At 62.9% G+C, this 115046-nt stretch carries 102 protein-coding genes, 1 pseudogene and 3 riboswitches (1 of these 106 running past the window's edge); of the genes and pseudogenes, 78 read left to right on the top strand and 25 right to left on the bottom strand.

Features of this window, described 5'->3' with window-relative positions:
* Positions 1–177: 177 nt before the first annotated feature.
* Genes gyrB through dnaA form a run of 4 tightly spaced genes read right to left on the bottom strand, consistent with a single transcriptional unit; the run spans position 178 to position 6338 of the window.
* The gene (gyrB, locus tag CXP40_RS12760) at positions 178–2598 is read right to left on the bottom strand and encodes a DNA topoisomerase (ATP-hydrolyzing) subunit B (RefSeq protein ID WP_106734034.1); all 2421 of its coding nucleotides are present in this window, start codon (positions 2596–2598) and stop codon (positions 178–180) included.
* Between the two features lie 4 nt (positions 2599–2602).
* Positions 2603–3706, bottom strand: a complete 1104-nt coding sequence (gene recF, locus CXP40_RS12765) for a DNA replication/repair protein RecF (protein WP_106734036.1) — start codon at positions 3704–3706, stop codon at positions 2603–2605.
* A complete protein-coding gene (gene dnaN, locus CXP40_RS12770; protein WP_099525050.1) occupies positions 3706–4809 on the bottom strand; it encodes a DNA polymerase III subunit beta in 1104 nt (367 codons plus the stop codon). Before dnaN ends, recF begins: the two co-directional genes overlap by 1 nt.
* Positions 4810–4847: 38 nt before the next feature.
* Positions 4848–6338, bottom strand: coding sequence for a chromosomal replication initiator protein DnaA (dnaA, locus tag CXP40_RS12775; protein ID WP_106734038.1), 1491 nt, complete (start codon positions 6336–6338; stop codon positions 4848–4850).
* A gap of 519 nt (positions 6339–6857) precedes the next feature.
* Between dnaA and rpmH the strand changes: the two genes are divergently transcribed.
* The 23 genes from rpmH (at position 6858) to CXP40_RS12890 (ending at position 28588) form a co-directional block, all read left to right on the top strand.
* Complete coding sequence (rpmH, locus tag CXP40_RS12780; protein WP_002551315.1) at positions 6858–6992, top strand: 50S ribosomal protein L34; 135 nt, start codon at positions 6858–6860, stop codon at positions 6990–6992.
* Between the two features lie 16 nt (positions 6993–7008).
* The gene (gene rnpA / locus CXP40_RS12785) at positions 7009–7410 is read left to right on the top strand and encodes a ribonuclease P protein component (RefSeq protein ID WP_106734039.1); all 402 of its coding nucleotides are present in this window, start codon (positions 7009–7011) and stop codon (positions 7408–7410) included.
* Entirely contained in the window at positions 7403–7648 is a 246-nt protein-coding gene (gene yidD, locus CXP40_RS12790; protein ID WP_061238809.1) for a membrane protein insertion efficiency factor YidD, read from the top strand. Before rnpA ends, yidD begins: the two co-directional genes overlap by 8 nt.
* Positions 7649–7650: 2 nt before the next feature.
* Entirely contained in the window at positions 7651–9396 is a 1746-nt protein-coding gene (yidC, locus tag CXP40_RS12795) for a membrane protein insertase YidC (protein WP_106734040.1), read from the top strand.
* Between the two features lie 157 nt (positions 9397–9553).
* Positions 9554–10921, top strand: coding sequence for a tRNA uridine-5-carboxymethylaminomethyl(34) synthesis GTPase MnmE (gene mnmE / locus CXP40_RS12800; RefSeq protein WP_106734041.1), 1368 nt, complete (start codon positions 9554–9556; stop codon positions 10919–10921).
* Between the two features lie 788 nt (positions 10922–11709).
* Positions 11710–13602, top strand: a complete 1893-nt coding sequence (gene mnmG, locus CXP40_RS12805; protein ID WP_106734042.1) for a tRNA uridine-5-carboxymethylaminomethyl(34) synthesis enzyme MnmG — start codon at positions 11710–11712, stop codon at positions 13600–13602.
* Positions 13599–14246 (top strand): 16S rRNA (guanine(527)-N(7))-methyltransferase RsmG, encoded by a 648-nt coding sequence (gene rsmG / locus CXP40_RS12810; protein ID WP_106734043.1) that lies wholly within the window; start codon positions 13599–13601, stop codon positions 14244–14246. Before mnmG ends, rsmG begins: the two co-directional genes overlap by 4 nt.
* 12 nt (positions 14247–14258) lie before the next feature.
* Positions 14259–15047 carry a ParA family protein gene (locus CXP40_RS12815; RefSeq protein ID WP_017676269.1) on the top strand — a complete coding sequence of 263 codons (789 nt, stop codon included), beginning with the start codon at positions 14259–14261 and terminating at the stop codon, positions 15045–15047.
* Between the two features lie 11 nt (positions 15048–15058).
* A complete protein-coding gene (locus tag CXP40_RS12820) occupies positions 15059–15928 on the top strand; it encodes a ParB/RepB/Spo0J family partition protein (RefSeq protein WP_099525057.1) in 870 nt (289 codons plus the stop codon).
* Between the two features lie 130 nt (positions 15929–16058).
* Positions 16059–16448 (top strand): F0F1 ATP synthase subunit I, encoded by a 390-nt coding sequence (locus CXP40_RS12825; protein WP_045733559.1) that lies wholly within the window; start codon positions 16059–16061, stop codon positions 16446–16448.
* A gap of 24 nt (positions 16449–16472) precedes the next feature.
* Positions 16473–17291, top strand: coding sequence for a F0F1 ATP synthase subunit A (atpB, locus tag CXP40_RS12830; protein ID WP_106734044.1), 819 nt, complete (start codon positions 16473–16475; stop codon positions 17289–17291).
* Between the two features lie 54 nt (positions 17292–17345).
* On the top strand, positions 17346–17585 hold the full coding sequence (gene atpE, locus CXP40_RS12835; RefSeq protein WP_224490516.1) for a F0F1 ATP synthase subunit C: 240 nt from the start codon (positions 17346–17348) through the stop codon (positions 17583–17585).
* Positions 17586–17670: 85 nt separating this feature from the next.
* Positions 17671–18141 (top strand): F0F1 ATP synthase subunit B, encoded by a 471-nt coding sequence (locus CXP40_RS12840; RefSeq protein WP_106734045.1) that lies wholly within the window; start codon positions 17671–17673, stop codon positions 18139–18141.
* A 12-nt stretch (positions 18142–18153) separates the two neighbouring features.
* Positions 18154–18690: a F0F1 ATP synthase subunit delta gene (locus CXP40_RS12845; protein ID WP_106734046.1), complete on the top strand. Its 537-nt coding sequence runs from the start codon at positions 18154–18156 to the stop codon at positions 18688–18690.
* A 15-nt stretch (positions 18691–18705) separates the two neighbouring features.
* Positions 18706–20250 (top strand): F0F1 ATP synthase subunit alpha, encoded by a 1545-nt coding sequence (atpA, locus tag CXP40_RS12850; RefSeq protein ID WP_072425163.1) that lies wholly within the window; start codon positions 18706–18708, stop codon positions 20248–20250.
* Positions 20251–20298: 48 nt separating this feature from the next.
* Positions 20299–21162 carry a F0F1 ATP synthase subunit gamma gene (gene atpG, locus CXP40_RS12855; protein WP_099525062.1) on the top strand — a complete coding sequence of 288 codons (864 nt, stop codon included), beginning with the start codon at positions 20299–20301 and terminating at the stop codon, positions 21160–21162.
* 30 nt (positions 21163–21192) lie between these two features.
* Positions 21193–22569, top strand: coding sequence for a F0F1 ATP synthase subunit beta (atpD, locus tag CXP40_RS12860; RefSeq protein ID WP_099525063.1), 1377 nt, complete (start codon positions 21193–21195; stop codon positions 22567–22569).
* Positions 22570–22648: 79 nt separating this feature from the next.
* Entirely contained in the window at positions 22649–23083 is a 435-nt protein-coding gene (locus tag CXP40_RS12865; protein ID WP_099525064.1) for a F0F1 ATP synthase subunit epsilon, read from the top strand.
* A 125-nt stretch (positions 23084–23208) separates the two neighbouring features.
* Positions 23209–24567 carry a bifunctional UDP-N-acetylglucosamine diphosphorylase/glucosamine-1-phosphate N-acetyltransferase GlmU gene (gene glmU, locus CXP40_RS12870; RefSeq protein ID WP_106734047.1) on the top strand — a complete coding sequence of 453 codons (1359 nt, stop codon included), beginning with the start codon at positions 23209–23211 and terminating at the stop codon, positions 24565–24567.
* A gap of 56 nt (positions 24568–24623) precedes the next feature.
* Entirely contained in the window at positions 24624–25235 is a 612-nt protein-coding gene (locus CXP40_RS12875; RefSeq protein WP_106734048.1) for a LysE family transporter, read from the top strand.
* A gap of 73 nt (positions 25236–25308) precedes the next feature.
* The gene (locus CXP40_RS12880; RefSeq protein ID WP_106734049.1) at positions 25309–26079 is read left to right on the top strand and encodes a DeoR/GlpR family DNA-binding transcription regulator; all 771 of its coding nucleotides are present in this window, start codon (positions 25309–25311) and stop codon (positions 26077–26079) included.
* 11 nt (positions 26080–26090) lie between these two features.
* Positions 26091–27941: a glutamine--fructose-6-phosphate transaminase (isomerizing) gene (glmS, locus tag CXP40_RS12885; protein ID WP_106734050.1), complete on the top strand. Its 1851-nt coding sequence runs from the start codon at positions 26091–26093 to the stop codon at positions 27939–27941.
* Positions 27941–28588 (top strand): YitT family protein, encoded by a 648-nt coding sequence (locus tag CXP40_RS12890; RefSeq protein ID WP_106734051.1) that lies wholly within the window; start codon positions 27941–27943, stop codon positions 28586–28588. The genes glmS and CXP40_RS12890 overlap by 1 nt, the downstream gene beginning before the upstream one ends.
* A 59-nt stretch (positions 28589–28647) precedes the next feature.
* Here the strand turns inward: CXP40_RS12890 and map are convergent, their stop codons facing one another.
* Both map and CXP40_RS12900 read right to left on the bottom strand, forming a co-directional pair.
* Entirely contained in the window at positions 28648–29415 is a 768-nt protein-coding gene (gene map / locus CXP40_RS12895; RefSeq protein WP_106734052.1) for a type I methionyl aminopeptidase, read from the bottom strand.
* Positions 29412–29624 carry a ParD-like family protein gene (locus tag CXP40_RS12900; RefSeq protein WP_106734053.1) on the bottom strand — a complete coding sequence of 71 codons (213 nt, stop codon included), beginning with the start codon at positions 29622–29624 and terminating at the stop codon, positions 29412–29414. Before CXP40_RS12900 ends, map begins: the two co-directional genes overlap by 4 nt.
* 174 nt (positions 29625–29798) lie before the next feature.
* On the opposite strand from CXP40_RS12900, the gene CXP40_RS12905 reads away from it, so the two are divergent.
* Positions 29799–30029 carry a hypothetical protein gene (locus CXP40_RS12905; protein ID WP_106734054.1) on the top strand — a complete coding sequence of 77 codons (231 nt, stop codon included), beginning with the start codon at positions 29799–29801 and terminating at the stop codon, positions 30027–30029.
* A 300-nt stretch (positions 30030–30329) separates the two neighbouring features.
* Positions 30330–31205: an SDR family NAD(P)-dependent oxidoreductase gene (locus CXP40_RS12910; RefSeq protein ID WP_256579361.1), complete on the top strand. Its 876-nt coding sequence runs from the start codon at positions 30330–30332 to the stop codon at positions 31203–31205.
* On the opposite strand, the gene CXP40_RS12915 is transcribed toward CXP40_RS12910, so the two are convergent.
* The 3 genes from CXP40_RS12915 to CXP40_RS12925 all read right to left on the bottom strand — a co-directional run bounded on the left by CXP40_RS12915 (position 31206) and on the right by CXP40_RS12925 (position 33685).
* Entirely contained in the window at positions 31206–32111 is a 906-nt protein-coding gene (locus tag CXP40_RS12915; RefSeq protein WP_106734056.1) for an AraC family transcriptional regulator, read from the bottom strand.
* A 390-nt stretch (positions 32112–32501) separates the two neighbouring features.
* Positions 32502–33257 (bottom strand): precorrin-4 C(11)-methyltransferase, encoded by a 756-nt coding sequence (gene cobM, locus CXP40_RS12920; RefSeq protein WP_106734057.1) that lies wholly within the window; start codon positions 33255–33257, stop codon positions 32502–32504.
* Positions 33258–33265: 8 nt separating this feature from the next.
* Positions 33266–33685, bottom strand: a complete 420-nt coding sequence (locus tag CXP40_RS12925; RefSeq protein ID WP_106734058.1) for a cobalamin biosynthesis protein — start codon at positions 33683–33685, stop codon at positions 33266–33268.
* An 86-nt stretch (positions 33686–33771) separates the two neighbouring features.
* Positions 33772–33969, top strand: a riboswitch (cobalamin riboswitch).
* Positions 33970–34063: 94 nt separating this feature from the next.
* On the opposite strand from CXP40_RS12925, the gene cobW reads away from it, so the two are divergent.
* From cobW to cobF, 6 genes are all read left to right on the top strand, one after another.
* Positions 34064–35113, top strand: a complete 1050-nt coding sequence (cobW, locus tag CXP40_RS12930; protein ID WP_106734059.1) for a cobalamin biosynthesis protein CobW — start codon at positions 34064–34066, stop codon at positions 35111–35113.
* Between the two features lie 129 nt (positions 35114–35242).
* Positions 35243–38989 carry a cobaltochelatase subunit CobN gene (cobN, locus tag CXP40_RS12935; protein ID WP_106734060.1) on the top strand — a complete coding sequence of 1249 codons (3747 nt, stop codon included), beginning with the start codon at positions 35243–35245 and terminating at the stop codon, positions 38987–38989.
* Positions 38990–39184: 195 nt separating this feature from the next.
* Complete coding sequence (locus tag CXP40_RS23690; protein WP_143508911.1) at positions 39185–39457, top strand: hypothetical protein; 273 nt, start codon at positions 39185–39187, stop codon at positions 39455–39457.
* A gap of 59 nt (positions 39458–39516) precedes the next feature.
* Positions 39517–40521 carry an ATP-binding protein gene (locus CXP40_RS12940; RefSeq protein WP_106734061.1) on the top strand — a complete coding sequence of 335 codons (1005 nt, stop codon included), beginning with the start codon at positions 39517–39519 and terminating at the stop codon, positions 40519–40521.
* Positions 40503–41213 (top strand): VWA domain-containing protein, encoded by a 711-nt coding sequence (locus CXP40_RS12945; protein WP_256579365.1) that lies wholly within the window; start codon positions 40503–40505, stop codon positions 41211–41213. The genes CXP40_RS12940 and CXP40_RS12945 overlap by 19 nt, the downstream gene beginning before the upstream one ends.
* Positions 41210–41995 (top strand): precorrin-6A synthase (deacetylating), encoded by a 786-nt coding sequence (cobF, locus tag CXP40_RS12950; protein WP_106734063.1) that lies wholly within the window; start codon positions 41210–41212, stop codon positions 41993–41995. Before CXP40_RS12945 ends, cobF begins: the two co-directional genes overlap by 4 nt.
* 75 nt (positions 41996–42070) lie before the next feature.
* Here cobF and CXP40_RS12955 read toward each other — a convergent pair whose 3' ends face one another.
* A complete protein-coding gene (locus tag CXP40_RS12955; protein ID WP_106734064.1) occupies positions 42071–42970 on the bottom strand; it encodes a LysR substrate-binding domain-containing protein in 900 nt (299 codons plus the stop codon).
* Positions 42971–43175: 205 nt separating this feature from the next.
* Between CXP40_RS12955 and CXP40_RS12960 the strand changes: the two genes are divergently transcribed.
* From CXP40_RS12960 to CXP40_RS13050, 19 genes are all read left to right on the top strand, one after another.
* Entirely contained in the window at positions 43176–44009 is an 834-nt protein-coding gene (locus CXP40_RS12960) for a transporter substrate-binding domain-containing protein (RefSeq protein WP_256579368.1), read from the top strand.
* 12 nt (positions 44010–44021) lie between these two features.
* Positions 44022–44684 carry an amino acid ABC transporter permease gene (locus CXP40_RS12965; RefSeq protein ID WP_106734065.1) on the top strand — a complete coding sequence of 221 codons (663 nt, stop codon included), beginning with the start codon at positions 44022–44024 and terminating at the stop codon, positions 44682–44684.
* Between the two features lie 7 nt (positions 44685–44691).
* On the top strand, positions 44692–45378 hold the full coding sequence (locus tag CXP40_RS12970; RefSeq protein WP_106734066.1) for an amino acid ABC transporter permease: 687 nt from the start codon (positions 44692–44694) through the stop codon (positions 45376–45378).
* Positions 45379–45390: 12 nt separating this feature from the next.
* Positions 45391–46893, top strand: a complete 1503-nt coding sequence (gene argH, locus CXP40_RS12975) for an argininosuccinate lyase (RefSeq protein WP_106734067.1) — start codon at positions 45391–45393, stop codon at positions 46891–46893.
* On the top strand, positions 46890–47618 hold the full coding sequence (locus CXP40_RS12980; RefSeq protein WP_106734068.1) for an amino acid ABC transporter ATP-binding protein: 729 nt from the start codon (positions 46890–46892) through the stop codon (positions 47616–47618). The genes argH and CXP40_RS12980 overlap by 4 nt, the downstream gene beginning before the upstream one ends.
* Positions 47619–47637: 19 nt before the next feature.
* The gene (locus CXP40_RS12985) at positions 47638–48378 is read left to right on the top strand and encodes an amino acid ABC transporter ATP-binding protein (protein ID WP_106734069.1); all 741 of its coding nucleotides are present in this window, start codon (positions 47638–47640) and stop codon (positions 48376–48378) included.
* Positions 48379–48629: 251 nt separating this feature from the next.
* Complete coding sequence (locus tag CXP40_RS12990) at positions 48630–51605, top strand: molybdopterin cofactor-binding domain-containing protein (protein ID WP_106734070.1); 2976 nt, start codon at positions 48630–48632, stop codon at positions 51603–51605.
* Positions 51602–52429 (top strand): xanthine dehydrogenase family protein subunit M, encoded by an 828-nt coding sequence (locus CXP40_RS12995; RefSeq protein ID WP_106734071.1) that lies wholly within the window; start codon positions 51602–51604, stop codon positions 52427–52429. Before CXP40_RS12990 ends, CXP40_RS12995 begins: the two co-directional genes overlap by 4 nt.
* Entirely contained in the window at positions 52413–52937 is a 525-nt protein-coding gene (locus tag CXP40_RS13000) for a (2Fe-2S)-binding protein (protein ID WP_106734072.1), read from the top strand. Before CXP40_RS12995 ends, CXP40_RS13000 begins: the two co-directional genes overlap by 17 nt.
* Positions 52930–54459, top strand: coding sequence for an AMP-binding protein (locus tag CXP40_RS13005; protein ID WP_106734073.1), 1530 nt, complete (start codon positions 52930–52932; stop codon positions 54457–54459). The genes CXP40_RS13000 and CXP40_RS13005 overlap by 8 nt, the downstream gene beginning before the upstream one ends.
* Positions 54460–54483: 24 nt before the next feature.
* Positions 54484–55287, top strand: coding sequence for an enoyl-CoA hydratase/isomerase family protein (locus CXP40_RS13010; RefSeq protein ID WP_106734074.1), 804 nt, complete (start codon positions 54484–54486; stop codon positions 55285–55287).
* 102 nt (positions 55288–55389) lie between these two features.
* The gene (locus CXP40_RS13015) at positions 55390–56616 is read left to right on the top strand and encodes a benzoate/H(+) symporter BenE family transporter (protein ID WP_106734075.1); all 1227 of its coding nucleotides are present in this window, start codon (positions 55390–55392) and stop codon (positions 56614–56616) included.
* Between the two features lie 368 nt (positions 56617–56984).
* The gene (locus CXP40_RS13020; RefSeq protein WP_106734076.1) at positions 56985–58943 is read left to right on the top strand and encodes a TRAP transporter fused permease subunit; all 1959 of its coding nucleotides are present in this window, start codon (positions 56985–56987) and stop codon (positions 58941–58943) included.
* A gap of 38 nt (positions 58944–58981) precedes the next feature.
* A complete protein-coding gene (locus CXP40_RS13025; RefSeq protein WP_106734213.1) occupies positions 58982–59974 on the top strand; it encodes a TAXI family TRAP transporter solute-binding subunit in 993 nt (330 codons plus the stop codon).
* Positions 59975–60037: 63 nt separating this feature from the next.
* Positions 60038–61675 carry a thiamine pyrophosphate-binding protein gene (locus tag CXP40_RS13030; RefSeq protein ID WP_106734077.1) on the top strand — a complete coding sequence of 546 codons (1638 nt, stop codon included), beginning with the start codon at positions 60038–60040 and terminating at the stop codon, positions 61673–61675.
* 110 nt (positions 61676–61785) lie between these two features.
* On the top strand, positions 61786–63207 hold the full coding sequence (locus CXP40_RS13035) for a UbiD family decarboxylase (RefSeq protein ID WP_106734078.1): 1422 nt from the start codon (positions 61786–61788) through the stop codon (positions 63205–63207).
* 171 nt (positions 63208–63378) lie between these two features.
* Entirely contained in the window at positions 63379–64821 is a 1443-nt protein-coding gene (locus CXP40_RS13040) for an aldehyde dehydrogenase family protein (protein WP_106734079.1), read from the top strand.
* A gap of 20 nt (positions 64822–64841) precedes the next feature.
* Positions 64842–65792: a LysR family transcriptional regulator gene (locus tag CXP40_RS13045; RefSeq protein ID WP_106734080.1), complete on the top strand. Its 951-nt coding sequence runs from the start codon at positions 64842–64844 to the stop codon at positions 65790–65792.
* Complete coding sequence (locus CXP40_RS13050; protein WP_106734081.1) at positions 65779–66411, top strand: UbiX family flavin prenyltransferase; 633 nt, start codon at positions 65779–65781, stop codon at positions 66409–66411. The genes CXP40_RS13045 and CXP40_RS13050 overlap by 14 nt, the downstream gene beginning before the upstream one ends.
* A gap of 41 nt (positions 66412–66452) precedes the next feature.
* Here CXP40_RS13050 and CXP40_RS13055 read toward each other — a convergent pair whose 3' ends face one another.
* Entirely contained in the window at positions 66453–67229 is a 777-nt protein-coding gene (locus CXP40_RS13055) for an alpha/beta fold hydrolase (protein ID WP_106734082.1), read from the bottom strand.
* 76 nt (positions 67230–67305) lie between these two features.
* Here CXP40_RS13055 and CXP40_RS13060 point away from each other — a divergent pair, with 76 nt between their 5' ends.
* From CXP40_RS13060 to CXP40_RS13070, 3 genes are all read left to right on the top strand, one after another.
* On the top strand, positions 67306–68271 hold the full coding sequence (locus tag CXP40_RS13060) for an XdhC family protein (protein ID WP_106734083.1): 966 nt from the start codon (positions 67306–67308) through the stop codon (positions 68269–68271).
* A 150-nt stretch (positions 68272–68421) separates the two neighbouring features.
* On the top strand, positions 68422–69285 hold the full coding sequence (locus CXP40_RS13065; protein WP_106734084.1) for an AraC family transcriptional regulator: 864 nt from the start codon (positions 68422–68424) through the stop codon (positions 69283–69285).
* Between the two features lie 199 nt (positions 69286–69484).
* Entirely contained in the window at positions 69485–70249 is a 765-nt protein-coding gene (locus CXP40_RS13070; protein ID WP_106734085.1) for a sulfite exporter TauE/SafE family protein, read from the top strand.
* 129 nt (positions 70250–70378) lie between these two features.
* Here CXP40_RS13070 and CXP40_RS13075 read toward each other — a convergent pair whose 3' ends face one another.
* The 4 genes from CXP40_RS13075 to CXP40_RS13095 form a co-directional block, all read right to left on the bottom strand.
* Positions 70379–70840, bottom strand: a complete 462-nt coding sequence (locus CXP40_RS13075; protein WP_106734214.1) for a GNAT family N-acetyltransferase — start codon at positions 70838–70840, stop codon at positions 70379–70381.
* 999 nt (positions 70841–71839) lie between these two features.
* The gene (locus CXP40_RS13085) at positions 71840–73999 is read right to left on the bottom strand and encodes a TonB-dependent receptor domain-containing protein (protein WP_106734086.1); all 2160 of its coding nucleotides are present in this window, start codon (positions 73997–73999) and stop codon (positions 71840–71842) included.
* 176 nt (positions 74000–74175) lie between these two features.
* Complete coding sequence (locus tag CXP40_RS13090) at positions 74176–74664, bottom strand: carboxymuconolactone decarboxylase family protein (protein WP_092378993.1); 489 nt, start codon at positions 74662–74664, stop codon at positions 74176–74178.
* Between the two features lie 118 nt (positions 74665–74782).
* Positions 74783–75736 (bottom strand): AraC family transcriptional regulator, encoded by a 954-nt coding sequence (locus tag CXP40_RS13095; RefSeq protein ID WP_084341262.1) that lies wholly within the window; start codon positions 75734–75736, stop codon positions 74783–74785.
* A gap of 146 nt (positions 75737–75882) precedes the next feature.
* Between CXP40_RS13095 and CXP40_RS13100 the strand changes: the two genes are divergently transcribed.
* The 3 genes from CXP40_RS13100 to CXP40_RS13110 are packed head-to-tail and all read left to right on the top strand — an operon-like array spanning position 75883 to position 79769.
* Positions 75883–76272: a hypothetical protein gene (locus tag CXP40_RS13100; RefSeq protein WP_003464871.1), complete on the top strand. Its 390-nt coding sequence runs from the start codon at positions 75883–75885 to the stop codon at positions 76270–76272.
* Positions 76256–77485 (top strand): MFS transporter, encoded by a 1230-nt coding sequence (locus CXP40_RS13105; RefSeq protein ID WP_003464869.1) that lies wholly within the window; start codon positions 76256–76258, stop codon positions 77483–77485. Before CXP40_RS13100 ends, CXP40_RS13105 begins: the two co-directional genes overlap by 17 nt.
* 22 nt (positions 77486–77507) lie before the next feature.
* Entirely contained in the window at positions 77508–79769 is a 2262-nt protein-coding gene (locus tag CXP40_RS13110) for a TonB-dependent receptor (RefSeq protein WP_177429662.1), read from the top strand.
* A 43-nt stretch (positions 79770–79812) separates the two neighbouring features.
* On the opposite strand, the pseudogene CXP40_RS13115 reads toward CXP40_RS13110, so the two are convergent.
* A pseudogene (locus CXP40_RS13115) lies at positions 79813–80124 on the bottom strand (MFS transporter); the annotation flags it as partial.
* A 101-nt stretch (positions 80125–80225) separates the two neighbouring features.
* Positions 80226–81137: a LysR family transcriptional regulator gene (locus tag CXP40_RS13120; RefSeq protein WP_106734089.1), complete on the bottom strand. Its 912-nt coding sequence runs from the start codon at positions 81135–81137 to the stop codon at positions 80226–80228.
* Positions 81138–81277: 140 nt separating this feature from the next.
* Here CXP40_RS13120 and CXP40_RS13125 point away from each other — a divergent pair, with 140 nt between their 5' ends.
* Both CXP40_RS13125 and CXP40_RS13130 read left to right on the top strand, forming a co-directional pair.
* Positions 81278–82021 carry an SDR family oxidoreductase gene (locus CXP40_RS13125; RefSeq protein ID WP_106734090.1) on the top strand — a complete coding sequence of 248 codons (744 nt, stop codon included), beginning with the start codon at positions 81278–81280 and terminating at the stop codon, positions 82019–82021.
* An 83-nt stretch (positions 82022–82104) separates the two neighbouring features.
* On the top strand, positions 82105–82674 hold the full coding sequence (locus CXP40_RS13130) for a flavin reductase family protein (protein WP_106734091.1): 570 nt from the start codon (positions 82105–82107) through the stop codon (positions 82672–82674).
* A gap of 12 nt (positions 82675–82686) precedes the next feature.
* Here CXP40_RS13130 and CXP40_RS13135 read toward each other — a convergent pair whose 3' ends face one another.
* Positions 82687–83298, bottom strand: a complete 612-nt coding sequence (locus CXP40_RS13135; protein ID WP_106734092.1) for a LysE family translocator — start codon at positions 83296–83298, stop codon at positions 82687–82689.
* 94 nt (positions 83299–83392) lie between these two features.
* On the opposite strand from CXP40_RS13135, the gene CXP40_RS13140 reads away from it, so the two are divergent.
* Positions 83393–84373 (top strand): GlxA family transcriptional regulator, encoded by a 981-nt coding sequence (locus CXP40_RS13140; RefSeq protein ID WP_106734093.1) that lies wholly within the window; start codon positions 83393–83395, stop codon positions 84371–84373.
* An 81-nt stretch (positions 84374–84454) separates the two neighbouring features.
* Here CXP40_RS13140 and CXP40_RS13145 read toward each other — a convergent pair whose 3' ends face one another.
* The 6 genes from CXP40_RS13145 to cobG form a co-directional block, all read right to left on the bottom strand.
* Positions 84455–85054, bottom strand: a complete 600-nt coding sequence (locus CXP40_RS13145) for a LysE family translocator (protein WP_256579383.1) — start codon at positions 85052–85054, stop codon at positions 84455–84457.
* A 77-nt stretch (positions 85055–85131) separates the two neighbouring features.
* Positions 85132–85971: an AraC family transcriptional regulator gene (locus tag CXP40_RS13150; RefSeq protein WP_106734095.1), complete on the bottom strand. Its 840-nt coding sequence runs from the start codon at positions 85969–85971 to the stop codon at positions 85132–85134.
* A 272-nt stretch (positions 85972–86243) separates the two neighbouring features.
* Positions 86244–87893: a precorrin-3B C(17)-methyltransferase gene (gene cobJ / locus CXP40_RS13155; RefSeq protein ID WP_106734096.1), complete on the bottom strand. Its 1650-nt coding sequence runs from the start codon at positions 87891–87893 to the stop codon at positions 86244–86246.
* 134 nt (positions 87894–88027) lie between these two features.
* The gene (locus CXP40_RS13160) at positions 88028–88771 is read right to left on the bottom strand and encodes a precorrin-2 C(20)-methyltransferase (protein WP_177429663.1); all 744 of its coding nucleotides are present in this window, start codon (positions 88769–88771) and stop codon (positions 88028–88030) included.
* Positions 88768–89394, bottom strand: a complete 627-nt coding sequence (locus tag CXP40_RS13165; protein WP_106734098.1) for a precorrin-8X methylmutase — start codon at positions 89392–89394, stop codon at positions 88768–88770. The genes CXP40_RS13160 and CXP40_RS13165 overlap by 4 nt, the downstream gene beginning before the upstream one ends.
* Positions 89387–90700 (bottom strand): precorrin-3B synthase, encoded by a 1314-nt coding sequence (gene cobG / locus CXP40_RS13170; protein WP_106734099.1) that lies wholly within the window; start codon positions 90698–90700, stop codon positions 89387–89389. Before cobG ends, CXP40_RS13165 begins: the two co-directional genes overlap by 8 nt.
* Before the next feature lie 92 nt (positions 90701–90792).
* Positions 90793–90998: riboswitch (cobalamin riboswitch) on the bottom strand.
* 56 nt (positions 90999–91054) lie between these two features.
* Here cobG and cbiE point away from each other — a divergent pair.
* The 19 genes from cbiE to CXP40_RS13270 all read left to right on the top strand — a co-directional run bounded on the left by cbiE (position 91055) and on the right by CXP40_RS13270 (position 114694).
* Positions 91055–92257: a precorrin-6y C5,15-methyltransferase (decarboxylating) subunit CbiE gene (cbiE, locus tag CXP40_RS13175; RefSeq protein WP_106734100.1), complete on the top strand. Its 1203-nt coding sequence runs from the start codon at positions 91055–91057 to the stop codon at positions 92255–92257.
* Entirely contained in the window at positions 92254–92973 is a 720-nt protein-coding gene (locus CXP40_RS13180; protein WP_106734101.1) for a cobalt-precorrin-6A reductase, read from the top strand. The genes cbiE and CXP40_RS13180 overlap by 4 nt, the downstream gene beginning before the upstream one ends.
* Before the next feature lie 167 nt (positions 92974–93140).
* On the top strand, positions 93141–93833 hold the full coding sequence (locus CXP40_RS13185) for a ferredoxin (protein ID WP_106734102.1): 693 nt from the start codon (positions 93141–93143) through the stop codon (positions 93831–93833).
* 118 nt (positions 93834–93951) lie between these two features.
* Positions 93952–94146, top strand: a riboswitch (cobalamin riboswitch).
* 333 nt (positions 94147–94479) lie between these two features.
* Complete coding sequence (locus CXP40_RS13190; RefSeq protein WP_106734103.1) at positions 94480–96594, top strand: TonB-dependent siderophore receptor; 2115 nt, start codon at positions 94480–94482, stop codon at positions 96592–96594.
* Positions 96594–97361 (top strand): ABC transporter ATP-binding protein, encoded by a 768-nt coding sequence (locus CXP40_RS13195; protein WP_106734104.1) that lies wholly within the window; start codon positions 96594–96596, stop codon positions 97359–97361. The genes CXP40_RS13190 and CXP40_RS13195 overlap by 1 nt, the downstream gene beginning before the upstream one ends.
* Entirely contained in the window at positions 97361–98389 is a 1029-nt protein-coding gene (locus tag CXP40_RS13200) for an ABC transporter substrate-binding protein (RefSeq protein ID WP_106734105.1), read from the top strand. The genes CXP40_RS13195 and CXP40_RS13200 overlap by 1 nt, the downstream gene beginning before the upstream one ends.
* On the top strand, positions 98386–99393 hold the full coding sequence (locus tag CXP40_RS13205) for an iron ABC transporter permease (RefSeq protein WP_106734106.1): 1008 nt from the start codon (positions 98386–98388) through the stop codon (positions 99391–99393). The genes CXP40_RS13200 and CXP40_RS13205 overlap by 4 nt, the downstream gene beginning before the upstream one ends.
* A 114-nt stretch (positions 99394–99507) precedes the next feature.
* Positions 99508–99765: a hypothetical protein gene (locus tag CXP40_RS13210; protein ID WP_099525107.1), complete on the top strand. Its 258-nt coding sequence runs from the start codon at positions 99508–99510 to the stop codon at positions 99763–99765.
* 56 nt (positions 99766–99821) lie between these two features.
* Positions 99822–100667, top strand: coding sequence for a DUF692 domain-containing protein (locus CXP40_RS13215; RefSeq protein ID WP_106734107.1), 846 nt, complete (start codon positions 99822–99824; stop codon positions 100665–100667).
* Positions 100658–101452, top strand: coding sequence for a DUF2063 domain-containing protein (locus CXP40_RS13220; RefSeq protein ID WP_106734108.1), 795 nt, complete (start codon positions 100658–100660; stop codon positions 101450–101452). The genes CXP40_RS13215 and CXP40_RS13220 overlap by 10 nt, the downstream gene beginning before the upstream one ends.
* A 147-nt stretch (positions 101453–101599) precedes the next feature.
* Positions 101600–102784 carry a C17 cyclopropane fatty acid synthase CfaB gene (gene cfaB / locus CXP40_RS13225; protein ID WP_106734109.1) on the top strand — a complete coding sequence of 395 codons (1185 nt, stop codon included), beginning with the start codon at positions 101600–101602 and terminating at the stop codon, positions 102782–102784.
* 40 nt (positions 102785–102824) lie between these two features.
* Positions 102825–104582 carry an ATP-binding protein gene (locus CXP40_RS13230; RefSeq protein ID WP_106734110.1) on the top strand — a complete coding sequence of 586 codons (1758 nt, stop codon included), beginning with the start codon at positions 102825–102827 and terminating at the stop codon, positions 104580–104582.
* A 146-nt stretch (positions 104583–104728) separates the two neighbouring features.
* Positions 104729–106069: a sigma-54 dependent transcriptional regulator gene (locus tag CXP40_RS13235; protein ID WP_106734111.1), complete on the top strand. Its 1341-nt coding sequence runs from the start codon at positions 104729–104731 to the stop codon at positions 106067–106069.
* Between the two features lie 639 nt (positions 106070–106708).
* Positions 106709–107662 (top strand): TAXI family TRAP transporter solute-binding subunit, encoded by a 954-nt coding sequence (locus CXP40_RS13245; RefSeq protein WP_106734113.1) that lies wholly within the window; start codon positions 106709–106711, stop codon positions 107660–107662.
* A 134-nt stretch (positions 107663–107796) separates the two neighbouring features.
* The gene (locus CXP40_RS13250; protein ID WP_106734114.1) at positions 107797–109824 is read left to right on the top strand and encodes a TRAP transporter permease; all 2028 of its coding nucleotides are present in this window, start codon (positions 107797–107799) and stop codon (positions 109822–109824) included.
* On the top strand, positions 109821–110228 hold the full coding sequence (locus CXP40_RS13255; RefSeq protein ID WP_106734115.1) for a DUF1850 domain-containing protein: 408 nt from the start codon (positions 109821–109823) through the stop codon (positions 110226–110228). Before CXP40_RS13250 ends, CXP40_RS13255 begins: the two co-directional genes overlap by 4 nt.
* 387 nt (positions 110229–110615) lie before the next feature.
* On the top strand, positions 110616–111131 hold the full coding sequence (locus CXP40_RS13260; RefSeq protein WP_106734116.1) for a DUF3617 domain-containing protein: 516 nt from the start codon (positions 110616–110618) through the stop codon (positions 111129–111131).
* Between the two features lie 166 nt (positions 111132–111297).
* Positions 111298–113433, top strand: coding sequence for a TonB-dependent siderophore receptor (locus CXP40_RS13265; protein WP_106734117.1), 2136 nt, complete (start codon positions 111298–111300; stop codon positions 113431–113433).
* Positions 113434–113482: 49 nt separating this feature from the next.
* Positions 113483–114694: a PepSY domain-containing protein gene (locus CXP40_RS13270; protein WP_106734118.1), complete on the top strand. Its 1212-nt coding sequence runs from the start codon at positions 113483–113485 to the stop codon at positions 114692–114694.
* Here the strand turns inward: CXP40_RS13270 and CXP40_RS13275 are convergent.
* Positions 114677–115046 carry the 3' portion of an ABC transporter substrate-binding protein gene (locus CXP40_RS13275; protein ID WP_106734119.1) on the bottom strand. 356 nt of this gene lie beyond the right edge of the window, so 370 of the gene's 726 nt are visible here — the last part of the coding sequence; the start codon falls outside the window, past its right edge; it ends in the stop codon at positions 114677–114679. The genes CXP40_RS13270 and CXP40_RS13275 overlap by 18 nt on opposite strands.

Consider the following 115046-nt stretch of genomic DNA (forward strand, 5'->3'; position numbering starts at 1 on the left):
TTTTTCGCCTATTCCTTGTAGCTTCACTACACAGCACACCTATGCGGGACTGTGTGGCTATGTCCAACTGCCTGATCTACAAAGAAAAACCCCGGCGCTAGGCCGGGGTAGTGACAGAAATTGTCATGACAATAACTCGTTAAATCATGCCAATTAACCTGCCCGTCGACACACGCATCAGAAGTCCAGATTCGATACCGCCAGGGCATTCGACTCGATGAAGTCGCGGCGCGGCTCTACGGCATCGCCCATCAAAGTGTTGAAGATCTGGTCGGCAGCGATGGCGTCCTCGATGGTCACCTTGAGCATGCGGCGCACTTCCGGGTCCATGGTGGTTTCCCACAGCTGATCCGGGTTCATCTCACCGAGACCTTTGTATCGCTGGATGCTGTGGCGCTTGGTGCTTTCGGTCATCAGCCAGTCCAGCGCTTCCTTGAAGGTGTTGACCGGCTTCTTGCGCTCGCCACGCTGCACGTAGGCGCCTTCTTCCAGCAGGTTGTTCAACTGATCACCCAGGCTGGTGACAGTTTTGTAATCGTTGCTGGCGAAGAAGTCGCGGTTGAAGGTGGTGTAGCTGGAAAGACCGTGGGATCTGACTTCCACTTCCGGCAGCCACAGGTGGCGTTCGTGGTCTTCACGCAGGCTGGCACTGTAGGTCTGGCCAGACTTCTCGGTAGTCTTCAGACGTGCCGCAAAGCCTTCCAGCCAGTTCTGCATGAACGCCTGGTCCGCGAGCTGCTCCACCGAAATACGCGGCAGATAGACGAAGTGCTCTGTGATGTCCTTGGAGTAGACGCGCGACAGGCGATCAAGGGTCTTCATCACGCCACGGTAGTCGCCGACCAGTTTCTCCAACGCGCTGCCAGAAAGACCTGGAGCGTTCTCGTTGACGTGCAGGCTGGCGTCTTCCAGGGCCGACTGAGTCATGTATTCATCCATGGCCTCGTCGTCCTTGATGTACTGCTCCTGCTTGCCTTTCTTCACCTTGTACAGCGGCGGCTGAGCGATATAGATGTAGCCACGCTCGACCAGCTCCGGCAGCTGACGAAAGAAGAAGGTCAGCAGCAGGGTACGGATGTGCGAACCGTCGACGTCAGCATCGGTCATGATGATGATGTTGTGGTAACGCAGCTTGTCGATGTTGTACTCCTCACGACCGATACCGCAACCGAGCGCAGTGATCAGCGTGCCGACTTCCTGCGAGGAAATCATTCGATCGAAGCGTGCACGTTCGACGTTGAGGATCTTGCCCTTGAGCGGCAGGATAGCCTGGGTCTTGCGGTTACGGCCCTGCTTGGCAGAACCGCCCGCGGAGTCACCCTCCACGATGTAGAGTTCGGACAGCGCCGGGTCTTTTTCCTGGCAGTCGGCCAGCTTGCCGGGCAGGCCGGCGATGTCCAGCGCACCTTTACGGCGAGTCATTTCACGGGCTTTACGAGCCGCTTCGCGGGCACGCGCGGCATCGATCATCTTGCCGACCACGGCCTTGGCTTCGTTGGGGTTCTCCAGCAGGAAGTCGGAGAAGTACTTGCCCATCTCCTGCTCGACTGCTGTTTTCACCTCACTCGATACCAGTTTGTCTTTGGTCTGCGAGCTGAATTTCGGGTCCGGCACCTTGACCGAGATGATCGCAGTCAGGCCTTCACGGGCATCGTCACCAGTGGTGGAAACCTTGAACTTCTTCGCCAGGCCTTCGGCCTCGATGTAGTTGTTCAGGTGGCGGGTGAGGGCAGAGCGGAAGCCGGCAAGGTGAGTGCCACCGTCGCGCTGTGGAATGTTGTTGGTGAAACAGAGCAGGTTCTCGTTGAAGCTGTCGTTCCACTGCAGGGCTACTTCGACACCCACGCCGTCTTCTTCGCGCTGGATATTGAAGTGGAACACCTGGTTGACCACTGTCTTGTTGGTGTTCAGGTACTCGACGAAGGCTTTCAGGCCACCCTCGTACTTGAACAGCTCTTCCTTGCCGGTGCGCTCGTCACGCAGCAGGATGCCTACGCCGGAGTTGAGGAAGGACAGCTCACGCAGACGCTTGGCCAGGATGTCCCAGCTGAAGTGAATGTTGGCGAAGGTCTCTTCGGACGGCTTGAAGTGGATCTGCGTGCCGGTACCGTCGGTATCACCAACAGCGGCGAGAGGCGCTTGCGGTACGCCATGCACATAGGTCTGTTCCCAGATCTTGCCGCTACGACGGATGGTCAGCACCAGCTCCTTGGAGAGGGCATTGACCACCGAGACACCCACGCCATGCAGGCCGCCGGATACCTTGTAGCTGTTGTCGTCGAATTTACCGCCGGCGTGCAGCACGGTCATGATGACCTCGGCCGCCGAGACGCCTTCTTCCTTGTGCATGTCGACCGGGATACCACGGCCGTTGTCACGCACGCTGATCGACTCATCCGGGTGGATGGTGATGGTGATTTCGCTGCAATAGCCTGCCAGCGCTTCGTCGATCGAGTTATCGACCACCTCGAACACCATGTGGTGCAGACCACTACCATCGTCAGTGTCACCGATGTACATCCCGGGACGTTTGCGTACGGCGTCCAGTCCTTTCAGCACCTTGATGCTGGAGGAGTCGTACGTTTGGTTCTCGCTCATGCCTTCACTCCCGATGGTCTTGGGTCTGGGTGATACGGCCATGTTCCACGTGGAACATGGCAACCGGCGTATCCGTCTGCCAGCCTTCCCTCAACAATTCATGATCTACACAGGTGATGAACACCTGGCAGCGCAAATCTTCCAGCAACCGGCACAATGCCTGGCGATGCTGCTCATCCAGTTCCGACGGTAGGTCGTCCACCAGATAGATACATTGGCCACGCTTGGCTTCATTGACCAAGTGACCCTGGGCGATGCGTAACGCGCAAACGACCAGTTTCTGTTGTCCTCGCGACAGGATTTCTGCCGCGTTGTGCCCCGCAAGCCGAAGACGCAAATCAGCTCTCTGCGGCCCAGCCTGGGTATGCCCGAGTTGATGGTCGCGGAGGAGGGAGGTAGCGAGCACCTCGCTCAGCTCACGATCCTTGTCCCACCCGCGGTAGTAACTCAGGGTCAGCCCTTCCAGCTCCAGCAGCTCGGCCAGTGTCTGTTCGAACACTGGCTTCAAGGCCTGAATGTAAGCACGTCGATAGGTGTCGATTTCCTCACTGGCGCTGCATAGCTCGCGGTCCCACGCGGCCTGCGAAGCACCGTCAAGTGTACCATGGCGCAGCCACGAGTTCCGCTGCCGCAGGGCTTTCTGCAGGCGTTGCCAGGCACCGAGAAAGCGATGTTCCACGTGGAACACACCCCAGTCGAGAAACTGCCGGCGAATCTTCGGTGCGCCTTCAAGCAGGCGAAAACTATCGGGGTTGATCACCTGCAGTGGTAGTAGCTCAGCCAGCTGCGCAGCACTGCGAGCGTTCTGCCCATCGATACGAATCTGCAGCTCGCCCTGACGGTCGCGAGAGATGCCCAGATTACTGGAGCCGCCTTCGGCCAACTGCACCTGACCGAAAATGGTACAGGCAGGTTGTTCGTAATGAATGACCGGCTGCAGTCGTGTGCTGCGGAAGGAGCGGGCGAGGCCAAGCAGATGGATCGCCTCAAGCAGGCTGGTCTTGCCGCTGCCGTTGGCGCCGTGAAGGATATTGATGCGGGAGGAGGGAGAGAGGGTCACCGGGTGCAGGTTGCGCACCGCGGTGACCGTGATACGGCTCAGGGACATTAAAGACGCATCGGCATGACAACGTAGGCAGAGTCGTCGTTATCGGCTTCCTGCAGCAGGGCACTGCTGTTGGAGTCAGAGAGAATCAGGCGGACCTGCTCGGTGCCCATCACGCCCAACACATCCAGCAGATAGCTGACGTTGAAACCAATCTCCAGACCGCTGCCCGAATAGTCGATAACGATCTCTTCCTCGGCCTCTTCCTGCTCCGGGTTGTTGGCCTGAATTTTCAGCAGACCAGAAGCCAGGGTCAGGCGAATGCCGCGGTACTTCTCGTTGGACAGAATCGCGGTGCGGCTGAAGGCTTCGCGCAGGCCCTGACGATCCGCCAGCACCAACTTGTCGCCACCGCGCGGCAGCACGCGCTCGTAATCCGGGAATTTGCCGTCCACCAGCTTCGAAGTGAAAGTGAACTCACCGGTGTTGGCACGGATGTGGTGCTGCCCAAGAACGATGGCGACTTCGGCGTCTTGCTCGGTCAGCAGGCGAGCCAGCTCGAGGATACCTTTACGCGGCACGATGACCTGGTGCTTGCCTTCCTGCTGGATGGCAGCCTCCATAGAGCACATGGCCAGACGGTGGCCGTCGGTAGCGACTGCACGCAGCAGGCCGCTCTGCACTTCCAGAAGCATGCCGTTGAGGTAGTAACGCACATCCTGCTGAGCCATGGCGAAGCTGGTCCGTTCGACCAGGCGACGCAGCTTTGCTTGCGGCAGGTTGAAGGTCAGCGAACCCGGACCTTCCTCGACGGTAGGGAAGTCGTTGGCTGGCAGCGTCGACAGGGTGAAGCGACTGCGACCAGCCTTGACCAGCAACTTCTGGTCATCGACACGAATGTCGATCATCGCGTCGCTTGGCAGGCTCTTGCAGATGTCCATCAGCTTGCGCGCCGGCACGGTGATTTCACCCGGCTCTGCGGCGTCTTCCAGCGTGACGCGGCCAACTAGTTCGACCTCGAGGTCGGTACCGGTGAGCGATAACTGCTGGCCTTCAACCACCAGCAGGACGTTAGACAGAACCGGCAGCGTCTGGCGTCGTTCCACGACACCGGCGACCAGTTGCAGGGGTTTCAACAGGGCTTCGCGTTGAATAGTGAAATGCATGGTCTAGTCCCTTGCCTCGTGGAGCTGCATTGATTTGATCAGGTAGTCAGGGTACGCAGCAGGTTCTTATAGTCCTCGCGGATGTCCGCGTCGGATCCCCTAAGTTCAGCAATCTTACGACATGCGTGCAACACCGTGGTGTGATCACGGCCGCCGAAGGCCACACCGATTTCCGGCAGGCTGTGATTGGTCAGTTCCTTCGACAATGCCATGGCCACCTGACGTGGCCGGGCGATCGAGCGCGAACGACGCTTGGATAGCAGATCGGTGATCTTGATCTTGTAGTACTCAGCGGTGGTGCGCTGAATATTGTCGATGCTTACCAGCTTGTCCTGCAGGGCCAGCAGATCCTTGAGCGACTCACGAATCAGCTCGATGGTGATGTCGCGGCCCATGAAGTGCGAGTGAGCGATCACCCGCTTCAACGCGCCTTCCAGTTCACGCACGTTGGAGCGAATGCGCTGAGCGATGAAGAACGCAGCATCGTGCGGCAGATCGACCTTGGCCTGGTCGGCCTTCTTCATCAGGATCGCCACGCGGGTTTCCAGTTCCGGCGGCTCGACTGCCACCGTAAGCCCCCAGCCGAAACGCGACTTCAGGCGTTCTTCCAGGCCTTCGATCTCTTTCGGGTAGCGGTCGCTGGTGAGAATCACCTGCTGACCCCCTTCAAGCAGCGCGTTGAAGGTATGGAAGAACTCCTCCTGGGAGCGCTCCTTCTTGGCGAAGAACTGGATGTCATCGATCAGCAACGCATCCACCGAACGGTAGAAACGTTTGAATTCGTTGATGGCGTTGAGCTGCAACGCCTTGACCATGTCAGCGACGAAGCGCTCGGAGTGCAGGTAGACCACCTTGGCGTTGGGGTTCTTCGCCAGCAGGTGATTACCCACAGCATGCATCAGGTGAGTCTTACCCAGGCCGACGCCGCCATACAGGAACAGCGGGTTGTAACCATGCTTGGGGTTGTCCGCCACCTGCCAGGCAGCAGCGCGCGCCAACTGGTTGGACTTACCCTCGACGAAGTTATCGAAGGTAAAGGTGCGATTGAGGTAGCTGGTGTGCTTGAGGCCGCCTTCGACCTGTACGGTACGTTCGGTGCGTGGCGCCACGGCGGGTGTAGGCGGTTGCGGCGCGGAGCCCCCCATGGAATCGAAGCTGGCACGCGACGGCTCTTGCTGTGCAGGCGGCGGAACCGGCTTGCTGACGGCTGCGGCGGCCTGAACCTGAGCTGCACGTGCAGCGGCAGGCAAAGGGGCCGTTGGCGCGACGCGGGCAGTCGCTGCACGTTTGCTGCCTATTAATAAGGAAAGCGCAGGGACCAGACCGCCGGCGCGCTCACCCAGAAGCTCGAGCAAACGGCTCAGGTACTTCTCGTTGACCCAATCGAGTACGAAACGATTCGGCGCATATACACGCAGCTCGTCGCCTTCGGCTTCGACCTGCAGAGGACGTATCCAGGTGTTGAATTGCTGGGCCGGCAACTCGTCGCGCAAAAGCTCGACGCATTGCTGCCATAGTTCCACTGACACTGACTATCCCCTATCCAGGCGGCGATGCAAAAACAGCCGCCATTGTAACGGCCAACGAACGAGTTATCCACACAGCAGGGATTAGATGGCCAAGTAAAATCAAAGCCTTACTTACATTCATCAGACTTATCAGCAGCCCATGAGCCTTGTGGATAAGCACCCTATAACCTTCTGTAAAACCCTGGGGACGAACGGACGGATAACTACATTGTGGGTAACCCTGCTTTCTATCCTCAGGCTGTATGCAGGAGACGCACAGACCAACCACGCCTTTTGGACAGACTTATCATCACCGCATGAGCAGCGGGAATGGGGCAGCCAGCGGGTTTTCCACAGGTGTGAGCAGCACCATTCAACATAAACATAGAAAAAGAGCTTTAAACCATTTTCCCTCTTTCTATTTCTATCTAGCGAATAAGGTTGGTTGGAAATTGACCTACCGCGCGGCTTTCTCTAGAATTGCCGGTCTCTTAAAACCGGGGTCATACCGACCCTAGTCGATCACCCAGGTAACGCACCATGAAACGCACTTTCCAACCCAGCACCATCAAGCGCGCTCGCACCCACGGTTTCCGTGCCCGCATGGCCACCAAGAACGGCCGTGCCGTCCTGTCGCGTCGTCGCGCCAAGGGCCGCAAGCGTCTTGCTGTCTAATTAATCCAGACAGGTGGTGAGTCGAGGCTTCGGCCGGGAAAAGCGACTGCTGACTCCCCGGCAATTCAAGGCAGTCTTCGACTCCCCAAGCGGTAAAGCTCCGGGCAAAAGTGTCCTGTTGCTAGCGCGCGATAACCAGCTTGATCATCCCCGCCTAGGTCTGGTGATCGGCAAGAAGAGCGTCAAGCTCGCCGTCGAGCGCAACCGCATCAAGCGTCAAATCCGCGAGTCCTTTCGCCTCAATCAGATCAACCTGACAGGCTGGGACATCGTGGTGGTCGCCCGCAAAGGGCTAGGTGATCTGGAGAATGGCGAACTTGCCCAGCAGTTCGGCAAACTCTGGAAACGCTTGGCCCGAAGCCGGCCCAGTCGCGACGCAGACTTATCCCCCGGGACAAGCGACAATCCCCATGCGTAAAGCGGCTCTAGCCTGTATCCAGGTTTATCGCTACGCCATCAGCCCGCTGATGGCCAGTCATTGTCGTTTCTACCCCAGCTGCTCCTGCTATGCCTACGAAGCCATCGAACAACATGGCTTCCTGCGTGGTGGCTGGCTGACGGCGCGCCGTCTCGGTCGCTGTCACCCATGGAATGCCGGCGGTTTCGATCCGGTTCCACCCGTTAAAACATCCCGTTCCCCTTCGATGGCCGAATAATCATGGATATCCAACGTTCGATCCTGATCGTCGCCCTGGCAGTCGTGTCCTACCTCATGGTCCTGCAATGGAACGAGGACTATGGCCAGGCTGCTATGCCAGCCGAGGTTAGTACCTCGACCGCGGCGACGCCTGCCCTGCCCGACACACCTGCTGTAACCGCCAACACCGGCGGCGACGACATTCCAACTGCCGTGGCCGAGCCTACTGCAGCTGCTGTCGCGCCTACTGCCGCTACCAGCGATGAGCTGATTCGCGTCAAGACCGATGTTCTGGACCTGGCCATCGACCCGCGTGGTGGTGATGTCGTGCAACTGCGTTTGCCGCAGTATCCGCGCCGTCAGGACCGCCCGGACGTTCCGTTCCAGTTGTTCGACAACGGCAACGAGCGCACCTATCTCGCGCAGAGCGGCCTGATCGGTCAGAACGCTCCGGACAAATCCAGCGGTCGTTCCCTGTGGAGCAGCGAGAAGCAGAACTACGAGCTGGCCGAAGGCCAGGACAGCCTGGTGGTCGATCTCACGTTCAGCGAGAACGGCGTCAACTACATCAAGCGCTACAGCTTCAAGCGTGGTCTCAACCCGCAATGCTCCGCGCGTGAGCAGGAACTGAAGAAGCCTGGCTGCATCGATCCGTCCGCCTATCAGGTCGACGTGCGTTACCTGATCGACAACCAGAGCGAGCAAGCCTGGAGCGGCAACCTGTTTGCCCAGCTCAAGCGCGACAACAGCGGCGACCCGTCGTCGACCACCGCTACCGGCACCGCGACCTACCTTGGCGCCGCTCTGTGGACCACCGACGAGCCGTACAAAAAGGTGTCGATGAAGGACATCGACAAGCAGTCCTTCAAGGAAACCGTGCAGGGCGGCTGGGTTGCCTGGCTGCAGCACTACTTCGTCACCGCCTGGGTGCCGAGCAAGGACAGCACGAACCTGATTCAGACCCGCAAAGACAGCCAGGGCAACTACATCGTCGGCTTCACCGGCCCGTCCGTGCAGGTTGCTGCCGGCGCCCAAGGCGAGACTGGTGCGATCCTCTACGCTGGTCCCAAGCTGCAGGAACACCTCGGCACCCTGTCGCCAGGCCTGGAGCTGACCGTCGACTACGGCTTCCTGTGGTTCCTCGCCCAGCCGATCTTCTGGCTGCTGGAAGTGATCCACGGCGTACTCGGTAACTGGGGCTGGTCGATCATCGTCCTGACCATCATCATCAAGCTGATCTTCTTCCCGCTGTCTGCTGCCAGCTACCGCTCGATGGCGCGCATGCGTGCCGTATCGCCGAAACTGCAGGCGTTGAAAGAGCAGCACGGTGACGATCGCCAGAAGATGTCCCAGGCGATGATGGAGCTGTACAAGAAAGAGAAGATCAACCCGCTGGGCGGCTGCCTGCCGATCCTGGTGCAGATGCCGGTATTCCTTGCCCTGTACTGGGTACTGCTGGAATCGGTCGAAATGCGTCAGGCCCCGTGGATGTTCTGGATCACCGACCTGTCGATCAAGGATCCGTTCTTCATCCTGCCGATCATCATGGGCGCGACCATGTTCATCCAGCAGCAGCTCAACCCGACGCCGCCGGACCCCATGCAGGCCCGCGTGCTGAAGCTGATGCCGATCATCTTCACCTTCTTCTTCCTGTGGTTCCCTGCCGGTCTGGTGCTGTACTGGGTGGTCAACAACTGCCTGTCCATCGCCCAGCAGTGGTACATTACCCGCCGGATCGAAGCAGCAACGAAAGCGGCCAACGCCTGATTCGCCAAGGCTTCCAAGCATCAAGCAAACGCCCCATGATTGGGGCGTTTTGCTATCCGAGCATTAATCGTAGGAGCGAGCTCTGCTCGCGAATCGCAGTTATCCACAGCTCTTCTGCCGCGCGCCTACTAGCCCCATAAACATCGAGTAAACCGCCATGAACCACGCCCGAGACACCATAGCCGCCGTCGCTACCGCCCAGGGTCGGGGTGGCGTGGGCATCGTGCGGGTATCCGGTCCACTGGCCGGTCAACTGGCTCAGGCCATCTGCCGTCGCGAGTTGAAGCCGCGCTTCGCTCATCACGGTCCGTTCTATGGCGAGAGCGAGCTGACGCTGGATGAAGGTCTGGCCATCTACTTTCCCGGCCCCAACTCCTTTACTGGTGAAGACGTACTGGAGCTTCAGGGCCACGGCGGACCGGTGGTGCTCGATCTGCTGTTGCGCCGCTGCATGGCGTTGGGGGCACGCCTTGCGCGACCTGGTGAGTTCAGCGAACGCGCCTTCCTCAATGACAAGCTCGACCTGGCCCAAGCCGAAGCCATTGCCGACCTGATCGAGGCCAGCTCCGAGCAGGCCGCTCGCAATGCGCTGCGTTCGCTGCAGGGCGAGTTCTCCAAGCGGGTGCATGCACTGACCGAGTCGCTGATTCAGCTGCGCATCTACGTCGAGGCCGCCATCGACTTCCCCGAGGAAGAGATCGACTTCCTCGCCGATGGCCATGTACTGAACCAGCTTGACGGTGTGCGCGCCGACTTATCCACAGTGCTGCGCGAAGCGGGCCAGGGTGCATTGCTGCGCGACGGCATGACCGTGGTCATCGCCGGCCGGCCCAATGCCGGCAAGTCCAGCCTGCTCAATGCCCTGGCTGGGCGTGAAGCCGCCATCGTCACCGATATCGCCGGCACCACGCGCGACGTGTTGCGCGAGCATATCCACATTGATGGTATGCCGTTGCATGTGGTCGACACCGCCGGCCTGCGCGACACCGACGACCAAGTGGAGCGAATTGGTGTGGAGCGCGCACTCAAGGCCATCGGCGAAGCCGACCGCGTGCTACTGGTGGTGGACTCCACTGCGCCGGAAGCCGCCGATCCCTTTGCCCTCTGGCCCGAGTTTCTGGAGCAGCGTCCGGATCCGGCACGGGTCACCCTGATCCGCAACAAGACCGACCTCTCCGGCGAAGCAGTCGCGCTGGAAACAAGCGCCGATGGCCACGTCACGCTGAGCCTCTCGGCCAAATCCGCCGAAGGCCTCGAGCTGCTGCGCGAGCACCTGAAAGCCTGCATGGGTTATCAACAGACTGCAGAAAGCGGCTTCAGCGCCCGCCGCCGCCACTTGGAGGCGCTGCATCAGGCCGAGCAGTACCTCGAGCACGGCCGCAACCAGCTAACCCTGATGGGCGCTGGCGAGCTACTAGCAGAAGACCTGCGCATGGCTCAACAAGCCCTGGGCGAGATCACGGGGGCCTTCAGCAGCGACGACCTGTTGGGACGGATCTTCTCCAGCTTCTGCATTGGCAAGTGATCCACTAACTGAGTCCACGCGCTGCGTTCCTGTAGTCCGGCATCGCAACGATGCCGGTCGCGCCCTGTGCTTATCCACAGCGCGTTACCTTATAGCCACGAATAAACGCGCGATGGCTCCCAGCGGTTCCCACGCAAGGGCACGGTGCTACTTGGTCCCGGATTGCATCCGGGCTACGAACTTGCACAGATGGCAGTGGGAGGCGCTTTAGCGGCGAGCTCTTTTCGCATACGGCGAAACCCTCGAACTGTTCCAGGCCCACATCGCGGCTGAAGCCGCTTCTACAGCAACGCTGCACTGACCCAGGCGAGCGCTATTTTCCGCATTCTTTGAGTTATTCAGGACGAAATAAACCCTGTGGAAAACCGCCCATAAACCCTGCCCATAACCCTATGACAAAGCTGGGCGTAACCACCCCTGTGGGTAACTGGCGCTTCCATCCACAAAGGTTCAGCAGCTTTCTCAGTGGAATCCAGCAGGAACGACACAGGCTTATCATTCTCTGTACAGCACGTATATCGTGGTTTCTGGACTGTTATCCACAGAAATGCATCGCTCTATACATAAACATAAAGAACAAGCTTTATAAAAATTCTCTCTTTCTATTCTTTATAAGCCTGAGCGCATTTCTCACGGGCAGACAGGTGATCAGGTAAAGGCAATCGGCGAAAGGAACATAACCTGCCAGTTGGCTATTTTTTGTGCAGAAGGCTTCATTCAGCAGGCTTAAGTCCCTATACTTGCCGCCTTTCTTTCAGACCCCTTTCTCAACAGGCACGAGGTGCGTGGTGGATTTCCCTTCCCGTTTTGACGTGATCGTGATCGGCGGCGGTCATGCCGGTACCGAAGCAGCTCTGGCTGCAGCACGCATGGGTGTGAAGACCCTGCTGCTCACCCACAATGTCGAGACCCTCGGCCAGATGAGCTGCAACCCGGCTATCGGCGGGATTGGCAAGAGCCATCTGGTCAAGGAAATCGATGCCCTCGGCGGCGCCATGGCCACCGCTACCGACAAGGGCGGTATCCAGTTCCGTATCCTCAACAGCCGCAAGGGCCCAGCCGTACGTGCCACGCGCGCGCAGGCTGACCGCGTGCTGTACAAGGCAGCAGTACGCGAGATTCTGGAAAACCAGGCCAACCTGTGGATTTTTCAACAGGCAGCCGATGATCTGATTGTGGAAAACGCCGAGGTCAAAGGCGTTGTTACCCAGATGGGGCTCAGGTTCCATGCGGACTCCGTGGTGTTGACCACAGGCACGTTCCTCGGCGGACTTATCCACATTGGCCTGCAGAACTACTCTGGTGGCCGTGCCGGGGATCCGCCCTCCATCGCCCTGGCCCACCGTCTGCGCGAGCTGCCGCTACGCGTCGGCCGCCTTAAAACCGGTACACCGCCGCGCATCGATGGACGTTCGGTGGATTTCTCGGTAATGACTGAACAGCCGGGCGACACCCCCACGCCGCTGATGTCCTTCCTCGGCAAGCGTGAGCACCAGCCCAAGCAGATCAGCTGCTGGATCACCCACACCAATGCGCGTACTCACGAGATCATCGCCGCCAACCTCGATCGTTCGCCGATGTACTCCGGCGTGATCGAAGGTGTTGGCCCGCGCTACTGCCCGTCGATCGAGGACAAGATCCACCGCTTCGCCGACAAGGACAGCCACCAGGTGTTCATCGAGCCTGAAGGCCTGACCACTCACGAGCTGTATCCCAACGGCATCTCCACCTCGCTGCCGTTCGACGTGCAATTGGAGATCGTGCGCAGCATCCGTGGCATGGAAAACGCCCACATCGTGCGCCCCGGCTACGCCATCGAATACGACTACTTCGATCCGCGCGATCTGAAGTACAGCCTGGAAACCAAGGTTATCGCTGGCTTGTTCTTCGCCGGGCAGATCAATGGCACCACCGGCTACGAAGAGGCCGGTGCGCAGGGCCTGCTGGCGGGTTGCAACGCAGCATTGCGTGCGCAAGGCAAAGACGCCTGGTGCCCACGTCGGGACGAGGCCTACATCGGCGTACTGGTCGACGACCTGATCACCCTGGGCACCCAGGAGCCGTACCGCATGTTCACCTCGCGTGCCGAGTACCGGCTGATCCTGCGTGAGGACAATGCCGACCTGCGTCTGACCGAGAAGGGCCGCGAGCTGGGCCTGATCGATGACGAGCGCTGGGCAGCCTTCGAGGCCAAGCGTGAAGGTATCGTGCAGGAAGAGCAGCGCCTGAAAAGCACCTGGGTGCGCCCAGGCACGCCGCAGGGTGATGCGATTGCCGCGCGCTTCGGTACGCCGCTGGCCCACGAATACAACCTGCTCAATCTGCTGGCTCGCCCGGAGATCGATTACGCCACATTGGTCGAACTCACCGAAGCGCCGGTTGTGGATAACCAGGTGGCCGAGCAGGTCGAGATCAAGACCAAGTACGCCGGCTACATCGACCGTCAGCAGGACGAGATCGCCAAGCTGCGGGCCAGCGAGGACACCAAGCTGCCGGATGATCTGGACTATGCCTCGATCTCCGGGCTGTCCAAGGAAATCCAGTTCAAGCTCGGCGCCACTCGCCCGGCGACACTCGGCCAGGCTTCACGGATCCCGGGGGTCACCCCGGCGGCTATTTCCCTGCTGCTGATTCACCTGAAAAAACGTAGCGCGGGACAGAAGCTGGAGCAGAGCGCCTGATGTCGGTCACTCAGCGTCATGCCGAAGAATTGATCCAGGGCGCCCGCGAACTGGGCATCGAGCTCAGCGCGTTGCAGCAGGAACAACTGCTCGCCTACCTGGGCCTGCTGATCAAATGGAACAAGGCCTACAACCTCACCGCGGTGCGCGATCCCGACGAGATGGTCTCGCGCCATCTGCTCGACAGCCTGTCGGTAGTCCCGTTCGTGGCGGAACTTGGGGATAACTGGCTCGACGTCGGCAGCGGTGGCGGCATGCCCGGTGTTCCGCTGGCGATCATGTTCCCCGAGCGCCACTTCACCCTGCTCGACTCCAACGGCAAGAAGACCCGCTTTCTCGTCCAGGTGAAGCTGGAGCTGAAACTCGCCAACCTCGAGGTTGTCCACAACCGGGTCGAAGCCTATCGACCGGAGCAGCCGTTCGACGGCATCAGTTCGCGGGCTTTCAGCAGCCTGGAAGATTTCAGCAACTGGACACGTCACCTCGGCAATGTCGACACTCAATGGCTGGCGATGAAGGGCGTGCACCCGGATGACGAGCTGCAGGCGCTGCCGGCGGACTTCCGTCTCAGTGCCACGCATGTGCTGCGGGTTCCCGGTTGCCAAGGCCAGCGCCATCTGTTGATACTGCGTCGCTCGGTCTAAGGGGGAAGGAAGATGGCCAAGGTATTCGCGATCGCCAATCAGAAAGGCGGCGTGGGCAAAACCACGACGTGCATCAACCTGGCTGCTTCTCTGGTGGCGACCAAGCGCCGTGTGCTGTTGATCGACCTAGACCCCCAGGGCAACGCGACCATGGGCAGTGGCGTCGACAAGCACGGCCTCGAGCATTCGATCTACGACGTGCTGATCGGTGAGTGCGATCTGAGCCAGGCCATGCAGTTCTCCGAGCACGGCGGCTACCAGCTACTGCCGGCCAACCGCGACCTGACCGCCGCAGAAGTTGCCCTGCTGGAAATGAAGATGAAGGAAAGCCGCCTGCGTTATGCCTTGGCGCCGATCCGCGAGAATTACGACTACATCCTCATCGACTGCCCGCCATCGCTGAACATGCTGACCATCAACGCCCTGGTCGCCGCCGACGGCGTGATTATCCCCATGCAGTGCGAGTATTACGCGCTTGAGGGGCTGAGCGACCTGGTCAACAGCATCCAGCGCATCGCCCAATTGCTCAATCCCAAGCTGCAGATCGAAGGTCTGCTGCGCACCATGTACGACCCGCGCATCAGCCTGACCAATGACGTCACCGCCCAGCTCAAGCAACACTTTGGCGACAAGCTGTACGACGCCGTGATCCCGCGCAACGTGCGCCTGGCCGAGGCGCCGAGCTTCGGTATGCCGGCGCTGGTCTACGACAAACAATCCCGTGGAGCCATCGCCTACCTGGCCTTGGCTGGCGAGCTGGTGCGCCGTCAGCGCGCCGCCGCGAAAACCGCTACCGCTTAAGGAACATCCGCATGGCTGCGAAGAAACGAGGTCTGGGTCGAGGTCTGGACGCACTGCTCGGCGGCAACACCGTCAATGCATTGCAGGAAGAGGCCGCCCAGGTCGACACGCGTGAGCTGCAATACGTGCCGCTGGAGCTGATCCAGCGCGGCAAGTACCAGCCGCGTCGTGACATGGACCAGACCGCGCTGGAAGAACTCGCCGCCTCCATCCGCGCCCAAGGCGTGATGCAGCCCATCGTTCTGCGCCCCATCGGTGGTGGACGTTTCGAGATCGTCGCCGGTGAACGGCGCTGGCGTGCTAGCCAGTTGGCTGGCCAGGACAGGATCCCGGCCATGGTCCGTGAGCTGCCGGATGAAGCCGCCATCGCCATGGCGCTGATCGAGAACATCCAGCGCGAAGACCTCAACCCGATTGAGGAAGCCGTTGCCCTGCAGCGCCTGCAGCAGGAATTCGAGTTGACCCAGCAGCAGGTCGCCGATGCCGTCGGCAAGTCGCGCGTGACCATCACCAACCTGCTGCGCCTGATCGCCCTGCCCGACGAGATCAAGACCCTGCTTTCCCACGGCGATCTGGAAATGGGTCATGCCCGTGCCCTGCTCGGTTTACCCCTCGAACAGCAGGTTGAAGCCGCGCGACATGTTGTCGCACGTGGCCTGACCGTTCGTCAGACCGAGGCCCTGGTGCGCCAGTGGCTGAGCGCCAAACCGGCCCCGGCCAAAGCCAAGGCCGACCCGGACATCAGTCGCCTGGAACAGAAGCTCGCAGAGCGTCTGGGCTCGCCAGTGCAGATCAAGCACGGTAGCAAGGGCAAAGGACAGCTGGTGATCCGCTACAGCTCCCTCGACGAATTGCAGGGTGTACTGGCGCACATTCGTTGAAACAATTCAGTCTGTAGTCCTACTTCGCTCCTACTACAGCACGGTTGATCGGGCGCAGGCTGGCCCATATACTCCCCGCGCAATTTTGTCGGCTATGGGCCGAGTTTCGGCACCTTGCAGGGAGAGGTCGATGGGCATCCCCAGTAAGGTCCCGTTTCATCGTCAGCCAGGTTTTCCGATCCTGATTCTTCAGGCCATCGTGACGGCTGTAATTGCAGTGATTTTTGCCGTCAGTGGTGGATGGGTCGCGGCCTATTCGGCACTGCTGGGCGGGCTGATCGCCCTGCTGGCCAACGCGTATTTTGCATTCAAGGCCTTTCGTTATTTTGGCGCGCGTTCGGCCCGAGCCATCGTCCAGTCGATCTGGGCCGGGGCCATGGGTAAATGGATTATCACGGCAGTGCTGTTTGCACTGGCGTTCGTAGGGGTTGAACCACTTGCACCGATGCAGCTGTTCATCGGTTATCTGCTAGGCCTTCTGGCTGCAGCTTGTGCTCCCCTACTCATGAAAGTTTTCTGAAGCATTGGACCGTTTGAGGCGTTTATGGCTGATACCCCAGCAGAATATATCCAGCATCACCTGCAGAACCTGGTCTACGGCTCTCACCCGGATAAGGGCTGGATCATTGCCCAGACCCCGGAAGAGGTGAAAGCGATGGGCTTCTGGGCTGTCCATGTGGACACTCTGGGCTGGTCCCTGTTCATGGGCCTGATTTTCATCACCCTGTTCCGCATTGCCGCCAAGCGCGCCGTTACCGGCGTACCGACCGGCCTGCAGAACGTGGCCGAGATGTGCATCGAGTTCGTCGAAGGCATCGTCAAGGACACCTTCCACGGCAAGAACCCACTGGTTGCGCCGCTGGCCCTGACCATCTTCGTCTGGGTGTTCCTGATGAACAGCCTGAAGTGGATCCCGGTCGACTACATCCCGGGTCTGGCGCATGCCATGGGCCTGCCGTACTTCAAGATCGTCCCCACCGCCGACCCTAACGGTACCTTCGGTATCTCCCTGGGCGTGTTCCTGCTGATCATCTTCTACAGCATCAAGGTCAAGGGCATCGGTGGCTTTACCAAGGAACTGTCGTTCACCCCGTTCAATCACTGGGCGCTGATTCCTTTCAACCTGTTCCTGGAAATCATCGGCCTGCTGACCAAGCCGCTGAGCCTGGCCCTACGTCTGTTCGGCAACATGTATGCCGGTGAAGTGGTGTTTATCCTGATCGCGCTGCTGCCCTTCTACGTTCAGTGGGGTCTCAACGTGCCATGGGCTATCTTCCACATCCTGGTCATTCCGCTGCAGGCGTTCATTTTCATGGTGCTGACCGTGGTTTATCTGAGTGCTGCGCACGAAGATCACCACTGATCGACATCGAAAAACCCGAAAACCCCTAACTCGTAACCTTAACCTCTAAAAACTCTGGAGCTAACTATGGAACTCGTCTACATCGCCGCTGCCATCATGATCGGTCTGGGTGCCCTGGGTACCGGTATCGGCTTCGCCCTGCTGGGCGGCAAGCTGCTGGAATCCACCGCTCGCCAGCCTGAGCTGGGCCCGCAGCTGCAAACCAAGACCTTCCTGATGGCTGGTCTGCTCGACGCCGTTCCGATGATCGGTGTTGGTATCGCGATGTACCTGATCTTCGTTGTCGCGGGTTAAGAGTTCCTGAGTCGAGGCAGCATGATGAGTGCTGCCTCTTCAGGCTTTTCTTCCCTGAACACGAGATAGCACGAGGTAAATCGCTGTGAACATTAACCTGACCCTGTTCGGTCAAACGATTGCCTTCGCTATTTTCGTCTGGTTCTGCATGAAGTTCGTATGGCCGCCGCTGACGCTGGCCATGCAGGAACGCCAGAAGAAAATCGCAGAAGGTCTGGATGCTGCCGGGCGCGCTGAGCGCGATCTGCAGTTGGCCCAGGAACGCGCTGCCCAGATGCTTCGTGAAACCAAAGAGCAAGCTGCCGAGATTCTCGACCGGGCGAACAAGACCGCCAACGCAATCGTCGAAGAAGCCAAGGCCCAGGCCCGCTCTGAAGGTGAAAAGCTGATTGTTGGCGCCAAAGCCGAAATCGATCTGGAAGTGAACCGTGCCAAGGATCAACTGCGTGCACAGGTAGCAGCTCTGGCTGTCACCGGCGCTGAGCAGATCCTGCAGTCCTCCGTGGACGGCGCTGCGCACAACGATCTGGTCGCAAAACTGGCCTCTCAACTCTAAGCGAGGCTCGCGATGATCAATACCAACACGCTCGCTCGGCCCTACGCGAAAGCTGCGTTTGAGTTTGCCAGTGCTGTACAGCAGGCCGATGCCTGGCTGAACATGCTGTCGCTGTCCGCTGCTGCGGTTCAAGCGCCGGCCATGGCTCAGCAGTTGGTCAACCCGGCGTTGACCGATGAGCAGAAAGTCAATGTGCTGGCGCAGCTCTGTGCCGGTCACATCGACGCTTCGTTCAGCAACTTCCTGCACTCGCTGGGCAGCAACGACCGACTGTCGCTGCTGCCGGTAGTACTCGAACAATTCGCTGTGCTGAAGGCTGAAGCCGAACGCGCCCTCGATGTCGAAGTCGAGTCGGCGTTCGAGCTCACTGCTGAGCAATTGCAAACTCTGGCTGCCGCCCTTTCCAAGCGGCTCGATCGCACCGTCCAGCCCACGCCCGTGGTCAATCCCGCCCTGATCGGCGGCGTTGTCATTCGTGCAGGTGACCTGGTCATCGACGGTTCGGTCCGCGGCAAGCTGAACAAGCTGGCCGAAGCGTTGAAATCCTGATTTGAGGGAACTGGCATGCAGCAATTGAATCCTTCCGAAATTAGCGAAATCATCAAGCAGCGCATTGAGTCGCTTGATGTATCCGCTCAAGCCCGTAATGAAGGCACCATCGTCAGCGTTTCCGACGGTATCGTGCGCATCTACGGCCTCGCCGACGTCATGTACGGTGAGATGATCGAATTCCCTGGTGGCGTGTACGGCATGGCCCTGAACCTGGAGCAAGACTCCGTAGGTGCCGTAGTACTGGGTGGTTACCTGACCCTCGCCGAAGGCATGAGCGCCAAGTGCACCGGTCGCATCCTGGAAGTTCCGGTTGGTCCGGAGCTGCTGGGTCGCGTCGTTGACGCACTGGGCAACCCGATCGATGGCAAAGGCCCGATCAACGCCGCCGCTACTGACGCCGTTGAAAAGGTTGCGCCGGGCGTGATCTGGCGTAAGTCGGTCGACCAGCCGGTGCAGACCGGTTACAAGTCGGTCGATGCCATGATCCCGGTAGGCCGTGGCCAGCGTGAGCTGATCATCGGTGACCGTCAGATCGGTAAGACTGCTCTGGCCGTCGACGCCATCATCAACCAGAAAGACAGCGGCATCCGTTGCGTCTACGTCGCCATTGGTCAGAAGCAATCGACCATCGCCAACGTGGTGCGCAAGCTGGAAGAAGCTGGCGCTCTGGCCAACACCATCGTGGTAGCAGCTTCGGCTTCCGAATCGGCTGCCCTGCAGTTCCTTGCGCCGTACTCCGGTTGCACCATGGGTGAATACTTCCGCGACCGCGGTGAAGATGCCCTGATCGTGTACGACGACCTGTCCAAGCAGGCCGTTGCCTACCGTCAGATCTCCCTGCTGCTGCGCCGTCCGCCAGGCCGTGAAGCCTACCCGGGCGACGTGTTCTATCTCCACAGCCGTCTGCTGGAGCGTGCATCGCGCGTTTCCGAAGAGTACGTCGAGAAGTTCACCAATGGCGCCGTGACTGGCAAGACCGGTTCCCTGACCGCTCTGCCGATCATCGAAACCCAGGCGGGTGACGTTTCCGCGTTCGTTCCGACCAACGTGATCTCGATCACCGACGGTCAGATCTTCCTGGAATCGGCCATGTTCAACTCGGGTATCCGTCCGGCCGTCAACGCCGGTATCTCGGTATCCCGTGTCGGTGGCGCGGCTCAGACCAAGATCATCAAGAAGCTCTCCGGTGGTATCCGTACCGCTCTGGCTCAGTACCGTGAACTGGCGGCATTCGCCCAGTTCGCTTCTGACCTGGACGAAGCCACCCGCAAGCAGCTTGAGCATGGTCAGCGCGTAACCGAGCTGATGAAGCAGAAGCAGTATGCGCCAATGTCCATTGCCGAAATGTCGGTGTCCCTGTACGCAGCCGAGCGTGGCTTCCTGCAGGACGTCGAAGTCGCCAAGATCATCAGCTTCGAGCAGGCCCTGATCGCCTTCTTCAAGCGTGATCACGCCGACCTGATGGCGAAGATCAACGAGAAGGGTGACTTCAACGACGAAATCGACGCTGGCCTGAAAGCCGGTATCGAGAAGTTCAAGGCCACCCAAACCTGGTAACCGCAGCGGGGGCTTTGGCCCCCGCCTGCTTGAACCAAAAGGTGTGAAATGGCAGGCGCAAAAGAGATTCGCAGCAAGATTGCGAGCATCAAAAGCACGCAAAAGATCACCAGCGCCATGGAAAAAGTGGCGGTCAGCAAAATGCGCAAGGCTCAACAGCGCATGGCTGCCGGTCGTCCCTATGCTGAGCGTATTCGTCAGGTGATTGGTCACCTGGCCAAGGCGAACCCGGAATACCGCCACTCATTCATGGTGGAGCGTGATGTAAAGCGCGTCGGTTATATCGTGGTGACCTCGGACCGTGGTCTGTGTGGTGGCTTGAACATCAACCTGTTCAAGGCGCTGCTCAGAAGCCTGAAGGAATGGCGCGACCAGAAGGTCGAGGCTGATTTCTGCGTGGTGGGCAGCAAGGGCGCGAGCTTCTTCCGCAGCAACGGGGGCAACGTGGTTGCCGCCATCAGCAAGCTGGGTGAAGAGCCGTCCATCAACGACCTGATCGGTAGCGTCAAGGTTGTGCTGGATGCCTACGCCGAGGGCCGTATCGACCGTCTGTATCTGGTGTCGAACAAGTTCGTCAACACCATGACGCAGAAGCCGGAAGTGCAGCAGCTGCTGCCGTTGGCCGCGAGCGATGCGCAAGGCGTGCAGAAAGGTCTGTGGGACTACGTATACGAGCCGGACGCCCAGCAGTTGCTGGATGCGCTGCTGGTACGCTACGTCGAGTCGCAGGTCTATCAGTCCGTGGTCGAGAACAGCGCGTGCGAACAGGCTGCGCGGATGATCGCGATGAAGAACGCAACCGACAACGCCGGTGATCTCATCAAAGACCTGCAGCTGGTTTACAACAAGGCACGTCAGGCAGCGATCACCCAGGAAATTTCGGAAATCGTCGGCGGCGCTGCCGCGGTTTAAGAACGGTTCAAATATTCAGAGGAACCAAAGATGAGTAGCGGACGTATCGTTCAAATCATCGGCGCCGTCATCGACGTGGAATTTCCGCGTGACAAGGTGCCGAGTGTTTATGAAGCGCTGAAAGTAGTTGGCGCCGAAACCACCCTGGAAGTTCAGCAGCAGCTGGGCGACGGTGTGGTACGTACCATTGCGATGGGTTCGACCGAAGGCCTCAAGCGTGGCCTGGACGTCAACAGCACTGGCAAGGCCATCTCCGTACCGGTCGGTAAAGCGACCCTGGGCCGGATCATGGACGTGCTGGGCAACCCGATCGACGAAGCTGGCCCGATCGGTGAAGAAGAGCAGTGGGAAATCCACCGCCCTGCGCCGAGCTATGCCGAACAAGCTGGCTCCAACGAGCTGCTGGAAACCGGCATCAAGGTTATCGACCTGGTCTGCCCGTTCGCCAAGGGCGGTAAAGTCGGTCTGTTCGGTGGTGCCGGTGTCGGCAAGACCGTGAACATGATGGAACTGATCCGTAACATCGCCATCGAGCACAGCGGTTATTCCGTGTTCGCCGGTGTGGGTGAGCGTACTCGTGAGGGTAACGACTTCTACCACGAGATGAAGGACTCCAACGTTCTCGACAAGGTAGCCCTGGTTTACGGTCAGATGAACGAGCCACCAGGCAACCGTCTGCGCGTAGCACTGACCGGCCTGACCATGGCCGAGAAGTTCCGTGACGAAGGTCGTGACGTTCTGCTGTTCGTCGACAACATCTACCGTTACACCCTCGCCGGTACCGAAGTATCCGCACTGCTCGGCCGTATGCCGTCGGCAGTAGGTTACCAGCCGACTCTGGCCGAGGAGATGGGCGTTCTGCAGGAGCGTATTACCTCCACCAAGAAAGGCTCGATCACCTCGATCCAGGCCGTATACGTACCTGCGGACGACCTGACCGACCCGAGCCCGGCGACCACCTTCGCCCACTTGGACGCCACCGTCGTACTGAGCCGTGACATCGCTTCCCTGGGTATCTACCCGGCCGTTGACCCGCTGGACTCCACCAGCCGTCAGCTGGACCCGAACGTGATCGGCCAGGAACACTACGAGACCGCTCGTGGCGTTCAGTATGTTCTGCAGCGCTACAAAGAGCTGAAGGACATCATTGCGATCCTGGGTATGGACGAGCTGTCCGAAGACGACAAACAGCTGGTATCGCGCGCTCGTAAGATCCAGCGCTTCCTGTCCCAGCCGTTCTTCGTGGCTGAAGTCTTCACCGGTGCCCCGGGCAAGTACGTGTCCCTGAAGGACACCATTGCCGGCTTCAGCGGCATTCTCAAAGGCGACTACGACCACCTGCCGGAACAAGCGTTCTACATGGTAGGCGGCATCGACGAAGCCATCGAGAAAGCCAAGAAACTGTAAGTAACGGGTGCGCCCTCTAGGGGGCGTCCGGGCCGGAGCGGGCAGTAGCCCAATCCGGCCTCTCAACCGAGGCATTGTTATGGCTATGTCAGTCCACTGCGATATCGTCAGTGCGGAAGAAGAGCTGTTCTCGGGGCTGGTGGAAATGGTCATCGCCCACGGTCACCTGGGTGACCTGGGTATCCTGCCGGGCCACACCCCGCTGCTGACCGATCTCAAGCCGGGTCCGGTGCGAGTGATCAAGCAGGGTGGCACCGAGGAGGTGTTCTACATCTCCGGTGGCTTCCTGGAAGTTCAGCCGAGCATGGTGAAGGTTCTTGCCGACACCGCTGTTCGCGCTGGCGACCTGGATGAAGCCGCTGCCATCGAGGCACGCAAGGCTGCCGAGAAGGCGCTGAGCGAAAAGGGCACCGAGTTCGACTACGGCAGTGCTTCGGCACGCCTGGCCGAGGCTGCTGCCCAGCTGCGCACCATCGAAGAGATGCGCAGGAAGTTCGGCGGCCGCAGCCGCTGATCGCGTATCGCGGTATCACGCAAAGGGGCGACTTAGGTCGCCCCTTTGCGTTTCTGGCAAACTAGCGTTCTTTTCATGCGGCTCCCTCTGGCCGCGGTCAAATCCTGCCCAGCAAGGAGCTTTCTATGAGTCTGGATATCGTCATTCTTGCCGCCGGTCAGGGCACGCGCATGCGTTCGGCGCTGCCCAAGGTGCTGCACCCGGTCGCCGACAAACCCATGCTGGGGCATGTCATCGACACCGCGCGCAGCCTGCAGCCGCAGAGCATCCAGGTGGTGATCGGTCATGGCGCTGACAAGGTGCGTGAGCGCCTGGCCGCCGCCGACCTGAATTTCGTCATCCAGGCCGAACAACTCGGTACCGGTCACGCCGTGGCCCAGGCCCTGCCGCAGCTCAGCGCTGATACCGTGCTGATCCTCTACGGCGATGTGCCGCTGATCGAAACGGCTACCCTGCAGCGCCTGATGGCCCTGGTCAGCGATGATCAGCTCGGCCTGCTCACCGTCGAACTGGCTGACCCGACTGGCTATGGCCGCATCGTGCGCGACGCCGCTGGCGTGGTGCAGGCGATCGTCGAGCACAAGGATGCCAGCGAAGCGCAGCGGCAGATCCGCGAAGGTAACACCGGCATCCTCGCCGTTCCGGGCAAGCGCCTGGCTGACTGGCTGGGGCGCCTATCCAACAGTAATGCCCAGGGTGAGTACTACCTGACCGACGTGATCGCCATGGCTGTGGCCGATGGCCTGACTGTGGCGACCGAGCGTGCTGCCGACGAGATGGAAGTGCTCGGCGCCAACGACCGTATCCAATTGTCGCAGCTTGAATGCCATTACCAGCAGCGTATGGCCCGTCGCCTGATGGCCCAGGGCGTCACCCTGCGCGACCCGCATCGCTTCGACGTGCGTGGTGACGTCAGCGTTGGCCGCGACGTGACCATCGATATCAACGTAATCCTCGAAGGCAAAGTGGTCATCGAAGACGATGTGCAGATCGGCCCGAACTGCTTGATCAAGGACTCGGTGCTGCGCAAGGGCGCCATCGTCAAGGCCAACAGCCACCTGGACGGCGCCGAGATGGGCGAGGGCGCCGATTGCGGCCCGTTCGCTCGCTTGCGTCCTGGCACAAAACTGGGTGCCAAGGCCCATGTGGGTAACTTCGTCGAACTGAAGAACGCGGTGCTGGGCGATGGCGCCAAGGCCGGCCACCTGAGCTACCTGGGCGATGCCGAGATCGGCGCGCGGACCAACATCGGTGCCGGTACCATCACCTGCAATTACGACGGTGCCAATAAATTCCGCACCGTTATGGGCGAGGACGTATTCATCGGCTCCAACAGCGCCCTGGTGGCGCCGGTCACGCTGGGCGACCGCGCGACGACTGGCGCCGGTTCTGTGGTGACCAGCGATGTGCCGGCCGATACCCTGGCCGTCAGTCGTGCCAAACAGCGCAATATCGAAGGCTGGAAGCGTCCGACCAAGAAGTGAACCCGCTCTGGCCTGGGTAACTAGGCCTGTGGATAACCTGCCGGAGGCAGTCTTGTATGTTCGGTGTGACGGATTACGCGGCCTTCGTGGTGGCCTTCATCATCCTGCTGGCCATTCCCGGGCCGGGTAACCTGGCGTTGATCCTGTCCACCGGCAAGGGCGGCATTCGCGGCGGACTGGCGTCGACCTTCGGCATCATCTTCGGCGATCAGGTGCTGCTGTGGTTGGCAGTCGCCGGCGTCGCCGCGCTGCTCAAGGCTTACCCGGCGGCCTTCCATGTGGTGCAGTGGCTTGGTGCGGCCTACCTGGTCTATCTCGGCCTGCGCATGATCCTGGCCAAGCCCGGTGCCGCGCCGACGCTGGACATCAAGCCGCGCCAGTACCTGTGGCAAACCCTGGTGATCACCGTCTTCAATCCCAAGGCCATCATCTTCTACATGGCTTTCTTCCCGCTGTTCATCGATCCGCAGCGCCATCAGGGTTTGATTACTTTCGGTTTCATGGCCGTGACGATCATGGCACTGACCCTTCTCTACGGCCTGCTGATCGTGCTGCTGACCCACTTTCTCGCCGAGCGCATGCGCGCCAACCCTCGTATCGCAAGGGGTTTGGAGAAACTGGCGGGGCTGTGCCTGGTCGGCTTCGGGGTCAAGCTGACGCTGAACTGATCGGTGGACGCTTGCGGGCTTTTCGATCATATGTTTTGATTCGCGCCATTATCTTTCGAATCGAAACTTAAGCATGTCGAAGCGCAACACGCCGCAGCGTCGCCACACCATCCTTGCCTTGCTCGCCGAGCAGGGCGAGGTGTCGGTGGATGCCCTGGCTCAGCACTTCGCCACCAGCGAAGTGACCATTCGCAAGGACCTCGCTGCACTGGAAACAAACGGTCTGCTGCTGCGCCGCTATGGCGGTGCGGTGCCCGTACCACAGGAACTGATCAGCGAGCCGACGCAGTTCATTTCCCCGCACAAGCAGGCGATTGCCCGCGCTGGGGTGGCACGTATTCGCGAGCACGCACGGATCATCATCGACAGTGGCACCACAACAGCGGCGATGATTCCGCAGCTTGGCTACAAACCAGGCCTGGTGGTGATGACCAACTCGCTCAATGTGGCCAACGCGCTGCGCGATATCGAGCACGAACCGGTGTTGTTGATGACCGGCGGCACCTGGGACCCGCATTCGGAATCCTTCCAGGGCCAAGTGGCCGAGCAGGTGCTGCGTTCCTACGACTTCGACCAGTTGTTCATCGGCGCCGACGGCATCGACCTGGAGCGTGGCACCACCACCTTCAACGAACTGCTCGGTCTATCGCGGGTGATGGCCGAGGTGGCTCGTGAGGTCATCGTCATGGTCGAGAGCGACAAGATCGGCCGGCGTATTCCCAATCTGGAACTGCCCTGGAGCAGCGTCCATACCCTGATTACCGACGAGCGCCTGGATGCCCAGGCCGCCAAACAGATACGTGCGCGCGGCATCCAGCTGATCCTCGCGCCGCTGGAAAACTGAAGGAGAGTCCCATGTGCGGAATCGTAGGCGCCATCGCTGAGCGCAATATCACCCCGGTGTTGGTCGAAGGGCTCAAGCGCCTGGAGTATCGCGGCTATGACAGCGCCGGTGTGGCGCTGCTGACCGAGCAGGGTGCGTTGGATCGCCGCCGCCGGGTCGGCAAGGTCAGCGAACTGCAGGCCGCGCTGCAGGCTGAGCCTCTGGCCGGGCGTCTGGGCATCGCCCATACGCGCTGGGCCACCCACGGTGCGCCGAGCGAGCGTAATGCTCACCCACACTTCTCCGGTCAGGATCTGGCCGTAGTGCACAACGGCATCATCGAGAACCACGAAGCGCTGCGCGAGCGCCTCAAGGGCATGGGCTACGTGTTCAGCTCCGACACCGACACCGAAACCATCGTCCACCTGCTCGATCACAAGCTGCAGCAGTTCGGCGACCTCGCGGCCGCGCTCAAGGCTGCCATCCCGGAACTGCACGGCGCATACGGCCTGGCCGTGATCAGCGCCAAGCAGCCGGATCGCCTGCTCGCCGCGCGCAGTGGCAGCCCGCTGGTGATCGGTCTCGGCCTGGGGGAAAACTTCCTCGCCTCCGACCAACTGGCCCTGCGCCAGGTCACCGACCGTTTCATGTACCTGGAAGAAGGCGATATCGCCGAAATCCGCCGTGACGGCGTGCAGATCTGGGACGCAGCCGGTCAGCCGGTGCAGCGCGAAGCCGTGCAGTACCACGAAGGTGCCGAGGCCGCCGACAAGGGCGAGTACCGCCACTTCATGCTCAAGGAAATCCACGAGCAGCCCAAGGTGGTGCAACGCACCCTGGAGAGTCGACTGGGCAGCGACCATGTGTTGGTGCAGGCCTTCGGCCCGCAGGCGGCCGAACTGTTCGCCAAGGTGAAGAACGTACAGATCGTCGCCTGCGGCACCAGCTACCACGCCGGCATGGTCGCCCGTTACTGGCTGGAAGAACTGGCCGGGATTCCCTGCCAGGTCGAAGTGGCCAGCGAGTTCCGCTACCGCAAGGTGGTGGTGCAGCCGGACACCCTGTTCGTCAGCGTTTCGCAGTCCGGCGAAACCGCCGACACTCTGGCCGCACTGCGCAACGCCAAGGAGAAGCCACCAGGGCAGGGCGGCTACCTGGCCAGCCTGGTGATCTGCAACGTCGGCACCAGCTCGCTGGTGCGCGAATCCGACCTGTGCCTGCTGACCCAGGCCGGCCCGGAAATCGGCGTGGCTTCGACCAAGGCCTTCACTACCCAGCTGGTCGGCCTGATGCTGCTGACCCTGTCCCTCGGCCAGGTGCACGGCACCCTGGACAAGGCGCTGGAAGCGCAACTGGTCGACGAACTGCGTCGCCTGCCGACCCGTCTGGGCGAAGCCCTGGCCATGGACAAGACCGTGGAGAAAATCTCCGAACTGTTCGCCGAGAAGCACCACAGCCTGTTCCTCGGCCGTGGCGCCCAGTATCCGGTGGCCATGGAAGGGGCACTCAAGCTCAAGGAAATCTCCTACATCCACGCTGAGGCCTACCCGGCCGGCGAGCTCAAGCATGGCCCGCTGGCCCTGGTCGACGCCGACATGCCGGTGGTGACCGTGGCGCCGAACAACGAGCTGCTGGAAAAGCTCAAGTCCAACCTGCAGGAAGTCCGTGCGCGTGGTGGCGAGCTGATCGTCTTCGCTGACCAACAGGCTGGCATGAGCAACGGCGAGGGCACTCATGTGGTGGCCATGCCGCATATCCATGACCTGCTCGCGCCGATCCTCTACACCGTGCCGCTGCAACTGCTGTCGTACTACGTAGCGGTGCTCAAGGGCACCGACGTCGACCAGCCGCGAAATCTGGCCAAGTCAGTCACAGTGGAATGATGGGTAACAAGGCGACACTGGCTCAGCTCGGGATCCTGGCTCAACTGCGCGCCGGCAAGCTGCGGCAGCGCCTGCTGCAGCTGTTCGTCGGCCTGGCCTTCTTCGGCATTTCCACGGCGATGATGATTCGCGGCAACCTGGGGCTGTCACCCTGGGATGCGTTGCATGTCGGCCTGGCCAATTTGTTGCCGTTAAGCTTTGGCTGGATCGTGGTGGGCGTGTCCTTTCTGGTATTGCTGCTGTGGATACCGCTGCGAGAAATCCCCGGTCTCGGCACTATCGCCAATGCCTTGGTGATCGGCCTGGTGGCGGACTTCACCCTGCAGCTGTTAGTGGCGCCGGAAGGTTTTATCTGGCGCCTGCTGCTGACTCTGGGCGGCGTGCTGCTCTGCGGTTTCGGCTCGGCGCTGTACATCGGTGCCCAGTTGGGCCGAGGCCCCCGGGACGGCCTGATGACCGGCCTGCACCGGGTCACCGGTTATTCGCTGCGGTCCATGCGCACCGCCATCGAGCTGAGCGTGCTGCTGGTCGGCACTCTGCTGGCCGGCTACAAGGTGCTGGGCATCGGCACTCTGTTGTTCGCTTTCGGCATCGGCCCGCTCACCCAACTGATGCTGCCGTGGGTGCTGGTAAGGCTGGACAGCTAGCTGAGCGCAAGCCGCACAGGCAAAAGCCGCTTCCACATTGTTGTTCCCCCGGAACGCTTTCAGTGCAGCGGCGTTTCATCCGGCCGCAGCGTCAGCACCTGAACGCCATCGCGAGTTACCGCCACGGTGTGTTCGAATTGCGCGGAGAGTTGGCCGTCGCAGGTCACCACCGTCCAGCCGTCGCGCAAGGTGCGAACCTCCGCTGTTCCCTGATTGAGCATGGGTTCGATGGTGAAGGTCATGCCTTCGCGTAGCGTCAGGCCGGTGCCGGGTTTGCCCCAGTGCAACACTTCGGGCGCTTCGTGCATTTCTCGGCCGATGCCGTGACCGCAGTAATCGCGAACCACCGTATAGCCATTAGCACGCGCGTGGCTTTCGATTGCATGGCCGATGTCCCCGAGGCGGGCGCCAGGGCGTACCGCGGCGATGCCTTTCCACAGCGCTTCATAGGTAACGCGCACCAGTCGTTGTGCCTGCGTCGATACGTCACCGATCAGGTAGACCTTGCTCGAATCGGCGATGTAGCCGTTCTTTTCCAGGGTGATATCGAAATTCACGAAATCGCCGCTGCGCAGAAACTCCTTGGCGCTGGGGACTCCATGGCACACCACCTCGTTACGTGACGTGTTCATGGCATAAGCGAAACCATATTGGCCCTTGCTCGCCGGACGCGCCTTGAGTTCGCCGACGATGTAGTTATCCACAAGGTTGTTGACCTGCAGAGTGGACATGCCGAGCAGGTCCAGCCGATCCAGATAGCCGAACACGGACGCCAGCAGCCTGCCGGACTCCGCCATCAGGGCGATCTGTTGCGGCGTCTTGATCATGACGCATCCGCCACCGGCTGCGGGGCGACCACGCCTGCTGCACGCATTTGCGCGGCCATCACTTCATTGAAACTCAGTGTCGGGTTCATCTCGCAGAGCATGCCGATGCGAATCCAGAAACCCGCCTGGGCGTTGATCGAGCGGCCTGACACGCTGCTCGCCCTGCGAATCTGGTCGTGTAGCTCGTCATCGATGTTGACGATACCCATGAAAACGTCCTCATATATGCTTCGTATATGAATCATATATAGGTGTGTGGCTGATTTCACTCACCGATCATCAGTGAACAAGGCGTGCTCACTTCATCCTTTACACTAGGAGCAGTATCCGCCGCCTTATGCAGGCGGTGGGGTCATCTGAGTCACGCTGGAACAGGAGAGAGGATGAAGCGCGAGGATGTGAAACGCAGAACGGCCGAGGGCGTGCTGTTCGATACCCAGATCATGGCCAACCCGGCCAATACCGCTGAATGGATCGTATTTTTCAAGAAGGACGCCGGGCGCAGTTTCTTTCTGGTAGACGAGGCCGAGCAAGTCGAGACCTTTGTCAGTCTGGATAAGCTGATACCGGAACTGCGGATGCTGGGCATCAAGCGGGTCGAAGTGCAGCTCTGAACAGGGTCTCGTCACCACCGCGAAGGCGGGAGCCCAGGAAATCCGCAGGCTCTAGCTTATGCCCCGCGGGCCAGCGCAAGTGCTGTTCAACGATAAATCTGCTGCCGCGCCTGCGCGGGAATAGGCGAGTTTCTCCGCGTCTCCTTAGCAAGTAGCCCATCCCGTCATTGAGAGAATTCCACCTTTCCCTGATCGGATCTGCATATTCAGGCGACTCTGCTCCGCTCTACCGTAATTGCAACGGTGTTCGGCCATGAACGTGGCTGAAACCTGAAATCGTCAATTACGCGGAGAAGATCCATGAGTCGTGAAGAAAGTAACGGTGTTAGCCGCCGTAAGATCCTGCTTGGCGCTTCGGCCGGAATGGCGGCTATGGCAGCATCTTCCATCGGGATGGCGGCGTCGGCAGGCGCTGATCGGCAGGTGTCGGGTCAGACGCAAGATCTCCTGGGTAAACGTGCACTGGTCACGGGCGCCTCGCGAGGTATCGGCGCCGGCATTGCGCAGACGCTCGCCAGCAGAGGCGCCGATGTCGCGATTACCTACCTCAACTCGCCGGACCAGGCAGCTGCCGTGATTCGAGATATACAGAATAAGGGGCGGCGTGGCCTGGCGATCAAGGCTGACAGCGGTAACGCGGCAGAGGTGAAGCGATCCGTCGAGGAGGCGGTCGAAGGCCTCGGCGGCCTGGATATTCTGGTCAACAACGTCGGTATTTCTCGCTCCGGGCCGCTGGCCGAAATGAGCCTGGTCGATATCGACGACGTACTGCACGTCAACGCTCGCTCTGCTGCGTTGGCCTCGCAGGCGGCCATTGCACATCTTGGCCAGGGTGGGCGAATCATCACCATCGGATCCTGCCTGGCCGAACGGGTGCCCTATCCCAATCTGACGGTGTACTCGATGTCGAAGTCCGCGCTGCTGGCCTTCACTCGAGGCCTGGCTCGTGAACTCGGGCCACGCGACATTACCGTCAACCTGGTACAGCCGGGACCGATCGACACTGACCAGAACCCGGCCGATGGTGACTGGGCAGAACCCAATCGCCGCCTGACCTCACTTGGCCGCTATGGTGCGCCGGCGGATATCGGCGCTGCCGTTGCCTTCCTGGCCAGCCCGGGCGGCCAGTTCATGACCGGGTCGGTGGTCACGGTCGATGCCGGTTTCAATGCCTGATCAGGGCGTTGCTGGCGCGAGCTGAAGTTCCTGGCGCAGGTTGGCAACGTCCTCTCGCGGCGGCAGGCCATAGAGCTTGCGGTAATCACGATTGAACTGCGACAGGCTCTCGTAGCCCACCTCATAGGCAACCTGGCCGATGCCCTCTGCTTCCAGCAAGCGGCGTCGTGCCAGGTGCAGTCGTGCCTGCTTCTGGAACTGCAGCGGCGAAACGGTGGTGATGTTCTTGAAGTGGCGGTGGAAGCTCGCAACGCTCATGTTGACCTGCTCAGCCAGTTCGGCGACCCGCAGCGGTTCGGCGTAGTTATCGCGTATCCACTTCGTCGCGCGGGCGATACGGGCGATGTTGCCTTCCGGTCGCGATAGCTGGCGCAGCAGATTGGAGAACGGGCCCTGCAGTAGCCGCCAGGTGATTTCCCGGGTGATCAGCGGCGCCAGGACGGGAATGTCCTGCGGGTGATCGAGCAGTTCGAGCATACGCACCAGTGGGTCGCTCAGACTGAGATCGAATGGTCTGACCTCGAACGGCGTAACGTTGTGCGCGGCCGGCGGTGCAGGCTGATCGCCGAGCAGGTCGTAGATGATGCTGTAGTCGAGTGCCAGGCTCACGGATAGGTAGGGACGTTCACTACTGGCTTCGACGATGTGCGATGAGACCGGCAGATCGACCCCCGCAACCAGTGAGTTACCCGCGTTGTAACGCACCACCTGATCGCCGATCAACGCTTGCTTGGTGCCCTGTATCACGACGCTGTAGACGGGGTGCTGAACCGTCGCCAAAGGCTCGCTGGGGCTGACGAAGCGCGCCACCATCAGTCCTTCGATTGGCGTGTAGAGGCCATGGCGCAGAGCCTGCCGCTCCACCAAAGGCCCCAAGCGAGACTGCAGATCACGCTCTACGGACATTGTTCTCTCCCCGATGGCCGATGTGGTTGCGTCCTCGAACTTTACCGGCTCAGTGCCCAGGCGTAGCAGTGGCTCGGTGGCAATCAATGTAAATGGATATATCTGTGCTGGGTGTGAGGGTCTCCCGCTCAAATGGTCAGGGTCCAGAGTGGGTTACCGATAGTCGACAATGGGTTGTTAACAAATGCCGTGGATCATCCTGTGGATATCCTCGTGATACCTGGCTGAAACCCCGTAACTGCGGGCCTTTCAGCCAGTTGTACAAAAACTGAACCCTCGAGAAATGGCTATCCACAATAGTCTTGGATAACTTTCATAATTTCTTGTTGATAAGTCGCCGACCATCAATGATTGCGCGGCTTTCGTGCATTTGTGCGGTTTATCGCCAAGTCAGTCGCGACCGGGGCGGTAGAGATGCCGATGGGCGGCGTCGTACAGCGCCGACTCGGCGAAGGCGCCTGGATCGAGCACGTGACCAACGAGGATCAACGCCGTACGGCGGAAATCCTTGGTCGCGACCTTGGCTTCGATGTCGGCCAGGGTACCCAATACCCAGTCCTGGTCCGGCCAGCTCGCTCTGTGGATAACCGCGATGGGGCAGTCGGCGCCGTAGTGCGGCAGCAATTCGGCCACGATCGCCGGTAGCTGGCGTACGCCGAGATGGATGGCCATGGTCGCGCGGTGTCTGGCCAGGTCATGCAACTGCTCACCCTCGGGCATCGGCGAGGTGGTGCCGTAGCGGGTGAGGATCAGCGTCTGGGCGATGCCGGGCAGGGTCAGTTCACTTTCCAGCAGCGCCGCGCAGGCGGCTGTGGCGGTGACGCCGGGAATGATCTCGAAGGGAATGCCCAAGGCGCGCAGCTCGCGAATCTGTTCGCCAATGGCGCCATACAGTGAAGGGTCGCCGGAATGCACGCGGGCTACATCCTGGCCGCGCTTATGGGCCTGATGCAGCAGGTTGATGATTTCACCAAGATTCAGTTCGGCGGTATTCACCACCTGCTCGGCACTGTGACCCTGCAGCACCGCCTCGGGCACCAGCGAACCGGCATACAGAATGACCGGGCAGGAACGGATCAGGCGTTGGCCCTTGACGGTGATCAGTTCAGGATCGCCGGGGCCGGCGCCGATGAAGTAGACGGTCATGCGGGTTCTCAATCGAATGTGGCCAGCGCACAGGTGGCGCTGGCGCTGCGGTTTTTCTCGCCGAGCAGGCTGGCTGAAGTTCCCATGCGCGCCGCCAGCGCGAGGGCGCAAGGCTCGGCTACGGAGGGGCTGCCTGTTACGGCTTCGGTGAATGCATTGCCGGCTGTCATGGCTTGATAGGTGCTTAGTTGCTCGGGCGAGAAAAAAACCAGCTCCAGACCCAGTCCTTCAGCCAGACCTAGCAGACCGGCTTCGCCGTGCTTGTGGTCAATACTGGCCAATCCCGCGAGGTTATCCACAGTCAGCCCATATCGCGCCAGGCTGTGAGTCAGCAGGTCGAGTAGTTCGTCCTGTGCACAACCACGTCGACAGCCCAGGCCGGCAACCACCCAGGGGGCAGCAAGGGGATCGAGGTGGCTGGCGGTCATGAGCGGCATTCGTGTCGGAGGGTGACGTAGCTCATCATGGCACCTGCCAGCGGTCAACCGCGATTGACCGGCCGCCGCGGCCTGCGTAGCCTTCTCGCTTTCGAGGTTCTTCCCGGCAAGCCGCCGGGGAGCTAAGAGGGAACAGGGTCGATGCCCTGGCTGCCCCCGCAACTGTAAACGGTCTTAAACCCTTCAATGCACCACTGCTCTATAGCGGGAAGGTGAAGGGATGCGCGTAGCGCAAGCCGTGAGCCAGGAGACCTGCCTCGATAGACCAGCCACATGCTCGGACGGGGTGATCCGACGCGGCCAGCACGCCCTTGCGTGCCCGCCTGCGCGTACCCGTCCGCCGAACTTAACGACGCCACGGGGCCCTCCATGAAAACCCTCGCCAAACTGCCTGTCACCATCGTCACCGGTTTTCTCGGTGCCGGCAAAACCACTTTGCTGCGTCACCTGCTGGCCAATGCCGGCGGCCGCCGTATCGCGGTGATCGTCAACGAGTTCGGTGAGCTGGGCATCGATGGCGAGATCCTCAAGCAGTGCTCCATTGGTTGCAGCGAAGAGGAAGCCAACGGCCGCGTCTTCGAGTTGGCCAACGGTTGCCTGTGCTGCACCGTGCAGGAAGAGTTCTTCCCGGTGATGCGCGAGCTGGTGGCGCGCCGTGGTGACCTAGACCATATCCTCATCGAGACCAGCGGCCTGGCGTTGCCCAAACCGCTGGTACAGGCCTTCAACTGGCCAGAAATCCGCAACGCCTGCACCGTCGATGCGGTGATCACCGTGGTCGACAGCCCGGCGGTGCTCGCCGGCACCTTCGCTGCCTTCCCCGACCAAGTGGACGAACAGCGCAAGCTCGACCCCAACCTCGACCACGAATCGCCGCTGCACGAACTGTTCGCCGACCAGCTGGCCAGCGCCGACCTGGTGATCCTCAACAAGGCCGACCTGCTCGACGTCGAGGCGCTGGCCGCCGTACGTGCCGAGGTGGCCGAAGAACTACCGCCGGCGGTCAAGGTGATCGAGGCGCACGGCGGCGAACTGCCGTTGGATGTGCTGCTGGGCCTGAACAGCGAGACCGAGCTGCATATCGACAGTCGCCGTACTCATCATGACGATGAAGACGAGGATCACGATCACGAAGAATTCGACTCGTTCCACGTGGAACTACCGGAAACAGAGGAGGCGCGCCTGCTGGCCGCGCTGAAGGACGCAGTGGCCAAGTACGGCATTCTGCGGGTTAAAGGCTTTGCGGCGATCCCTGGCAAACCCATGCGCCTGCTGGTGCAGGGCGTTGGCCAGCGCTTCGACCGCCACTTCGACCGCGCCTGGCAGGCCGACGAGCCGCGCCTGAGCCGCCTGGTGGTGATCGGCCAGCAGCTCGACCGCGCGGCTATCGAGGCCGAGCTGAAAGCGGCGCTGGCTTGATACAGAGCGTAGGGCGTACTTGATCGTAGGGCGGACTCAGGAGCGAAGCGAACAGTCCGCCGGATAACTGAGTCCACCCTACGGCGCTAAGACCAATCGCGGCTAAAGCCCCCTCCCACAGAGCCGAATATGCACTTACTGCGCACCCAGCCCGGCGCCCAACTGCCGGCCGACAGCATCGCCGACCTTGGCCAGACGCCTGCCGAGCTGGTGCTGCTGTGCACGGGGGATTCGCATCTGTCGTTGCTGGCTGAAGCCGCCCGGCAACTGCCGGACGACTACCCCAGCCTGCGCCTGGCCAGCCCGGCGCAACTGAGCAACAACGCCTCGGTCGATTTCTACGTCGAGCAGGTGCTGCAGCATGCCAAGGTCATCCTGATCTCCGTGCATGGCGGGGTGAGTTACTGGCGCTATGGCGTCGAGCGCCTGGTGGAACTGGGCGCGCGCGGCGCTACGGTGATCATGGTGCCCGGTGACGACAAGCCCGACCCGGAGCTGAATGCGCTCGGCAACGTCAGTGAAGAAGACAGCCAGCGCCTCTGGCAGTACCTGCGCCAGGGCGGCTTGGATAATGCTCGCCAGCTATTTCGCTGCATCGGCAGCCGCTGGCTGGGCCGTGATGACAGCTGGCAGGAGCCGCAACCGCTGCCGCGTGTCGGCCTCTATCATCCGCAGCGCAGCCCGGCGGCGCTGGCTGACTGGCAGGCGCAGTGGCAACCGGATGCGCCTGTGGTGGCGCTGCTGTTCTACCGCAACCATGTGCAATCGGCGAACACCGCCTTCGTCGATACCTTCTGCGCGCACCTTGTTCGGCAGGGCCTCAACCCGCTGCCGATTGCCGTGGCCAGCCTCAAGGAGGCGGCCTGCCTGGATCAGGTGCAGGCCTGGCTGGGCGAGACGAGCACCGCGCTGATCATCAATACCACCGGCTTTGCCCTGTCCAACCCCGAGGCGCCGCAGGCGCGGGTGTTCCGTCGCGATATCCCGGTGCTGCAGGCCATCTGCTCGCTGGACAACCAGGCGCAGTGGCAGGCCAGCGCCCAGGGCCTGGGCTCGCGCGACCTGGCCATGCACGTGGTACTGCCCGAACTGGATGGCCGACTGATCGGCACCGCCATCAGCTTCAAGGGCCTGGCCTGGCGCAGCGAGCGTAGCCAGAGCGATGTGGTGTGCTACCAGGCGCACGAGCCAGGTATGGCCTACGTCTCCGAAATAGCGCGTAACTGGTGCCAGTTGGCGATCAAAAGCAACGATCAGAAGCGAATCGGCCTGATCCTGGCCAACTACCCGACCCGTGATGGCCGTATTGGTAATGGCGTGGGCCTGGATACGCCGGCCGCCGCGCTGAATATCCTGCAGGCGCTGCAACAGCAGGGCTATCCGGTGGATAACCTGCCGGAGAGCGGTACCGCACTTGTCCACAGCCTGCTCGGTGGCGTCACCAACGATCTCGACGGCCTCGATACACGGCCTTGCGCGCAAAGCTTGGCGCTGGACGACTACCTGGCGTTTTTCCACAGCCTACCCGCTGCCAACCAGCAGGCAGTGCGCGAACGCTGGGGCGAGCCGCAGGATGACCCGATGTTCCGCAGCGGGCGGATGATGGTCGCCGGCCTGCGCTTCGGCCTGACCTTCGTTGGCATCCAGCCGGCGCGTGGTTATCAACTCGACCCAGCGGCGGTCTACCACGACCCCGATCTGGTGCCGCCGCACGGCTATATCGCCTTCTACGCCTGGCTGCGCACGGCCTTTGCCGCCGATGCCCTGATCCATGTCGGCAAGCACGGGAACCTGGAGTGGCTGCCGGGCAAGAGCGTCGGCCTGTCCGAGGGCTGCTGGCCACAGGCGCTGATAGGGCCGCTGCCCAACGTCTACCCCTTTATCGTCAACGACCCGGGTGAGGGCGCGCAGGCCAAGCGGCGCACCCAGGCAGTGATCATCGACCACCTGATGCCGCCGCTGACCCGCGCCGAGAGCTACGGCCCGCTGCGCGATCTGGAGCGCCTGGCCGACGAATATTTCGAGGCCAGCCAGCTCGACCAGCGCCGCGCCGTGGAGCTGCGTGGCGAGATTCTGGCCAAGGTGCGCGAGGCCAGCCTCGACCGCGAGCTGGGCCTGCAACTCAACGACGACGGCGACAGCTGGCTACCGCAGCTCGACGCCTACCTGTGCGACCTCAAGGAATCGCAAATCCGCGATGGCCTGCATGTGTTCGGCGAATCGCCCGTAGGGCAACTGCGCCGCGACACCCTGCTGGCGCTGCTGCGCATCCCCCGTGGCGACGGCCAGGGCGCCAATGCAAGCCTGCTGCGCGCGCTGGCCCATGGCCTGGAACTGGGCCTCGATCCGCTCGATTGCGATATGGGTCAGCCTTGGGAGGGCCTGCGTCCACAGGCGTTGCAGGTTGTGGATAACAGCCTGTGGCGCACCGTCGGCGATACCCGCGAGCGCCTGGAGCTGCTGACGCTGAATTTGATTGAGCGGCGTCTGGCCGGCGAGCGCATCGACGATTTCGGCGCCGAGGTGGCGCTGATTCTCGATGGCCTGGCCGAGCATATTGCGCCGTTGCTGGATGCCTGTGGCGGCGCCGAGATGGGCGGCCTGTTGGCGGCGCTTGAGGGGCGTTTCGTACCCGCCGGGCCGAGCGGAGCGCCCAGTCGCGGGCGGCTGGATGTGCTGCCCACCGGGCGCAACTTCTTTACCGTCGATGTGCGCCACCTGCCCACGCCGACTGCCTGGCGCCTCGGCGTGCAGGCGGCGGATCGTCTGCTGGAGCGCCATCTGCAAGACGAAGGCGACCACCTGCGCCAGCTCGGCCTGTCGGTGTGGGGCACGGCGACCATGCGTACCGGCGGCGACGATATTGCCCAGGCGCTGGCGCTGATGGGCGTGCGCCCGGTATGGCAGCCGGGCAGCCAACGTGTCGAGCGCTTCGAGGTATTGCCGTTGGAGCAGCTTGGCCGACCACGGGTGGACGTCACCCTACGCGTGTCGGGCTTCTTCCGCGATGCCTTCAGCAACCTGATCCGCTTGTTCGACGAGGCCGTGCAAGCGGTGATCGAGCTGGATGAGCCGGAAGATATGAACCCGCTGTCGGCGCGGGTCTGGCGCGAATCGCTGGTGCTCAAGGACGGTGGTCTGGATGAAGCCGAAGCGCGGCGCCAGGCCGGTTGGCGGGTGTTCGGCGCCAAACCGGGGGCCTATGGCGCTGGGGTGCAGAACGCCATCGAGGAGCGCCTGTGGCAGAGCCGCGCCGATCTCGCCGAGGTCTACCTGAACTGGGGCGGCTACGCCTACGGTAGCGGCACCGAGGGCGCGCCCGCGCGGCAGCGCTTCGTCGAGCGCCTGGAGCAGATGCAGGCGGTGCTGCACAACCAGGACAACCGCGAGCACGACATCCTCGATTCCAACGACTACTACCAGTTCCAGGGCGGCATGCTGGCGGCAGTGGAAACCCTGCGCGGGCTTAAGGTGGCCAGCTATCACGGTGACAACAGCCAGCCGGATACGCCGCGTATTCGCAGTCTGAAGGAAGAACTCAACCGCGTGGTGCGTGCCCGCGCCGCCAATCCCAAGTGGATCGCGGGCATGAAGCGCCACGGCTACAAGGGCGCCTTCGAGCTGGCCGCGACCATCGACTACCTGTTCGCCTTCGATGCCACCAGCGAGCTGGTCGACGACCACCAGTACGCGCTGCTCACCGATGCCTACCTACTCGACAAAAATACCCGCGACTTTATCCAGCAGCACAACCCCGGCGCGCTCAACGACATCCTCGAACGCCTGCTGGAGGCTCAGCAGCGCGGCCTGTGGGAGAATCCCGGCGACTACCGCGAAGCGCTGGAGAACCTGCTGCTCGATAGCGAGGAATCATGAAGCTACTCGTTCCCGTAGGGTGGGTTAGCCGCCTGTCGCGGTTGCCGGCCAACTCGCTGAAGCGGGTGCGGCGTAACCCACGATTGGCGCAATACGATATATCGCCTGGTGGGTTACGCGACGCGCCACGTTTTTCTGCAGATACAAGACCGGCGTTCTGCGCCGCTAACCCACCCTACGGATCGCGAGGCCCCCATGACTCTCGGTGTACTTAACCGTTTACAGCTTTGGTGGCGAAGCCCGATCACCCGGCGCGAGCGTATTCGTTCGGCCTGCATTGGCGCTGTGGCTGGAATATGGGTCGGTTTGCTGGTGTGCGTACTGCTGACCAGTGAGCCGGTTGGCCTGGGAGAACTGGGCATTTGGGCTTTGCTGGGGGCATTGGTCTGTGCCGGATTGGGAGCCCTTTTTCCCCGTGTCGTCGGGATCATCCTGTTTCCACTGAGCATCTGCGGTATTGGGAATTGAACATGGGCCATAAGCAATCTGGTGCGCGCCACACATCGTCATTGATCCCGAGATAAGCCATGACCGAACATCACTTCCCCCTTGCCGCCGTGGTCGGCGCCGATTCGCTGAAGCTGGCGCTGTGCCTGGCGGCCATCGATCCGGCCATCGGCGGCGTGCTGATCGAGGGCCCGCGCGGCATGGCCAAGTCGACCCTGGCCCGTGGCCTGGCCGACCTGCTGGAGGGCGGGCGCTTCGTCACCCTGCCGCTGGGGGCGAGCGAGGAGCGCATCGTCGGCACGCTGGATCTGGACGCGGCGCTGGGCGAAGGCCGCGCGCAGTTTTCCCCCGGCCTGCTGGCCCGCGCCGATGGCGGCGTGTTGTATGTCGATGAGGTCAACCTGCTGCCCGATCATCTGGTCGACCTGCTGCTCGATGCCGCCGCCAGCGGGGTCAACCATGTCGAGCGTGACGGCATCTCCCATCGGCATGCCGCGCGCTTCGTGCTGATCGGCACCATGAACGTCGAGGAAGGCGAACTGCGCCCGCAACTGCTCGACCGCTTCGGCCTGAACCTGGCGCTGGATGGCCAGCCGCAACCGGCCGAGCGCGCCGAGATCGTCCGTCGGCGCCTGGCGTTCGATGCTGATCCCGCCGCCTTCCTGCAACGCTGGCAGGATGAGCAGGATGCCCTGGCGATGCGTTGTCAGAACGCCCGCCAGCGCCTGGCCGATATCCCGCTGGATGATGCGGCGCTGGGTGAGATCAGCCAGCGCTGCTTCGCTGCCGGCGTCGATGGTCTGCGCGCCGATCTGGTCTGGCTGCGCGCCGCCCGTGCCCATGCCGCCTGGCGTGGCGCGACGGGTATCGAGCCTGTGGATATCGATGCGGTGGAGGACTTTGTCCTGCGCCATCGCCGTCGCCAGCAACAACCGCCGGCTGCCACGCCGCCCGACGAGCAGCGCCAGGCGCCGCAGTTGGCGCGAGAACAGAGCCAGGGTGAAGGTCAGTGGGGCGAGCTGCCGGCTCAGTCACAGGCCATGGGCGAGCGGCGTGTGCCGCCGCGTTGGCCAAAAAAGCTCTGAGCATCCGCCCGCGCACAGCCACTGGCGCGGATGCCCGTAACCGGCCCGGACGACTCGGCGGCGGCCTGCGGGGTGCTGCGCGTAGCGGCGTGGCCGGTCGTATCGACTGGGCGGCGACCCTGCGCCAGGGCCGGCCGCAACGCCGCGAACAGTTGGTGCTGCGCCCGCGCAGCCAGCAGGCTGAGGAACTCTGGCTGGTGCTGGTCGATGCCTCTGCCTCGACCCGGCGCCATGGTGCGCTGAGCCTGGCTAAGGGCGTGCTAGCGGAGGTGTTCGACAGCGCCTATCGCCAGCGTGCGCGCCTGGCCGTGCTGCAGGCCGGTGGTCGTGAGGCGCAATGGCTGTGGCAGGGGCGCAAGGCCAGTGCTGAACTGCATCGATGGCTTCACGAACTGGGCGCCGGTGGCGGCACGCCGCTGCTCGATGCGCTGCAACAGGCGGGTGACTGGCTGCTACGTCGCCAGCGACTGAAGCCGCACGAACGCCAGCGCCTGCTGATCCTGACCGATGGCCGTTTGCGTGATCTTCCAGCGTTGGCGCCGCTGCCGTGCCCGACCCTGCTGCTCGACACTGAGCGCGCGCCCATCCGCCTGGGCCGCGCCCGCCAGCTGGCGCAGGCGCTACAGGCCGAGTATCACCATATCGACGACCTGGCACCCGGCGTGCCAGGGCGCACCTGGAGAACCCCATGAAAACCCTGCTGCTGGTCGGCATCGGCGCCGGCGACCCGGACTACATCACCTACCAGGCGATCAAGGCGCTGCGCCGCAGCGACGTGATCTTCCTGATGGACAAGGGCGCGGCCAAGCACAAGCTCAACGCCCTGCGCCGCGAGATCTGCGCACGCTTTCTCGAAGGTCATACGCCGCGTTTCGCCGAAGGCCTGCAACCGGAGCGCGAACGCGAGGCAGCGGACTACCGCGCCAGTGTCGACGAACTCAACCGCGACAAGCAGGCGGTGTTCGAGCAGCTTATCGATGAGCAGATGGCCGATGGCGAGACGGCGGCCTTCATGGTCTGGGGCGATCCTTCGTTGTACGACAGCAGCATCCGCATCATCGAGGCTATAGCCTCGCGCCGTAGCGACTTCGTTTATGACGTGATCCCCGGCATCACCAGCCTGCAGGCGCTGACTGCGCGCCACCGTATCCCGCTCAACAGCATTGGCCGCGCCGTGGAAATCACCACCGGCCGCCTGCTCGCCGAAGGCTGGCCGCAAGGCGTAGACAGCGTGGCGGTGATGCTCGACGCCAAGGACACCTACCGCCGCTTTGTCGGTCAGGGTCTGCATATCTACTGGGGCGCCTACGTCGGCACTGCCGATGAAATCCTCATCACCGGGCCGTTGGATGAGGTGGCCGAACGCATCGTCACGACCCGTGCCGAAGCGCGGGAGCGTACTGGCTGGATCATGGACAGTTATTTGTTGAGGAAGGAAAGTCCGGGGGAAGAACAGTTGAGCGACGGCTGTTAAGTGCAGAGCAGACTAATCTGTATGCAAAGTGGTTGCTCGCGAACAGGGTGAGAGACGACTATCGGTGTTTGCTTGTTAACTAGCCGGTACCTCACTAAACATCGTTTTCAGCAGCGCTGCAAAGCGCTTGCCCAGGCTGTTCTGTGGCCGATGGTCGGGGTAGAGCAGATAGCTGGTAAAGCGCAGATCTGCTGCGAACGGTCGTATTTCTATACCCGTGTGCAGATACTCGCGGGCGACCAGAGGGCTAACAATGCTGACACCAAGACCGGTGCCGACCATGCTGCAAATGGTCGCGGCATAAGGCGCTTCGAGGCTTAGCTTGCGGCGATCGCCGCTCTGCATGAACAAACGGTCGATGCGTCGCCGCGTGCCGTCACCGATATTGGCCAGAGAGATAAATTCCTCGCCTTCCAAGTCGTCCACGTCAATCTGCCCCAGTGCCGCAAGCCGATGGTCTTTGGGAACGATACACACGCCAGGCAGGTCGCCAATCAGTTGCGCGCGCACACCAGGGGTTTCTTCGCCGATGAAAGACACCAGACCAAAGTCGCAGAACTGAGATGCTACCCATCGGGCCACCGTGGCCGAGTCGCTGGTCTGCAGTGATATCGCGACCTGCTCGTGACCTTGGCGAAAACGCTGGATAGCGTGTGGTAGCAGGGTCAGAGACAGCGATGGTACGGCGGCGATACGTATCTGGCCGGTACCAAGTTGGCGAATATGGCGCGCCGAGTGTTCAAGGTTGCTCAGACCGACAAAGGCCCTGTCTACCTCATTAAAGAATGCGGTGCCCTCATCGGTCGGTACCAAGCGGCTACCGATTCGCTCAAACAAAGCAAAGCCGTTGAGGCGCTCCAGCTGTCCAATCAGGCGGCTGATATTGGGCTGCGAGGTATGCAGCGCTTCAGCCGCTGCCGTCATCGAGCCGGAAAGCATCACTGCACGAAAGGCTTCTACTTGCTTGAAGTTCATGATGCGCCCATATCATTTTCGCATGGGGCGCTAGCGTATTGTCATTTGTCAGTATGGGGCAACCGATTTAAAAATTGCTCCAAGGCACTCGCTATGTGATTGGAACCCGCGGCGAGCGCCATTCCAAGGTTCCGAAACTCCTAACTGCCATGGTCACGCACGAGCTCAGGCTCGCCATTGCGATAACAACAAACAGGAGACACCCATGACATCGATGAACAAGACACTACTTGCTGCTGCTGCACTGAGCCTCACGCTACAGGCAATGGCGGCAGACAGTATGCCTCCGGTTCCATCCGCTATCAGTGAGCAGAACGTTCTGCGTGCAGGTGTGCGTTGTGATCAGCCTCCTTATGGCTATCAGGACAACAACGGCGACTTTGCAGGGGTAGAGGTGGAAATGTCCCGTCTTATCGCCGAGTGGGCGTTGGGATCGGCTGACAAGGTTGCGTTTACCTGTGTGACTGCGGAAAACCGCGTTCCCCAGTTACTGGGCCGCAAGGTCGATATGTTGATCGCGACACTGGGTGTCACTCCCGAGCGTGAGCGGGTGATCGCCTTTACCCAGCCCTATCGTTGGGGCGCTAGTGATGTACTGGTACGCAAAGACAGTGGCATCAACAAAATTGCTGATCTGAAGGGCAAAACCCTGGCGACACTCAAGGGCTCAGTGCAGGCCAAGTGGTTCGAAGAGAACATGCCTGGGGTCAAGACGCTGCGCTTGAATAGCGCTGCCGATGCTCTGCAGAGTTTCCGCCAGGGGCGTGCCGATGCTTATACGCATGATGCCGCGACACTGGTAGTGATTACTGGCAACGACGAATCGTTGCGTTTGGTCGAGGAACCCTTCCAGATCTCCGATGCTGCTATCGGTTTGCGCAAGGGCGAAGACGAGTGGCGCACTTACCTGTCCGCCGCGGTGGTACGCATGCACGAGGAAAAGCGCTTCCGTCCCTGGATTGAGAAATACGTGCCAGAGGCCACACGCAGCTATTACCTGAGCGTATTCGAGCAGCCCAAGCCCGAAGAATCCCACTGATCGGGGTCTGTCATGAGTTTTGATTTCGACTATCTGCTCATGCAGTGGCCGGCTCTGCTCGATGGGTTATGGATGACCCTGCAGGTTTCTGCTCTGAGTATCGTGCTGTCACTGTTGATCGGCGTATTGGGCGCAGGTATCAGGCTGTTCAAGCTGCCGCTGCTCTCCCAGCTTGCCGCACTCTATGTTGAGCTGATCCGCAACACACCCATTCTGGTACAGCTGTTTTTCATTTTCTACGGCTTGCCTGCTGTAGGTCTGAAGCTGTCGCTGTACTGGTCAGGCGTGCTGTGCCTGTCACTGTGGGCTGGCGCCTATCAGATAGAGAACCTGCGTGGGGGTCTGGCGACTATCGACAAGGGGCTCCGTGAAGCTGGCATGGCACTCAACCTGCAGTCCCGACAGTTCTTCCGCTTGATCGCCATTCCCATCGCCTTTCGCATCAGCTTGCCGGCCATGCTCAACACGGCCATCTCGCTGCTGAAGAACTCGGCGTACCTACAGACCATTGGGTTGGCGGAGTTGACCTTCGTCGCCGTGGACCGCATCGCCACGGATTTCCGTGCCATTGAGATGTTCGCCGCCATCTGCGTGATCTACCTCGCCTTGGTCGCCGTACTGGCTTTGCTCGCCGGGCGTCTGGAAGCCCGCCTGCAACGTCCTTTCCAACAATGAGGTGGTCATGGAATTCGTGATCGAGAATTGGGGATTCATCTCCAAGGGTTTGCTCATGACCCTGAAGCTGGCGCTGGTGATCCTGTTGTTCACCACCTTGATTTCAGTGGTGCTAGGCACCCTGGCGACACTCCCGAGCCGTCCTTTGCGTTGGCTGATCCATGCTTACGTCGAGCTGTTTCGCTCGATCCCGCTGATCGTCAATGTGTTCTTCATTTTCTTCGGCGCACCACTACTGGGTGCGGATCTGAGCCCTTTTGCTGCGGTCACCCTCGGGTTGACTCTATGGGGCAGCGCCAACGGCATCGAGATCGTCCGCGGGGGCCTGCTCTCAGTACCTCGTCACCAATGGAAGAGCGCCTGGGCTCTGGGTCTGCGGCCTTGGCACATCTACGTCTACATCGTCGTACCACAATCGCTAAAGGCCATCCTGCCGGCCTACACCGGGCTGCTGACGCTGCTAGTCCAGGCCACATCGCTCGGTGCCCTGGTAGGTGTCAGTGAGTTCCTCAAGGTCGGTCAGATCATCGTCGAACGCAGCACCATGATGGGCGGCGAAAACCCTGCCTTCACCGTCTACAGCGTGGTACTGCTCGTTTATTTCGTCATCTGCAGCGCGCTGACCTGGCTCAGTCGCTATCTCGAACGTCGTCTGGGTCGCACTGCGACTCGACTCTCCCAACCTCAGCCCTGATAGGCCAATACCATGCTCGAATCAAAAGTCAGTCGCCGACTCAAGGAACCCACAGCCGCACAGGTCTGCGATCTCATCTATGCACCGCGTCTTGCCGGTTTCGCCGAGGGGTTTGGTTATCTTGGCGACGTCAATAAGGCTCATATTGTCATGCTAGCCGAATGCGCTCTTATCGACCCACCGGTGGCCGCCGCGCTTGCTCGTGGCGTGCTGGAAATGGAGCAGGCCGGCCCTCAGGCCGTGACCTTGGATCCGCTGCGTGAGGATGCCTATTTCAACTACGAAGCGCACTTGATCAACATGGTCGGCACCGACATCGGTGGGCGCTTGCATATCGGTCGTAGTCGCAATGACCTTTTGGCTACTCTGGATCGCTTGCGTGGGCGAGATGTGCTGATGGATCTGCTGGACGCTCTGTACACCGTACGGCAGAGCGCCCTAGATGGCTCGACGCAGTATGCAGAGGCGATCATGCCGGGTTACACGCACCTGCAACCCGCCCAGCCGATCACTTATGGATTTTATTTGTCCGCCGTAGCTCAGGCGCTGGAGCGCGACTGCACGCGCTTGGCGGCTACCCTCGATAGCATGAATCAGAGCCCAATGGGCGCAGCTGCGTTTGCTGGTACTCCATTTGCCATTGACCGCACACGTACTGCCGAGCTGCTGGGCTTCGACGGCTTTCTGGAGAACACCCTGGATGCTGTTGGCTCACGAGATTTCGCTCTGGAGAGCATGGCGCAGATGACTCTCCTGGCCGTTTTCTGGAGCCGTGTTGCGCAGGATTTCTTTGTATGGTCGACGCACGAATTTGCGCTCATCGACTTTCCTGACAGCGTGGCTGGCACATCCAGCATCATGCCGCAGAAGAAGAACCCTGTTGTCCTCGAGTACCTCAAGGGACGTACTGGTCAGGTACTAGGCTCGCTGGTCGCGTCGGCTGTCAGTATCAAGGGCAGTAATTTCACTCATACCGGCGACGGTAACCGAGAGAGCATGCGTGGCTTCTGGGATTCGGCCCAGGAATGCCAGGAGTGCCTGAAACTACTGGATCTGGTCCTGCGTACAGCGCGGCCGAACCTCAAGGCTGGTTTGCGCAAGGCTACCGAGGATTTCTCCACGGCCACCGGTCTGGCGGATCTGATGGTCAGCTCTGCCAACTTGTCGTTCCGTGAAGCACATCATGTGGTTGGCGCCGTGGTACGCCAGGCGATGGACAAGGACCTGCCGGCCAATTGCATCGATAACGCCATGGTCGAACAGGCGGCTCAGGAACAACTCGGTCGATCACTGGGCCTGGATGAACAACAGGTTAAACAGGCGCTGGACCCGGTCACCAACGTCAGCTCCCGTTGTCTGCCAGGTGGCCCGGCAGCCAGCGCGCTGCAGGTGCAGGTCGCCAAGGCACGCACTCGTCTGGAGCAGGAACGCAGCGTGCATGTCAGCCGCCGGCAGCGGCAGAATCAGGCCAGGCAGGTTCTTCAGGCTGCTACCGAGAGGCTGGCGCAGTCATGAATACCCTGATGAGCGTGCGTGGTCTGTGCAAGCGCTTTGGTGACACTGATGTCATCAAGGGAGTCGATCTGGATATCCATGAGGGTGAAGTCGTGGTTGTCATAGGTCCTAGCGGGTCAGGCAAGTCCACGTTAATCCGCTGCCTCAATAATCTGGAACCGGCAACGGCTGGCGAGATTACGCTTACTGGAGCGCGCAACAGCCGGGAATCCATGGCCAGATTGCGTGATGAAGTCGGCATGGTGTTCCAGGACTACACCCTGTTTCCGCACCTGAGCATTCTGCGCAACATGACCCTGGCGCCGATGAAGCTTCGCGGCTTGTCACGTGAGGACGCAGAGGCCCAGGCCATGAAACTGCTTGAACGAGTCGGTCTGGCGCACAAGGCTAAGGCATTTCCAGGCGAGCTGTCCGGCGGTCAGCAGCAGCGTGTCGCCATCGTCCGAGCGTTGGCCATGCAGCCCAGGCTAATGTTGTTCGATGAGCCGACATCGGCGCTCGACCCGGAAACAGTCAATGAAGTCCTGCTGGTGATGAAGGAACTGGCCGCCGAAGGCATGACCATGGTGGTGGTCACTCATGAAATGGGTTTTGCCAGAGAGGTGGCTGACCGAGTGATCGTCTTCGACGGTGGACGGATCGTTGAGTGCGAACCTCCAGCCCAGCTGTTTGCTAATCCCCGTGAGGAGCGCACCCAAGCGTTCCTGGCCCATGTCCTGAAGTGATTCAATAAGCGGATATCCCATGCCAGAGACCCCTATCATCCAGATTGACGGCCTTAACAAGTGGTACGGACCGTTTCAGGTTTTACGCGATGTGAACCTACAGGTTGCCGCTGGCGAGCGCCTGGTAATCTGCGGCCCCAGCGGCTCAGGTAAGTCGACACTGATACGCTGCATCAACGCGTTGGAACCCTTTCAGAAAGGTCAGCTCGGGGTCGCGGGCATTGCTTTGGATGACTCGGCGAAGACCATAACCCGCGTACGCGAGCAGGTGGGTATGGTGTTTCAGAATTTCCATCTGTTCCCCCATCTGAGCATTGCTGAGAATTGTGCACTGGCACCCGTTCACGTACTTGGGCTAGGCAAGCGCGAAGCCCGCGAGCGGGCCATGCAGCAACTGGAGAAATTACGTATCGCCGACAAGGCGGATCGTTACCCGGCACAGTTGTCCGGTGGACAGCAGCAGCGTGCCGCCATTGCTCGTGCGCTGTGTCTGAAGCCAAAGATCATGCTGTTTGATGAACCCACCTCGGCGCTGGATCCGGAAATGGTTGGGGAGGTACTCGACTCCATGGTCGCTTTGGCCGAATCAGGCATGACCATGTTGGTGGTCACACACGAAATGGGTTTTGCCCGTCAGGTCGCCGACCGCGTGGTGTTCATGGATGCTGGTGAAATCGTCGAGAGCAGCGCTCCTCAGGATTTCTTCAACCATGCGCAAAGCGAGCGAGCGCGGCAGTTTCTCTCGAAGATCATTCACTAAAGATCGATACGTGCAGCATCACATCGACAGACCCCGGATAAACCGGGGTTTTTCGTTTGGGCTGGCATATCGTTTGCTCGCTCGCATCGTCCATAGCCATTGAAAGTTATCCGGGCGAATCACTTAATCAGACTCAAAGGCAAATCTTCCGACTCAAACGCATAAACGAGTAGCGCTGGGCAAGGCGCTTCGCGGGGCGCTTGCAGAGAATCGAGGGCAATTGCTTCACACATAAGAACAAGAGCTTGCCCATGAACATGCACCAGAGCGACGCCGAACCCGTCACCGGCCATATCGGACGCAGTCAGACCCGCGTCGAAGATGCTGCCCTGCTGCGTGGCCTGGGTCGCTATGCCGACGATATGGCGACGCCGCCAGGTACGCTGCACGCCGCTATCGTTCGTTCGCCTCATGCCCACGCCCGAGTGCTTTCGGTCGATGCCTCGGCAGCCTTGAGCATGCCCGGTGTGCACGGCGTGCTGACCGGCGAGGACGTCAAGCGTTGGGCCAACCCGTTTCCGGTTGGCGTGCGTGCGCCCATGGAGCATTGGTGTCTGGCCGTGGACAAGGTTCGCTACGTCGGTGAGCCGGTCTGCGTGGTGATCGCCGAAGACCGCTACCTGGCCGAGGACGCGTTGGACGCGGTGCAGGTGGAATACGAGCCGCTGCCGGCGATCGTCGATCCGGAAGCGGCCACCGCCGAGGACGCGCCGGTGCTGCACGAGGCGGTCGGCAGCAACGTGGTCAACGAGCGGCACTTCCGCTACGGCGAGCCCGAGGAAGCCTTCGCCAAGGCCGCGCGGCGGGTTTCGATCAAGGTTCATTTTCCGCGTAACTCCTGCACGCCAATCGAGTGTTATGTCGTTCTTGGGCAGTACCAGCCAGCGACCGGCACCTACGACGTGCTCTCCAATTTCCAGGGGCCTTATGCCCTGCACTCGGTGATGGCGCGCGCGTTGAACGTGCCCGGCAATCGTCTGCGTATGCGTACTCCGCCGGACTCGGGCGGCAGTTTCGGCATCAAGCAGGGCGTATTTCCCTACGTTGTGCTCATGGGGCTGGCGGCGCGCAAGGTGGGCGCTCCGGTGAAGTGGGTCGAAGATCGCCTCGAGCATCTGCAGGCCTCCTCCAGCGCCACCAACCGGGTCTGCGAGATCGAGGCAGCGGTAGAGGCTGACGGTCGCGTGCTGGCGCTCAAGTACGATCAGATCGACGACTGCGGTGGCTACCTGCGCGCGCCGGAGCCGGCCACGTTCTATCGCATGCACGGCAACCTGACGGGGGCCTATGCGATCCGCAATCTGCTGGTACGCAATCGCGTGGTGCTGACCAATAAGGTGCCGAGTGGCCTGAACCGCGGCTTCGGCGGCGGCCAGGTGTATTTTTCGCTTGAGCGTGTGATGCACCAGATTGCCGTCGAACTGGAGCTCGACCCGCTCGATGTGATCCGGCGCAATCTGGTGCCGGCTGACGCCTTCCCCTATCGCGCTGCCGCGGGGGCATTGCTCGATTCCGGAGACTATCCGGCAGCAGTTGATCTTGCCGTGCGCGATGGTGGGCTGGATGAGCTGTTGCGCCGTCGTGACCAGGCGCGCGCCGAGGGGCGCATCTACGGCATCGGCTATACCGCGGTTGTAGAGCCGTCGATCTCCAATATGGGCTATATCACCACGGCGATGACGCCCGAGGAGCGGCGCAAGGCGGGCCCGAAGAACGGCGCGGTGAGTACGGCCACGGTCAGTGTTGGCCCGCTCGGTGATGTCTCCGTACACGTGTCTTCGACGCCGCAGGGGCAGGGGCACCAGACCGTTGTCGCGCAGATCGTCGCTGAAGTACTGGGTGTGGCGCTCGAGGGCATCAGTGTCAACGTGGAACTGGACACTGGCAAGGATGCCTGGTCGATCGCTTCTGGCAATTATTCGAGCCGCTTCGCCGGTGCCGTCGCCGGCTCGGTTTACAACGCTGCGATGCGTATTCGCGAGCGGATGGCAGGCATCGCCGCATCGATGTGGCAGGTGCAAGCCGAGGATGTGCGTTTCGCCGGTGGCAAGGTATTCGTCGAGGGTGGGCCGAGCCAGGCATTCCATCGTATTGCGGGCGCTACCCACTGGTCTCCCGGCCTGCTGCCCGAGGGTGAGCGTGGTGGCTTGCGCGAGACGGCATTCTGGAGCCCGCCTCAGCTGACTGCGCCGAGTGATGAGGACTGCATCAACAGCTCGTTGTGCTACGGCTTCATCTTCGACATCTGCGCGGTGGAGATCGATCGCATCACCGGTGAGGTCCACATAGACCGCTACGTGACCTGCCACGATGCCGGGCGCATTCTCAATCCGATGCTGGTCGATGGCCAGATCCGTGGCGGCTTCACCCAGGCTCTGGGCGTCGCGCTGATGGAAGAATTCGCCTACGCCAGTGACGGCAGCTTCCTCTCCGGTACCTTCGCCGATTATCTGGTGCCCACGGCTCCCGAAGCGGTGGAGCCCGTGATCCTGCACATGGAGACACCATCGCCGTTCACCCCGCTGGGTGCCAAGGGTGTCGGTGAAGGCAACAACATGAGCACCCCGGTATGTATCGCCAACGCGGTGGCGGATGCGCTCGGCCGTTCCGATATCCGCCTGCCGCTCACGCCGTCACGGGTGCGCAGCATGATTGGCATCGACGAGCCGGCTGCACCCGAGGGAATGACGCTGGATACGCCGAAAGTGGCCGGCGGCTCGACGCTGCAGGCCGAGGATTCGGTGGAAATTCCCGCCTCGCCACAAGAGGTATACGACGCTCTGCTCGACCCGGACACCTTGAAGTCGATCATTCCCGGCTGTCACGCCCTGGAGGTGGAAGGCGAGAACCACTACCGCGCCGACGTTACCGTGGGCGTCGGCATGATCCGCGCGCGCTTTGCCGCGAAGGTCGGGCTGACCGATCTCGATCCGCCGCATTCGCTGAAGCTGTCCGGCTCTGGCAATAGCCCGATGGGCTCGGCCACCGGCAGTGCGAAGGTACGTTTCATCGAACTGGACAACGGCCATACCCGTCTCGAATACGCATACGAGGCGGCGGTCAGCGGCAAGGTCGCCGCGGTCGGTGGGCGCATGTTGCAGAGCGCCTCGAAAGTCATCATCGGGCAAATCTTCACTCGCCTGGCACAGCGCCTCAGCGGAGCGCCGATGCGCCTTGGGCTATGGCAGCGCCTGCTCCAGCTGTTCGGCAAAGGAGGTGGGCAATGAAGCCGGCCGCATTCGAATACGTTCGCGTTGCCAGTAAGCGCGAAGCCCTGGAAATCCTTGCCGAGCATGGTGAGCAGGCCCGAATCATCGCCGGCGGCCAGTCGTTGATGGCGGTACTCAACATGCGCTTGGCGCAGCCCAAAGTGCTGGTCGACATCAACCACGCCGCTGACCTGCACCACCTCAACGTCGAGCGCGGCCACCTGTGCGTCGGTGCTGCGGTGCGCCAGGTCGAGCTGATGGACCGCGCCAGCCTGGCCGACGAGGTGCCACTGCTGGCCCGCGCGCTGCCCTGGATCGGCCATTTCCAGACCCGTAACCGTGGCACCGTGTGCGGCTCCGTGGCGCATGCCGACCCCAGCGCCGAGATCCCGCTGTGCCTGGTCACCCTCGGCGGCCTTGTGGTGCTCGAATCGCTCAAGGGCAAGCGCCGCGAAATACCGGCGGCAGAATTCTTCCAAGGCGTACTGACCACCGCGCGGCGTGCGGACGAGTTGGTCAGCGAGGTGCGCTTCCCGCTGACCGATCCACAAGTGCGCTATCGCTTCCGTGAAGTGGCCATGCGTCATGGCGACTTCGCCCTGGTGGCCCTGGCCGCCTGCATCCGCGAAGACAGCGTCGAGCTTGGCGTCGGGGGTGTTTCCGATCGCCCGGTGCTGCGCCGCCTGCCGCGCGGTGCGCAATTGCCCGAAGCACTCAACGCTTTCGCCTGGTCGCTCGGCGCACAGGACGACGTACATGCCAGCGCGGCGTATCGACGTCATCTGGTACGCGAGCTCGGCCGCCAACTCATCGAGGGACAGGACCATGCGCGCGCCAGTTGACCAACGTTTTCCCGTTCACCTGCAACTCAACGGGCGTACGCGCCAGGGGCATGCCGAGCCGCGCATGCAGCTGTGCGACTTCCTCCGCCACGAGCTCGGCGCCACCGGCGTGCATGTCGGATGCGAGCACGGCGTTTGCGGTGCATGCACGGTGCTGGTCGACGGCGTGGCCTCGCGCTCCTGCCTGATGCTTGCGGTGCAGGCGCACGAACGGCGCATCGACACGGTCGAGTCGCTGGCGCGCGATGAGGTGATGAGCGATCTGCAGCAGGCATTCAGCCGCCACCACGCGCTGCAATGTGGTTTCTGCACCAGCGGCATCCTGATGTCCTGCGTGGAGTTCCTCGAACGCGTGCCCCAGCCCGATGAGGCTCAAGTACGCGACATGCTGTCTGGCCACCTGTGTCGTTGCACCGGTTACACGGGAATGGTCCAGGCAGTGCTGGAGGTGGCGCGGCAGCGCCAGGCCTTACAACAACAAGAAGCCTTGGAGAACACCCATGTTTGATTTAGGACGCAGCTTTCTTGCCGCAGTCGAGCGCCGCCCAGGTGCGATTGCGATCAGCGACGGCGCGTTGAGCAAAACCTACGAACAATGGTTTGCCGACATCCAGCGTGCTGCCCACGGGCTGCAGCGTCTCGGGCTCGCCAAGGGCGATCGTCTGGTGGTGGTGATGCAGAACCATTGGCAGATGGCGACGTTGCACTGGGCCTGCCAGTTCAGTGGCATCGTCATGACGCCGCTGAACTGGCGTTGCACGGCGGACGATCTGAGCTGGTGCCTGGAGGATGCCGATGCCCGGGCACTGATCCACGACGATTCCTCGGTCGAGGCTGTACGTGGTGCTGGCCAACTGCGAATTCCCTGCGTCAGCGTTGGCGAACTGGCAGACGAGAGCGCCCTGAGCTTCGAGCAGTTGTGTGCCGAGGTGCCGGCGCAGACCATCCTGCGCGCCAGCCCGGAAGACTGGTCGCTGATGCTCTATACCTCAGGCACCACCAGCCGGCCCAAGGGCGTACCGCGTCGGCACCGTGTCGAACGTGCGGCAGCCGTGGCGCATGTGGCGCAGAACCTCTACGGCCACGAGGAGTGCACGCTGGGGGTGATGCCGCTGTACCACACCATGGGGGTGCGCTCGCTGTTGTCCATGACGCTGATCGATGGCCACTTCGTCTGCGTACCGAAGTTCGACGTTCAGGCCACGCTCGATGCCATCGAGCGCGAGAAAATCAGCAACCTCTATCTGGTGCCGACGCTTTACCACATGCTCATCGAGCACCCGGAGTTCAGCCCCCAACGGGTCGCCAGCGTGCGCAAGATCGGCTTTGCGGGAGCGCCGATGAGCGACGGTCTTATGCGTCGGGTCGAGGCAGCCTTCCAGCCGGAACTGTTCGTCAATCACTACGGCAGCTCGGAGATCTACACCTTCACCATCGACCAGAATGCGGCGCGTAAACCAGGTTCGTCCGGTCGCTGCGCGTTGAACCAGCGGATTCGCGTGGTCGGTCTGGACGCCCGCTCACCAGACGAGGTCGCCAGGCCCAACGAGGAGGGCCAGATCATCGCCGACCTGGCCAGTGACGAGGCCTTTGAGGGGTACTGGAAGCGCCCTGACGCGGATGACAAGTCGCTGCGTGACGGCTGGTACTTCACTGGTGACACCGGATTCTTCGATGAGGAAGGCGACCTGTTCGTCACTGGTCGTGTCGATGACCTGATCATCACCGGTGGCGAGAACGTCAGCCCGGCGGAAATCGAGAACGTCTTGTCGCTGCACCCCGCGGTAGAGGAAGTCGCGGTGGTCGGGTTGCCCGACGAGCAATGGGGCAAGCTGATCGCCGCCTTCATCAAGTTGCGCCATCCGGTCAGCGAAGCAGAACTCGACGCCCACTGCGTCACTTCCGGCCTTGCCCGTTTCAAGCGCCCGCGTCGCTACGAATTCATCGAGCAGATTCCAAAATCCCCGGTCGGCAAGATCCTGCGCCGCGTACTGGTCGCCCAGTACGGCGAGCTCAAGGCTGCCAGCTGACCCCATTCGACGAGAGGAAAGACCATGAATACCACCGAGATTGAGCAGTTCCTGAACAACCCATTCGACGGCTTCTGCGTCGAGGTCGACACCGCTCGCGAACGTGCCGACATCATCCTCGGCCGTCCACCGTACAACGTCATTGCCATGAGCCAGCGCGAAACGCTGCGCCAGGTATTCGAGGCGCTGGATGCGCATCCTGGCGTGCGCGTGATCGTGTTGCGCGCCCAGGGCGAGCATTTCTCCAGTGGCGGTGACATCAAGGGCTTCCTGGAAGCATCGCCGGAGCATGTTTCCAAGCTGGCCTGGAACGTCGCCGCGCCAGAACGCTGCAGCAAGCCGGTGATCGTTGCCAACCGTGGCTACACCTTTGGCGTCGGCTTCGAGTTGTCGCTGGCCTGCGACTTCCGCATCGCTTCGGAAACCGCGCGTTACGCGCTACCGGAACAGAATCTCGGGCAGATCCCGGGCTCCGGCGGTTCGGCGCGTCTGCAGAAGATGATCGGCATCACCCGCACCAAGCACATGGTCATGCGTGCCAAACGTGTCAGCGGTCAGCAGGCCTATGACTGGGGCTTCGTCACCGAATGCGTACCGGACACCGAGCTGGAAAACGCGGTCGATGCATTGGCCGACGAGCTACGCCGTTTCTCGCCACTGGCTCAGCGTACCGCCAAGAAGCTGATCAACGACAACGAGGATGCGCCATTGAAGGTCGCCATCGAGATGGAAGGTCACTGCTACAGCCGCCTGCGCAGCTCGGCCGATTTCAAGGAAGGTGTCGAGGCATTTCACAGCAAGCGGCCCGCTGTCTTCCGCGGGGAATAAGCTGCGCGGCCGCCGAGCCGCCTCCAGCTCGTGTGCCGTCCTTGACGGGCGGCATTCGGAGAACGACCGAACGCTCACACAACAACAAGCGAAGGCGTTGCCATGATCCAGAAACCGCTTCATCCCGCAACCGAGGACTCGGTTGCCGACAATGCGCCTACTCTAAGCCGGGCTTTCAACTCCAAGTCCATCAGCGCGGGTGTGGTCGCCGCCCTGTTCGGTTGCACCGGTCCGGCTCTGGTGGTGATCAACGCGGCCGAGGCGGGCCGCCTGAGCAATGCGCAGACAGTTGCCTGGCTGTTCGGCATATACGTATTGGGCGGGCTAATCAGTCTGTTTCTGGCATTGCGGTACCGCCAGCCGATCTGCGGCGCCTACAGCATTCCGGGCGCGGCGATCCTGGCGGCCTCACTAACGGTCATCCCGTTCAGCGATGCGGTCGGTGCCTTCATCATGAGCGGTGTCCTGGTGCTACTGCTTGGTGCCAGTGGGCTGATCGGGCGCTTGATGCGCTGGCTGCCAATGCCGATCGTGATGGCGATGATCGCCGGGGCGCTGATCCGCTTCGCCACTGGCTCGGTCGATGCTGTCGTCACGGCCCCGCTAATCGCTGGCGTCGCTGCGCTGAGCTTTTTCCTGACGACTCGGTTCTTCCGATCCATTCCGCCGGTGCTGGTCGCCGGGCTGGTCGGCTTGGTTCTGGCCTTCGCCTTTGGCCAGTTGCAGCCAGCCGATGTGAGCATTGCCTGGGTGATGCCTGAACTCACCATGCCGACCTTTTCCATCGATGCCTTTCTGGCCATCACCATTCCGCTCACCGCGTTGGTGATCGGTGCGGAGAATGCCCAGGCCACTGGTGTGCTGTTGGCCGAGGGGTATAGCCCACCAGTCAACACGATGACCGTGGTCAGTGGTATCGGCGGTGTACTGGCCGGTGTGCTGGGCGGGCATAACGCCAACATCGCCGGGCCGATGACGGCCATCTGTTCGTCCGAGCAGGCCGGCGATAACCCTCGGCTGCGCTACGGTGCTGCGTTGGTGAACGGTGTGCTGTTCATTCTGTTCGGGTTGTTCGCTGGCCTGGCGGTCCCGTTCATCCTCGCCTTTCCCAAGGCGCTGATCGTTGTGGTTGCCGGTCTGGCGATGATCGGCGTGCTGCTCGGCTCGCTGCAACAGGCTTTCCAGAAGGGCGGCGCCTGCCAGATCGGGGCTTTCGTCGCGCTGGCGGTGGCTATGAGCCAATTCACGCTGCTGGGCATCAGCTCCCCGTTCTGGGCGCTGCTGTCGGGGGTGGCGGTGTCGTGGCTGCTCGGTGAGATGAAGCGTTGAGCGGCACCCCAGTCCTTCTTCGGGAGCGCTCCAGAGAGGCTAGAGCTGCGCGTGATGGCGTGTATCAAAATTCGTTAATGGCCAGGGGTTTTACCCGGCCCATAAGATGAAGCTGCCGAACTAGACGGGACCGGTAGAACCGGCACCGTATACAACCGACAAAAACAAAAACGGTGAACAGCAATGAACAATCAACTGCCTTGTGGGCCCATCTCCAGCCTGGCCCCAGCCATAGCGGCGAGGTCTCTGCACCTGACGTTCGGACGCACCAGCAGCAAAGACGCCTGATTGCCCAGCTCTACACGAACAGCGTGTGGAGCGGCAGTTTCGGTTATGGCCCTGGTCCTCACACGTTACGGCAGATAATTATGAAAAACCTCGCCAACCCCGCCTCGTTCGTTGCGCTTTGCTGGGCGGCTTTCCAGATTTACATGGTCTACGGCACCCCGCTGGATCTGATCGTCGCAGTGCCGATCCACATCATGTTTGGCGTCGTACTGACGTTCATCACCCATCCGCTGTGCAACGGGGACGCGGGCCGTTTCACCCTCGCGAGGCTTTCGGACTATCTGCTGGCCGCAGTGGCTGTAGCCATCGCTCTTCATTATCTGCGCAGCGGCGAGATGCTGAACATGCGCATTGCCATGGTCGACCCGCTGACCACCCTGGACATGGTGGTGGGTGTCGTCACTATCGTGCTGGTGGTCGAGGCCGTGCGCCGCGCGCTGGGTATGGGCCTTACAGTGGTGATTCTGGTTTTCCTGGTCTATCAGTTCATCGGCCCGCAACTGCGCGGTATCCCGATGCTGGGCCTTCTCGGCCACGACGGCGAGCCGAGCCGGTTGTTCTTCGAGACATTCCTCGATATTCAGACGATGCAGAACGAGGGGGTGTTCGGCATTCCGAGCATCGTGTCCTATAACCAGGTCTTCTACTTCCTGCTGTTTGGAGCATTCCTCCAGCTGTTCGGCGGCGGCCAGCTGTTCATGGACCTCTCGGTGCTGCTGGTCGGGCGCTTCCGCGGTGGCATGGCCAAGGTCTCGATCGTGTCTTCCACATTGTTCGGCGCGGTCAGTGGTAGTGCCACGGCCAACGCTGCGGTGATGGGCATGTTCACCATCCCGGCGATGAAGAAGTCCGGCATGAGTGCCGAAGAAGCCGCAGCGGTGGAAGCGACCTCCTCGACCGGTGGGCAGATCATGCCGCCGGTGATGGGCGCTGCGGCGTTCCTCATCGCCCAGTTCATGGGCATTCCCTATGCCGAAGTGGCGATCGCCGCGTTGATTCCCGCGCTGCTGTTCTACGTCGCGCTGTATTTCGTGGTCGACCTGCTGGCGCGCCGCCGTGGCCTGGCTGGGCTGGCGCGTGGCGAGCTGAACACCGATTGGTCGAGCGTGCTCAAGCGCCTTTATCTGCTGATTCCGGTATTCGTGCTGGTGTACCAGATCATGGCCGGCCGCGCGCTGAGCTCGGCGACCCTGCAGGCGATCTGGATCACCCTGGTGTTCGGCCTCTGCACTCGCGTCTGGGATGGCTTGCGTGCGGAGGGCGGCCGCGGCGTGCTGAAGGCTACCGGTTCGGTGTTCAGTGACTCGTTGCAGGCACTGGATTCCGGCGCCCGAGGGGCGATCGCCGTGGCCATTCCTTGCGCCGGGGCGGGCATCGTGGTCGGTATCGCCTCGATCACCAACCTTGGCCTGACCTTCGGCAGCTTCGTCACCGCGTTGTCCGGCGGCATGCTGATACCGGCGCTGCTGCTGGTGATGTTCATGGTCATCGTGATGGGCATGGGCATGCCCACCACCGCGGCCTACATCATGGGCGCCATCCTGGCCATTCCGGCGCTGGACAAGCTTGGCGTGCCTGCGCTCTCGTCACACTTCTTCGTGCTCTATTTCGCCGCGCTGTCGATGGTCACGCCGCCGGTAGCCCTGGCTGCCTTCGTCGCGGGTGGGATCGCCAAGGCCAACGTGTGGAAGACCGGTTGGGTTGCGTTTCGCTATAGCCTGGCCGGTTTCCTCGTCGCCTTCGCTTTCGTCTTCAGCCCGGCGCTGCTGCTGCAGGGCGACTGGCAGGAGATCGTTCCGGCAGTGGTTACCGCCGTCATCGGTTGCTATGCGCTGGCCGGTTGCGTGGTGGGCTACCTGCGCGCGCGCAGCTCGCTGCTGGAAACGATCTTGCTGTTCGTCGCCGCAGCGCTGTTGATCACCCCGGTGATCAAGGCCTCCCTGGCGGGACTGGTGCTGCTCTGCGTCATCTGGGCATGGCAGAGCCGTCGGGCCAAGGCCCTGCAAACCGAATGCGTGCTGGGCCGGTCGGGCGCCTGATGGCCCGCCCTGCGAAATCAACCGAGGAGAACAACAAAATGATCAAAGCACTGAAAAAACATGCGGCGGTTGCGCTGCTTGGGATCATCGGTCTATGCGGCAGTGCCATCGCCGCCGAGCCGGTAAAGGTCAAGTTCGCTGCCGGGCCGACCGGTACGACCTGGTACGCCTATGCAGGCGCCTTGCGCGGAGAGATGTTGCAACGGTTGCCGGCTGGCTCCTCGGTGGACATTCAGGGCACGCCCATGGCCATCGCCAACACCAAGTTGCTGGCAGCCCGGCGAGCTGATATCGGCCTGATCTTCCCGCCCGTTGCCGCTTGGGCCCAGCAGCCGTTCGGTCCGTTCGAGCGCAAGATCGACAACGTTCGCGGCCTGGTCGGCGGCCTCGACCAGTACTACCAACGCATCACCGTGCAGAACGACAGCCCCATCCAGTCCATCGCCGATATTCGCGAGAAAAAGCTGGCGGTGCGTATCGGTACCGGTCCGCAGGGTAGCCTGAATGAATACATCGCCAAGCTGATCCTCGAAGCCAATGGCCTGAGTTACGAGGCGATCGAATCCTTCGGCGGCAGCATCAGCAAGTCCAGCCTGAGCATCCTGCAGGACCAGTTCGGCGACCGGAAGATCGACATGATCATCGGCATCACCACGGCTGGCCACCCCAACACTGCCCAGCTGTCCATCACCCCCGGCCAGCGCTTCCTCGATCTTGGCGACGAGGCCATCAGCTTCCTGGAGAAATACGGTTTCGTTCGCACCACCATGCCTGCCGGCATGTTCGAACATCAGGACAAAGCGGTCGAGGGTGTCGGCTTCGTCACCTCCTTGTACGCCAATGATCAGGTCTCCGAGGAGGAGGCCTACGCCATCACCAAGGCAGTCCTGGACGGCCGTGAAGCGCTGCAGCGCTCGTTTGGTTCGATGAAGGAATGGAGCGCTGAGGGTTCGTTCGACCCGGCCAACCTTGCCGTGCCGCTGCATCCGGGTGCCGAGAGGTTCTACCGTGAAAGTGGCCTGCTGAAATAACGCTACCCTGGCCTTACGGCGCGTGCCGCGTGGCTCTTTTCGCCCGATCTAAGAGAGGATCAGATGACAGTCGACAAGCGATACGATGGCGGTCAGGCCATCGTCGAACTGCTCCGACGCAATGGTGTAGACAGGGTGTTCACGGTGCCCGGCGAAAGCTTCCTGCCGGTTCTCGACGCGCTGCACGATGCTCCCGACATCGCCCTGGTGGTGTGTCGCCAGGAAGGCGGTGCGTCAATGATGGCCGAGGCCTATGCCAAGACCACCGGGCGCCCGGGGGTTTGCTTCGTGACCCGTGGCCCAGGCAGTGCCAATGCCCTGGCGGGGCTGCATGTCGCCTCGCAGGACTCCACGCCGCTGCTGGTCTTCGTTGGTCAGGTGCCTCGTGGTTTTCAGCAGCGCGAGGCATGGCAGGAAGTCGATGTCGGTGCGCTGTTCGGCCCGGTCGCCAAGTGGGCCGTGGATATTCAGGATGCCGCGCGCCTTCCCGAGTATCTCTCCCGCGCTTTCACCACGGCTCGCTCTGGCCGCCAGGGGCCGGTGGTGCTGGGGCTTCCGGAAGATCTCCTATTCGAAACCGTTGCACCGTTGGCGCTAGAGGCGGCGCCGATCAACCAGGGTTATCCGGCGCCAGCGGCGATGGCGCAACTGCAGCAGATGTTGAGCGAGGCGCAGCGACCGCTGGCTATCTTCGGCGGCTTCGGCTGGAATGCTGAATGCCGGCAGGCGCTGCAGGGCTTCGCCGAAGCCCAGGGGCTGCCGGTAGTCACGGCCTTCCGCCGCCAGGACCGCTTCGATAACGGTCACCCGAACTATGCTGGCGACGCTGGACTGGGCATGAACCCGGCGCTCGCCAAGATGATTCAGGAGGCTGACCTGCTGATTGCGGTCGGTACGCGCCTGGGCGATATCACCACTCGCCACTACGAATTGGTCGAGGCACCTCGGCCACACCAGCGACTGGTACATATCCATCCCGATCCGCAGGAGCCTGGCCGGGTCTACTGGCCGGAGCTGGCGGTCTGTGCTTCGGTGACGAACTTCGCCGAAGCTGCCGCTGAGCTATCACCGCCGGCTGCACTGTCCGCCGAACGCCGTGCCTGGCTGACCCGCGCCCGGGAAGTCCGTCAGGCCTGGCAGCAGCCTACGCAGCTGCCGGGCCCTTTGCAGCTCGGTGAGATCGTCGCCTGGCTCGGCAATCGCCTCCCTGCCGATGCAGTGATCAGCAACGGAGCGGGCAACTACACCCTCTGGGTCCATCGTTTTTACCCTTTTCGCGACTGGGGCAGCCAACTGGCGCCGACGTCGGGTTCCATGGGGTACGGCCTGCCGGCGGCGATCGCTGCCAAGCTCGCCCAACCCATGCGGCCGGCCGTGTGCTTCGCTGGCGATGGCTGTTTTCAGATGACCTGCCAGGAGCTGGCCACGGCGGTGCAATATGGCGCCAACGTGATCATCGTGGTGGTCAACAACGGCTCCTACGGCTCGATCCGCATGCATCAGGATAAGCATTACCCCGGTCGACGTTATGGCACCGACCTGGTCAACCCGGACATGGTCACCCTCGCCAAGGCCTATGGCGCCGCTGCGGCACGGGTGGAGCGGACCGAGCAATTTGCCGATGTCTTCGAGCAGGCATTGGCCTGTGACCGACCCTTTCTCATCGAGCTGATGATCGACCCGGCAATCCTGCGGCCCTGAGCCCTCGGGGCATTGCGGGCACTGATGGCGTGCATCAAAAAAGCTTAATAGGCAGTCCCTAGCCACGCTTCTAGCATGGCCAAAACAATAATCACGAGAGAGTACCCGCCATGCTGCCCCAGCATTCGCCCTCGACCGACATTGCCTCCACCCTTCCGCTCGGTAGCAGTCTGCGCGGCTGGCTCGACCATTTGCAGCAAAGCCAACGCCTGAGCATCGTGCGCCCTGGCGTCGACTTGCGTTTCGGTGTCGCGGCCATCGCCAATCGACTGGACGGCCGCAGCGCTTCGCTGTTTCTGAAGCCCAGTGGCCATCCGGTCCCGGTGATCTCCGGTTTGTTGTCGGATCGTCAGTGGATGGCCGAAGCCATGGGCGTCGAACCGAGCCAGGTACTTGCGCGTTTCGAGCAGGCCAGCCTTGAACCGTTGCCTTGGCAGGAAACCAAGGATGCGCCCTGCCAGCAGGTGGTCCATCGCGATGTCGATCTGCTCGCCCAGCTGCCGATCCCGACCCACAACGAACACGACAGCGGCGCCTACATCACCGCGGGATTGCTGATCACGCGCAACCCGCGCACCGGTGTGCAGAACGTCTCCATCCATCGCCTGCAAGTCAGCGGACCAAACCGCCTCGGTGCGTTGCTGCTGCCCCGGCATGCGCTGGCATTCTTCCAGGAGACCGAGCGTGACAACGAGGATCTGGAAGTCGCGGTGGTGGTCGGTTGCGATCCTCTGACGCTGATGGCCTCGCAGGCCATCGTGCCCATCGACCATGACGAGCTGGAAATTGCTGGCGCGCTGCATGGTCGCCCGCTGCCGGTTACCCAATGCGTGACCAACCGCATTCGGGTGCCGGCCGAGGCCGAGATAGTCATCGAGGGACGCCTTCTGGCCAACACGCGCGAGGAGGAAGGCCCATTCGGCGAGTTCCCTCAGTATTACGGTGAACGTGCCGAGCGCCATGTCATCGAGGTCGATGCAGTCACTCATCGCCACTCCCCGATGTTCCACACCATCGTCGGCGGTGGCCTGGAGCATCTGTTGCTGGGCGGCATCCCGCGCGAAGCGACCATGCTCGCGCACCTGCGGCGCAGCTTCCCCTGCGTGCGTGACGTGCACCTGGCCCGCGGTGGCGTATGTCGTTACCACCTGTATGTGCAGATCGATAAGCGCTCGGAAGGCGAGGCGAAGAACGTCATCCTTGGCGCCCTCGGCGGCCACTACGACATCAAGCACGTGGTAGTGGTGGATACCGACGTCGACATCCATGACCCGACCGAAGTCGAGTGGGCGGTGGCGACGCGCTTCCAGGCTGACCTCGACCTGGTGCTGATCCACGAATCCCAAGGCTCCAAGCTCGACCCTTCGACCCGCGATGGCGTCGGCTCGAAGATGGGTTTCGACGCCACCGTGCCATTGGCCGCACCGCCGATGCGCTTCAAGCGTATCCATGTGCCGGGCCAAGCCGAGGTGGACCTGGCCGCAGTCAGCCAGCCGGCCGGTGCCGATTGGCAGGCACTGTTCGGTCGATAGCTCGCCCGTTGGGTTGCCGCCTGTCGTGGGCGGCCTGGCGCCAAGCCCTGCGGATACCCCCGGTCCGACTGGCTGATCCAGGCTTTTTCACTAGGTCGTAGTTCAGGGGCACAGCGCCTTTTCCAGCGGCATACAACAAACACAAGCAGCTTCGCCGGACAGGAGATACAGATGCAGCAGGCACGACACTTCATCGATGGCCAATGGTGTGATGACGGTCAGTGGGCCGATAGCCGCGACCCGGCCAACGGCGAGCTTATCGGGCGTTTCGCCGACGGTGGTGAGGCGCAGGCCCGGGCGGCGGTAGGTGCCGCCGTGCGGGCTTTTGCCAACCCGCAGTGGTCGCAGAATCCACGCCTGCGCCAACAACTGATGCTTGATTGGGCCGCTGCATTGAAGAGCCGCGAGGACGAGCTGACGATTCTCCTCACCCGCGAGAACGGCAAGACCATGGCGCAGGCGCGTGGCGAGATTGGCGGCGCCATCTCGGAAATTCTCTACTACGCCGGCTTGGCTCGGCATAACCCCGGCCATGTGCTCGAGGTCGCCCCTGGCGAGTTCTCGACGATGTTGCGCGAGCCCGCTGGCGTGGCCGCGCTGATCATTCCCTGGAATGCACCTGCGGTATTGCTGGTGCGGGCGTTGGCTCCGGCGCTGGCTGCCGGTTGCACCTGCGTGGTCAAGCCGGCGCCGCAGACCGCGCTATTCAATGCGGCCTTCCTCGCTCCGCTGTTGGCGCTGCCAGGTCTGGCAGCGGGGGTGGTCAATCTGTTCGCAGAGACGGGTCATGGCGGCGCTGCCTTTCTGGTTGCCACGCCTGAGGTCGATGTCCTCAGCTTTACCGGCTCCACGGCCACGGGGACGCGGATCATGCAGGATGCCGCGCCGACCATGAAGAAGCTGTCGCTGGAGTTGGGTGGCAAGTCCTGCTGCCTGGTCCTGGAAGATGCCGATATCGGCGCGGTGGCGATGAAGCTTGCGGCGGCCGCGACCATTATCTCTGGTCAGCAATGCACCGCTGCCCGTCGGGTGCTGGTCCATGCCAGTCGCGCCGCGCAGATGAAGAGCGCGCTGGCTGTCGCATTGGCGGAAATTCGTCTCGGCCATGGCCTGGATGCCGCGACGCAGATGGGCCCGCTGATCGATCTGCGGGCGCGTGACAGCGTCGAGCAACGTGTTCGTGAAGCGCTGGAGATCTGCGACGAAGTCTTGCTGGCCGGCGGTCGGCCTCGCGGCATGCTGGACCAGGGTGCGTTTCTCGCACCGACCTTGATCGCCCATCAGGACAGCAGCGCTTTCTTCTGTCAGGAGGAAATCTTCGGGCCGCTGCTGGTGCTGGAGACTTTCGAGGACGAGGCCGAGGCCGTCGCTCGAGCCAACCACAGCGAGTTCGGTCTGTCGGCCAGCGTCTGGACGCGTGATGGTGCGCGTGCATTGCGCCTGGCGCGTGCCTTGCGCAATGGCACGGTGTGGATCAACGATCACAACAAGCTGTTCGCCGAGGCGGAAACCGGGGGTTATCGCAAGAGCGGGCTGGGACGACTGCACGGTTATGACGCGTTGCTCGATTTTACAGAGCTCAAACACGTCTACCAGAATGTCGGTTCCCTGTAGGCAGCATCGAAGAGGTCGTGATGGAGCTGCGCCAGCTGAAGTACTTTACCTGTCTGTACGAGGAAGGCTCCGTGACCAAGGCGGCGCAGCGGCTGAACATCGTTCAGCCAGCCCTGTCGATGCAGATTGCCAAACTGGAAGAGGAACTCGGTCAGCCTCTGTTCGAGCGTACGCCCAAGGGGATGGTCCCCACCGAGGCCGGCGTGCAGGCCTATCGCCTGTTCATGCCGATCCTCGGTGAGCTGCTGGAGGCGCGACAGACCCTCATCGATCGTAGTGGCGAGATCGGCGGCCGGATCAACGCCGGGTTGATCGCCTCGGCCGCCAACCAGGCTTTGGCTAGTACCCTGGCCTACTTCGTCGAGCATCATCCGGACGTCGAGCTGCAGGTCAGCTACGGCTACAGTCAGGACCTGATCGACCGCGTGCTGTCCGGCGCGCTGGATTTCGCGGTGATCAACCAGAGTTTTCAGCAGGAACACTTGCACCGTACCGACATCCTCGACGAGGAACTGCTGGTAGCGACCGGTGCTACGACCCGGCTGCGCCTGCCCACGCCGATTCCGCTCAGCGCACTGGGTGGCCTCAAGTTGGTGCTGCCTTCGCGCCGTCATGGTTTGCGCATGGTCATCGATCAGGCACTTGCCGCGCATAGTCTCGAGCTGACGCCGCACCTGGAGTTGGACGACCTCACGGTGATCGAGAGCTTCCTGCGACGTAGCGACTGGATCAGCGTGTTGCCTGCCACCGTCCTGCAGCGCGGGCTGGAGGAGGGTGCATTGCGCGCCTATCCGTTGGCGGCGCCAGGGATTACCCGGCGCATGGTCTGTGTGCATGACAGCCGGCGCCCGCTGACGCCGGCGGCGACCTTGTTCATCGACATCATCAGCAAGACGCTGGCAACGGCGCTCAATGCCATCCATTTCTACAAGGAAGGCGCGACTCAGGAATCTGACCATGATCTCAGTTAGCCCCCGCCCGCAGCGGCTCGTCATCGGTATTTCCGGCGCCTCCGGCGCCATCTACGGGGTGCGTTTACTGGAGCTGTTGCGCGACACGCCCGTCGAGACGCACCTGGTGGTGTCCAAGTCGGCGTTGATCACGCTGGCTCACGAGACAGGTCTCTCCTGGTCGCAGCTCAAGCCGATGGCCAGCGTTTCTTACTCCAACCAGGACATTGGCGCGGCGATCGCCAGTGGCTCGTTCAAGACCATGGGCATGATCATCGCGCCTTGCTCGGTGCGTTCGATGTCGGAAATCGCCAGCGGCGTCACCTCCACCTTGCTGACGCGCGCCGCCGATGTTGTGCTCAAGGAGCGTCGGCGCCTGGTATTGATGGTGCGTGAGACGCCTCTACACCGAAATCATCTGCGCACCATGACCGAACTGGCCGAGCTTGGCGCCATCATCGCTCCACCTGTGCCGGCTTTTTACGCCAAACCTGCTTCGCTGGCAGAGATGGTCGACCATACGCTGGGCCGTGTGCTCGACATGTTCGACATCGAGCTCGGCGTGGTCAAACGTTGGCGCGAAACGCCGGAAGACCTGCCCACCCTCGACGAAGTCGAGGCGAGCACCTGCGAGCGCTGATGAACATGAGCGCTGCGGTCATCAGTCAGGCGTTGGGTGCTTCAGCGATCCAGCGTTGCCCGGAACTCATCGATCAGCTCCAGCACGCGAGCGCGGGCCTGGTTCTGCGGAAAGTGCCGGCAGTGTTCAAGCAGCAGCGTACGGCATGGGCCACTTACCATGGCCGCGAGGGTTTGCAACTGGGCCGGGGTGGCGAACTCGTCTTCATCACCCTGGATGGCGAGCACGGGCACCTGAATGAGAGGCAGGGCCGTGTGGAGATTCCAGGTGGCGAAGTCCGGGTTGAGCCAGGTGTCGCTCCAGCCGCGGAAGGCGCCCTCGAGGTTGCTGCCGTGGTAGGCACGCAGACGTTCGTGCAGGTCGCCACGGGTGTATGCCTGGACCGTGCGGCGCACGCCAGCGACGCTGGCAGGCTCGACGTCTACATGCGGTGCCAGTACCACGACGCCCTTCACCCGTGGGTCCTGGCGAGCGGCGTAGGCGAGGGCGATGGAGGCTCCGTCGCTGTGACCGACCAGAATCACCTGATCGAGTGCCAGGCCATCAAGCACATGTTCGAGTTCCTGCGGCCCGTCCTGGCTCAGGTAGTCGAGTGGACGCGGCAGCGTCACCGGGCTCGAGCGACCATAGCCCTGCCGGCTGTAGACCAGTACTGGTGCGGCACAGGCATCGGCCAGTTGCGCTGGAAAGTCTTTCCACAGGTCAAGGCTGCCAAGCCCCTCATGCAGCAGCACGAGCACCGGTCCCTGATCTGCTGGCCGCAGAAGCTGGTATTCAAGACGGGATATGCGGGTCTCGAGAAACTGCCGATGCGTCATTACGTGCAAGCCTGTCTGACTGAAGAGGCGAAGGTTAACCGATTTTCACGCTGGGTCCGGCGAGGGAGCGTTGAACATGCGCCAGCTTGACCTTCACGTGATGGATAGCGCCTTGCAGTGGGCGCGCGATGGGCATCCGCTCTGGTTGTGTACGGTGCTTTCCACCTATGGTTCGGCGCCACGGGCGCCCGGTGCGATGTTGGTGGCACGCGCGGACGGCCAGTTCGTCGGCTCGCTGTCCGGTGGTTGCGTCGAGGAGGCTTTTCTCGAAGCGCTGGCACGCGGTGAGCTGCAGGCGCCGGCACAGATCGTTCGCTATGGCGAGAGCGACGACGAGCGTCAGCGCTTACGACTGCCGTGCGGCGGCATCCTTCAGGTTCTGGTCGAACATCGGCTGCCTGACGAGCACTGGCTTAATCATCTGCAGGATGTCAGTGCTGCTCTGCTTGGCCAGCGTCGGCTGGTTCGCGAGCTCGATCTCACGAGCGGTAAATTCTCACTGGCGCTCGATCTGGGGGGGGAGGCTACTCAGGTGCACGCGGAACAAGTGCGTGTCCGTGTCGGCCCAGCACTGCGCCTGGTGCTGGCCGGTCTGTCGCCCGTGGCCGAGTTCTGTGCCAGCTTCGCTCGCGCCATTGGCTGCGAGGTGATCGCCTGTGACCCACGGGAGGAGATGAGCGTGCATGCTCCCCAGGGCGCCCGGTTCTACCCGCGGATGCCATCAGAATTCATTGCCGCCGGAAACTGCCATGAAGCCACCGCGGTGGTCGCCCTCACTCATGACCCGCGTATCGATGACCTGGCCCTGATGGAGGCGGTACGCACGCCAGCGTTCTATATCGGAGCCATGGGCTCGCGGCAGACGTCCGCCCGTCGAGCTGAACGCCTGGCTCGGGTGGGTGGCCTGAACGAGGAGCAGATTGCGCGTATCCATATGCCTATCGGTCTCGACCTCGGTAGCAAGACTCCGGCCGAGATCGCGCTCTCGGTGATTGCCGATGTCTTGCGGGTATACCATGGCAAGGCGCGCGATGAACTCTGAAGCAGAGGAGGCTTTCCTCCTCGATATTGATCCCTGTCGATCCGTGAGTGCTGCAGCCGGTATCCAGACGGATAACCACCGCATCGCTAATGTGAGTGACTATGAGTCACCCAGCACGCCGTCGATCCATCGAATCGGAAGGAGTTAGCAATGTCTGTCGCACAGCGGGTCTTTCACGGCAAATTCGGTCGGGTCGCTCTGCTCGACATGGATCGCCCTCTGGTCACTCACTCACATCATGAGTGCCATGTACTGGTAAAGGCATCCGGCGCGGATACCTTCTTCAACGTCAATGGCCGTCAGGTGCCTTTGACCGATCGCTGCGCGGTGCTGGTCAATGCCTGGCAACCTCATTATTACGACTTTCAACCGGGCGCTGAGCAGACACAGATCCTCGCGCTCTATATCGAACCTGCCTGGCTGGCCGAGGCGCAGCAATCCCTGGCATTGAGTGCACACCCGGGCTTTTTCGTGCAGCCATGCATCGAGCTGAGCAGCAAGAACCGGGCAATGGCTGATCAGTTGATCGCAGAGGCCTGCAGTGTCGGGCTGGTGCCGCGTGAACGCATCGAATTCCTGCTGTTCGATTTCCTTATCGAACTGATCGAGGATTACTCGCAATGGCGGCAGCTACGCCGTCTTGGCGCCCAGGTGTTCCAGGGTTTTCGCGATACGCGCATTCGCCGCGCCTGTGACTATCTGCAAAGTCATCTCGATGATCCCGATTGCATTGGCAACGCGGCACAGACTGCGGGGTTGTCCCGTGCGCACTTCTTCACGCTGTTTCGCAAGGATACCGGCATGACGCCCGCTCTGATGCTCAACGATGCGCGTATGCGCCGCGCGTTCCTCTGGTTGGAGCGCGAGCGAAGCGGCACCCTTGGCCAGCTCGCCGAGAACCTTGGATTTTCCGAGCAGGGTCACTTCACTCGGTTCTTCAGACAGCATATCGGCGCATCCCCAAGCCAGTATCGGCGGGTAGTCGATAGCTACAGTCCGAGTCTCATGGAGTGAGGACGATGCAGTGATGAGCTCATTTTTCAGCGGCAGATGCAGGCATCTTTCCTGGCGGTATGTGACCACGTAGGCAGGTTCAGGACATGCTTCCTGATTTAACGCATTCCCTCGCTGAAGGCCGCCTGTAGCACTGTTAGCGCGCCGTCTCGCTGCGAAGTATCCGCCCCATCGATTCCTTATAGAAGGTTGAAGCTCCATGCTGTCTGCTCTGCATGCGATTGACACCGTTCTTCTGGCTTATGTCTTCGGCGTCTTTGTACTGGGTGGGGTGATCAAGGGGGTGTCCGGGTTCGGTATGCCGCTGGTCACCGTACCGCTCATTGCTCTGGTCGCGCCTGTACCGACGGCTGTTGCTCTTTCCTTACTGCCAATCATCATTTCCAATATCAGCCAGGGGTATGAGTGCCGCCGTCACTACCACGTGCTGGGCTTGGTTTGGCCGCTGCTGATCAGCCTGGCAGTGTCGCTCGGTCTGGCCGTCCAGTTGCTCGGCAGTTTTCGTCCGGAGGTGCTGGCCATCATCATCGGGGTGATGATCCAGGTCTTCGTGATCTCCCAGTTGACGCCCAATCCTCCGCTCATTCCGCCACGCTGGCGCTTCGGTACTTTGATAGGCGCGGGGCTGAGCAGCGGGCTTCTCGGTGGGATGACGTCTTTCTATGGCTTTCCGGCGTTGCAGGCGCTGTTGGCCCTGGGGCTTGGGCGTAACGAATTCATCCTGGCAAGCAGCCTTTTCTTCCTGGTGGGGTCGGTGATTCTGGGGGCGGGTCTGCTGATGCAAGACATTGCGTCCCCCATGCACCTCTTGCTCTCGCTTGCGTGCGTGCTGCCCACCCAGCTGGGTATGTCACTGGGAGAGTTCATTCGCGAGCGCCTGTCACAGGCGATGTTTCGCGGCATCACCCTGGCGGTGCTATCGGCCACTGGTCTGGCAATGATCGTGCGTGCGCTAACAGCCTGATGTAGCCATGAGCAGGGTTGGGGTTTCCGTTCGACTTACAACCAGCTCCAGGAAATGCCGGTATACACGCCAACCCCTTCGCTCGGCGTACGGTGGCGGCATCGCGTTTAACGGTCTGTTTGCGCAGCTTTATCCATAAGCCTGCAGCGTCTTTTCCATCACGATGGTGCGTTCTGCCCCGTGTGATTCATCGCGAACTTTGCGATAGCCCAAGCCGGCGTAGAAGCCTTCTGCGGTCAGCGATGACGGCACCAACAGCCGGGAAATACCAGCATTCAGCGCTTCTGCATGGAGTGTCTCCATCAGCCGGCTGCCCACGCCGTTGCCCTGGTGTGCAGGATCGACGAAGACCGTTCTGACAACATCGCCGTCAAGGCTGGCGGTGGCGATCAGATCGTCTTGCATCGAGGCGACGAAGACCCTGCGTTTGTCGAGCAGTGCAGCCACCGCTTCGGGTGTGAAGCTTTTCTCGACCTGAGCGATCACTTCGGGTGGATAGTCCTGAGCATTCGACTCACGTAACGCGGCGATCACGATACGGCTGATCGCTGTTGCGTCGTCCTTTGTTGCAAGCCTGATCATGCAGTCCATGCTGTTCTCGTTCTGTTGTCGGTCAACGACTCGGGTGGTGGCGATGTTGCGGATTTCTTTCTGATAGACCCGCATGTCACGCGCCTGATAGTTGGCCAGCGCAGCCGGATGATCGAAGGTGCACACGTATGTCGAAAGAGTGCAGATTTATTTATATCTCAGGAGTCATTAATACGTGGTGGACAAGAAAAGCGTTGTCCACCCTACGTGCTTCTTTGTCTTTAGACGCCAAGGTAGCTTCGTATCACCCATTCCTCTTCAGCGCCTGCCGGTGAGATACGCGCCCATTCGCCCATAATCTCGTAAACAGCAAGCTTCTCACCGAATACGAGTCTTCTTATACGGGGAGATGTCCGTGACGGTAATGCGTAGGTGAATGCTGCATCGGTTTGAGCATGCCCCCAGGCGACTACGTTGTTTGGCTGAGAAATGTCGTGCGTGAGTGGTGATTTGGATGGCTGAGGTGGGATGTGCGACGGCTTCGTTGTAGTCAGGGACTGGCGAATGACCCACTCATCTGGCTGCCCAGTTTCAGAGATACGTATCCAGTCACCTATCTGCTTATAGGTACGTACCATTTCTCCAAATGCTAACCGCCTCAGGCGTAGAGCTGTATGGGCAGGGGCACTTACGGAGTATGTGTCATCACCTTGTACGTACAGGTCGGATGCTGGTGTAGCTTCATAAGATGTAGCAGAAGGTTGCGTCCGCACCGTTGGGGCGGGAGCCACATAGTTAGACGATCCTATGCGGCAAGTCTTGTTCCAAGAAATGCATGAGTTACCGCATGGTTGGCTATTTCGGCAATTCTTGGCCCAGGCGTCTGTAGTGATTAGACCGAGCAAGGCCAGGAAAATAGGTAAGACCCTCATGGCCAATCCGTAGCGTAGTGAAAGAAGGCACTAGGCTACTGCTGAATGAGCCAAGCGGATAGGTGGGGGTAAGTAGGGTGGAAAACCGCGAAGCGTTTTCCACCATCTCCAATTCAGTCCCGTCGTCTTACAACCAACTCCACGAAACCCCCGTATACACCCCAAACCCTTCCCCTGGCGTGGAGCGCGCCACATCCGCGCCGTTGTCGTTATAGCCCGGCGTCACGGTGGCGGCGTAGCGTTTGTTGGTCAGGTTGCGCAGGTCGAGCCAGGCCTGCCAGTCGTCCTTTGGCGAGGCATAGCCGAGGGTGGCGCCGAAGGTGGCGTAGGCATCGGCGTAGTAGGAGTTGGCGTAGTCCACCGCGGCCTTGGAGGCGTACTGGGTGTTGAGGCCGGCATAGAAGCCACTCGGGTGGTCGTAGCGAACCTCGGCCTGGTAGTAGTGGCGCGGTAGGCCGGGCAGGCGGTTGTCGCCGAATTCGTCGTCGTCGCGGTAGTGGAAGTTGCTGAAGGTGTAAGCCTGGCGCAGGCTCAAGGCGCCGGCCGCGCCGCCTTGCCACAGCGGGCTGGTCAGGCCGGCTTCGATGCCCTGGTGCACGGTGGGGCTGGCGTTGGATTCGGCGAAGACGTTGTTTTCGATCTCGACGGTGAGCAGCTCGTGCCGGACTTGCGAGTAGTAGTAGGTGAGCTCCCACTGGCCCAGTGCGGACTCGCCGCGGCCGCCGACCTCGAAGGTAGTGGCGGTCTGGTTGTCCATCGAGATCGGTGCGCGTTGCCGAGACGCGTACGGCTGGTTATTGACCGGGAAGCGTAGTGGCGAACTCCAGATCATCGACCAGGCATGTGGCGGTTCCACCGAGCGGCTGATATTGCCGAATAGCTGCACATCGGGATTGAGCTGGTAGCGCAGGCCGATACGCGGTGCGTAGTCCCAAGTGCTTTCGTCGAGCTTGTCGTCTGTGGCTGGCCAGGTCACCTGCACTTCGCGGCGGGTATGAATCAGCGCCAGGCCACTGGTCAGCCACAGGTCGGGCGTTAGCTCCAGCTCGTTGCCGATATGCAGCACGGTGTCCGAACCCAGATGTTCGTAAGCGCGCATCAGGGTGCCGGCTGGGTAGTTCACCGGAACGCCGACAACAGGTGTCACGGTGATTGGTAACGCGGCGTTCTCCTTCGACTTGCTGCTGGGCAGCGTGGTGGTGCTACGGAAACCCAGGGTCGTGGTGCTGTTAAGCCCGAACAGGGTGTGTCTGCGGGTGTAATTCAGCGTGCCGCTGACGTCGCTGTAGTCCACGCGAACGCGGTAGGTGTTGCCGTTGGGCGAGCTGTTCTCGACGATATCCATCGGGTAATGGTGATAAGCCAGGCCCGCCACCAGGGTCGAGTCATCGTCGATCTGCCAGGTGGTCTTGTTGGCCAGCCAGGTGCTGCCGGGCTGGTCGCGGTAGGCGTCGATACGCAGGTTGTTGGCGGCTGCGGCGCGTGGGTCATGTTCGATCTGCGCCTTGGTCAGACGGCCCGGTACTTCGTGTTCGGTCTCGCGGTAACGCAGGTAGAAGCGCGTTTCCAGGTTCTCGTTGAGGCGGTAGCCGAAGTTGGCGGCGAGGCCTTTGCCCTTACCTGAGGAATGATCCTGATAGCCGTTGGTTTCGCTGTCGGTCAGGGCGAGGAAATAGTCGAAATCGCCCAATACCTGGCCGGAGGCGATGCTGCGCTTCTGGTAGCCACGGCTGCCCGCTTCGTAGCGCAGTTGCAGCTTGGGCGCGGTGTAGCCGGTGTGGGTGATGTAGTCGATGGCGCCGCCCAGGGCCAGCGAACCACGGTCGAAGCCGTTGGCGCCGCGTAATACTTCGGCGCGACTTATCCACAGAGGTTCCAGCAGTTCGTAGGGCGTGCCGCCGGAGCCGGTCAGTGGCAGGCCGTCGAGCATGATATGGGTGCCGGAGGCGTGCGAGCCGGGGCCGCGGTTGATGCCCGAGCCGCGCACGCTGATCTTCACGCCTTCGTTGCCGGGGGACTGCGCGTAGACGCCTGGCTGGTAGGCCAGCACATCGGCGACGCCAGCCACGCGGCCTTGTTCGACCTTGGCCATATCCACCACATTGGTGGCCCCGGGGACGCGCTTGAGCTCCTCGCGCGCGGCCTCTACTTCACTTACCTGTTCGCCGGTGACCTGCAGTGAATCGAGTTGCACGGGCTCTTCGGCGAAGGCGCTGTGGCCGCTCAGGCAGGCGAGGGCGAGCAGGGTGAGATGGGCAGGTTGGCGGGAAAACGGCAGGGGCAGCATGCAAGGGCTCCGTTGAGCGGGCGGCGAGAGTGTCTGATGGAGGCCGACGAGGATTCGTCACGCCAGCGCGGTGCTGGCGCGGGGGCACATCATGCCGGTTTTGCCCGTGCTGTGCAGCGGGCGGCTCAGGGAGAAGCAGGGGCCGCGCGACTGGCGACCGCCCCTGTGGATAACCTTCAGGCCAGACCGGCCTTGTCCAGGCCGAACTGCTTGTCGGCGGAGCCGGGCACGGTGCGGAAGGCCACGTTGAGGCGGTTCCAGCCGTTGATGGCGACTACCAGGAAAGTCAGCTCAGACAGTTCCTGCTCGGAGAACTGCTCGCGCACGCTGGCATAGATGGCGTCGGACACGCCGTGCGGCGACAGCTGGGTCAGGGCTTCCGTCCACTCCAGCGCGGCGCGCTCCTGCTCCGAGAACAGTGGCGACTCACGCCACACGGCGACATGGTGCAGGCGCAGTTCGCGGTCGCCATGGATCTTCGCTTCTTTCACGTGCATGTCGACGCAGAAGGCGCAGCCGTTGATCTGCGAGGCACGCAGCATGACCAGGTGGGCCAGCGGCGCAAGAAAGGGGCTGCGGGTCAGCAGCATGGAAAACTCGGCATATTTGCCGGAAGCCTTGGGGGAGAGTGCGAAGTAGTCGAGGCGCTGGCTCATGGTGATCATCCGTATCCGCGTTGAGGGGCGCGATGGCGTGACGGCCTGCCCCGGTAGCGGTGAATCTACGCAGCAGTGGCCCAGCCACATAGATCCAATTGTGCAGATTCGGATTGACCCACTTCCCTCAGCGACGAGCCTGCGACGGTGGAAAGCCGTACTCGCGCTTGAAGGCGGCGCTGAAGCTACTGAGGTGCTCGTAACCGGCCAGGTTGGCTGCTTCCTCCACCGACAGGCCCTGTTGGCGCATGGCCTGGTAGGCACGTGCCAGGCGCTGGCGGCGCAGGTAGGCGGCGATGGTGATGCCGTTGCGGCTGCGGAAGGCATTCTGCAGGTCGACCGGGTTGGTGCCGAGCTGGCGCGCCATGTCGGCGATGCTCAGGGTGTCCGCTTCGCCACTGTCCAGCCACTCCTTCAGGCGTAGCAGGCAGCGTTCGAGATGGCTGCCGAGGCGTTTCTCCGGCGGCGCATCGATGCCGCGCAGGATGTCGCAGGCCAGATCCAGGGCGAAGCTCTCGCGTTGCAGGCGTTGCATCAACGGCGGCAGGCTCGCGTCACGCTCGAGCAACTGGTGGGCGCGCTGGAGGATGTCCACCGAGGGTTGCCAGGGCAGGTTGTGCCAGTGGCTGCGGCTGAAGCGCAGCAGGGCGTCGCTGCGCAGTTGGCTGCCGAGGGCAAAGTGCTGCAGCCAATCCGGGGTGATGCTCAGGCACACCTTGGTTTCTTCGCGGCCGCTGCGCCAGTGACGCTGGAACTGGTCACTATCGGTGAGGTTGACCAGCATGGCGCGCTGGCCACCGGGGCGGGCGTCGAAGTGCAGGCGCTGGCGCGGCAGGCTGACTTCGGCTTCACCCTGCAGCAGGAAGGCGGCGGTGATACCCGGTGTCAGGCGGTTGTCGCTGCTGGCGTCGACCAGATCGCGGCTGTGGCTGAAGTACAGCACCAGGCCTTCGCTCAGCACTTGCACTTGTTGTTCGCCGTCGAGCACTGGCTGTTCGCCCGGCAGCTCGCGCTGGAAATACAGGTTGCCGCCCAGGGTGTGGGCGACATCGCTGAGCTGACCGCAGGTGAGGATCGTCATGCTGGCTTGACCGATGGAAGTTTCGTTGCGGCTAATTTTTCCTTCTTTTCGCCTAAGCGCGCAACATTGTTCAGAATTATTCTCATGTGCAATGAGGTCGCAACCGTCTTGGTTGCGTCACCAACGATCATGGGAATCACACAGCGATGGGTTTGCTCCTCACGCAAACGGCAGTGGTCGAGGCGGTCTTTCACGACCAGGTCGACGCGGCGCAGATACGCCAGTGGCTGGACGGCATCGAGCGTCTGATCGAAGACCGCCAGCCGTTCTTCTTCATTTCCAGTACCCGCGAGGGCAGCACCCTCGCCGAGGATTACCGGGCCATCCAGGGCGTCTGGTACAAGCAACACAAGGCGGCATTCCGAGAGGTTTGTCAGGGGCTGGTGCGCATTGCCTGTGATGCCGACGAGCAGACCCGTCTCGACACCCCGGCGCTGCATGCCGCCTGGGGCGTGCCTTATTTCGTCACCCTGGACAGGACGCACGGCTATCGCTGGATCGCCGAGCGCATGGTGAGTCATGCAGCGTCCGTCTGAGCAGGTGCCGGTGACCCGGCTGGCGCTGGCGGTGATCGTGGTGCTGTACCTGGCCCACGCGCTGCCGCTGTACTTCTTCAACGTGGCGATGCCGGCCATTCTGCGTAGCCAGGGTGTCGACCTGCGCTGGATCGGCATGCTCTCGCTGCTGTACCTCCCATGGGCGTTCAAGTTTCTCTGGGCGCCGCTGGTCGACCGGCATTACCTGCACAGCCTCGGCCGGCGCCGTACCTGGCTGTGGCTGACCCAGGCGGCGCTGGTGGCCGGCATTCTGCTGCTGGCGCTGACCGGGCTGGAGCACGGCCTGCTGCTGTTCGTGCTGGTGAGCCTGTGGATATCCACCTTCGCCGCCACCCAGGACATCGCCATCGACGGCTACACCGTGGAATCGCTGGCCAGCGACGATCATCGTCTGGGCAGCATGGCGCAGAGCATTGGCGTGGCCTTGGGCAGCATGTTCGGCGGTGCCGGCGTGCTGTGGCTGTACCAGGTGGTCGGCTGGCAGAGCGCGCTGCTGACCCTGGCCGGCCTGAGTGCCCTGACCATGCTGGCGGTGGCGCGGGTCGATGACCGCCTGCCGGCGCAGGCCGAGGCGGCCAGGCCGGGATTCATCGCCACCTTCAAGCGCCCGGAGATCCGCTGGGCGCTGCTGCTGATCCTGGTCTATCGCCTGGTCGAGGCGCCGGCCATGGCCATGCTCACGCCGATGCTGGTGGATCGCCAGTGGTCGCTGACGCAGATCGGCTTGCTGATGTCTGTAGCCGGCGCCAGCGTCGGGCTGCTCGCCGCCGTGGCGGCTGCACGCCTGTTGCAGCGCCAGCGCGCGGCGACCCTGCTGCTGCGCGCGGGTTGGCTGCGCAGCCTGGCCTACCTGGCGGTCGCCGGGCTGCTGCTCAGCGGCCTGGCCGATGGCTCACCGCTGTGGCTCGGCGCCATGGTGCTGGTGCTCCTGGCCATCCGCTACCTGGCGATGACCAGCCTCTACGCCCTGTTCATGCAGCTGTGCTCGCGGCAGCAGGCCGGCACCGATTTCACCGTGCTGGTGTGCTTCGAGCTGCTGGTGTTCTTCGTCGGCGGTTCGCTGTCGGGCTTCCTCGCCAAGGGCCTGGGCTACGAAACCTATTACCTGCTGCTGGGCGCACTTTCAGTGCTCAGCGTCCTGCTCTGCAAACCTATCGTCCGGTCGATCCAGGCCGGCTCCGGCAATCATTGACGCGCTTTCTCTGGGGGAAACCATGAGGCATCTTTCGGCATCCATGCAGGTCACCTTGCTCAGCCTGGCGGTAAGCGGCGCGCTCCATGCGCAGGCCGATGACACCGCGACCAGCCAGGTCAAGGAACTCGGCCCGATGGTGGTCACCGCCACCCGTTCGGCCAAGAGCATCGCCGAGATCGCCGGCACGGTGTACAGCATCGACCGCGAGCAGGTTGCCGAGCAGGCCGCTGCCGGCCGTTCCACCGCCGATATCCTCGGCCAGTTGGTGCCCTCGCTGGCGCCGAGCAGCGGCACCACCAGCAACTACGGCATGACCATGCGCGGGCGCACCGTCCAGGTGATGATCGACGGCGTACCGCTGACCGGCTCGCGTGACGGTTCGCGCCAGCTCAATAGCATCAGCCCGGCGATGATCGAGCGCATCGAGGTGATCTCCGGTGCCACCAGCATCTACGGCGCTGGCGCCACCGGCGGCCTGATCAACATCATCACGCGTAACGCCGACGACGAAACCAGTGACTTCAGCAGCCGCATCGGCCTGCGTACTCCTGGCAAGGCGGCGCGTGACGCCATGGCCTACGAGGCCTCGCAGACCGCTGCCTTTCACCATGGGGCGATCAGCGGTTTCGCCGGCCTGAGCTTCACCAAGCAGGGCGAGATTCGCGATGCCGACGGTGATCGCATCGGCCCGGAAATCTCCCAGACCGACCGCCAGGACACCACCAGCTTCGACTTCAACGGCCGCCTGACCTGGCACTTGGACGACGACCAGCAACTGAGCGCCGGCGTGCGCTACTACAACGACGAGCAGGACAGCGACTACGGCCCGGACTACGGCCCCAACCTGTCGGCGTTGCTGGTCTCGAACTACCAGCCCAGCCACAACGCGGTGGACGGTTTGCAGCTCGACGACCAGCCGCGCACCCGTCATTACGGCGCCAATGTGCAATACCTCAACCGCGATTTGCTGGGTGGCCAGCAATTGACCGCCGAAGCCTACTACCGCAAGGAAAAATCGCGCTGGTTCCCGTTCGCCAGTCGTGCGGCCAATGCCGCGTTGCCCGGTGGGGTGGCCAACGTGGTGCTGCAGTCGAGCACCGACATCGACGTCTGGGGCGTGCGCACCGCCTTGCAGAAGGGCTTCGAGCTGGCCGGCCGCGATCTGCAACTGACCTATGGCCTCGATCATGAGCGCGAGCAGGATCGTCAGGACGGCCAGTTCTACGACTTCAACAGCTTCTTCACCAGCAATGGCCTGAACTACCGCGAGACCTACAGTTCCTCGATGGGCCCGGACGTGGAAGTGAGCAAGACCGGCGCGTTCCTCCAGGGCGACTACCAGCTTACCGAGCGCCTCAGCCTGCAGGCCGGGGTGCGCCGCGAAACCATCCGCAACGAAGTGGATGATTCCATCCCCTATGGCGAGGCGGTCACCGCCGCCACCGTGGCTGGCTACCAGGCGCGCACCCTGGAAGGCGGCAACGTGCGCCACAGCGAGACCCTGTTCAACCTCGGCGCGGTGTACAAGCTGACCGACACTCAACAACTGTTCGCCAATTTCTCCCAGGGCTTCAGCCTGCCCGACACCCAGCGCATGCTGCGCGACGTGCCGGCCAGCTTCGTCATCGATAGCAGCAGCATCGATTCGATCAAGGTCAACAACTACGAACTGGGCTGGCGCCTGGGTGATGCCAGCGGCCTGAACGCCGGGGTGACGGCGTTCTACAACACCTCCGACAAGGTGGTGCAGTTCAACCGCGATTTCAGCGTCTCGGTGGCCGACACCGATGAGCGCGTGTGGGGCGCCGAAGGCAACCTGCAGGTGCCGGTGGTCGAGGGCTGGACGCTGGGCGGCACCCTGGCCTACACCCGTGGCCAGTACAAGGACGCCGCCGGCAACTGGCGCGAGCTGAATGCCTTCCGCGTTTCGCCGCTGAAGGCCACCGTCTACAGTGACTGGCGCTTCCTCGATGGCTATGGCGTACGCCTGCAGGCGCTCACCGTGGGCGGCAGTGACCGCGCTTATGACGACGCTCAGTCCGCCGCGATCAGCCCAACCATCCGCGCCACCCCGGCGACCAAGATCCAGGGCTATACCGTGGTCGACCTGATCGCTCACGCGCCCTGGCTAGGCGGCGAGGTTGGTTTCGGCGTCTACAACTTGGCCAACCGCGACTACAAGACCGTCTACGGTCAGCAGGCCGAGGCCACCTACGGCGCCATCTCCAGCCTGCCGGCGGCGGGGCGTACCTTTGGCTTGAGCTACTCGGTGCAGTACTGATCGTTCAGCGCTGGTAGCTCAGCGGCCGCTTCGATGACTCCGGCAGCGCCAGGCCGCCTGCCATCAGCAGCACGGTGATCGACAGTGCGCGTTTACGTCCGATCCGATCACCGAGAATGCCGAAGACGATGCTGCCCAGTGGGCGCAGGGCGAACGACACGGCAAACACGGCGAAGGTCTGCAGCAGCGCCAGGGTCGGGTTGCCCGGCGGGAAGAACAGCGAAGCGATGGTCACGGCGAGAAAGCCGTAGACGGCGAAGTCGAACCACTCGACGAAATTACCGATGGCCGAGGCGGCGATCACCTTGTGCAAGGTGGCCGGGCTGACCTGCTGGCCCCTGTGGATAGCATTCATGCGACGCTCCTGATCCCTGATTTAGACGGCTTCAGGCAGGGTACGGAGAGCGCGGCAGGGGGAAGGCTTCTCAGGCGACGATGGCGTTGCCGTGAGCGACCTCAGCCCTGGGGAAACTGCGCCGGGTCGGAGAAGCAGGTGCGCAGGTGATCGAACACCAGGCGCACCCTTGGCGGCACCGGGCCTTGCTGCGGGCGATAGATAAACAACTGCCAGGGATCGGGTGCCTGCTCGGTCAGCACCGCCTGCAGGTGGCCGCTCTGCAGATAGGGCTGCGCCAGGTAGGCGGGCAACTGGCCGTAGGCCAGGCCGGCAAGCACGGCCTCCAGCTCGGCTTCAGGGTCGTCGCACACCAGCGCTGGCGTGGGCGGATGCAGGCTGGGGCCGTGAGCGAAGGTCCACGGCCAGGGGCGGCCGTTCTTGCGGTCGATCAGCACCGACAGCGGCCGCTGCTGCAACTCGTCGAGGGTGCGCGGCTTGCCGGTGGCTTTGATCAGTTGCGGCGTGGCCACCACCTGCAACGGCACCGGCGCCAGGGCGCGGGCGACATAGCGGCTGTCACGCAGGAAGCCGACGCGGATGCCGATGTCGATCTGCGCTTCCACCGCGTCGGTGATCTCGTCCTCCAGCCGCAGGTTCAGCACCAGTTGCGGGTGCTGCTTGAGCAAGGGCTGCAGAAAACCCACCAGAAAGCGTTTGCCGATGGCCTGCGGCGCGGTGATGCCGATGCGCCCGGCGATGATCGATTCGGTTTCCGCGTGATGGCCGCGAAACAGCGCGTCGAAATCCTCCAGCATCTGCCGGGCGCGCAGCGCATAGGCCTCGCCGAAGGCGGTGATATGCACCTGGCGGGTGTTGCGGTGGAACAGAATCTCGCCCAGTTCCTCTTCCAGCGCCTTGATCGCACGGGTCACCGCCTGCGGTGAAACCCCCAGGCGAGTCGCTGCCTCGCGGAAATTGCTGCAGTCGGCCGCGCTGCAGAAGATGCGGATCATCTCCATGCGGTTGAGCATGTCGGGGCGCCTTTGTATTCCAAAAACTGGAATAGCCTAATCCAAACTCTTCCATTCATTGAAACTTAAATCGTCTCTAAGGTGAGTCTATGTCCGGCGTATGGCGCGGACACTCCCATGAATCCAGAGAGGGCTTACTCATGAGCAATAACATTTCCGGCAAGGTCGTGGTCATCACCGGCGCCAGCAGCGGTCTGGGCGAAGCGACCGCCCGTCATCTGAGCCAACTGGGCGCCAAGGTGGTGCTGGCCGCACGGCGCAAGGAGCGTCTCGAGCAACTAGTCAGCGAACTGGTCGCCGCAGGTGGCGAGGCCGTGGCCTACCAGACTGACGTGACCCGCGCCGATGAGGTGAAAGCCCTGATCCAGGGTGCACTGGACAGCTTCGGCCGCGTCGATGTGCTGATCAACAACGCCGGGCTGATGTCCATCGCACCGATGAGCGATGTGCGCGTCGACGAGTGGGAGCGCATGATCGACATCAACATCAAGGGCGTGTTGTACGGCATCGCCGCGGCGCTGCCGGTATTCCAGCAACAGAACGCCGGGCATTTCATCAATATCGCTTCGGTGGCCGGGATCAAGGTGTTCAGCCCCGGTGGCACCGTCTACAGCGGCACCAAGTTCGCCGTACGCGCCATCTCCGAAGGGTTGCGTCATGAGGTCGGCGGCAGCATCCGCACTACCACCATCGAGCCGGGCGCGGTGGATTCGGAGCTGAAGTTCGGCAGCTCGCACCAGCAGAGCCGCGATTTCGTCGTCGATTTCTACAAGCAGGCGATCCCGGCGGAATCGGTGGCGCGCGCCATCGCCTACGCCATCGAGCAACCTGCCGACGTCGACATCAACGAGATCGTCCTGCGTCCGACCACGCAGGAGTTCTGATCCACAACCGCTGTTGCAGGCGCTTGCGATGCTGGTTCAGCCGAGCCAGCATGCGGGCGCCTTTTTCGCTTTCAGGAGCCTGCATGAGCGCCTCTATCCGTCCCGTCGACCTGACCAAGGCCTATCGTCTGCTCAACCACGGTCCCACCGTGCTGGTGTCGGCGCGTCATCAGGCTGTGGATAACGTCATGGCGGCAGCCTGGTGCTGCGCCCTGGATTTCGACCCGCCGAAGCTTACCGTGGTGATCGACAAGGCCACGCGCACCCGCGCGCTGGTCGAAGGCAGTGGCCTGTTCGCCATCCAGGTGCCGACCGTGGCGCAACTGCAGCTGACCCAAGCGGTGGGCAACGCCAGCCTGACCGATGATCCGGCGAAGCTGGCGCATGCCGGGGTCGAGTTGTTCGAGATGCCAGGCCACGATGTGCCGCTGGTGGCGGGCTGCTCGGCCTGGCTGGTCTGCCGGCTGCTCGATGAGCCGCACAACCAGCAGGCCTATGATCTGTTCATTGGCGAGGTGATTGCGGCCTGGGCGGACGAGCGCGTGTTTCGCGACGGTCGCTGGCATTTCGAGACGGCCGACCCGAGCCTGCGCAGCCTGCATCACGTGGCGGGCGGGCACTATTACGCGATTGGTGAGGCGTTGAAGGCCTGATGCCGGGCGTGCTTAGCGCGCCAGCGGCAGCGCCACGCCGATCAGCACGAAGAGCACACCGCAGCTGCGGTTGAAGGCGCGGCCCCCGCGCTGCAACCAGGGGCGTACGCGAAACGCCAGTAGCGCCAGCAGCAGTTCGACGAGGAACTCGACCACGGCGAAGGTCGCTGCCATCACCACGAACTGCACGGCCAGGCCGCGCTGCGGATCGACGAACTGCGGCAGAAAGGCGCCGTAGAACAGGATCACCTTGGGATTCGACAGCGCCGACAGCAGGCCTTGGCGAAACAGCCGGCTTGCGCTGGGGCGGACGCCGCTGTCGGCCAGGATCAGGTTCATCGGCGGCGAGCGCCACAGCTGCACGCCCAGCCAGATCAGGTAGGCGCCGCCGATCCACTTGAGCGCCAGCAGCGCGTTGGGCGCGGTCTTGAGCAGCGCACTGAGGCCGAACATGGCCAGGGCAATCAGCGTGCTGAAGCCGACCACGCCGCCGAGGATGGTGGCCAGTGCCATGCGTGCGCCATACAGTCCGCCGTGGGTCAGTGCCAACAGGCTATTGGGGCCGGGCGTGAGTGCCAGGCCAAGGGTGGCGACGAAGTAGACGAGCCAGAGTTCGAGGGCCATGCGGGTCTCCTGTTTGGGCGCGGCCAGTCTAGTCAGCGACAGGTACTTGAATGAGGTAGATTCTGGCTATTTAACGGTTGATTCTGGACGTCAAATGGCCGAAAGCCCCGACCTGCGTTTTCTCTTGCTGCCCCTGCCGGAATTTGCCCTGCTGCCGTTCGGTGGTTTTCTCGACAAGTTGCGCTTCAGCGCCGACGACGAGGACTACAGCCGCCAGCGCTATTGCGCCTGGACGATTCTCGGCCTGCAGCCGGGGCATGTGCTGTCCAGCAGTGGTGCGGCGCTGCGTATCGAGGCCACGCCGGAACAACTCGATCTGGCCGACTTCGACTACCTGGTGCTGTTCGGCGGGCGCAACGCGCAGGCCACTGCCGCGCTGGCGCCGGCTTACCAGCCGTTGCTGCGTCGCGCCGCACGCACCGGAGTGAAGCTGGTGGCGATCGACAATGCCAGCTTCCTGCTCGCCGCCTGCGGCCTGCTCGACGGTCATCGGGTGGCGGTGCACTGGCGCCATGAGGCGGAATTTCGCGCCAGCTTTCCACAGCTGCGCCTGGCTCGCGAGCGTCTGTATTGCCTTGATGGTGCGCGGATTTCCTGCGCCGGTGGCACAGCAGCCATCGATCTGGCGGTGGAGCTGCTGGCCCAGGGCAGCGGCCGGGCACGGGCGCTCAAGGGCTTGGCCGATATGCTGGTGGACGAAACGCGCAGCGGCCAGCACGCGCTGCGTTCACTGCACACCACACCGAGCGGCGAGCGCCATGTCGACCGCGCCATCGCCCTGATGCGCCATGGTTTGGCCAGCGCCGATGGCATCGAGCAGTTGGCGGCCAGCGTCGGTATCAGCCGGCGTCAGCTCGATCGCCTGTTCCACGCCAGCCAGGGTATGAGTGCGCGCGAATACTGGAACGAGCTGCGCCTGCAGCATGTGCGCTGGCGCCTGCTCAACTCCAGCCACAGTCTGGCGCAACTCGCCGACGAGATCGGCGTCGGCGATGCCAGCCACCTGGGCAAGCTGTTCCGCCAGCGTTTCGGCCTGGCGCCCGGCACCTTCCGCCGTCAGGGCGGTGTGTTGTAGGAGCCGCGCCCCGCGGCGAATGCTGCGGATAAACTCGGTATCGCGGTATCGCCGCAATCGCTTCGCGCCGGGGCGGCGCTCCTACAGGCTTGCCAGCAGCGGCAGCCACACCGAAGCCAGCAGCAATACGGCCATGCAGCGGTTGAACAGCAGCAGCCTGGCCGGTTGCCGCAACAGGCGCGCGCCGCCGACGCCCAGCACACCCCAGGCCAGCAGGCAGGGCGTGGACACCAGCAGGAACAGCGTCGCGTAGCTCGCCACCGCGCCGAACGAGGCCTGGCCGTCGAGGAAGATCGCCGTGACCGAGACGCTCATCAGCCAGGTCTTGGGGTTGATCAGTTGCAGGCCGGCGCCCTGGGCGAAGCCCTGGCGCCGGTCGACGCCGCGCTCGTCCATGCCGGCTGCCTCGGCGCGCATCAGCTTGCAGGCCATCCAACTGATCCAGGCGGCGCCGGCCCAGGTCATCGCCGTCTGCAACAGCGGGGCACTGGCTAGCAGTTCACCGAGGCCCAGCCCGACCACCAGCAGCATCAGGCTGGCGCTCAGGCTGGCGCCCATGGCGATGGCGAGTGCGATGGACAGGCCGAAGCGGGCAGCGCTGCCGAGGATCAACAGGTTGGTCGGGCCGGGGGTGATCGAGGCCACTGAAGCGAACAGGATGAAGGGCAGCCACTGGTTCATGGCTGGGCTCGGCAGGCGGGGAAAGGCATTGGGCATCGCTCCATATCGGGTATGGCGCGATTGTCCGGCTGGCTGATTCAGCGGTCTTGAAGCTTTGTGCAGAGGTTGCGGTAGGCGCCTGGGGTAAGGCCGTTGGCGCGGCGGAACCAGCGGCCCAGGTGACTCTGGTCGGCGAAGCCCAAGTCGCTGGCGACATCCGCCGGTGCCGTGCCGAGGGCCAGCAGCCGGCGGGCGCGCACCAGGCGCAGCTGGATCAGGTAGCCGTGTGGGGCGATGCAGAACGCGGCCTTGAACGCACGGCTCAGCCGAAAGCGGTCGACGCCGCAGACTCGCGCCAGTTCGTCGAGGCCGATGTTCTCTTGAAAGTGTGCATGCAGGTAGTCGCGGGCACGCAGGGCCACGCGAGGTATCTGTGGGTTGCCGGGCAGGCGCTGGCGCCAGTGCAGGCTGCGTGAGATGCGTTCCAGCAGCGCATCCAGCGCGGCGTCGCGCACCATGCGTGGCTCGTTGTCGTTCAACGCCTGCAGGGCATTGGCGATGCACGGCAGCAGGCCGGGGTCGTCCGGTTGGGTGCGTGGTACGCCGGGCAGACAGTCGGCGGGTGCCTGTTCGAACAGCGCTGGCAACGCGCGCTCCAGCCAGGCCGGCTCGAGATAGAGGGTGGAGTAGGTGAAGCCGCCCGGTGTCGGCGCATGGCCGTCGTGGATATCGCCGGGCTCGAGGAAGAAGGTCTGTCCCGGCACACTGCTGAACAGCGCGCGTCGGCAATGGAACTGCTGCACGCCCTGCTCGGTAAAGCCGATCAGGTAGCTGTCGTGCCAGTGCGGGTCGTAGGCGTGGCCCTCGAAATGCGCACGGATCACCTCGATGCCGGTATCGGCATCCTGCTTGAGGTCGACCCATGACTGCGCGTTCATCGCCTGCTGCCCGTTTGTGCTGTGAACGCTTGAGCTTACCGCGTCCAGTGCGCAGGGCTAGAAGGTTTGTGCAGGCGCCTTTCGTAGGAGCTGGCTTGCCAGCGATCAAGGTGTTCGACGGTGCCGGATCGCCCGCAAGCGGGCTCCTACAGATCGGGATACCAGCACTTGGCGCGTAGGTTTGTAAGGTGCGCGCAGACGCGCTTTTCGTAGGAGCCGGCTTGCCGGCGATCAAGGTGTCCGACGGTGCCGGATCGCCCGCAAGCGGGCTCCTACAGATCGGGATACCAGCGCGGCGTGTAGACCCACTCGCCGCCATCGGCACGGGGGAAGCGGCGGGTCTGGCTGGAGCCGATGATCACCAGGGTGCGCATATCGACCATCTCTGGGGTCAGCTCGCCGAGGGTCAGGCTGCGCAGGGCCTCGGCGGGGCGGCCAATGTCGCGGCCGAGCACCACCAGGGTCTGCGGTTCGCGGTGCTGGCGCAGCAGCTCCAGCGCGCGGCCGAGCTGCCAGGGGCGGGCCTTGGAGATCGGATTGTAGAAGGCCATGGCCAGGTCGGCGGCGGCGGCATGCTGCAGGCGTTTTTCGATCACCGCCCAGGGCTTGAGGTTGTCGGACAGAGAGATCAGGCAGAAGTCGTGACCCAGCGGCGCGCCGGCCTTGGCGGCGGTGGCCAGAGCAGCGGAGACGCCCGGCAGCACCTCCAGCTCGACGCCGTGCCAGGCCTCGCTCTGCGGGCTTTCCAGCGCCTCCATCACGGCGGCGGCCATGGCGAACACGCCGGGGTCGCCCGAGGAGATCATCACCACCCGCCGGCCAGCGGCGGCCAGCTCGAAGGCATGCGCGGCGCGCAGCAGCTCCTCGCGATTGTCGCTGGGGTGTACGCACTGATCGGCGCGCAGCGGGCCGGCCATCTTCACGTAGGTGTCGTAGCCGAGCAGGTCTTCGGCCTCGTCGAGGGCGCGGCGCACGGCGGGGGTCATGTGTTCGGCGGCACCGGGGCCGAGGCCAACCACGCTGAGGCGTCCACGGCTCTGGCCGAGGCGTTCGATATCCAGCGGCTGTTCACCCAGCAGCAGGCGCAGGCCATCGCCGATATGGCATTCGGGTGGCAGCTCGGTGGTGCTGTGGATAAAGCGCAGTGGCAGGTTCAACTCGGCTGCAGCAGCGTGTAGCTCGGCGTTGGCCATCCAGGCTTTGTCCGCGAGCAGAACGGCCAGCGCTTGCGCCGCCAGGTTGGCATCGCTCAACGCCTGCTGCAGGCGAGCCGGTAGGTCGGCGCCGGGGCGTTCGATCAGCGCGGCGGCGCAGCGCGGGTGGATCAACAGTTCGTCGGCCCTCGGTGGACGTTGCTCGGCGGTGACATGGATAACCCGCGACGCGGTCTTATCTACCGGCAGCTGCGCCGCCTCCAGCCAGGGCGCCTCGCCTTCGATACGCACGCTGTCGCCGCCGAGCAGATCGCTGACGAAGCGTTTGCCCTGCTGCAGGTCGGCCAGGGCATAACCGGCTGGCGGTTCCAGCAGACAGGTGCCGAAGCGCAGCTCGCCACTGGTGGTGATGGCCGGCGCTACGCCCAGGTAGGCGGCGATCTCGCGGGCCAAGCGGTTGACCCCGGCCAGGCCGCCGAGCAGCGGCACCACGGCGCTGCCATCCTCGGCCAGGGCCAGCACCGGCGGCTCGGCGCCTTTTTCCGCCAGCAGTGCGGCCAGGCTACGGATGACGATACCGGCGGCGCACAGCACCACCAGCGGCTGGCCGGCGCGGTACAGGGCGCGCAGGGTCTCGCCGAACTCGTCGTAGTGGCGCTCGGCGCCGTCGGCGCGCCCGCGCAGGCCGTGGATCACCGCCTGTGGATAAAGCGCCTTGAGACGTTGTGCAGTGGCCAGCGCGCTGGCGCCGAGGATGACGATGTTCATGCGGTAAATCCTGTAGCCCGGATGCAATCCGGGGAATGGGTTTCCCGGATTGCATCCGGGCTACGCTCTTGTGACGGGTAGGGCGGGTGCAACCCGCCAGCTCGCTGCAGGCGGGTTGCGCCCGCCCTACGGGATTACCCCCGCCATTTCTGCCCAGGCACCAGAATCATCGAGAAATACGGCGAATCCATCGGCTCCACCTCGTCCAGTGCGACGATCTTCTGGCTGGCCATGGTCGCGCGTTCTACGTAGTGGGCGCGGTCGTCCAGGCCGAGCTTGCGCAGCACGCGGCGCACCTTGTCGAAGTTGCGCCCGAGCTTCATCACCACCGCCGCTTCGGCGTCGCGCAGGCGCTGTTCCAGCTCGTCTTCCGGCAGCACGCCGGAGAGCACGCTCAAGCTCTGGTTGCGGTAGACCAGCGGGGTGCCGAGCACCGAGGCGCAGCCGAGCATCGAGCACACGCCTGGCACCACATCGACTTCGTAGCGATCAGCCAGGCGATCGTGCAGGTACATGTAGGAGCCGTAGAAGAACGGGTCGCCCTCGCAGATCACCGCCACGTCCTGGCCGGCATCGAGCAACTGGGCGATCTGCTGCGCGCAAGTGTCGTAGAAGTCGGCGATCACATCCTCGTAGGACAGCGGCGGGGCAAGCTTCTCGGTGGTTACCGGGTAGACCAGCGGCAGGCGCTGCTGGGCGACGTCCAGGTGCTCTTCGATGATGCCGAAGGCGTTACCGCCGTGGCCGGCGTTGTGTTTAGCCTTGGCCACGAAGTAGGCCACCACCGGCGCGCCTTTGAGCAGGCGCAGCGCCTTGAGGGTGAGCAGCTCGGGGTCGCCGGGGCCGACGCCGAGACCGAGTAGGCGACCGGCCATCATTCCACCTCCGAGGCCAGGGCGTTGACCGCGGCCACCGCCATGGCGCTGCCGCCACGGCGGCCACGCACGATCACGTAGGGCACGCCACGGCTGTCTGCGGCCAGGGCGTCCTTGGATTCTGCCGCGCCGATGAAACCCACCGGCATGCCGATGATCAGTGCCGGTTTCGGCGCGCCGGCATCGAGCATTTCCAGCAGATAAAACAGGGCTGTGGGCGCATTGCCGATCACCACCACGCTGCCTTCCAGATGCTCACGCCAGTGCTCCAGGGCCACTGCCGAGCGGGTGTTGCCGACTTCGCGGGCCAGCTCCGGCACGCCGGCGTCGTGCAGGGTGCAGATCACTTTGTTGCCTGCCGGCAGGCGCGGGCGGGTGATGCCTTCGGCGACCATGCGCGCATCGCAGAGGATCGGCGCGCCGGCCAGCAGCGCGGCGCGGCCAGCGGCGCCAGCACCGGGGGAGAAGCGCAGATCCTCCACCACATCGACCATGCCGCAGGCATGGATCACCCGCACGGCGAGTTTTTCCAGGTCGGCGGGGATGCCATCGAGGTTGGCCTCGGCACGGATGGTGGCGAAGGAGCGGCGGTAGATTTCCTGGCCGTCGCGGATGTAATCAAGCATTGGGGGTTCCTGCGGGGTGTTGGCGGGCGAACCAGGCGCCGGCCTCGTCGATGGTCATGGCCGGCGCCAGCAGGCGGCCGAAACCGGGCGCCTCGGGCGTGCGTTGATAGAGCTGGTAATGGTCGGGCGTGTTGGCCAGCAGGGTATAGGGCTGCACGCGGGCGCTGGCGCAACTGCGCGGGCAGGCGCTGAGATGCACCTGCGGGCGGGCACCGCTTTCGTGCAGCAACTCTGCCAGGTGCAGGGCGTGGTGTTTGCTATCGGCCAGGCCGCGCGCGCAGGCCGCCGAACCGGTGCAGGCGACCAGGCCGAGCAGCGGTTCGTCGATATGCGTCAGCAGGCCGAGCTCGCCCAGCGCCGCCAGCAGCTCACCGCTGGCGGCTTCCGGCACATTGCCCAGCAGCACGCCTTGCCAGGACGTCAGGCGTAATTTTCCGTCGCCGTGGTGCTCGCTCAGTTGGGCCAGCGTCATCAGTTGTTCGGCATGCAGCCGGCCTAGCTGGGCGCCAGCAGCGACCATGCACAGGCCGCTCTGCGCCTGTGGATAAATACCTGCCGGGACGTGGTCGAGCGGAGCGGTCAGCTGCCAATTGACCGGCACCGGTTGCAAGGGAAAGTCCAGACGCATCTGCAGACGTTGCAGCAGTTCGTCGGCTGGGATCTGTTGCAGCAACTGGCGCATGCGAGATTGCTCGGGAGTCGCCAGTTCGAGGAACAGCAGCAGGAGCTGGCGTACCAGCCTGACTACCTGTGTCGTCTCGACTCGCGCTACTGGCGCCTCAAAGGGGCAACCGGCCAGGCCCAGCAGCATGTGCTGCTCGTTTTCGGCGGCCAGCCACAGGTCGTGCGGGTGTTCGCGCATGGCCAGGGCTTCGCCGCCGTCCAGTTGCAGGGCGAACTTGGGCGACAACGCGTGCAGCGCTGGGGTGTCCTGCAACAGGTCGAGCAGTTGGCTGGCCAGCGGGCGTACATCCATCCGCGCCTGCGGGTCGAGGCCGGCGGCGGGGCTGAGCAGCAGGTTGCGCACATCGTCGGCGGCGGCCACGCGCGGCCCGAGATTGGCGCTGAGCAGGGCTTCGATCAGCGGCGCTTCCTGGCCAGGCAGTACACCACGAATCTGCAGGTTGCTGCGGTTGGTCAGCTCCAGCACGCCACTGGCATGCTGCCGCGCTGCCTCGGCAATCGCCCGCGCCTGGGTGCTGAGCAGCACGCCGCCGGGCAGTTTGACCCGGCAGATGCCACCGTCCAGCGCAGGCACGATGCGCAGCAGGCCGGGGCAGGCGGAAGGGCGGACGGACGTGGGCAAGCGGTCACCTGTGGCTAACGACGCGGCGACCGAACCAGCGAAATCCCATAGGGGACTCCATGGCATCGGTACACCCCGCCCGATGTTGGCACTCGCGACCAGCGTTCGTCGGCAGGTCTCCTGGCTAACAGGTCTTCATCCGCCGCGCCTTCCCGGTTACCCAGTGGCCGATTGCGTTGGACTCGCTGTTTACAGTTGCGGGGGCAGCTCGGTCGCGATCAATGATCGCTCCGGATTCCCTCTTAGGCCCGCTGTTAAGTCGTATCGACTCAAGGGCACCGACGAAGGCGCTATTATGCCCGCTTTGCCCGGAGCGCGGACAGGCGGTCCGTCGGGCCTGTGCGAGGACATTGGATGAAACCCTGGTTGACCCTGGTCGGCATCGGCGAAGACGGCTATCCCGGCCTGGGCAAGGCCGCGCGTCGCGCCTTGCTGGCGGCCACGCGCATCGTCGGTGCGCCGCGCCAGCTGGCCTTGCTGCCGCCGTGCATCAGTGGCGAACGGGAAGTCTGGCCGAGCCCGTTCGATCTGCAGCCGTTGCTGGCCCGACGCGGCGATGCGGTGTGCGTGCTGGCCAGCGGTGATCCGATGTTCTACGGCGTCGGTGCCAGTCTGGCGCGCCAGGTGTCGGCCGACGAGTTGCAGGTATTGCCGGCGCCGTCCTCGGTGTCGCTGGCGGCGGCGCGCCTGGGCTGGCCGTTGCAGGAGGCTGAGGTGGTCTCCTTGGTCGGCCGGCCGCTGGCCACGCTCAATGCCCGTTTCTATCCCGGTACGCGCCTGCTCGTATTGAGCGCTGATGGTGACACCCCTGCGCAGGTCGCCGAAGCCTTGTGCGCACGTGGTTTCGGCGCCAGCCGCCTGACCCTGCTGGAGCACCTTGGCGGGCCTGACGAGCGCCGCATCGAGGGCCTGGCCGCGAGCTGGAACCTGCCACGCGGTGCCGATCTCAATCTGCTGGCCGTAGAGTGCCTGGCCGACACCGGCGCGCAACTGCTGCCACCGACCTGCGGCCTGCCGGACGAGGCCTACCGCCACGACGGGCAACTGACCAAGCGCGACGTGCGCGCCGTCACCCTGGCTCGGCTGGCGCCGCTGCCTGGCGAGTTGCTGTGGGATGTCGGCGCCGGTTGCGGCTCCATCGGCATCGAATGGATGCGCGCCCATCCGACCTGCCTGGCCATTGCCATCGAGGCCAACGAAGGGCGTCAGGATCATATCCGCCACAACCGTGATGCCCTCGGCGTGCCCGGTCTGCAACTGGTCGCTGGACATGCGCCCGAAGCACTGGATGGACTGCCGGCACCGGATGCGATCTTCATCGGCGGCGGCGTCACCGTGCCAGGCGTGCTCGATGATTGCTGGGCCGCGCTCAAGCCGGGCGGGCGTCTGCTGGCCAATGCCGTGACCATTCAGAGTGAGGCGGCGCTGGTCGCCTTCCGTGAGCAGCACGGCGGTGAGCTGCTGCGTCTGACCGTGGCCCAGGCGCAGCCGTTGGGCGGCTTCGACACTTGGCGTGCGGCGCTGCCGATCACCCTGCTGACTGTGCGCAAGCCGTGAGCGCGCGACTCCTGCTGCTTGGCGGCACTACCGAAGCGCTGCGTCTGGCGCGTCGGCTGGGTCCGGAGACGGTGTACAGCCTGGCCGGTCTTGGTCGGGTGCCGGACGACCTGGCCTGCCGCGTGCGCGTCGGCGGCTTCGGCGGTGCCGAGGGCCTGGCAGCCTTTATCGCCGACGAAGGCATTGAACTGCTGCTGGACCTGACCCACCCCTATGCGGTGCAGATCAGCCACAACGCGGCCCGCGCCGCAGAAATCGCAGACGTGCCGTGCTGGGCATTGCGTCGCCCTGGCTGGCAGGCCGGCGCGGATGACGACTGGCGCGAAGTGGACGGTTGGGATGAGCTGATCCGCGCATTGGCGCCATTCGAACGGCCGTTCTTCACCTCCGGGCGTGAGCCGCTGGCGCATCTGCATGAAATCCCTGAACACCAGCACTGGACGGTGCGCTGCCTGCAGGCCGAGCCGGCGCCGCCGCGCGCCGAGATTATCGGTGCGCGCGGGCCGTTCTCGCTGGACGAGGAACGCGCCCTGTTCGCCCGCCTGTGTTGCGACGTGCTGGTGAGCAAGAACAGCGGCAGCGCGTCCACCGAACCGAAGTTGCAAGTCGCCCGTGAGCTTGGATTGCCGGTGTTGCTATTACGTCGGCCGCAGTTGCCGGCGGTAACGCGGGAGTTCGCGGAGTTGGACGCTCTCTACGAGGCGCTGTCCCTGTAGGGCGGGTGAAACCCGCCAACGCCGGTCTGGCGGGTTGCACCCGCCCTACGCTTGCGATCGTCGCGGCGGTTGCATCGCGCTTTATCGATCCACCGCTTTGGTGGACGTGAAAAGCGACGTCCACCCTACGCACGCTGCTAGACTGCCGGCCCGTTTTGGAGACCGTCATGAGCCAAACCCCCTACGCCCGCGTTCTGTTCATCGGCCCCGGCCTGGGTCGTGGAGCCTCGGCCGAGCATCTGCGGCAGCGCATCGAAACGCTGCTTGGTGAAGCGCACCTGCATGACACGGAGCAGGATGGTTTCTGGCTGGCCATCGATGAGGCGCCACGCCCGCTGCTGGTGGTCGAGCTGGAGCCGCGCGCCGATGCTGCGCACCGCGACTGGCTGCGTGAACGTATCGCCGAGCGGGGCGACGGAGCCGAGGTGTTCGTGGTTTGCACGGCGCTGGAGGACATTTGGCTCGATGGACTGGGTGCGCTGTTGGCGCATCACGAAGCGCATCTCCCCTGTAGCGACGTACCGCCCGTGCCGGAGCACCACGCCTGGTCGCAGATTCCCCCGCATGCGCAGCGCCTGCTGCTGTGCAACGGCCCGCGCTGCACGCGCAAGGGCGCGCTGGGCCTGTGGAAAACCTTGCGCCAGCGGCTCAAGGCCGCCGGCAAGCTGGAGTGCGAGGGCGGTGTGCATATCACCCGCAGCCAGTGCCAGTTTCCCTGTGACCTGGGCCCGACCGCGAGCCTTTATCCACAGGGCGAGTGGTATGGCATCAAGGATGAGGCGGCGGTGATCCGCCTGGTCGATGAGCGCCTGGTGGCGGGTAGGGCGTTGCCGGAGCTGCGTATCGACGAGCAGGCTTAACGCCACCCTTTCGCGGCTGAAGCGCAATGCCGGTCAGTCGCTCCTGCAGAAGAGCAATCGCCACTAAAGCGCCTCCCACAAAATGTCCCGCGCCTTGACTTCAGTGGAGGCGGGTGGTCATATCCGCCCCGCTTCAGGTGTCTCACGCCGCCGCGCGTGAGGTGAAACGGGAAGTCGGTTCAAGTCCGACGCTGCCCCCGCAACGGTAAGCGAGCGACCGCATCGATACGCCACTGTGCGCCACGCGCATGGGAAGGCGATGCGTTCATGACCCTCGCAAGCCCGGAGACCGGCCTGGAGTCGTTTGTGTCTGGCAACCCGCGGTGGGCGGGCGTTGACTCCAGTAGGGAGCCCCGTGCCCCTGTCTGCTGTTGCGCATTTTCCATCGGATTGCCGTGCCTTTTCTCTTTGCGATGGAAGCAATATGGCGCGCCATTTCCGCTACAAGAACCTCTTTTCGTCATGCCTGAAAGAAGGGCCTGGGCTCGTTTTCAGCTACCTGCAAAACAAGATAATGTTATGTTATAACACTAAGATTATCGCTTCAGGCCAGGGTCATTCGCGGTCGTCACTGGCCGTTGCAAGCCCCGATTCCAACGCCTCGAAGCGACTCGACGAGCCTCTTCAACGCCCCGGAATTGTTCACGTGCAACACCTCTTGCGCTTCTGCTCTCTGCCATTGCTGGTCTTGGCTGGCGGTACCGCCCTGGCCGATGACTCCGCTGTCGATCTCCCCGCTGTCACCGTCCAGGCGCAAGCCGCGCAGGAGGGCGAGACCAGCCTGCACACGCCGACCACGGCTGGCTCGCGCCTCGACCTGTCGGCCCTGCAAACCCCGGCCAGCACCACCAGCCTGAGCGGCGCAGAGGTACGCGAACGCAACAACCTGACGGTGCAGGATGCGGTGACGCGTACAGCGGGTATCAGCGATATCGGTGCGCCCGGCAACGGTGGCACCGCGCTGTCGGCGCGCGGTTTCACCGGCCATGCCTCGGTGATGACGTTGTTCGATGGCATCCGCATGTACACCGGCATGGGCACCGTATCGTTCCCGCACGATCCGTGGATGGTCGAGCGTATCGACGTGCTGCGTGGCCCGGCCTCGGTGCTGTACGGCGAAGGCACCACGGGCGCGGTGGTCAACGTGTTGGCGAAGAAGCCCTTCGAGGGCGAGATCAAAAACCACGTGCGCTTCGGCTACGGCTCGTTCGACCGCAATCAGCAGGCGCTGGATAGCGGCGGTTCGCTGAGCGACACCCTGAGTTACCGCCTCAACTTCAACCGTGAGGCCAGCCATGGCTGGGTGGACCGCGACGACTCGCAGAACCTGGGCCTGAGCGCTGCGTTGCGCTGGCAGGTCAACGATGACCTGGCCTTCACCCTGGCTCACGACCAGGGCAAGTTGCAGCCTGGCAGCTATTTCGGTACCCCGTTGGTCGATGGCAAGTTGCGCGACAGCCTGCGCGAGAAAAACTACAACGTGCGTAACGCCGAGATCGCCTACCACGAGCAGTGGACGCGACTGACCAGCGACTGGACGCTTTCCGATCAGGTCAGCGCCAGCAACCAGCTTTACTACCTCAAAGCGCGCCGCTACTGGCGTAACGCCGAGAACTTCACCTGGGACGCCGCTCAGGGTCAGCTCAACCGCCGCGAACATCTGGAGATCAAGCACAACCAGGAACAGATCGGCGACCGCCAGACCTTCACTTTTAACCATTCGCTGTTTGGCTTGGCCAGCCGCACCCTGGTCGGTGGCGAGTTCAACCGCATCCGTTTCAACCTGGCCAACAACTCGCCCTACACCGATGTCGGCGGTGGTGAGCTCATCGACCCGTGGAACCCGGCGCCGGACTACTACCAGAGCCTCGATGCCTATCGCCCGCATTCGCGTAGCGAGACCCGGACCTTCGCCCTGTTCGCCGAGAACCAGCTGCAGCTCAGCGAGCGCTGGTCACTGGTCAGCGGCATTCGTCGTGACCAGAACCATATCGACCGTGACGACCTGCGTGCCGGCACCCGCTCCGATCGCAGCCTGAGCGGCGGCAACTGGCGTGCCGGTCTGGTCTTCGCTGTTACCCCGCACCTGTCGTTGTACGGCCAGTACTCCACCAGCGAGGACGGGGTGAACAACCTCATCACGCTCAATCCGGGCCAGCAGCAGATGGACCTCACCGAGTCCAGGCAGACCGAGTTCGGTCTCAAGCAGGCCTTCTGGGATGGGCGTGGCGAATGGACGCTGGCGGCCTACCACATCGTCAAGAAGAAGCTGCTCAGCCGCGAAACCCCGACCTCGCCGACCGTGCAGGTCGGTCAGCAGTCGTCCGATGGTCTGGAGGCGACCCTGGAGCTGGCGCTCGACGGTGGCTGGCAGGTATCGGCCAACGCCGCGTTGGTGCGCGCCGAATACGATGACTTCGTCGAAGGCGGCGGTGATCGTAGCGGTAATCGACCGACCGATGTGCCGCGGCGCACTGCCAACCTGTGGCTGAGCAAGGATCTGGGCCGGGGAGTGGATGCCGGCATCGGCGCTCGCTATGTCGATGCCCGTTACGCCAATACGGCCAACACCGTGAAGGTGCCGGGCTATACCGTGGTCGACGCCACTCTCGGCTGGCAGGTGCAGCCGGACGTACGCCTGGGGCTTGAGTTGAACAACCTGTTCGATCGCACCTACGCCCGTAACCAGATGCACGATGGCCAGCAGTGGCTGCTCGGTGAGCCGCGCTCGTTCTTCGTCACCGCGGACTACAGCTTCTGATGGACCGTTTTCGTCTGCGCCAATTGAGCTGGTCACCGGATGGGCAGCGCACGCTGCTCGATGGCATCGACCTGGCCGTCGGCGACGGCGAGCTGGTGGGGCTGATCGGCCCCAATGGCAGCGGCAAGACCAGCCTGCTGCGCTGCGCCTACCGCTTCCAGCGGCCCAGTGCGGGTAGCGTCGAACTGGACGGCGAGGCGCTGTGGCAGCTCTCGCCGCGCTGGAGTGCGCAGCGGGTGGCGGTGGTGCTGCAGGAGTTTCCCCAGGACTTCGGCCTGCGTGTGGAGGAGGTGGCGGCCATGGGCCGCACGCCGCACAAGGGCCTGTTCGATGGCGACGATGCCGAGGATCGCCGTCTGGTCGACGAGGCGCTGGCACGCGTTGGCCTCGGCGGCCTGGCGCAACAGCCGTTCGCGCGACTGTCCGGTGGCGAGAAGCAACGCGCGTTGCTGGCTCGCGCTCTGGTGCAGCAGCCGCAACTGTTGATCCTCGACGAGCCGACCAACCACCTTGACCCGCGTTACCAGCTGGAGCTGCTGCGGCAGATCAAAGCGCTGGGCCTGGCGACCCTGGCCAGCTTCCACGACCTCAACCTGGCAGCGGCCTTCTGCGACCGTCTGTGCGTGCTCGACCAAGGCCGTCTGGTGGCCGCCGGTACACCCGCCGAGGTGCTGAGCGCCGAGTTGCTGCAGCAGGTGTTCGGCGTGCAGGCGTTGGTCGATACCCATCCACAGGCGGGTTACCCGCGCATTACCTGGATTGTTTGATGAAGCGTTTACGCACGGTTGCATCTGTAGGAGCGAGCTCTGCTCGCGAACCCTGGGGATCGACAAAAGCTTCGCGAGCAGAGCTCGCTCCTACACTCGTTGGCGCGGTTTTGCTGGCGTTGGCCAGCCCTACTTGGGCCGTCACCGTCACCAGCTGCGACCGTCAGGTAACCATCGAGCAGCCGCCACAGCGGGCGGTCAGCCACGACATCACCCTGACCGCCATGCTCCTGGCCCTGGGCCTGAAAGAACGCATGGTCGGCTATAGCGGCGTCAGCGGCTGGAAGACGCCGACGCCGGAGCTGCAGGCCGATCTGGATGATCTGCCCGAGCTGGCGGCGCGCTATCCGTCGCTGGAGAACCTGCTCGATGCTGGCGCTGACTTCTTTTTCGCCGGCTGGAACTACGGCATGCGCATCGGCGGCGAGGTCACCCCGGCCAGCCTGGAGCGCTTCGGCATTCCGGTGTATGAACTCAGCGAATCCTGCGCGCACGTCACGCCTGGCCGCGTCGCCAGCCTCGACGACGTTTACAACGACCTGCGCAACCTCGGCCGCATCTTCGCCGTCGAGGCACGTGCCGATGACCTGGTGCACGCCATGCAGGCGCGTGTGGCGGCAGTCGACGCGCGCCTGGGCCAGCAGCCTACACGGCCGCGGGTGTTCGTCTACGACAGCGGTGAAGACGTGCCTTTCAGCGCCGGACGCTTGGGCATGCCGCAACCGCTGATCGAGGCGGCCGGTGGGCGCAACGTGATGGACGGGGTGGCGGCCAACTGGATGAAGGTTGGCTGGGAGTCGGTGGTCGAGCAGGACCCGGAGCTGATCCTGATCGTCGACTACGGCGAGCGCACGGCGGCGCAGAAGCGTGATTTCCTCCTGCAGCATCCTGCCTTGCAAGGCGTGACGGCGATCCGCGAACGACGCTTCGTGGTGCTGTCCTACCTGGCCGTCACGCCGAGCCTGGAGAACGCGACGGCCATCGAGACCCTGGCGACGGCGCTGCATCCCGAGGTCTTCACCCCGTGAGTCGATTTCGTCTGTTGCTGCTCGGTTTGAGCGTGCTGCTGGTGCTGTCCTGCGCCATCTCGCTGGGTTTCGGCGCGGCGCAGGTACCGCTCGAGCGGGTGCTGGCGATCCTCGACCAGCACCTGTTCGGCATCCTGCCCGAGGCAGCGGTGAGCCTCGGCCAGGACAGCATCGTCTGGCAATTGCGCGCGCCGCGTGTGCTGCTTGGCGCACTGGTGGGCGCTGGGCTGGCGCTGGTGGGTACGGCGTTGCAGGCGGCAACGCGTAATCCGCTGGCCGACCCGCACCTGCTCGGCGTCAGTTCCGGCGCGGCCTTCGGTGCAGTGGTGGTGGTGCTCTACCTGGGCGAGTTCGCCGGCCTGCTCAGCCTGCCGCTGGCAGCCTTTGCCGGTGCGCTGACGAGCATGCTGCTGGTGCTGGCCATCGCCAGTCGTAGCGGCCGGCTGGAGAGTGACCGCCTGCTGCTGGCCGGGGTGGCGGTGTCGTTCGTGATGATGGCGGCGAGCAACCTGCTGCTGTACCTGGGCAACCCACACGCGGCCAGCTCGGTGCTGTTCTGGATGCTCGGAGGCCTCGGTCTGGCGCGCTGGGAGCTACTCTGGCTGCCGGCGCTGTGCCTGGCGTTGGCGTTGGCTGTACTGCTCGGCCTGGGCCGCGCGCTGAACGCGCTGATGGCTGGCGAGCAGAGCGCCGTGAGCCTGGGCCTGGAGCCCCGCCGCGTGCGCCTTTTGGTGTTCGTGGTGGCCTCATTACTCACCGGCGTGCTGGTGTCGCTGTCCGGCGCCATCGGTTTCGTCGGCCTGATGCTGCCGCACGTGGCGCGCTTTCTGGTCGGCGCCGAGCACCGTCGCGTGTTGCCGGTGGCGGCGCTGCTGGGGGCGCTGTTCCTGGTCTGGGTCGATGTCGCCGCGCGCACCTGGCTGGCGCCGCAGGACCTCCCCATCGGCATCGTCACTGCCGCCATCGGCGGGGTGTTCTTCGTCGCTCTACTGCGTCGGCGCTGAGGCGCTGAAATTTTTCAATCCTGCTGTAACGCTGGCTCGCCTCGTTGCTCTAGTTCAATGCCGGCACGCAAAACACCTTAGCCCGGCTAACCCAGATCATCCGAGGATACGCACATGACCATGAAATCCACCGCTGCTACTGGTGCCGCTATCGCCTTCGCTGCTGCCAGCATGTTCGCTGCTTTCTCCAGCACCGTAGCAGTGGCCGAGGAAGCCAAAGTACATTGTTACGGCGTCACGTCCTGCAAAGGCCAGAATGATTGCAAAACCGCCGAAAACAGCTGCAAAGGCCAGGGTGCTTGCAAAGGTCACGGCTTCAAATCGATGACCCTCGCTGAGTGCAATGCCGCAAAAGGTACTGTCGGCGAGTAAGTGAGCCGGGGCGGCCGCCGTGCGGTTGCCCCGCATCACCCTGCAAGGAGCCAGCGATGAATGCTCAACGCGGCAATCTGGGTTTCGGCCTGGGCCTGCGCAGCACCTACTACCAAGCCATTCTCGAGCAGCAGCCGGCCATCGACTGGTTCGAGATCGTCTCGGAAAATTACCTGGTAGCGGGCGGCAAGGCCCTCTACTTTCTCGATGCCATCGGCGAGCAATACCCGCTGGTGATGCATGGCGTGTCGCTGTCGATTGGCGGCCCTCATGAGTTGGACCGCGACTACCTGCGTCAGCTCAAGCACCTCGCCACGCGCGTGCAGCCGGCATGGATCTCCGATCACCTGTGCTGGAGCCAGGGCAATGCCCACCAGTTGCATGACCTGCTGCCGCTGCCCTACACCGAGGAAAGCCTGCAGCATGTGGCCGCACGGGTGCTCCAGGTGCAGGACGTGATCGAACGGCCGCTGGTGCTGGAAAACGTTTCCAGCTATTTGCGTTGCGCCGATGATCAGTTCAGCGAATGGCAGTTTCTCGCTGCGCTCAGCGAACTGAGCGGCTGCGAGCTGTTGCTGGACGTCAACAATGTCTACGTCAGTGCGCGCAACCACGGCTTTGATGCCTGGACCTTTATCACCAGCCTGCCCAAGCAGCGTATCCGTCAGTTGCACCTGGCTGGCCACAGCGACTACGGCAGCTACCTGATCGACACCCATGATCAGCCGGTCAGTGATCCGGTCTGGCAGCTTTATCAACGCACCCTGCAGCACCTCGGGCCGGTGTCCACGCTGCTGGAGCGTGACGATCATTTTCCCGACCTGGATGTGCTGCTCGACGAGTTGAACACTGCGCGTCGATTTGCCGCCCAGGCGCTACAAGGCACGCCGCAATGCGTCTGAGTGAATGGCAGGCGCAGGTGCAGGCCTACCTGCTGGGCCGCGCTGCCCAGCCCAACCCGGCGCTGCGCGCCAGTCTGCTGGGTAGCGCGACGCTGAGTGCCGAACAGGGCCTGGCGATTTACCACAACGCCTACCGCGCGCGTCTGCTCGAAGCGTTACGGGGTGATTATCCGGCGGTGCACGGCTGGCTCGGTGATGAGGAATTCGATGCTCTGGCCCTGGCCTATCTCGATGCGCACCCCTCGCAGCATTTCAGCTTGCGCTGGCTCGGTGCGCAGCTGGCTGACTTTATCGACGGCTATCTGGTACCGGCCCAGGCTGCGCCGCTCAGCGAACTGGCGCGGCTGGAATGGGCCTTTACCCTGGCCTTCGATGCGCCTGATGGCCTGCCCCTGAGTCTGACGCAAATGGCCGAACTGCCGGCCGAAGACTGGCCGACACTGCAAGTCCGCCTGCTGCCGAGCGTGCAGTGGCTGGTTTGTCGGCATAACAGCCTGGCGCTCTGGCGCGCGTGCAAGGAGCAGGGCGATTTCCCCGGCAGTCAGCCGCTGGAGGAGGTGGAGACCTGCGTGATCTGGCGCGATCAGCTGATTACCCGCTATCGCAGTCTGGCGGCCGATGAAGCGGCGGCATTGCGGGGCATGACCGTGCACGGCTGGAGCTTCGCCGAACTGTGCGGCGAGCTGGCGCATCTCGGTAAACAGGCGCCAGCTCAGGCGGTAGGCTGGTTGCGTCAGTGGCTGGCTGACGGCCTGCTGCAGCGGGTCGATAGCGCCCAGTCCTGACCGCTGCCATAGGCTGTGCAATCTGGCCGCGGATTCAGGCGTGTCCGTGCCACGCACGCCGTTAGTCGCCGCAATCGAACCCGGTGAGAGGGGCCAGGTCATCTGCATCAGGCCCCTGCAAAACACGCCTGGCCGGGAGGGACAATCATGTTTGCGCAATTGCCCACCGCACTTCGTGATCTCCAGCTACCGCTGCGCCTGAAACTCTGGGACGGCAAACAGTTCGACCTGGGGCCGAAACCCCGGGTGACGCTGGTGGTGAAAGATCCCAGCCTGGTCACGCAACTGGCGCATCCCAGCCTGGATGCCTTGGGCGCCGCCTACGTCGAAGGCCGGGTGGAGCTGGAAGGCTCCATCGCAGACGCCATCGAGGTCGGCGATGCGCTGAGTTCGGCGCTGCTCGGTGACGAATCCGCCCCGGTGGAACTCGCCACCCGCCACGACAAGCACAGCGATGCCGAAGCCATCAGCTACCACTACGACCTGTCCAACGACTTCTACCGCCTGTGGCTGGACCGCGACATGGTCTACTCCTGCGCCTACTTCGAAACCGGCCAAGAAGACCTCGACCAAGCCCAGCAGGCCAAGCTGCGCCATCTGTGCCGCAAGCTGCGCCTGCAGCCAGGCGACAGGCTGCTCGACGTCGGTTGTGGCTGGGGCGGGCTGGCGCGTTTCGCCGCGCGCGAGTTCGGCGCCGACGTCTACGGCATCACCCTCAGCCAAGCGCAGCTGGAGCTGGCGCGTCAGCGTGTGGTCGAGGAGGGGCTGGGCGAGCGGGTGACCCTGGAGCTGCTCGACTACCGCGACCTGCCGCAGGACGGCCGCTTCGACAAGGTGGTCAGCGTCGGCATGTTCGAGCACGTTGGCCACGCCAATCTGCCGCTGTACGCCCAGCGCCTGTTCGGTGCGGTCCGGCCCGGCGGTCTGGTGATGAACCATGGCATCACCTCGCGTTTTACCGATGGTCGTCCGGTCGGCCGTGGTGCGGGTGAGTTCATCGATCGCTACGTGTTCCCGCAGGGCGAGCTGCCGCACCTGGTGACCATCAGCAAGGCGCTCAGCGAGGCGGGGCTGGAGATCGTCGACGTGGAGAGTCTGCGTCTGCACTATGCGCGCACGCTGCACCTGTGGAGCCAAGGCCTGGAGCGGCAGCTGCAGAGCGCCGCGCAGTGGGTACCGGAAAAGTCTCTGCGTATCTGGCGCCTATACCTGGCCGGCTGCGCTTACGGCTTCCAGCATGGCTGGATGAACCTGCATCAGATCCTGGCGGTGAAGTCACACGACGACGGCAGCCACGATCTGCCGTGGACGCGCGCCGACCTTTATTCATGATGGGGTAACATGCGGCTCGTCTTGATTCCGCGAGCCGCCCATGCCCTTGCCGCAGCGCCCCCGCTATCGCTACCGCGTTCTGCTCACCGTTCTGGCGATTGCCGCCGGCTTGCTGGTGAGCCTGTGGCTGGGTGGTCGTTATGCCGAGCAGCGGGCCTGGGACGAGCGCAGCGTCGAGGCGCGCGGGCAGTTGCAGCTGTATGCCCAATCCATTCGCACCCTGGTCGAGCGCTTCAGCTCGGTGCCCGAGGTGCTGGCGCTGGACAGTGACATCCGCAGCCTGCTGCGCGCGCCACATGATCGCCAGTTGCGTTTGGCCCTGAACCAGCGCCTGGAGCGCCTCAACGCCGCCGCTGGTTCCACCGTTCTGTACCTGCTCGATGCCCAGGGCGAAACCCTGGTGGCCAGCAACTGGCGTGACTGGAGCAGCTTCGTCGGCAACAACTACGCCTTCCGCCCGTACTTCCAGAACGCCGTGCGTGATGGCGGTGCGCGCTACTTCGCGGTGGGCGTGACCACCGGTATTCCCGGCTACTTCCTTTCCCATGTGGTGCGCGATGACAAGGGCGAGCTGCTCGGCGTGCTGGTGGTCAAGCTGGAGCTGGAAGACCTGCAGCGCGAATGGGTCGGCCAGCCGGGCGTGCTGATGGTCGCCGACAGCTATCAGGTGGTGATACTCAGCAACAAGCCGATCTGGCGCTTCCGCGCCCTGCAACCACTCGACGAACAGGCGCGTGCCGAGCTCGTTGAGGTGCGTCGCTACGCCGAGCAGGCGTTGCAGCCGCTCGCCCATGAGGTACATCGGCAAATCGACAAGGATGCGGACTGGGCGCGGGTCGACGGCCCCGACGGCAATCGCGATTACCTCTGGCAGCGCCTGTACATGCCTGAAGAAGGCTGGACGCTGCACCTGCTCAGCGAGCCGGTCGGCCTGGCCGATAGCGTGCGCAGCTATCGCCTGGCCGCTGCCGGCGTGTGGATGACGTTCGCCTTCCTGTTGCTGTTCCTTGCCCAGCGGCGCAAGAACCAGCGTTTGCAGGCCGGCATTCGCGAGCGCCTGGAGCGTGAGGTGGCACTGCGCACCGCCGAGCTGCGCGAGGCTCAGGACGGCCTGGTGCATGCCGCCAAGATGGCCGCGTTAGGGCAGATGTCGGCGGCCCTGGCGCACGAGATCAACCAGCCGCTGACTGCTCTGCAGATGCAGCTCGGCAGCCTGCGCCTGCTGCTCGACAGTGGTCGGCCGGAAGCGGTGCGCGACGGCCTGCAGCGCATCGACGGCCTGCTGCAGCGCATGGCCGCGCTGACCGGCCACCTGAAGACCTTCGCCCGCAAGACACCGGCTGGCCTCAGCGAGCGCCTGTGCCTAGGTGATGTGCTGGAGCAGGCGCTGCAACTGCTGGCGCCGCGCATGCGCAGTGAGCAGGTGGAGTTACGCACGCAGATCGACGATGACGCCGAAGTGCTCGGTGATGCGATTCGCATCGAGCAGGTGATTCTCAACCTGCTGCATAACGCCCTCGATGCCATGGCCGACAGCGAGTCGCGGATTCTTCTGGTGCATATCGCCCGTGAGGACGCTGGCTGCCTGCTCAGCGTCGAGGACAGCGGCGGTGGTATCGCCGAGGAGACCCTCGGCCGCGTGTTCGAACCCTTCTTCACCACCAAGCCGGTGGGGCAGGGGCTGGGGCTCGGGCTGGCGGTGTCCTACGGTATCGTGCGCGATCTTGGCGGCACGCTGGAGGCGCACAACGGCGAGCTGGGCGCGGTGTTCAGCATGAGGCTGCCGGCAGCGCCGTAGAGCCTATTCACGGCGGTGTTGCGGCTGGTGCGCACGGCGAACCTACGAACTGCGCGCCAGATCCCAGGCTGCGCCGTGCGAACCGGTCGTTGCCCCGGATTGCATTCGTCGGGCTACACTGCCCGCCGTTCTCAAGAGGAGGTGCCATGAGCGCTCAGGTCATAGTGGTCGACGATGAAGCGGCGATTCGCGAGGCAGTGCAGCAGTGGCTGGAACTGTCCGGCTTCGAGGTACGCGCCTGCGCCAGTGCGAGCGAGGCCCTGGCCCTGGTCGACCGCGACTTCCCCGGCATTGTTGTCAGCGACGTGCGCATGCCCGGCAGTGATGGGCTGCAACTGCTCGACAAGCTGCTGCAGATCGACAGCGACCTGCCGGTGATCCTCGTTACTGGCCATGGCGACGTGCCCATGGCGGTGCAGGCGCTGCGCCAGGGCGCCTATGACTTCATCGAGAAACCCTTCACCCCAGAGCGCCTGCTCGACAGCGTGCGCCGTGCCCTGGATAAGCGTCGGCTGGTCTGCGAGAACCGCCAGCTGCGTCGGCAGGTGGCCGACAAGGGCCGTATCGAGAGCCAGCTGATCGGCATTTCCCGGCCGATGGAAAACCTGCGTCGGCAGATCCTCGAACTGGCCGGCACCTCGGTCAACGTGCTGATTCGCGGTGAAACCGGCAGCGGCAAGGAGCGTGTAGCGCGTAGCCTGCACGACTTCAGCTCACGGGCCAGCAAGGCCTTCGCCGCGCTCAACTGTGCGGCGATTCCGGAGACCATATTCGAGAGCGAGCTGTTCGGTCACGAGAGCGGGGCCTTCACCGGCGCCCAGGCCAAGCGCATCGGCCGCATCGAGCATGCCGACGGCGGCACGCTGTTCCTCGACGAGGTGGAGAGTCTGCCGCTGGCGCAACAGGTCAAGTTGCTGCGCGTGCTGCAGGAAAAAACCCTGGAACGCCTCGGTTCGAACAAGAGCATTCAGGTCGACCTGCGGGTGATCAGCGCGGCCAAGCCGGACCTGCTCGACGAGGTCAAGGCCGGGCGCTTCCGCGAGGACCTGGTGTACCGCCTGAACGTCGCCACCCTGCATATTCCGCCGCTGCGCGAGCGTCGCGAGGATATTCCGCTGCTGTTCGAGCATTTCGCCCACGAGGCGGCGCTGCGTCATGGTCGCGAAGCGCCGCCGCTGGCGCCGAGCGAACTGGCGCGGCTGCTCGGGCATGACTGGCCGGGCAACGTGCGTGAGCTGATCAACGCCGCCGAGCGCCATGCGCTGGGGCTTTCCAGCCCGCCGCCGGCCGAGCGCTTTGCCGGCCAGGCTCTGGCGCAACAGATGGAGGCCTTCGAGGCGCAGTGCCTGCATAACGCGCTGCTGCAGTGCCAGGGCAATATCGCCGCAGTGATGGAAATGCTGCAGCTGCCGCGGCGCACCCTCAACGAAAAAATGCAGCGTCATGGACTGGCGCGCGGTGAATACCTGCCAGGCGGCGAAGAGTAGGGCACGCTGTAGGAGCCGGCTTGCCGGCGATCTTGGGCGGGCGGCTCACCTTGAGATGTTCTGAAAAGGCCACTTATCGTCACTCCCGCGGAGTCGGGAGCTCTGGTAATTTGCAGATTCTGGGTACCCGCCTGCGCGGGCATGACGGTTTCCCTTGATCTGTGGCAGCCCCGCCCGGAGGCGAAGCGTTTGGGTAGGCGCTTGGCATTGCGCGATGGCCACCATTCGCCGCGGGGCGCGGCTCCTACAGGGGACGTGACGTGATAGGCGGAATTCTGCCTATGCCCTCGTGAGGGTAAGCGGTTTACCGCTCAGTGACCCATCGGTCCTTATATTAAACCTCTCTAAATCGGGCTTTTCAGGCCCTGGCACGGCATCTGCTATGACAGTTGCAGCCGTGCAGCATCTTGCCGACGCGGCGACCATAAAAACGACAAGAGGTCAGCCCATGAACTGCCATGCCCCTCGCGCCATGCCGCACTCGCTGCCGTGCATGGGCCGCCTTCCTACCGCGCCCGCCGCGGCTCTTGTCCGACGCTGCACCCTGCGCTGCTGATCGCGCAACGTCGACGTCGCCTGTGCGACGTCGTCTAGAGTGAAACTCTGCATATAGCCAATAACAACGACGGAGATACTTCCATGCGACTGACCAAGAAAATCAGCCTGTTCGCCGCTGCCGCGGCCATCACTGCCAGCACCGCAGTGCTCGCTGCCCCGACCTTCATCAACGTGCTCACCGGCGGTACCAGCGGTGTGTACTACCCGATTGGCGTGGCCCTTTCGCAGCTGTACAGCAACGGCATCGAAGGCTCCAAGACCTCGGTCCAGGCGACCAAGGCGTCGGTGGAAAACCTCAACCTGCTCGAAGCCGGTCGCGGTGAGCTGGCTTTCGCCCTCGGTGACTCGGTCGCCGATGCCTGGAACGGCGTCGAAGACGCTGGCTTCAAGGCGCCGCTGAAGAAGATCCGCGCCATCGCCGGTACCTACCCGAACTACATCCAGATCGTTGCCAACGCTGAATCCGGCATCAAGACCCTGGAAGACCTCAAGGGCAAGCGCATCTCCGTCGGCGCACCGAAGTCCGGTACCGAGCTCAATGCCCGCGCCATCTTCGAAGCCGCTGGCCTGACCTACAAGGACATGGGCAAGGTCGAGTTCCTGCCGTACGCCGAGTCGGTCGAGCTGATCAAGAACCGTCAGCTGGACGCCACCCTGCAGTCCTCCGGTCTGGGTATGGCCGCCATCCGTGACCTGGCCTCGACCATGAAGATCAGCTTCGTCGCCATCCCGGCTGAAGTGACCGCGAAGATCGACAACGCCGCTTACGAGGCTGCCACCATTCCGGCTGGCACCTACGACGGTCAGGACGCTGATGTGCCCACTGTTGCCATCACCAACATCCTGGTCAGCCATGAAGGCGTTTCCGACGAAGTCGCCTACCAGATGACCAAGCTGATGTTCGACAACCTCGGCCGTCTGGGCACCGCTCACTCTGCGGCCAAGGACATCAAGCTGGAAACCGCTGCCAAGAACCTGCCGATCCCGCTGCACCCGGGTGCCGAGCGCTTCTACAAGGAAGCCGGCGCGCTGTAATGACGGCTCGGACCGCGGCGAGCCCGCCGCGGTCCGGTCTTCACAGAATCGCGAATAAAACCGGCGCCCATAGGCGGTAGGTTTTGTTGGCGACTCTGTCTCCGCAATCGAAGTAGTCATGAGGTTTGCACTCCATGAGTGAAGAAAACAACGGCCTGGCCGCCAGCCCGTCCGACTGGCCGAAGGCGCTCTTTGCCGTCGCCCTGCTGTTCTCCATCTTCCAGATCGTCACCGCGGCCTTTCACCCGGTGTCGACCCAGGTATTGCGTGCGGTGCACGTTGGCTTTCTGCTGCTGCTGGTGTTCATAAGCTTTCCGGCGCTCGGCAAGGGCCGTCCGTGGCAACCGCTGGCCTGGCTGCTGGGCCTGGCCGGCATGGCCACGGCCATCTACCAGTGGTACTTCGAGGCGGACCTGATTCAACGTTCCGGTGACCTGACCACCGACGACATGATCATCGGCCTGACCCTGATCGTGCTGGTGTTCGAAGCTGCGCGCCGGGTCATGGGTATCGCCCTGCCGATCATCTGCGCGCTGTTCCTTGCCTACGGCATGCTCGGCCAGTACCTGCCGGGCGACCTGATGCACCGTGGCTACGGGCTCGATCAGATCGTCAACCAGCTGTCGTTCGGCACCGAAGGTCTGTATGGCACCCCGACCTATGTGTCGGCCACCTACATCTTCCTGTTCATCCTGTTTGGCGCCTTCCTCGAGCAGGCCGGGATGATCAAGCTGTTCACAGACTTCGCCATGGGCCTGTTCGGCCATAAGGTCGGCGGCCCGGCCAAGGTGTCGGTGGTGTCCTCGGCGCTGATGGGCACCATCACCGGTTCCGGCGTGGCCAACGTGGTTACCACCGGCCAGTTCACTATCCCGCTGATGAAGCGTTTCGGCTACCGCCCGGCCTTCGCCGGTGGCGTCGAAGCGACCTCGTCGATGGGCAGCCAGATCATGCCGCCGATCATGGGCGCCGTGGCCTTCATCATGGCCGAGACCATCAACGTACCCTTCTTCGAAGTGGCCAAGGCCGCGTTGATCCCGGCGCTGCTGTACTTCGGCTCGGTGTTCTGGATGGTTCACCTAGAGGCCAAGCGCGCCAACCTGCGCGGTCTGCCCAAGGACGAATGCCCGAACCCGTGGAAGGCCGTGCGTGAACGCTGGTTCCTGCTGATCCCGCTGTTCATCCTCATCTACCTGCTGTTCTCCGGCCGTACCCCGCTGTTCTCCGGTACCGTCGGCCTGGCGCTGACCGCCATGGTTATCCTCGGCTCGGCGATCATCCTGCGGGTGTCGTCGAAGGCCATGCGCTTTGCCTTCTGGATCGCCCTCGGCGTGCTCTGCGCCGGCTTCTTCCAGCTGGGTATCGGCGTGGTGTTCGGCGTCATCGCCGCGCTGGTGGCGATCTGCTGGTTCGTCAAAGGCGGCCGTGAAACCCTGACCCTGTGCCTGCACGCGCTGGTCGAAGGTGCGCGTCATGCCGTACCGGTCGGTATCGCCTGCGCCTTGGTCGGCGTGATCATCGGTGTGGTGTCGCTGACCGGGGTGGCGTCCACCTTCGCCGGCTACATCCTCGCCATCGGCCAGGACAACCTGTTCCTGTCGCTGGTGCTGACCATGCTCACCTGCCTGGTGCTGGGCATGGGCATTCCGACCATCCCCAACTACATCATCACCAGCTCGATTGCCGCACCGGCACTGCTGGAACTAGGTGTACCGCTGATCGTCTCGCACATGTTCGTCTTCTACTTCGGCATCATGGCCGACCTCACGCCGCCGGTAGCGCTGGCCTGCTTCGCCGCAGCGCCGATCGCCAAGGAGCGTGGTCTGAAGATCAGCTTCTGGGCGGTGCGCATCGCTGTCGCAGGCTTCGTCGTGCCGTTCATGGCGGTCTACTCGCCAGCGCTGATGCTGCAGGGCGATAGCTTGCTGGCGACGGTCTACGTCGGTCTCAAAGCGATGCTGGCCATCGGTATCTGGGGCGCCGTATTCACTGGCTACCTGCAGGCCAAGCTGACCTGGTGGGAGCGCATCCTCGGTCTGGCCGCTGGCGCCAGCCTGATTCTCGCCACCCCGATCAGTGACGAAATCGGCTTTGTCCTCAGTGCCATCTTCATCGCACAGCACTTCTGGCGCGCCCGTCGCGCCGAGGCAGCGACGGCGTGATCGGTCTGTGCCTGGGGTTGGCCGGCGCGGTGTGGGCAGAGTTGCCCACGCCGTCCTTCACCCTGGCCTGGACACACACCATCGAGAAGATTCGCTGGGAAGAGGATTACCGCGTCACCGCCGAGGGCCTGGTTCTCGGTGAGGCGCGGGTCAAGGGTTCCGGCGCCGGAATGGAAATTCCCGACGGCGCCGAACTGCGCAATGGCAGCTGGCACTACCAGCGTCAGCTACCGCCTTTGCAACCTCTGCGAGTCGGGCGTACGCCTGAGGCCGGGGATTACCAACTGTGTTTCAACCAGCGTTGTCGCCCGATGAGCGACTGGCTCGGCCCGCCAAAAGCGAGCCAGCCGGCGTTGGAACTCTGGAGTTGTGAGCTGAGCTCCCCCGCGGCTGACGCGGGCTAGGTTCGCCAGAGCGGACCCAGGCTTCCGGCGCCACAAGTGCCGGCTGGAACTGTCCACAATCTGCTGCGCGTCGGTCCTGCTGCGTTAAAAACAGGCGAGTAATGCTCATGTACAGCTCGTACACTGCGCTTCCTCGCCTGTTTCTGCCTTGCATGACTCTAGCTCGCGAGATCGTGAACAGCTCCAAAAAAGAACCCCCCATGCGGCGCAAGCCTGTGGGGGTTTTGTTCATCTGCGGCCTGCAGGGCTATGCGCGCTACGAATCTTATGCGTTGATGAACTGTCCAAATCGTCGCGGGGCGTGACTCTTGTTGGAGTGACGGCTCGATGCCCTGGTCTCGCCGAGGCGCCGTCGGCTTGGCCTACTATCCGCTCAGGAGACCTGTCATGCGCATTCTTTATCGTACCGCTCTACCTCTTGCTCTCTGCCTGTCGCCCGTGGTGGCTAGCGCCGTAGAGCTGCAGCCCGGTGTCTGGGAGGTCAGCGCGCACAACATGCAAGTCGGCGGTCAGGCCATGCCGGGCATGGATCAGATCCTTGCGCAGATGCAGAACCTGCCGCCGGCGCAGCGCCAGATGATGGAAGGCATGATGGCCGAGCGCGGTGTGAAACTCGGTGCCGGTGGGGTGCAAATCTGTCTGACCGAAGAGCAGATCAAGTCGCAGGACATTCCCCTGCAGGACCCCAACTCTGGTTGTAACCAGCAGATCACCGAACGCAGCGGCAACCTGTGGAAATTCCGCTTCACCTGCCCGGATGCGCAAGGCGAGGGGGAGACCCGCTTCGTCAGCGACAAGGAGTTCACCACCCAGGTCAAAGGCACCTACAAGGGCCAGCCGAGCAGCATGGAGAGCCAAGCCCGCTGGATGGGGGCGGATTGCGCCACTCTCAAAGGCAACTGAGATACAGCTGAAGATGTAAATTATTCGTATTGACTTGGTGAGGCGCCTGCTGCGAGAATTTTGTCGCTAATTATTTGCATTTGCGATTGGCAAATGTCTGCCAGGGAGGCATTCGGCTGCGAAGGGACTGCCAGCGGCTATCGACAGCGCATCAGGAGATCCTCCCTTGTTCAGCAGAAAAACCCACCTGGCCGTGGCGATTGCGGCCGCCTGCAGTTTCAACCATGCCGTGGCCAGTGAGCAGGAGCAGCTCGAGCTCGATGCCCAGACCGTGGTCGGCGACAGTGCAGCGGCCGAGGTCGACAGCTACAAGTCCACGCCCAGCAGTGCTGCGACCAAGCTCGACCTGACCCCGCGGCAGACGCCGCAGTCGATTTCCACCCTGAGCAGCGCCCAGCTGCGCGACTTCAAGCTCACCAGCGTCAACGATGCGCTCAAGGCCGTGCCGGGCGTGCAGGTGCAGGAAGTCGAAACCGACCGCACCTACTACACCGCTCGCGGCTTCGACATCACCAACTTCCAATACGACGGCATCTCCGTGCCCTTCGTCTACGGCAACGTCGAGGGTGATCTGGATACCGCCATGTATGAACGAGTGGAGGTGATTCGCGGCGCCAACGGCCTGATGTCCGGTACCGGCAACCCCTCGGCGACGGTCAATTTCGTGCGCAAGCGACCCACGCTGGCACCGCAGGCGCGCGTCGATCTGACGGCCGGCTCCTGGGATAAGCGGCGTATCGACACCGACGTATCCGGTGCGCTGACCGATGCCGGCAACATCCGCGGCCGCGTGGTGTATGCCAACGAAAACAAGAACTCCTACCTCGACCGCTACTCGCGTGAGAAGAACGTGTTCCATGGTGTGCTGGAGTTCGATCTGGATGACCGTACTCTCTTCACCCTCGGCCACACCCTGCAGACCAGCGACGCCAACTCGCCGATGTGGGGGGCGTTGCCGCTGGTCTATCAGGACGGTGGCAAGACCGACTATTCGCGCTCTACCAGCACCGCGACCGATTGGGCCTACTGGGACAACCAGGAAAATCGCACCTTTGCCGAGCTGGCGCACACCTTCGACAATGGCTGGCAGGCCAAGACAGTGGTCACCCGTGTCGAGAAGAAGAGCGATGGCTCGATGTTCTATGTCTACGGCACGCCGAACCGCCAGACGGGTGCAGGCCTGTATTCCTATCCGTCCGAATACAACGAAAAGAACAAGCAGCTGATCGTCGATCTGCAGGCCAGTGGCCCTTTCAATCTGGGCGGTCGTCAGCACGAAGCGGCCTTGGGTGGCAGCTGGTCGCGCTCCGAACTTGAGGATCTGTCCTGGTACGACTCCAGCACCGGCACCATGCTGCCGCCGCTGGAGCAGTGGACCGGCAATTATCCGAAGCCCCTTAACGATAACGGCAGCAACGGCAGTGACTTCACCGACCGCATGAAGAGTGTCTACGGTGCAGCACGTTGGAGCCTGACCGATGATTTGAGCCTGATCACTGGCGCTCGCGTGGTCGATGTGAAGAGCGATGGCACCAACTATGGCCTGGCCAAGTCGTCGAAGAACAGCGGCAAGGTCGTACCTTACGCGGGCATCGTTTACGACATCACCGATCAGTACTCGGTCTACGCCAGCTACACCGAGATCTTCACCCCGCAGACCAAGAACGATGTGAGTGGCTCGCGTCTGGCTCCCCTGGAGGGCGTGAACTACGAAGCCGGTATCAAGGGTGAACTGTTCGACGACAAGGTCAACGTTTCCCTGGCGGTATTCCGTACCGAACAGGACAACTTCGCCGAGCAGGCCGGCATGAATGGTTCGGTGGCTTACTACCGCGCCATCGAAGGCCTGACCAGCGAAGGCTACGAGCTGGAGTTCTCTGGCGAGCCGCTGGAGGGTCTGCAACTCAGCGCCGGCTACACCTTTGTCGACATCACCAATGCCGATGGCTCGCATGCGGTGACCTACTCGCCCAAGCACATGATCAAGACGGCTGCTACTTACCGCATCCCGGGTATGGAGAAGCTCAAGGTCGGCGCCGCCGTGCGTTGGCAGGACGATATCAAGATCGCCGTGCCGCTGACGGCCGATGACGGTTTCACTTCGATTGGCACTGCCGACGTGAAGCAAAAGGCCTACGCCGTGGTCGACCTGATGGCCAGCTACGACATCGACCCGAACTGGAGCGTGTCGGCCAACCTCAACAACCTCACCGACGAGAAGTACCTGAACAGCCTGTACTGGACGCAGGCCTACTACGGTGCACCACGTAACGTCAGCGCCACCCTGACCTGGAAATACTGACAGCCAGGGCCGCCCGTGTGGGCGGCCCTGCCGTCGATGAGAGATTTCGATGCGCCCAATTCTGGTACTGCTGCACCGCTGGTGCGGCCTGTTCATTGCCCTGTTTCTGTTCACCGCCGGCTTGACCGGCGCTGTCATTTCCTGGGATCACGAACTGGACGAATGGCTCAACCCGCAGCTGTTCGACGCGCAAAGCGCAGGGCCGGCGCAGGACCCGCTGCAGCTTGTGGATGCCCTGGAAGCACGCGACCCACGTTTGCAGGTGAGCTTCATGCCGCTGGCGCTGGAGCCTGGCCATGCGCTGGGGGTCTTCGTCGACCCGCGTATCGATCCGGCTACCGGCAAGGCCTACGAGTTAGGCTTCAATCAGCTGGGCATCGACCCGGCGAACGGCGATGTCCAGGGTCAGCGCGAGTGGGGAGCGATCTCCCTGAGCCGGGAGAACCTGCTGCCGTTTCTCTACAAGCTGCACTACAGCCTGCACATCCCGGATGGCTTCGGTATCGAGCTGGGCGTGCTGTTCTTCGGCATCGTCGCCATCGTCTGGTGTCTCGATTGCCTGGTCGCACTGTGGCTGTCGTTCCCCAACCTGCGTAGGTGGCGCAAGTCGTTCGCCTTTCGCTGGCGCCAGGGCGGCTACAAGCTCAACTTCGACCTGCACCGCTCCGGCGGCGTATGGATATGGTTGCTGCTGTTGATCCTCGCCGTCACCTCGGTATCGATGAACCTCGAACGCCAGGTGGTGCGTCCGCTGGTGGAGCTGTTCTCGCCGCTGACGCCAAGCCCTTTCGCCAGTCGCACACCTGTGACCCTGGACCAGCAGATCGTGCCGCAGATCGATCGCCGCCAGGCCATCGCCATCGCCGATGCCGAAGCGCGTCGACTGGGCTGGCAAGCGCCTGCCGCCGGACTGTTCCACTCGGCGGAGTTCGGTGTCTACGGCGTCGGTTTCTACGAGCTGGGTGATGACCATGGCGATGCCGGGTTGGGCAATCCCTGGATCTACGTCGACAGCCGCAGTGGCGAACTGGCCGGTGCGCATGTACCTGGCACGGGCAGTGCCGGGGATATCTTCCTGCAGGCGCAATTCCCGCTGCACTCCGGGCGCATCATCGGTCTGCCGGGGCGGATTCTGGTGTCGTTGCTGGGCCTGGCTGTTGCGGTCTTGTCCGTGACCGGCGTGGTGATCTGGGCCAGGAAACGTCGTTCGCGCGTGTTCGCCGAACAGCGTCTGCGCGGCGGCTCACAGGCCGTGGCGTAAACGCAGCGCTGCGACCTGATCGGCTCGCTCCGCGAGGAAGCGATTGAACGCCTCGATCAGCTCGGGATGGTTGATGCTGGACAGGTAGTAGTGATCCTCCACATGCGGCAGCTCCGGGTCGAACACCAGGCTGTCGGGCGCCATGCGCATCTGCCGGAGTTGGTGAGCCACTACCTTGGGGTTGAGGTAGACCGCGTCGACGCGGTCACTGGCGGCCATGCGCAGCAACGAGTCGATCTGGTTGGCCTGGATCAGGCGGATTTTTCCGGCGCGAATGTCCGCCAGGTAGGGCCAGGGCGTAAAGCCGTTCTGTGTGCCGAGTAGTTCGATGCGTTGCTGGCCCTGCCCGAGG

The organism is Pseudomonas sp. YY-1, assembly GCF_002843095.1.
GTDB classification, from domain to species: Bacteria; Pseudomonadota; Gammaproteobacteria; order Pseudomonadales; family Pseudomonadaceae; genus Aquipseudomonas; species Aquipseudomonas sediminis_A.

Coding starts and splice junctions, on each gene's coding strand:
- CXP40_RS13060 (WP_106734083.1), top strand. CDS start 67,306: ATGCGCCAGCTTGACCTTCACGTGATGGATAGCGCCTTGCAGTGGGCG.
- cobW (WP_106734059.1), top strand. CDS start 34,064: ATGAAAACCCTCGCCAAACTGCCTGTCACCATCGTCACCGGTTTTCTC.
- CXP40_RS13120 (WP_106734089.1), bottom strand. CDS start 81,137: ATGCTCAACCGCATGGAGATGATCCGCATCTTCTGCAGCGCGGCCGAC.
- CXP40_RS13235 (WP_106734111.1), top strand. CDS start 104,729: ATGAGCGCTCAGGTCATAGTGGTCGACGATGAAGCGGCGATTCGCGAG.
- CXP40_RS12970 (WP_106734066.1), top strand. CDS start 44,692: ATGGAATTCGTGATCGAGAATTGGGGATTCATCTCCAAGGGTTTGCTC.
- CXP40_RS12940 (WP_106734061.1), top strand. CDS start 39,517: ATGACCGAACATCACTTCCCCCTTGCCGCCGTGGTCGGCGCCGATTCG.
- CXP40_RS13035 (WP_106734078.1), top strand. CDS start 61,786: ATGCTGCCCCAGCATTCGCCCTCGACCGACATTGCCTCCACCCTTCCG.
- cobM (WP_106734057.1), bottom strand. CDS start 33,257: ATGACCGTCTACTTCATCGGCGCCGGCCCCGGCGATCCTGAACTGATC.
- CXP40_RS12865 (WP_099525064.1), top strand. CDS start 22,649: ATGGCTATGTCAGTCCACTGCGATATCGTCAGTGCGGAAGAAGAGCTG.
- CXP40_RS12955 (WP_106734064.1), bottom strand. CDS start 42,970: ATGAACTTCAAGCAAGTAGAAGCCTTTCGTGCAGTGATGCTTTCCGGC.
- CXP40_RS12965 (WP_106734065.1), top strand. CDS start 44,022: ATGAGTTTTGATTTCGACTATCTGCTCATGCAGTGGCCGGCTCTGCTC.
- CXP40_RS13145 (WP_256579383.1), bottom strand. CDS start 85,054: ATGAACCAGTGGCTGCCCTTCATCCTGTTCGCTTCAGTGGCCTCGATC.
- CXP40_RS13055 (WP_106734082.1), bottom strand. CDS start 67,229: ATGACGCATCGGCAGTTTCTCGAGACCCGCATATCCCGTCTTGAATAC.
- CXP40_RS13090 (WP_092378993.1), bottom strand. CDS start 74,664: ATGATCACCATGAGCCAGCGCCTCGACTACTTCGCACTCTCCCCCAAG.
- CXP40_RS12875 (WP_106734048.1), top strand. CDS start 24,624: ATGTTCGGTGTGACGGATTACGCGGCCTTCGTGGTGGCCTTCATCATC.
- CXP40_RS12815 (WP_017676269.1), top strand. CDS start 14,259: ATGGCCAAGGTATTCGCGATCGCCAATCAGAAAGGCGGCGTGGGCAAA.
- yidD (WP_061238809.1), top strand. CDS start 7,403: ATGCGTAAAGCGGCTCTAGCCTGTATCCAGGTTTATCGCTACGCCATC.
- mnmE (WP_106734041.1), top strand. CDS start 9,554: ATGAACCACGCCCGAGACACCATAGCCGCCGTCGCTACCGCCCAGGGT.
- CXP40_RS13000 (WP_106734072.1), top strand. CDS start 52,413: ATGCGCGCGCCAGTTGACCAACGTTTTCCCGTTCACCTGCAACTCAAC.
- CXP40_RS13050 (WP_106734081.1), top strand. CDS start 65,779: ATGATCTCAGTTAGCCCCCGCCCGCAGCGGCTCGTCATCGGTATTTCC.
- CXP40_RS12910 (WP_256579361.1), top strand. CDS start 30,330: ATGAGTCGTGAAGAAAGTAACGGTGTTAGCCGCCGTAAGATCCTGCTT.
- yidC (WP_106734040.1), top strand. CDS start 7,651: ATGGATATCCAACGTTCGATCCTGATCGTCGCCCTGGCAGTCGTGTCC.
- glmS (WP_106734050.1), top strand. CDS start 26,091: ATGTGCGGAATCGTAGGCGCCATCGCTGAGCGCAATATCACCCCGGTG.
- atpB (WP_106734044.1), top strand. CDS start 16,473: ATGGCTGATACCCCAGCAGAATATATCCAGCATCACCTGCAGAACCTG.
- cobF (WP_106734063.1), top strand. CDS start 41,210: ATGAAAACCCTGCTGCTGGTCGGCATCGGCGCCGGCGACCCGGACTAC.
- argH (WP_106734067.1), top strand. CDS start 45,391: ATGCTCGAATCAAAAGTCAGTCGCCGACTCAAGGAACCCACAGCCGCA.
- gyrB (WP_106734034.1), bottom strand. CDS start 2,598: ATGAGCGAGAACCAAACGTACGACTCCTCCAGCATCAAGGTGCTGAAA.
- CXP40_RS13230 (WP_106734110.1), top strand. CDS start 102,825: ATGCCCTTGCCGCAGCGCCCCCGCTATCGCTACCGCGTTCTGCTCACC.
- CXP40_RS13075 (WP_106734214.1), bottom strand. CDS start 70,840: ATGGACTGCATGATCAGGCTTGCAACAAAGGACGACGCAACAGCGATC.
- CXP40_RS13245 (WP_106734113.1), top strand. CDS start 106,709: ATGCGACTGACCAAGAAAATCAGCCTGTTCGCCGCTGCCGCGGCCATC.
- CXP40_RS13045 (WP_106734080.1), top strand. CDS start 64,842: ATGGAGCTGCGCCAGCTGAAGTACTTTACCTGTCTGTACGAGGAAGGC.
- CXP40_RS13005 (WP_106734073.1), top strand. CDS start 52,930: ATGTTTGATTTAGGACGCAGCTTTCTTGCCGCAGTCGAGCGCCGCCCA.
- CXP40_RS13130 (WP_106734091.1), top strand. CDS start 82,105: ATGAGCGCCTCTATCCGTCCCGTCGACCTGACCAAGGCCTATCGTCTG.
- CXP40_RS12880 (WP_106734049.1), top strand. CDS start 25,309: ATGTCGAAGCGCAACACGCCGCAGCGTCGCCACACCATCCTTGCCTTG.
- CXP40_RS13015 (WP_106734075.1), top strand. CDS start 55,390: ATGATCCAGAAACCGCTTCATCCCGCAACCGAGGACTCGGTTGCCGAC.
- CXP40_RS13095 (WP_084341262.1), bottom strand. CDS start 75,736: ATGACGATCCTCACCTGCGGTCAGCTCAGCGATGTCGCCCACACCCTG.
- CXP40_RS13260 (WP_106734116.1), top strand. CDS start 110,616: ATGCGCATTCTTTATCGTACCGCTCTACCTCTTGCTCTCTGCCTGTCG.
- CXP40_RS13065 (WP_106734084.1), top strand. CDS start 68,422: ATGTCTGTCGCACAGCGGGTCTTTCACGGCAAATTCGGTCGGGTCGCT.
- CXP40_RS13185 (WP_106734102.1), top strand. CDS start 93,141: ATGAGCCAAACCCCCTACGCCCGCGTTCTGTTCATCGGCCCCGGCCTG.
- CXP40_RS13070 (WP_106734085.1), top strand. CDS start 69,485: ATGCTGTCTGCTCTGCATGCGATTGACACCGTTCTTCTGGCTTATGTC.
- CXP40_RS12915 (WP_106734056.1), bottom strand. CDS start 32,111: ATGTCCGTAGAGCGTGATCTGCAGTCTCGCTTGGGGCCTTTGGTGGAG.
- CXP40_RS13250 (WP_106734114.1), top strand. CDS start 107,797: ATGAGTGAAGAAAACAACGGCCTGGCCGCCAGCCCGTCCGACTGGCCG.
- CXP40_RS12960 (WP_256579368.1), top strand. CDS start 43,176: ATGACATCGATGAACAAGACACTACTTGCTGCTGCTGCACTGAGCCTC.
- CXP40_RS13110 (WP_177429662.1), top strand. CDS start 77,508: ATGAGGCATCTTTCGGCATCCATGCAGGTCACCTTGCTCAGCCTGGCG.
- CXP40_RS12900 (WP_106734053.1), bottom strand. CDS start 29,624: ATGGGTATCGTCAACATCGATGACGAGCTACACGACCAGATTCGCAGG.
- recF (WP_106734036.1), bottom strand. CDS start 3,706: ATGTCCCTGAGCCGTATCACGGTCACCGCGGTGCGCAACCTGCACCCG.
- CXP40_RS13140 (WP_106734093.1), top strand. CDS start 83,393: ATGGCCGAAAGCCCCGACCTGCGTTTTCTCTTGCTGCCCCTGCCGGAA.
- CXP40_RS13160 (WP_177429663.1), bottom strand. CDS start 88,771: ATGATGGCCGGTCGCCTACTCGGTCTCGGCGTCGGCCCCGGCGACCCC.
- CXP40_RS12845 (WP_106734046.1), top strand. CDS start 18,154: ATGATCAATACCAACACGCTCGCTCGGCCCTACGCGAAAGCTGCGTTT.
- cbiE (WP_106734100.1), top strand. CDS start 91,055: ATGAAACCCTGGTTGACCCTGGTCGGCATCGGCGAAGACGGCTATCCC.
- CXP40_RS13025 (WP_106734213.1), top strand. CDS start 58,982: ATGATCAAAGCACTGAAAAAACATGCGGCGGTTGCGCTGCTTGGGATC.
- CXP40_RS12820 (WP_099525057.1), top strand. CDS start 15,059: ATGGCTGCGAAGAAACGAGGTCTGGGTCGAGGTCTGGACGCACTGCTC.
- atpG (WP_099525062.1), top strand. CDS start 20,299: ATGGCAGGCGCAAAAGAGATTCGCAGCAAGATTGCGAGCATCAAAAGC.
- cobJ (WP_106734096.1), bottom strand. CDS start 87,893: ATGAACATCGTCATCCTCGGCGCCAGCGCGCTGGCCACTGCACAACGT.
- CXP40_RS13135 (WP_106734092.1), bottom strand. CDS start 83,298: ATGGCCCTCGAACTCTGGCTCGTCTACTTCGTCGCCACCCTTGGCCTG.
- CXP40_RS12925 (WP_106734058.1), bottom strand. CDS start 33,685: ATGACCGCCAGCCACCTCGATCCCCTTGCTGCCCCCTGGGTGGTTGCC.
- CXP40_RS13105 (WP_003464869.1), top strand. CDS start 76,256: ATGCAGCGTCCGTCTGAGCAGGTGCCGGTGACCCGGCTGGCGCTGGCG.
- CXP40_RS13020 (WP_106734076.1), top strand. CDS start 56,985: ATGAAAAACCTCGCCAACCCCGCCTCGTTCGTTGCGCTTTGCTGGGCG.
- CXP40_RS12995 (WP_106734071.1), top strand. CDS start 51,602: ATGAAGCCGGCCGCATTCGAATACGTTCGCGTTGCCAGTAAGCGCGAA.
- cobN (WP_106734060.1), top strand. CDS start 35,243: ATGCACTTACTGCGCACCCAGCCCGGCGCCCAACTGCCGGCCGACAGC.
- dnaN (WP_099525050.1), bottom strand. CDS start 4,809: ATGCATTTCACTATTCAACGCGAAGCCCTGTTGAAACCCCTGCAACTG.
- atpD (WP_099525063.1), top strand. CDS start 21,193: ATGAGTAGCGGACGTATCGTTCAAATCATCGGCGCCGTCATCGACGTG.
- CXP40_RS13215 (WP_106734107.1), top strand. CDS start 99,822: ATGAATGCTCAACGCGGCAATCTGGGTTTCGGCCTGGGCCTGCGCAGC.
- CXP40_RS13210 (WP_099525107.1), top strand. CDS start 99,508: ATGACCATGAAATCCACCGCTGCTACTGGTGCCGCTATCGCCTTCGCT.
- CXP40_RS12825 (WP_045733559.1), top strand. CDS start 16,059: ATGGGCATCCCCAGTAAGGTCCCGTTTCATCGTCAGCCAGGTTTTCCG.
- CXP40_RS13200 (WP_106734105.1), top strand. CDS start 97,361: ATGAAGCGTTTACGCACGGTTGCATCTGTAGGAGCGAGCTCTGCTCGC.
- map (WP_106734052.1), bottom strand. CDS start 29,415: ATGATCAAGACGCCGCAACAGATCGCCCTGATGGCGGAGTCCGGCAGG.
- CXP40_RS13150 (WP_106734095.1), bottom strand. CDS start 85,971: ATGAACGCGCAGTCATGGGTCGACCTCAAGCAGGATGCCGATACCGGC.
- atpA (WP_072425163.1), top strand. CDS start 18,706: ATGCAGCAATTGAATCCTTCCGAAATTAGCGAAATCATCAAGCAGCGC.
- glmU (WP_106734047.1), top strand. CDS start 23,209: ATGAGTCTGGATATCGTCATTCTTGCCGCCGGTCAGGGCACGCGCATG.
- CXP40_RS12990 (WP_106734070.1), top strand. CDS start 48,630: ATGAACATGCACCAGAGCGACGCCGAACCCGTCACCGGCCATATCGGA.
- CXP40_RS12985 (WP_106734069.1), top strand. CDS start 47,638: ATGCCAGAGACCCCTATCATCCAGATTGACGGCCTTAACAAGTGGTAC.
- CXP40_RS13125 (WP_106734090.1), top strand. CDS start 81,278: ATGAGCAATAACATTTCCGGCAAGGTCGTGGTCATCACCGGCGCCAGC.
- CXP40_RS13085 (WP_106734086.1), bottom strand. CDS start 73,999: ATGCTGCCCCTGCCGTTTTCCCGCCAACCTGCCCATCTCACCCTGCTC.
- CXP40_RS13195 (WP_106734104.1), top strand. CDS start 96,594: ATGGACCGTTTTCGTCTGCGCCAATTGAGCTGGTCACCGGATGGGCAG.
- CXP40_RS13010 (WP_106734074.1), top strand. CDS start 54,484: ATGAATACCACCGAGATTGAGCAGTTCCTGAACAACCCATTCGACGGC.
- CXP40_RS13165 (WP_106734098.1), bottom strand. CDS start 89,394: ATGCTTGATTACATCCGCGACGGCCAGGAAATCTACCGCCGCTCCTTC.
- CXP40_RS13270 (WP_106734118.1), top strand. CDS start 113,483: ATGCGCCCAATTCTGGTACTGCTGCACCGCTGGTGCGGCCTGTTCATT.
- rpmH (WP_002551315.1), top strand. CDS start 6,858: ATGAAACGCACTTTCCAACCCAGCACCATCAAGCGCGCTCGCACCCAC.
- cfaB (WP_106734109.1), top strand. CDS start 101,600: ATGTTTGCGCAATTGCCCACCGCACTTCGTGATCTCCAGCTACCGCTG.
- CXP40_RS13040 (WP_106734079.1), top strand. CDS start 63,379: ATGCAGCAGGCACGACACTTCATCGATGGCCAATGGTGTGATGACGGT.
- CXP40_RS12905 (WP_106734054.1), top strand. CDS start 29,799: ATGAAGCGCGAGGATGTGAAACGCAGAACGGCCGAGGGCGTGCTGTTC.
- CXP40_RS13220 (WP_106734108.1), top strand. CDS start 100,658: ATGCGTCTGAGTGAATGGCAGGCGCAGGTGCAGGCCTACCTGCTGGGC.
- CXP40_RS13100 (WP_003464871.1), top strand. CDS start 75,883: ATGGGTTTGCTCCTCACGCAAACGGCAGTGGTCGAGGCGGTCTTTCAC.
- CXP40_RS13030 (WP_106734077.1), top strand. CDS start 60,038: ATGACAGTCGACAAGCGATACGATGGCGGTCAGGCCATCGTCGAACTG.
- CXP40_RS23690 (WP_143508911.1), top strand. CDS start 39,185: ATGACTCTCGGTGTACTTAACCGTTTACAGCTTTGGTGGCGAAGCCCG.
- CXP40_RS12980 (WP_106734068.1), top strand. CDS start 46,890: ATGAATACCCTGATGAGCGTGCGTGGTCTGTGCAAGCGCTTTGGTGAC.
- CXP40_RS12890 (WP_106734051.1), top strand. CDS start 27,941: ATGGGTAACAAGGCGACACTGGCTCAGCTCGGGATCCTGGCTCAACTG.